Here is a 112,480-nt window from a genome sequence, read left to right on the forward strand (position 1 = left end):
ATGGTGTAATAGTTTGGGTTATCGATTGTCTAAGGTAAGTGATTTAACCAATGCGAAGTGTGTCGTTAATACTTACTTTCCATGTGTAAATGGCGTAGATGGCGCAGTACCTAGTTCATCTGTTAATAATTACAAGCGTCACATAGGAGCTGGGTTTTTCACGGAGTGGGGTACCATGTACCACTACCGTGATGCGAACTTCGACTACAACTTCTATTGGACGAGCGGCGCCTTTGGTAGCGACCAGTTCGTTGTCTACGTGGCAGACGGCCGCGTCACCAGCGACAGTGCTTCCGCCGGCAGATATGCTGCTGTTTGCACCGCACCTTAGTTTTTAGCGTTTAGTACTTAATCCTTAGGGTGCGGGGGGGGCGGTTATGGTGCCTGAGAGGACAATCTAACAAAGAATAAAGCCCCGCGCCAGTTGGGGCGTTTCCCTTAGGGTTGCGCAGTTGTGGCAAAGCCACAATAGCGCCGCCCTTCGAGCCGAAACTATCGACTCAATTCATTTTATTCACCAACAAAAACGGTCAGAAAAGGTATTGATTTTATTGAAGTTTTTATTTAACTTTTTTATCAAAAATTATCCTACATAAACAATAAGTTAACCTTGGATTCGCTCAGGCTGTTACTTACTTATTCAATTAATGCAATATTGTCAACGTGTTGTTTTAAACCTTCTACTTTACCTTCTGTTTTTGATGCTTTTTGTTTGAATGTAAGTTATTGAATTTGTCATAATATCACCTTGATTTATTTAATATCTGTTGATATATTTAAAGCCACAGTCGGGGGTGCCCGACCTTTGATTGGTTAATAGACTGGAAACAATACCAATTTTATAAACAAGAGAATTAAACGTCTGTTCGTTCTTTTTCTCTTTTAAGCCCTCACCAAAAGCCGAGGGTTTGTTTTATTAAGTTTCTTACTTGATAGTTGTTATTGCAGGATGCTTTACTATAAAAGTTGATGTTTTATATAACATATTAAATTTTTATAGTTTTTGGATTTATTTTAAATGGATTTTATGGAAAAAATAGCTATCTTACTTTTATTTACTCCGTTATTTGTTTATTCAGCACAGAACTTTAATTCAGCTAAAACACATTTAACTAAATTATATAAATTAAACCCTAATCAAACGACATTTTATTGCGGATGCGAATTTTCGTGGGTAGGTAAAAAAAGCGTTGTTGATTTTAGCAAGTGTGGGTATCAGCCAAGAAAAAATCAGACTAGAGCTGAACGCATTGAGTGGGAACATGTTATGCCTGCCGAGAATTTTGGTAGACACCTAACATGCTGGCAAGAAGGTGGGCGTAAAGCGTGCAAAAAAGATGCTACCTTCAATCAAATAGAAGGGGATATGCATAACTTACAACCGGCTATTGGTGAAGTGAATGGCGATAGGTCTAATTATCGTTATTCGCAATTCACTAAAGAATTTAATCAGTATGGGCAGTGTAAAAGTGCTGTGGATTTTAAAGCTCGTGTATTTCAGCCCCGTAACGAAATCCGTGGAATGATAGCACGCACCTATCTTTACATGTCTGATAAATATAAAATCAATTTATCAAATCAAGAAAAGAAGCTGATGATGGCGTGGAATAAAATGTATGCACCTGAAAATTGGGAATGCAAGCGTAATGCGCATATAGCAAAAGTGCAGGGTAATGATAATAAGTTTGTTACTGGGCGGTGTACACAATGAAAAAGTTAATCGTATTATTTTTAATTGTTTTTTGGTCGCAAATTGTAGATGCGGTAGTGGTATCTCACAACAATTCGTATCGAGGTTCAAATCCTTACATAATTAAGTTAATTGATATTACATATTTTCTGGGTGGGAGTTTTATCCTTTTAAGCATAGCTAATGATAAATTAAAAGAGAATAAAAAATCAAAACGTAAAAAGAAATTAAGTCAAAATAAAACTAATTTGGACAAAAACACTAAATCCGCAGATGAAGAAAATAAAAAATGAAGCCGACGAAAGTCGGTTTTTTATGTTCAAATTTTGAGTAATTCACTCAATATCAAATCGACAGCAATAACATAATAGCTAGTATTGGACTAAAGAGCGATTCAAATTTATGAAAGAAATCTATAAATTGTTTTTTGAAGTTGATAATGAAAAAGGGGAAAGTTAAGTGAGTAGAATGTTATCAAACTGGAAACGAGTTAAGCCACGGATTGAAAATAAGCAACATTCATTGATGAATAAATTGAAATTAAAGTTAACAATATGACTGCTTGATGAAGTTTGAATCTCAAAATAGTTATGACAAGCTAGAAATGATTCAATATTTAAACAAATATAAAACTAAACTATTGAGGAATAGAGATGAAAAGATTTTTACCATTAATATTGTTTTTGACTTCTTTTGTACTATCATCGTGTGCCACCTTTGAGTATGAGAATTATTCCGAACCACAACCTACTGATAAAGTCGCGAAAGTCACCTTTGTTCGTTCAACTAATTTTAATTCTGTTACTACAGACTATTCTGATATTTTCTCGATGAGAAAAACAGAAGGTAATTACCTTCGTTATACACAAACTACAATAACCTTTGATAGAAAAACAAGGGATCGTAATTTTGGCATACCAACGCCAAGCAACAGCAAAACTTTATATAATATCTATATTCCAGCAAATAAAACTTTTAAATTTGATGCAAGTATTTCACATGATTGGTATTCAGATCTTTCTAATACGTCAGGAAAGGAAAATAGAGCCAGCTTATGTAATTACAATAATATAGAATTTACTCCTGTAGAGGGGGGTGAATATTTAGTTTTTATTGATAATACTAGAGATAATATTAAAAATGCGCCGAGATGTTCTTTGAATATTAAACAATTTGTTAAAAGCTCATCGGGCAATCAATGGGTAGATGTCCAATTCAAATTTAATAATGATGGACGTGATGTTATGTTTACCTACGAAAGAAAAAATTAAATTTTATTTGCTAGGGATAGGTGGTTTAGAAAAGTTGGTGTAGAAATGCTGATGTAAATAAACCACTTTACCGCTGAGTTAATCGGTTTTTATTGTGATAAAGGTAAAACAGATAGGATATATTATATTATATGCCTAACTGTGAACAAGATTTGCTTGAAGAATGTTTTTTCCAAGATTGAATTTTTATTGCCTGAAAAATTTAGACAAAACCCATTCCCTCCACCAAAATAAAACTCGAATTTTAAGCAAAAAATCAGCCAGGAAAGGTATTGATTTTATTTAAGTTTTATTTTGTTGTTCCTGAATTAAAACATGAAGTGCAGTTTTAAACTCGGTGGAGTGAAGAAAGTAGAAAGGTGATTTTTTATTGCTATTAGTTAATAAATTTCATACTATTACCAAAAAGGAAGGCGATAGTATGAAAAAAATTTTACTAGTTGGTTTAATTGGGTTTGCTTTATTAGGTTGTGGTAAAAAGAAAGTAACTGAGGAAATGCTTATCGGGAATTGGGAATGTAGCTCAATCGAACAAAGAGCAAAATGGAAGAACGGGATGTTTCAAGACTATTCTACATCAATTGACCATGGAAAATCAGTAGTTACCTATTTAAAAGAAAACGATGATTTTTTTGTAAAATGGCCGGGTAGTAATGAAATGGTAAAGGAAGATTTTAAGAAATTGAATAGAAGTTACAACAAATCTTTAGCTGGTATGAAATTGTCTGGTTTTAACAGGTTTGAGTATATATCAGACAATGAGTTTAAGATGATTTCTGAGTTAGCAATAACGCAAGATAAGAAAGAAAACAATGAAAAAAGTAAAATATCAATGCACTGTACCAGAATACAATAACTATAAAACCGGAAAGAAATTATTTTTATTTAGTGCTATTTTATTAAATTCTCTAAGAGAGTTTTTTATTAAAAATTTATCAGTTCAGGCTTGATTTGTAGTGCTTCGGCAATTTTAATTCTTGTCGCTTTTCTTAACTTTTGGCTTTTTTCATATTGAGAATAAGCTGATTGGCTAATACCTATTTTATTCGCAACTTCAACTTCGAATAATTTTAAATACTCACGCCATGCTTGTGTAGGATAATAGTTATTATCAAAAACCATACTAACAACTTTGTTCGGTATACTTGTTTCAATATCGATTGTTCTATTCATTAATTATTTTTATGGCTAATCTTAATATAATTATTATGTTAGTGAAGTACTACCCCAGTTTTACCCTACGAATAAAATCTGACTTTAAAACAATCACTTTAAAGGCTTGCTAGATAAGGCTTTAGAATGGTACGCCCGGGTGGACTCGAACCACTGACCCCCACCATGTCAAGGTGATGCTCTAACCAACTGAGCTACGGGCGTATATTTGAAACACGTAAATATTAACGGGCAAATCGATTTGTATCAAGTAAAAAAATGAAAAATAGCTGTTTTTTTAGTCTGTTGAACAAAATTGGCTGCATAATGAACGTTATTTCTTTTCGGTTTTAAAAAAAAGTCATAACATGATGGTTCAATGCAAGCTGTTTCTAAAAATTTTCTTATTTTTGGGATGAATTGTAAGTTTCTGTAAGTTCATGGTGGTTTGTTTAAATTAATTTCGCTATACTCGGCGCATTTCGTTAGGCGCTACATATTTAGGTTTGTATGTCGATAAAAGATCAGATAGAAGATGTTCTGCAAAATGTTTTTGGTTACAAGTCATTTAGAAATCAACAAAGAGAAATTATTGAATCTATTATCGATGGACGTGATACTTTAACCATTATTCCTACTGGCGGTGGTAAATCTTTATGTTACCAAATCCCTGCGGTTTTATTGCCAGGGACTGCTATTGTTATTTCGCCTTTAATTTCTTTGATGAAGGATCAGGTCGATCAGTTATTAGCTAATGGTATTCCTGCTGCCTATCTTAATGCTTCTCAATCTGCGATAGAACAACAAGAAGTTATCGCAAAATATTTAAATCATTCAATAAAGTTGTTATATGTTTCACCTGAACGTTTGGGCGTGTACGCTTTTTCTACTTTAATTAATGAATATCCACCTTCATTAATTGCTATTGATGAAGCGCATTGTATTTCTCAATGGGGGCATGATTTTAGACCTGATTATCGTCAATTAGGTCAACTTTCTACTCGTTTTCCTGATGTGCCGATTGTTGCATTGACCGCCACTGCCGATAAGATGACGCAATCTGATATTATAAATCAACTTAATTTGGTTGATCCGTTAGTTGTGGTAAGGAGTTTTGATCGGCCGAATATTCGTTATACCGTCGTTGACAAATTTAATCAGATGGAGCAGGTTGTTTCGTTTGTTGAAACGCAAAAAGGCAACCCCGGTATTATTTATTGCTCAAGCCGTTCTAGAGTTGAAGATATGACCACTAAACTTGCTGCTCTTGGTTTTTCGGTTATGGCGTATCATGCCGGGTTGTCTAACAATGAACGCCAACAAGCACAAGATGCTTTTTTAAAAGATGATGTGCAAATTATTGTCGCTACCGTTGCGTTTGGTATGGGTATTAATAAACCCAATGTGCGTTTTGTTTTACATGCGGATTGTCCACGAACGATTGAGGCTTATTATCAAGAAACAGGCCGAGCAGGGCGTGATGGCGTACCAGCCGAGGCGATGCTGCTATTTAATAGTAAAGATCTGAAGTGGTATCATCAAAAAACTGTTGAGAAAATAGATGGTAAGCATAAAGATGTGGAACTGCAAAAGATCAATGCGATGGAGGCTTTTGCGCAAGGTTTGACTTGTCGGCGCATTGTGTTGCTGAATTATTTTGGCGAAGAGAGAGCTGAACCTTGCAATAACTGTGATATTTGTTTGTATCCCCCTGAGATGTATGATGGTTTAATTGATGCGCAGAAGGTTTTATCTTGTGTTTATCGTGTTAAACAGCGTTATGGGGCACAATATATTGTTGATATTTTAAGAGGCTCTGCGCGGGCTCACATTAAAGAAGTTGGTCATCACAAATTATCGGTTTATGGTATCGGTAAGCAAAATTCATCGAACTATTGGCTTAGTGTTATTAGACAGTTGATTTATTTAGGGTATTTAAATCAAGATATATCGAATTATACCACTCTTCAATTAACAGAAAAGGCGCGGTCAATTCTTCGGGGCGAAATCCCTTTATCATTAGCTAAACCGCGTTTAGAAATCGTGAAAAAGAACCGCATAAATCGATATGCAAGATCAATTAATTCAACTGCGATTTTATCGTACGAAGAACGAATTCTATTTAACAATCTTAGGCGATTGCGTAAAGATATTGCTGATGTTGAAGATATTCCACCTTATATTGTTTTTAGTGATGCGACATTACTTGAAATGGTTCAAACCAAACCAGAAAGTAAAAAGCAGTTAATTAACGTTACTGGTGTAGGTAAAATCAAGTTAGAAAAGTATGGTAGTTTGTTTTTAGATGCAATAAATGAATTTATGATCAAAAATTTTTAACATTTTGTACAAATTACATATGATAACCATTTCTAGAAAATTTTGATTATTTTGAAATTTATAATTAACCAATAAAAATAGAGATTTTTATGTCAATAATAAGCAATATGCTACAAATAATTTTATTTGTTACCATTATTAATTATAATTGAATATCAAGTCGATTAGGCTATAATGCGACAATTATTTAATAATTTACAGTTACAATGATTATCGGTTTTATTGGTGCGGGTAAAGTAGGTTGCACTTTAGCTAAGTATTTTTCTTTGTGTGGAATGCGGATTGCTGGGTTTTATAGCCGATCTTATGAACATGCAAAAGAGGCAAGTGATTTTACTCATAGTCAAGCTTATGCATCGTTAGCTGATTTAGTTAATGATTGTGATTGTTTATTGGTTACTGTATCAGATAGCCAAATAGCCACCGTTTGGCAAGAACTTTGCCAATTACCTATTGCCAATAAATGGATCGGTCATTGCAGTGGGCTGTTGACGTCACATATATTTAGCCAACATAAAATTGTTCATCCATTTGCGTTTTCATTGCATCCTTTATATGCCATTTATGATAGATTTGAATGCTATACCGCTATGTCAGGTGTTTCTTTTACGCTTGAGGCAAATGAAAGCATTATTCCTCAATTAAAAAACTTTTTTGTTTCACTAAAAAATCCTTTAGCCATTTTACCTGCGAATAAAAAACCACTTTATCATGCGGCTTGTGTTATGTTGAGTAATCAAGTTATTGCGTTGGTACAAATTGGTGTTGATTTACTTGACCAATGTGGATTAGATACTGAGTTTAGTGAACAAGCGTGGCATCCATTATTTTTAGGAAATGCTAAAAATATATGTAAAGTTGGGGTGATTAATGCTTTAACTGGACCTGTAGAACGTGGTGATATTGAAGTCATCAAACAACATATAATGGCTATGCCGGTCGAATTGAAACCTATTTACCAGCAGTTATCTGCTATTTTACTTAATATTAGTCGAACAAAACATCCAAGCAAGGACTATCGACAATTAGAATTGGAGTTGTTACCTTGAAAAACACGATTGCCACTTTAAAAGAACGTAAACAAAACCGACAAAAAATTACTATGCTAACCGCTTATGATTACACTACAGCTAAATTAATGGATGAAAGTGGTGTAGATTGTTTATTAGTGGGCGATTCTTTAGGTATGGTGATGCTGGGTTACGATAGCACCGTATCGGTTACTATGGAAGATATGATCCATCACTCCAAAGCGGTTGCAAGAGCAGCTAAGTCCGCATTTGTTGTCACTGATTTACCTTTTATGTCTTATCAAACATCTGTGTATGATGCAGTTTTAAATGCCGGTCGCCTAATTAAAGAAGGTCAGGCTCAAGCGGTTAAACTTGAAGGCGGGCAAGCATTTTGTGAACATATCAAAATGATTACGCAAGCTTCTATTCCGGTTGTTGCGCATATTGGACTCATGCCCCAATCTGTTCTTGCATTAGGGGGATACAAAGTTCAAGGTAAAGATTATCAAGATGCTAAAAATGTTGTTCTTGATGCATTAGCGGTTGAACAAGCTGGCGCGATTGCGATTGTACTTGAATGTGTACCTGCTGATTTAGCAAAATTGATCTCACAACTAGTAAGTATTCCAACTATTGGTATTGGCGCAGGTGTAAATTGTGATGGGCAAGTGCTAGTTTATCAAGATATGTTGTCTATGTATGATGGTGTTTCTTCAAAATTTGTCAAATCTTTTGCCCCAATTGGCCATCATATGAAACAAGCGTTTACTGATTATTGCCAACAGGTAAAACAGCAACAATTTCCTGCTTCGATCCATGAATTTGCGATTGATAGTGGGGTAATGAGCAAACTTAAATCTGAGTTTCAATTATAAGGGATAACTAAATGAATGTTGTAACGACAATTGGACAAGTACGAGAGCAAGTTAAAGCTTGGCGTCAAGCTGGCTATAGTATCGGACTTGTTCCAACCATGGGTTATTTGCATGAAGGTCATCAAAGCTTAATGGCAGCGGCTAAAAGGGATAACCAAAAAGTTATTGTGACGATTTTTGTTAATCCTATACAATTTGGACCTTCAGAAGATCTTGCTAGTTATCCACGTGATTTAGAACGGGATAAAATCGCTTGTGAGAAGATGGGGGTGGATTTGATTTTTTGTCCAACTGCCAGTGAAATGTATGATACTAATTTTAACAGCTATGTTGATGTTAATGGTTTAACAGATGCTTTATGTGGAAAAAAACGCCCAGGGCATTTCAAAGGTGTTTGCACGGTTGTCACAAAATTATTCAATATCACACAACCTGATCGTGCTTATTTTGGACAGAAAGATGCACAGCAGTTAGCGGTAATTAAACGAATGGTCAGTGATCTGAATTTCGACATTGAAATTATTGGTTGCCCTATTGTGCGTGAAGCAGATGGACTAGCTAAAAGTTCACGTAATAGCTATTTGTCTGAACGTGAACGATCCGCAGCCGTGTGCCTTTATCAAGCAATTGAATGTGCCAATGCAATGATAAAGCAAGGGGAAACGTCGGTAACAGTTATAACAAAAGCTATGTATGATCTTATTGTCCACCAACCTTTAGCCAAGATTGACTATATTGAATTTGTCGATCTAGCATCATTAACATCGGTTGATAGGCTTGAACAAGATAGTTTATGTGCGCTAGCGGTTTATATTGGTAAAACACGATTAATTGATAATTTTATTTATCAACATCACTAATTACCAATTATATTTACAATGATAGATATAAAAAAACCGCTTAATACAAGGCGGTTTTTTTATGCTATTTATCGTATTATAAAAATTTTTACAATTCGATTAAATCGATGAGTTTATTGTTCTGCTAATTTATTGTTTGGCTATTTTACTGTAGAATAGCAACCATTTTATGCCTTAAATCAGGATTGATGCATTAATTATGAAAAACACGACTTATAATCCACAAGAAATTGAACAACCTCTTTATAAGCATTGGGAACAAAGTGGTTATTTCAAACCCAATGGTGATAAATCGCAACCAAGTTATTGTATTGCCATTCCACCGCCGAATGTGACAGGTAGTTTACATATGGGGCATGCTTTTCAGCAAACCATTATGGATGCCTTGATTCGTTATCATCGTATGCAAGGTCATAATACCCTTTGGCAATCAGGAACTGATCACGCAGGTATTGCAACGCAAATGGTGGTAGAGCGCAAAATTGCGGCTGAAGAAAATAAAACACGCCATGATTACGGGCGTGATGCTTTTATTGACAAGATTTGGCAATGGAAAGCCGAATCTGGCGGTAGCATTACTAAGCAAATGCGTCGCTTAGGGGATTCAGTTGATTGGGATCGTGAACGTTTCACCATGGACGAAGGTCTATCAAATGCAGTGAAAGAAGTCTTCGTGAGATTATATCAAGAAAATCTCATCTATCGTGGTAAACGCTTAGTCAATTGGGATCCAAAATTACGTACAGCTATTTCCGATCTTGAAGTTGAAAACCGCGAAGTTAAAGGTTCAATGTGGCATTTACGTTATCCGTTAGCTGATGGTGCCAAAACAGCCGACGGAAAAGATTATTTAGTGGTGGCAACTACTCGTCCTGAAACCTTATTTGGGGATACAGGGGTTGCGGTGAATCCTGAAGATCCTCGCTATAAAGATCTGATTGGACAATTTGTCATATTACCATTTGTTAACCGCCGTATTCCAATTGTGGGTGATGAACATGCCGATATGACCAAAGGTACAGGGTGCGTAAAAATTACCCCTGCGCATGATTTTAATGACTATGAAGTTGGGCGACGTCATCAATTACCGATGATCAACATTTTAACGTTTGATGGTGATATTCGTCAGCAAGCTGAAGTATTTGATACTAATGGTGAACCAAGCGATGCTTATGATCCAGTTATTCCTGCTCAGTTCCAAACATTGGAACGCTTTGCTGCTCGTAAAGCAGTCGTTGCAGAATGTGAGTCATTGGGTATTTTAGAAAAAATCGAACCGCATGATTTGACCGTTCCATATGGTGATCGTGGTGGCGTTGTGATCGAACCTATGCTAACCGATCAATGGTATGTGCGAGCAAAAGTGCTTGCAAAGCCTGCTATTGATGCAGTAAAAAATGGTGATATCCAATTTGTACCAAAACAGTATGAAAATATGTATTTTTCTTGGATGAATGATATTCAAGATTGGTGTATTTCACGTCAATTATGGTGGGGACATCGTATTCCGGCTTGGTATGATAAACAAGGTAATGTTTATGTTGGCCGTGATGAAGCAGAAGTGCGACGCGAGAATAATCTGTCGAATGATATTGAATTATCGCAAGATGAAGATGTGCTGGATACTTGGTTTTCGTCTGCGCTTTGGACATTTTCAACGTTAGGTTGGCCGAATAATACTGATGATTTAGCCACCTTCCATCCAACCAATGTGCTCGTAACTGGTTTTGATATCATTTTCTTCTGGGTAGCTAGAATGATCATGATGACCATGCACTTTATTAAAGATGAACATGGTAAACCACAAGTTCCTTTTAAAACAGTGTATGTTACAGGTTTAATTCGTGATGAAGAAGGGCAGAAAATGTCTAAATCTAAAGGAAACGTTATCGATCCTTTAGATATGATTGACGGTATCTCACTGCCAGCTTTATTAGAAAAACGGACAGGCAATATGATGCAGCCTCAATTAGCTGAAAAAATTGCTAAACGCACCCAAAAACAGTTCCCTAATGGCATTGAGGCGCACGGTACTGATGCGCTACGATTTACTTTAGCTGCGTTAGCCTCAACTGGGCGTGATATTAATTGGGATTTAAAACGCTTAGAAGGTTATCGTAATTTCTGTAATAAACTTTGGAACGCTAGCCGCTATGTGCTGATGAATACAGAAGGGCATGATTGTGGCTTTAAAGGCGGGGATTTAGATTATTCTTTAGCAGATAAATGGATTTTAGCCGAATTTAATCAAACCATTAAAGCTTATCGAGACGCATTTGATACTTATCGTTTTGATTTAGCAGCTAATATTTTATATGAGTTCACATGGAATCAATTCTGTGATTGGTATTTAGAACTAACCAAATCCATTTTAGCCAATGGCGAACCGTCACAGCAACGCGCAGCTCGCCATACGTTAATTATGGTATTAGAAGCTCTATTACGTCTTGCGCACCCGATTATTCCATTTATTACCGAAGCAATTTGGCAAAATGTAAAAGGCTTAATGAATATAACCGCTGATACTATCATGTTACAGCCAATGCCTGCTTTTGATGAACAGCATTCAAATGATCAAGCAGTAGCTGATATTAATTGGATAAAAGATGTCGTGATTGCCGTACGAAACATACGTGCCGAAATGAATATTGCGCCAAGTAAACCACTACAATTATTGATTCGAAAAGGCTCTCCAACGGTACATCGAATCATCGCTGATAACATCAATTTTATTGAATCATTAGCAAGATTGTCTGAAATTGTTTTACTTGATGATGGTGAAACTGGACCATTATCGGTCACAAAACTGGTTGATGGCGCCGAGTTATTAATCCCAATGGCAGGATTAATCAATAAAGAAAACGAACTTGCGCGTTTAGAAAAAGAAATTGAACGCATCAATGGCGAAATTTCTCGTATTGAAAATAAACTGTCTAATGCCAGCTTTGTCGATAAAGCCCCTGCGGCAGTAGTTGCTAAAGAAAAAGAAAAACAACAAGGTTATATTGATGATAAAGCCAAACTGCAAGAGCAGTATGTTGCCATAAAAAATCTTTAATCTTTGTAATAAAAAACCTCTCGTTTGAGAGGTTTTTTTATGTTTGTTTCCTTTAAAATTTATAACCTACACCAATCATTGCAACCCATGGATCAAGCTTATAATTAGCGGTAACTTTAGTATTACCTAAATGGGTTGTTGCTTTAGTTTCAATATCAATATAACGGATTTGAGCATTCAAAAGCCAATTGTCATTTAAAGAATAATCAGCACCGACTTGAGCTGCCCAGCCCCAAGAACTGTCAAGATCTAAACCATGAAATCCCGCTTTTTTGGCTTCACCACTAAGTTTTTCATCAAAAAAGAAGGTATAGTTAATACCCATTCCAACATAAGGTTGTAACTCATATTGTGAATCAAGTGGATACCAAACGGCACTTAATGTAGGTGGTAGATGTTTAATTTTCCCTAAATGAGCACCAGAAAGCCCCGTTGAATTGCCCCCGCCTAGCTTAACTTGATGGCTAAAAGGTGTTGCAGCTAACAGTTCGACACCAATATTATCGGTCACCATATATTGGAAATTTAATCCAAGTTGTGTATCGTTATCGGCTTTTGCTTTTAGATCGCTTTTGGCTCCGCCTACTTTAACGTGATCACTTTTATCTTTAGGGTGAACATAAACAGGTCCACCACGGACGATAATTTCATTTGCAGTATGCGCATAAGCTACTGCGCTGGATAATCCCATTGTGATAACCATAGCAACTGACGAAATTTTCATTTCTTTTCTCCCAATTTATTTGTAATTCATTATATAATATTTAAACATGTTGAAAAAACGCACTACAGTAAAACATAGACTTATTTAATAATCTAGCAATATTGAAATTTATCTCAAAATTTTAGTAAATAAAATGAGATTGGTGATTTGCATTATTGCTTAAACCTATATACAATGTATTCAAATATCTCAGTGGGTTGTTAGCTCAGTCGGTAGAGCAGTTGACTCTTAATCAATTGGTCGCGGGTTCGATCCCCTCACAACCCACCATTTATTTTATTTAAAATCAATATATTATATAAAATACCTTACCTTAAAAAATTCTGTAAAAATAGTAAGTGGCGGTAAAATGGCGGTGCGTTTTTATAATCGTGTATGATCCGTTTTATATTGTTAATAAATATATAAAGTCCCTGACTTCCTCGATTGTTTCAAATACACCGATTAGATCAAGAGAATCTTTTTTCAAAAAGACCCACCACTCATTTACCATAAGTGCCACGATATAACCCGATTCACAATTTCCTATATCAAACGATTCATCTATTAATATTGATATTTTCATATTATCCAATGTAATAAAATTTCAGTTATAATAATTTATAACAAATTGATATTAAATGAATATTATATTTTATTAATTTTGGGATCTAGGTTCCAAACATCACCTAAAATAAAAATATTATTATTTATCATTATATTAATTATTTAATACGATCTTTTTTATAAATTAAAACTGAAAAATATTGAAAAGTATTTCATTTATTTCAGTTTTATACGATCCTTTAAGATCCTTTTTTCAATAAGCCTTTGAGCTTTGTTTTGTAATAAAATCCAACTGAAAAAAATTTCATGCAAAAACCCTGTAGGCGGGTGCGGTGTAGCACGCTTTGGGTCACCCGATCGATTTTGTCCCCCGATTATTTATTTTTAATAATTCAGGTATAAAAAAATAGCCAATAGCTCAGGTGGATTATTGATTTATTTTGATTTTGTTTAAAAAAATATCTAGAAAAGTGTTGACTTTATTGGTAGGTGCATCTATAATTATAAACATCAGCAGGGTGCTGATAAAGCAAACCCCCAGCTTTCGATGGGGGCTTAAGGGAGAAAAAAGATGGTTAGGATCTTAATTCTCTTGGTTCTATTAACGGTATCATTACCAGTTTACTAGTTCCAATCAAAGGCGAGGTCGCACCCTCGCCGGCGACCTTAATATAACAACTGATTGACAAAAAATCAAGGTGGAACACATGGCGTTATCAAGAGCTGAAATTCAAAAAAGAAGTGATGAAAAAAGAGGAGTAAAACCAAAAGGGTATAAATTGTCAATTAATACAATAGAAATGATTACAGAGTTAAGCAAAAGTACAGGCAAATCGCAAGGCATGATTATCGAAGAAGCGATAAAGTTATATAAATGTTCACTATAAAAAAAGCCCACAAGCGTGGGCGAGGTGAGGGCACAACGTATTATTTTGCAATTACTGGCGAGTATTTTTTATCTAGATTTATTGCGTCCGTTTTAACGCCAACAATTGCGCCCGCGTTGGTTGGTGTGGTTGTGTTTGGGTGTGTATGTTGCGCTGTCAAATCAGCTAGCCGCTCAATAAGCTCTAACGTGTCTAACATCAATTGAGATACATTTATCTCGCCGCTACCGATCCAAACCTGCGGGGCTACGATTTCTTGTTTTGCGCCGGCGATGCTTTGGCGAATTGTTTTAATCTGTTCTTTGATTTCGTTTGCTGTGATATCAATTTTATTTTTTACTGATATCGTTTGATTGCCATTTATTGTTAATGAGTAATCAATACCGACAAACTGCACAAAATTCGAATTAGTCCCAACCGTGTAATCTTTTAGCGCCAGTTGCGTTATAGTGTTCGCAGATAACTTATAATTACTGTACGTGTTGATAGTATAATTAGCGTTAACTGTTGTTATTTTCGTTGTTGTTTGTTCAGTTGATGAATCGCTATTTAAACAATAATCACGGGCGTTATCTGTCACAGTCTGATCGCTTTCACGTATCATATTGCCGACGTTATCAATCTTTGTAAAAACCTCAGCACGCTGTTGCAATAAATGCTCGTCTTTTTTGATATTCGGCATTGTTTTATTGTTTGGGTAGATATTGCGTATAACCGGCTGATCAGGCTTACCATTGATGAAACCGATTTCCACTTCCGTGCCCTCCTCAGGGTAGTGGTACGATCCACCCTCGGATCCGATGTTGGTTACTGGTAAAGGTACCGCTTTATAAACCGGTGTCGTCGATTCTTTGCCGTTTTCATCTAATAACTGCACATTAACGGCGTACTTTGGGCGGAATGGTGTAGATATATCACCTAGATTGGTTTCGTCCGAAATTGCTACAACCTTGGCCATTTTTGACAGATGATAGCCGTCTGCTAGCTCTGGGAATTCTTTTTCAATTTGTCGCCGTGTTGCTGATTTTTTCCCGGCTTTGTCTTCAAAAGTTATTGTCATGTTATCGTTAATCAAATTGACAATAGAGACCTTTTTACCGTTGATTTTAACGCCCGGGCGAAGTTTTGGCACTAACGGAATTTCAACAATGTTAGATCCGGCGGTTGATGATGCGATTTTATTTAAATTATCACCCAAATTGATATCTTTATCATTAAAATAGCTATCGTTATAGCTACCGCAATAGATTTTGCCTGTCGGTGTTTGAAAAAAAGTATATTCGGGAATGTTGAAAGCTCTACCGATTTCTTGCAATAAGTGATAGCCAGTTCCCGCATGCTTAAAGTGTGGAATTTTTGTATTAACATAATCAGCGTCCGGCAAATTAAACTGTAACCCGTTTTTTGATGTTAAATACTCAGTAACAGCTTTTAACGTCGGATGTTGAAACGAACAATCAATTGTTTGCTTATAACAACCGATCAACTCACGAACAAAAAGCTTTTTGACGTTGTTTGCTGCTGTTTGTTCGCTTTCAATAAACCCGGTGAAAAATCTTTGTAAGTCGTTACCGTACCCAAGATTAATTTTTATTACTTTGTTCTTAAGTGATGTTTTATCTTTTTCGGGAATAGTAATAAAACCGCGTCCGCAAGCGTTTAACTCTAACACGATGTTACAATCAATAATCTGAATACGTTCGTTATTGATCATTGCATATTTATTAATCTTCATATTTATTCCTACGGTAATGCATCATTAAACACCCCAAGAATTTGTTCAACTTTGCCAGTTTGGGCGTTTTCGTCCTGCTCGGCAGGCACTTCTTCAATTATTGCGCCGACGCTCTCGTCACCATTTTCAACTGCTCGCTGTTGTGCTCTTGCCTCTCGCTTCTCGGGCACTGATTTACGTTCTGATAGCGTAAAACTAATTTGCCACGCAAGCAGTGTAGAATGAGGAGAAACCGAAACTTTGCCACTGAAAACAGCTTCACGTAAATTTATAACGTTAGCCGTGGCATTAGCAACACGATACAGCTTTTTAGCTCCGCCTTTTTCGGTTTGATATGACAATTCAATCAATCGGCTTAAGCGATCCGGTGTTGAATATTCAATTAACCCATTAATATTTAATTTCTTTGGTTTGATACCTTTTTCACTGCTATTTGTTGATGATGATTGCCCTGACTGGTCTTCTTCCGGCAAATCATACTCGGCAGAAATTGACGGGTTTTTTAATATAATAGATTCACCGTCAAGCGCTAATACAATATTATCAACGCTTCCCGCAGATCCGTTATTGTTAATCGATGAGTTTTCTATCATGTACTAAATCCAATATCGGTTTTAAGTTGTTATCTGAAAATGCCAGTAAAAAAGTAAAAATATGCTCTTTGTTGGGTAACTCTTTATGGAGATCACACGGCAAACCATGAAAAAATGTTATATCAATACTACCGCCAGTTAATGAAGCTGTTTTACTGGCAACTTTGTTTAAAACGGCTTCTTTTTGCTGTGCAAACCGCTGTAATTCACTCATTACGCTATTTATTGATGCTTTAGCGTCTTTTTGTGCCTCTTTTAACGTTTGACTGTTAACAATTGCACGCGTGTTACTTGATGATAACTGTTTTACAACTTTTCGATCAGCCGGATTCGGTATAACCATTTTTGTTACATCTAAATCTTGCACTGTTTTAGCCGTTCTCAGTGCTCGATTGATTTCCGGCAAATCCCAGCACTGGCTTAATGCTGTTAGCTTATTAATAAAACCGGCTTCTGTTACAGATGATATCAATATAACAGCAACTGGCGTTATGCTGTCGATTTTTGCTAATAACGCCTTGATTGCTTCCTCGGGTGATAAAAATTTGCTGTTAGTAATCTTGTACGGCTCAATTGCTACAGCTTCAAAGCTCATTGACTTATATTTTGCTAATGAAAACGTTTTATCACACCACACGATCGATTACTCCGGCTTTTCTGGCCAATCAATTGCTGGTGCAGTATCAACATCAATACGATTTAGTAAAGCACGATATTTTTTCCATGCTGCGTATAACGTTTTTTCTTCGTCTGTAGCTATTTCTGTGTCAATCGCATCTTGTAGATAATCAATTTGTGAGCTAGCTTCGCTTAATAGCTGTTTTTTCTGTGCTGTTGCTACAGCTACATAGTGTTGATGCTGTTTATTTTCATCTAACACCCATTTTTCACCGTCCCAGCTATCAAATTCGCTAGACGGTTTTAATAGCGTGTAATCTGCGGGAATATCGCCGATTTCTGTTACTGTTGATTCTGCACCATTTTCTATTGAGTAGATTTTTTTACCCCGGTGGTCGGCGGGGTATACCCACTTATCGCCATCCCTGATGATCGCTTTACCATCTTTAACCGGCTTTGGTGCGTCTAAATATGAATTAGCAGGCACGCCAACACCAACGGGTAAATACTGATATGTAGCACCCGAATACTCCCCCTTGGAATCAACATTATAAATCACAGCCCAACCCGCTTTTGTTGTTAGTCCGTTCTCGTCCAAAATAGCTGTTTCTGGTTGTAATTGATATTTCATTATATAAATCTCCTGATCTTATTCTGCTTTAACTATGTACATAAATGCGACGTTGCGCGGTCTAGTCTCGTTATCGCCCGTTAGTTCCGTCCAGCCAGTTTGCGGCGTTCCGTGCGTTACTGACGCCGTAATATTTCCCGCCGAGTTAAATGATGTTCTGGCATTAATCGCGTGATTATGACGCTGAATTGCAAAATTTTGCCAACTCAATATAACCCGGTACGGATCTGCTCCTTTACCATTATCCCAGCCCCGAATAAATTCACCGCGAAGGTCTGGCAACAGCCCCCAAGGATAAACACCGCCCAACCTTGGGAATTGATTTACATTGAATTGAGCGCCGTTGCATTCAAACCACCCCGCTGGCGGCCGATCGTGCGGCCACGGAAGTGGAATCCCAGATGGCAGTGTAAAATTTCTAATATATTGCTCTAAATTTAACACCCGATGCGCTGGGACATAACCTTCACCAAGGACACCATCTTCAGCAAAACCCCAAGGCAAATTTTTTCTTACAGAGTTATACATTCCCACAACGCCATCATCTCGAACAAGCAAGTAAAAACGTTTATCGTTAGAGTACACTCGTGACTCAACGCCTCCAGATGTGAATTTATCTGTTATCGCATTGATTCTATTGTGTGCGTTGTTCGCGTTGTTATCCGCTAATAGTGCGTTATTATTTGCTGCAACAGCATTATCATTCACTTTTTTTACAGCCCACACCGTAGCCGCCTCGGTTTCTGATGTGCTGTTAATTTCTGAACTGAGTTTAACTATTCCCACTTTTTCAGTTGTCGCATGATCGTACGTTGTGATAAATGATTTCGGTTTAACAACAACTAGCTTGCCGTTTGCGTCAACTGAAGCTACACGCTCAACATAGTGCTTAAATCCATCTTGTTCGTAATCACGTAAATTAGTGCCCGCAATTAAATTATAGTTTACAGACCATTCACCAGTTACAGCGCCAGTTAACCACGCATCAATATATAACGATTGATTGTTTTCAATTTCTATCGATGTTTGAGTGGCGTGCTCAACTCGCAAACCGGCAACATATGCCAAACCTGATGACACTGTTAATTGATTGCCATTTTTTGTTATTGCAAAACCGTCATGAATTGCTAATCGATTATATAAATCATAATTAGTTAATCGAATACGTTCATCTTCGCCAGCCAATCGTTTTGAATAATCGATCTGCCAAGTTTGGGCATTGACAGTAATACCCGTAGATTCAGATGCATTATCAATTTCTAACCAAATTGATTCTGTTATCGTATTACCCTGACGTTGTCCGGCAGTTTTTATTTTTCGTGTTAAATCAGTATGCATCACCATGCATAGCGTGTTAGTTTCTGCGTTGACAAGCCCGATATAGTTAAATGAAAAATCACCGATGCTAGTGTCAAGAATAACAGAATAAACCACAGTCTTATCATTCAATAACCCCGATTGCGTAACTGGTGCTGTATGTACTATTTGACTTGCGGCGGGCATTGAACCGTTAACATTGATTTCAGTGTCGCCGTTAATGCCTGAAACGTTAGCAAATATAACTTTATCTAGTTTTATCGCTTGCGACTTGCTCAACTGTTTTATAAAAAACTGTTCGCCCGTTTTTACTATTGCCGTTTTACTCATTGCTGTACTCCATTAAATTCTTTTACTTCACCAAATCCGCCAACTTTTAAAATTACTGTTGCTTGGTGTATTCGTTTAAAATTAAATTTAGAACCGTTGTAATGTTGATTGTTATTAAACTCGCCGCATCTAAATTTCATCGGCTGCACGTGAACAATTTCAAAAAAATAACGCCGACAGGTTCGGCCGTATTGCCTGATAATTTCCGTTAATAATTCACGATTATTTGTTAACTGATTATCAGATAATCGCAAGATGATAACGTCCCAATCATAGCCGTACTGGCGTTCTAGTATTTGAACCGTGCCGATTTCTAGCCGCTCAAATATATTTTTAAACCCAATAACCGATCCAGAATCTGCAGCATTGGCGTATGCGTATTTAATGCGTTTTCTGTATAACGTTAATGGCTCGTTATTTAGTCGTTTAACATCGCGTTGATAGGCATACAAAAATAATAATCGCTCGTCACATGTTAACGGGTCGAACTGCATAACTGGGAATTTTAACCATTGATACATACGATCCCAGTATTTAAGTGATGCATTAGCAAGCTTTAGCGGCTCGCCTTTGTTCATCCAAACCGGCAGCTTGATTTTTAATTTCATTCTGCGACCTCGGTATTTATTGTTAGAGTTCGAAGTCTTGGTACTTCTAGCTCGCTGACAATGTCGCCGATGTTAAATACAATCGAATGTAACTCGTTAAATTGCTCATGCAGTTCTTCGTTTAATTTTGAGATACTAAACCGTGAATACGCATTTACTTGCGTTACGTTATAGTCGTTATTCTGACGAAATGCGCAACGTATAAAATGCTCAACGTTTAATAGATATTGATTAATGTCGATCGGTTGTTGTTCACGTTCAAAATATAATGTAACAGCAATATCAATTTTCTTTTCAGGCACGGCAAAGCACTTTAAATCATCACCATGGCCACGGTAGCCTTGCCCCATGATGTAATCGTTAACTTTATCGATAAAATATTTTGAATCTACGCCGTCATTTAGCAATAGATATAAATTTGCTGTACCCGGACCTCGTGGAGCATCATGCACAAAATAAACTTGTTTTGTTGAAATCCCCGTAATTGTTGTCACAATGCCACGATATACGGCATCAGTATGATAGTGACCAACAAAGTTATACTGGTTTTTAGTTCTATCTCTTAAATCATCATCTGATTCAATGTTAGCACCCGGTAAGATCAACCAATTATCGTCATTAGTAACAGTTACACCGTCTATCTGTTCAACTAAAAAACGATAATAACCAGCAGCTAAGTTATAGTTTTCACCGCTGCCGACGGCCACTACTGGAATGCGTGCGACTTCAACACCTGCCGGTATGCTATACTCTTGAGTAGTTTGTAATTGATATGTAACGCCGTTAATTTCGGGCGAGCTAATCACAGTGCCTACAGGTATAACAACCGCCTGATTTTTATTTGCTTTAGTGAACAAAATTTCACCCGTTGCCAATGTTGCCGGCTTACGCTCTAAATTAACGGCATTAGCAAACAAATCTAAAAACTGACCGCTGGCCGTCATTAAAAACATATTCATTAATACATTTTTGATAAATGCATCTTTTAGCCAAATATATGGCCGTATCACAATCGCAGACATCAAACGCCAAAATGGGGAGTATTTCGATGTGTTTGTGATTAACCCCTCTGCTTTTGTCAATTCTTCGAACTCTTTACGAGCGGCGTTTTCGTCAACTGGCATACCATGATCGTGCAGTATTTTTTCAAACATTTTTTGATAATCAGCCATTGATCGTTACTCCAATTTTTCCAAAGTCGTACGTGTCAGCAGTCAGATAAAGCCGTTCTGCGGTTTCTTCTTTGATGTGCGCAGTGCCTGGTACTATGCGGCGATCGCTTTCGACTAATAAAATAATTTTAGTGAAAACGTCGTAACGCATAGTAGGGGATCGCTCTGCAACCAATTCAGTAGCTAAACCGCTTTCAATAATTGCATGTTTAATATCTTGCCCGATGCTTTGCTGATTTTTTGCTAAGTTCGGCTCATAACCGCTATTTAACGAAAAATCACGATCGGCAATGAGTAAATCAAAATACTTATCCGGCATAAAGCTGCTCCCATTCTTGCAGTTGGGCCGGCGTCATCGGCTGCGAATTATTGATCGTGACTGACTGAATATTCTTACTATTATCGATATTTTGCGATTTACTGTTTTGAATCTCTTTTGACAATCCACCATGATCGATGTCACGCACGATCGTACTAGTAATCGGTGATTTTGCAGTGCCGATCGGCGATTCTTCGGGCGCGTCGATTTTTTCGTATTCAAGCAGCTCAATGTTAACGCCCGGGACATAATTTAAGCCTTTAATAATATCGTTAATTACATCTATTCCCTTGTTTTTAATTATTTTAAAAGCATCCCAAAATGCTTCTTTCAATGCATCGCCGACTTTTGAAAATGCGTCAGCATTAGTAAAAAACTCAACAAAACTATCCCAACCGGCTGTTAAATCATCTATTGTTGATAAAAATGTATCGCCGATAAACTCAAAAACACAGCAAACAGCGTCCGATAACACGTTGAATGCAGCAATAAGCACTTGAATATATATAGAGTCTTTTATACTGTCCCAAAATTTACACACCATAGCGATCGCATTAGAAAGTAGAGAAAACCAGATAATGATCCCACCTTTGACAATTTTAAAAAGAAAGAAAAACATTTTTGCGGTGAATTTTAAATAACCGGATATCATCTTAAACGCCCACGTTTCACTAAACGCAGCCCATAGCACTTTTACTTTTTCAATCACCCAATTAATTGCGTTACCGATCTGTTTACGAAAAACCCAACAAATAGCAATCACGGCAGCAATCCCGATAATAATTAGTGTTATCGGGGAAAGTAGTAACGATATAACACCAGAAATAATTGCAAACACAGCAGCAACACCCGCCAAACTTATAAGCGCGACGGTGACTATGCCGATCCATTTAGCAATATTTGGAAACATTTCCAGCCACTTAGCAAATTTGCCGATAATGCCACCAATAGCATTCATAACCGGCATTAAAATCGGTAATACTGCACGCCCAATAGACTCTTTAATATTCATAAATTGAGCATTAATGCGCTCCAACGGTTTAACATTACCTTGAGCCATCTTTTGCATTAATTTAAAATTCCGCCCCTTACCAATTTCTTTGACGTGTTGATTTAATTCATCTGAGTTATTCGCCAAGGTTTTTACAATATCAGCACCCGCACCAAGGGCTTTATCTAATAACTCCTGTGCTTTAATGTTTTTTGATAAATCCTTGCCAAATTTACCTTGGATTTTGTCAATAATTTCAGGCATTGACAGCATTTTGCCGTTAGCATCAGCAAACGATAGTCCGAGTTCTTTCCCCGCTTTGCCTAAATTTTTGTACAGCGCGGCATATGACCCCGCAGCACCTGCACCAAGGCTTTTACTTGCCATACTCAGAACAACAGCTTGCTCTCCCATGCTTACGCCGTTATTCGCCGCCGTGCCTTTGGTTTTTTGCATCATGCTTTGCAGTTGCTGGGTTGACACGTTAAAATTATTTTTAGCGTATGCAGCAATACCCGCCGCATGACGTGCAAAATTTAACTGGCCGATTTTATTAACTGTGCCTTTGTAGCTCGCTGCCATTTGCTCAATGTACGCGGTTGATGTGTCCACGCTTTCGCCGGTTGCTTTTGACAGCATATTCATCGCAGCTACAGCGTGCGGTACGTCTGCATCACTAATGCCCGATAACGCACCCTTGATTGATGATGCTGAGTTAACAAAATCAAGCGCACTTGTGCCATATTCTGAGCTGAATTTTTTTGCCGCTGTTCGCAATTCATTAATTGACGAAACACCGCCCAAGCTTGCGTTTTTTAATGCCCGATCCATTTCTTCGGCGGGTGAGAGTAAACCAGTAATGCTTTTAGCAACAGCGAAAAGGGCAATACTGCCGCCGCCAATTTTTTTAAATGAGCTGGCAGCAGTTGCGTTAAATGACTTAAATTGCGATTGTACGCGTTTAAGCGGCGCAGTTACGCGATCAGTTAATCTAATTGTAAAATCTAATGATGATGACATTATTTAACACCTTTAAAAGCTTTGCCGATACCGTTTGCTACTGCTGCCGCTTGTACCTCTGCTAAATGATTATCTAGCCACGCCGCACGGGCGAGATTTTCGCTACTATCATCCTCAGCCGGCAGATAGTAGCGTCGTAAAATCAATAATTGTTCTAACGAATTCTTCTCAATTCTACTTACTCGCCGATTTAGTTTTTTACTTCGATCTCTAAGTCGGGCGCATATTGTTTGATAAGTTTTTCATTAATCTGTAATGCTGCGCCAATATGATTTTCTAAAATTTCGTTTAAAACCTCTTTACACTCTGGCACAACAGTACGACGTAAAAAGTTTGTTGCCGGTGCAATTTTGTCGTTCATCGTGACATCGTTGATATACGTGTTATAAGCTAACTTTGTTGGTTTAAAAGTAATATCTTTGCCGCTAATTGTTAATGTGATTTCCATGTTGTACCTCGTTTATTGTTTCTACTAAAGTGTTATGCCTAAGTGCGCAGTCGATATAAATACTGCGCCATTCAATTAGTGCATTTTGTATTGCCGTTGTTGTGTTGTTCTCAATTTTCGGCAATATTTCAACGCACCTTGTTAATGTGTTTTGTTGATAAAATTTGCTCGTAATCTGCTGTTTGTTTGTTGAACAGCTCGACAAAATCACGACTAATGCAATTGCTATTAACAGCATTGCCAAAGGTCTGCGCTTTCTTGTTATTTTGTCGTTCATACGTTTTTACCTGTTGTAATTTAGTTTCTAGCTCTTGCGATTTATTGTTAATAACTGATTGTTGTTGCTTTGCTTCAAAATTCAGCTTGTTTATTTGTTTTAGTGATTTGCTATCGTGTTGTAATGATGAAAAATAAATACCAAAACAAAAAATCAATAATACAAGCAACACAATAATCGCCAGATTGTATTTATTCATTTGAACCCCAGCGAGCTTTAACTACCCGAACATCAATATGGGTAAATGTAATATATCGACCAATGCCGAACTTATCCGGGTATTTTGATTCTAAATAATCGGCCACGGTTTTCGGTTTAATGCCTTTTACTTTGATATCAGCAGCATTACCCAAAACGTGTTGGCTGTGCTGTTTTCCGCCTACTGTGTGATTGTGCTGCCTGCAACGGCAACCGCTAGTAATTATTGTTGGGGCATTAAAATGATTTCTGACATCCTCCAAAACTTCAACAAGGGACGGATTGACATCATCAAAACAGCAACCACACTTACATGCAAATTCTGAGCGTTTAAAGTGTTCTGACAAATTCATCAATTTCATCAATTTTTATCCTTTTGTTTTCTTATCAATATAAGTAATAACCACCCATTCGATGAGCGAATGCCCTAAAATGCCGAGCAGCGCCGCAGCACCAACAATAACAAGTTGAGACGCGGCAGGGTGGGGAATCATGATTAACCCGGCTATCAGTGATGACCCCGTTCCCAGCAACGACCGGCCAATCACTTTGCGCCATGTAATCGCTTCATCACCGGCCAGCAACTTAGCTATACCAAGCATAAAGCCCACTAGTCCGATTTTTACCAATAGTGAATCTTCATCAGTCATTGTCGGAATCCGCCTAGTTATTTAATAAATTGCGTGTATCGGTCGCTGACAAATACGGCACGCCGTTAATGCTAACAAAATCTGGCGATGTCACTATATAATCAATAGTATGCGTAGTTTCATCATCACCGCTTTTATCCGCATTTAACAAATCCGAAATTTTTAGCTTGCAGCCGAATGCCTCTATTTTTTGTGATTCGTCCCCAGTATCTGCATAAAACATAAAATCAGATGCGGGCATAGCACGAAACGACCCAAAACTTCTAGCTATCGCTACCAGCTTATTAAAATACTTACTAGTCAACGTGATAGAGCCTTCCGCTGTTACCGATCCAGCTATATGCCCATCTGGCACGCCGTTAGTTGATGCAACGGCACTATTATCAGTGATAGTTAATGTCACACTTTTAACTTGTATTAATTCACCGCCAAAATTGACGTCAAACGATTTCCCTGTAATTCTTGAACCCATTTTATACTCCTGATTACTGATCTAAGGATGCATCAAGCATCAGACTGATAGTGATTTGCATTGGAATATCACGCGTGCGCACAACTGCATAAATATCAACGGTTTTGGGTGTTTTCCACGTGATAACAATGTCGCCATCTTTTGGCTTTTTAACTTCACCCGGAAATTCAATGCCGTTAATCTGTGATGTTATTGACATCTCACGCATCGGCTTAGCAAAGTATTGCTGATGTACAGCTATCGAATTAGCTGAGCTATTGAATGAGGCATCGGCAATTTTGGCGATCGCTAATAATCGAATTTTACGTGCGACTTTATCGATAACGCGTACTGTCTCGGCTGATTGATAATCACCACCCTCAACGTCTAATGTGCGATCGTCTGCCCAATAAATGCCGTCGTAATCTGGATACCACATTGGCACACTGTAACGATTTGCGTTTAGTGTTTGCAATGTAGCTAGCGGTAATTCAACCCCCGCGGAATCGACCGGCAAAGTGTCACTACCTAAATTGCTGACTGCGCCAGTTTTAACGCGTGCCAGTGCATCGGCGATAGTTACCGAGCGGTTACATGAACGCCCGGCGTTGACAAACGGTTCATTGCCCCAAATCATGGGTATAAGTGTAATTGCATATTCAGCAATACCGTTTTGCAATGTAGCCAATCGTGATTCATATCGTGCCCACGTTTCGTTTGGTTGCAGTCCCTCAATACCCAAAATAAACCGAACCCAACGGCCATACTTAGCAATTAAATTCTTGCGCAAACTGATCGCTTTGTTGATTTCGGCTTTCGTGTTGATATTTTCAGCATAAACAACCGCTTCAAACGATCCGATTTTTTGGGCTTGCATTACAGCATCAGTCCAATCTTGCCCGTCGTTTAAAATAGCAATACTGGCAAACCAGTTTTGCCCTGCGTTTTCTAATGCAGCCAACACGCCTTTTTTTAGCGCACTGTCATCATTACCCAACACGCCATTAAAATCAGTTTGGGCATTGACTGAAATAATTTGCCCTTTATTTTTGCCCGCATTGCCGATAAACAAAAATCGGCGTTCTACTTCGTCGGTTTCGCCCTGCAGTAGATTTAATTGATTAATTGTAATTGTTGGCCAAGTCATTTAATTTTTACCTCGTTTTATGTTTTGGGCTTTTACATCCCAGCCAAAGCTAATATTTTTAAGCTGTCGTTCTAATATTTTGGAAAATTCATTATCAGTCATACCCATAAATGCACGGCTAGGAATTTTTACTGACCAAAACTGCTTAACTAGCTCATCGACCATTCTTTTTATCACTACGCCCGCCTGTGCCTTTGAATAATTTTCACGAAGCCACTTAACCGATGATTTAACTTCTTTTCCTTTTCTTGAGTGCGTATGTCCCAGCTCTCTTAATTTTTTAATTTGTTGTTTTGTAATCGAACCCTTTTTTTTGCTATTAGATTGCTTTTTAAATTGCTTAGCATTTTGTCGAATTGTCCGCCCATTTTGTTGCACATCAGCAACTACACCGATTGGGATATTTTTATCCGACGTGCTTTTATAATGTCCTTTAAAATAGAGTTTTACAGCTTCAATCGCCGGCATTTCTCTAACCGCTATATGTTTAGCTATTTTTTTCAAAAGCGGGCTTTTACGCTTGCCTTTCCTTTCTTTAAAATCAGAACCATTAAAGTCTTTCTGTTCTTTAATATTCCTTTTTATTGCCGGAATCATGCCCAGCTTTGCTATACGCCACAAAAGACGTTGTTTTTTCTTTGGTGGCATCTCAAGCTTTTTAATAGCTTCTTGTAACTCTTTTAGTTGAGCTTTGTTTAATTCGCCACTAATTTGCATTAACATTCACCTGATCCGGATGTGCCCAAACGCTTGTAAGTCCGAGCTTGTAACGCTTGCCTTTATACGGTATTGATCCGTTCTCATCCTCGATTAAAGTGATATCTTCTGACAACGGTACAGCAATCATTAAGTAAGCGGTTTGTTCGTCGTTTTCTGAAACGTCAATATCAGGATTAACATTATCAAATTGCGCATCGTCCCGGTTTTTGCTTTCAAGCCAACACATAACCAACGCGAAGACAAGGCACGGGTCATAAATTCGGTACGGGAATTCGTCAAATGTTATTACCGCATCGTATTTCAGTTTTGCGCATAAAAGTTGCTCCGTCGGCTGTTTTGTTACAAGCTTAAATACGCGATCAATTTCCAAATTGTCCATAAATGAGCTGAACGTCAAACCGCTATGACTGCGTGGTTTCAGGTTATCGACTAAGTGTTTGGTTAATTCCGTTAATAAACTCATATTAATTCCACCGAACTACGACGATAGCCCAAAATGGCTCTAATTGCTCTTGTACCCTCTGCTAACAATTTGCTTTCCATTTCGTTTTGATTTGCGTCAATTTGTTGTTTAACATTTGAAATCGCCACAAACTCACCGATTAAATCAGCTTTTGCACGTGAATAAACTGCCTTTTTATACAGCGCAGTAACGCTATTTATACCATCTGAATTAATTCCCTTAATGTCATTTATTGCGCCCACGCCGCCGGCAACGTGTTTGGTTTTAAATCGCTCTAATGAGATATTGACCTCGCTAATTGCCGTTAATAACGCATCTCTGATTAAATCCGCGCTAACTGCTGCTGTAATGCTGCGCGACTTTTGAAAGTCGGCAATATTGATATCTGGCCAAAAACCATCATTCTGGATAATGATTTCTTGGTAATCGATTTCTAAACCGTTAAACATGACTATCCTTAAAAAAGCGCCCGTTCAGGATTTGAAAAGATGATTTAGAAAATCTCTTTTTTCATCCTGTGGGCGCTGGCTCGCTGTGTAGTCTGGATCGGATAACGCCCGAATTCGGCTAGCAATGCCAGCTCGCATAGTTTTAACTTGTGCATGCACATGCATAGCTTCAGCTTGTGCCAATAATTGATCCGCTTTTTCCAATACTTCTATATCATCAACCGCAGTAGCGCGGGGTTGTCCTTTTTCGTCACGTAAAACAAACAGCCCAGCAAATTTAAACCACTTACTTTTTATTTTTTCATGTATGCGCCATTCATAAGCTACTTTGTTAAAAATCATTGAAAAATACGGCTCAATTGCATTCCCTTGCTCCGCTTGCTGTTCCGCCCAAGAATAAATCTGATCGGCAACAAATGCGGGGAAATGGCTTTTTATATTGTCAGGGGTTGGTTGATTTTGTTTTATAGCAATAAACGCCCATTTGATTGCCAAATCAAACTCACCAACATCAAATAACCACACAATGCAATAACTTAAAATTGGATTTCGATAAGCTTCCCCCTGCTCAATGTAGCTTTGAGCATAAGGTTGCCAGCGCGGTAATAGTACGTTGCGTTTTTCTTCAATCCGTTCTTTGATGGTTGGCAGCGACCGCAAATACTGGGCATCTTTTTTTAGTGCTTCATTTAAAACATGCAAACTAAGTGATGACGAACAAACCGCAGCTTGTGGTTGCATTTCGTTTAGTGTTTGTACTTTGGTTCGATGCCTTTGCATTGGTGATAACATGCCAACCCTCTTTTTTACAGCTGATTAACTTCCGCCGATTGCTCGCCCTCGATTGTGACAGCGTTTTCATCAATTGCGGCATACAGTTCAGGTATTTCTAGCGCATAGCCTTCCATTCGCCAGTATTTACTTTCGAACGCTTCGCGATCTTGAACGTCTTCGGCTGCACGTCGGCGAGTATTACGCTGCGTATAAATGTGTAAATTTTGTAATGTAGTGACAACCATACGCTTGCCCGGCATGAATGGCGGGATATATGCCGGCATACCCGCTACAGAATCAGATAGTAACTGAGCGGCGATTTTTTCAGTCGGCTTATCAGCTTGCTGATATAGTCGGAATGATTCAGCGGCAACCAGATCCGTACCAACTAACACAACTAAGCGAGGATCAAAACGAAACTCTGGGCGAATGCTGTTTTTTAGATCTGACGCCATTGCATCTAATGATTTATAATCACCATTTTTACCTAAAGTAACCGGATCTGTCAGAACTTGCTTGCCGCCTTGCCACTCTTTCGCAATTTGATGCCAGCCTTTATTAACATCCTCCCCGTTAGGATATGTATCTGGATCTGTTTCATCGGCAATGTGTGTACCGTTAAAGCCGATCCGCAGCATATCTAACCCAAAAGACTGCTCTATAAATGTTTGTACCAAACTAAAGAATTCATTTTCAGCCCCCGAGTTCCCCCACTGGCTAAGTAGCTCCCACGTCAGTACTGCGCAAGAATCCGTTTTTGATAATTTATATTCATTACCCTCAATGCCAACCTTACGGCTAAAGCGAGCATCTTTTTTGCGACCAGTATATAATTGTGATACACCTGTTCGAACAACTTGCCCTACAATTTGATCGACATCTGCGCAGTAGATTTTTGATAAAAATTCAACCTGATGCATGATCGCTTGTCGTAGTCGTGTTTCTTGGGGCGGAGTTAATGAAAACAACTTCTTAACATCAGCACGTTTACTAGCTAATGAAAAATTATGTATATATTTTGCCAGCATTTGCTCGGCATTTTGATTTAGCATATATAATCCTGTTTTACCTGTGATTGTGATACTTTATTGGATAAACCTGTTAAAACCGGCATTTAAACAAACATTTTTAAATCAGCACCAACGGTTGGTTTTAAGTCCGGGGTTGGTGTTGAGCTAAATGTCATTGCTCGACTGAATTTTTTTTCTAAAGCATCGAATTTTTTTGTTAACTCAACATTTGCTTTTTTTAAAGCAGTAAATTCCTCTTTAGATACTTCGCCGGTTACTTCTTCTGCGACGGTTTCGGCTTGTTCTGATGTTTCACTTGCAAGCTCTGTTAATTCTTCCGCAATTTTTTCGGCTTTTTCCGCGTCTTTTTCAGCTAATGCGGCTTCTAGCTCTTCAATTTTTTGGGCTTGAGCCGCTAACTGTTCTTTTAGCTCTTGAATTTCTTCTTCTGTCATTGTGTTGGATCCTGTGTTTTGTTGTTCAGTAGATAAACTAAATTCGTGTAGTCCTGTGTAGGTGTTCCCACGTTCCTTACTAAATTTCAGTTGTGATATTCCCGGTAATGCGGGCTGATCAGTAACAGCCAACCCAGTTAAATAAAACTGACCAACATCGGGAAAGTCGGAGGTAATCTCAACGGAGCAAAATAGCTTTTGATTGTCGTCGTTTAATGCTAATAAAAATTTATTTGCCGCTAATTTTGCATACAGTTTTAGCTTACCGTCTTCTTCTTCGGTTTTCAGTTCTAGCACTAAACCTAGATTTGACTGGTACACACGATCTAAGGGGTGGTTGTGCTCATTCCAAATTACAGCACTATAAAAATCTGAATTGTAATTTTGTGCGGCGCTGGCCAACCATTCCCGCATCATTTCCCGCCCATCTACTGAGCGCCCCTCTGTTGCGATACATAACCAATCACTTTCTTTTAATTCTTTTGCCATTGTTAGATAACATTAATTAATCTTGTGGTTAGATTAAAATGATTTTAGTGTGTTTGCACGCTGACTATTTCGGATATAACCCTATAACCGAAAAGGGTTTGATGCGAGTTTAGCGGATAACAACGACAATAACCGCATGAAACGATATAACCCCGAAATTAAACGAGCGGCGTATACGTTATATTTAAAACGTTATACACCTAAAGAAATCGCCAAAGCGTTAAATCTGCCGAATGCGCGGATCGTATACTACTGGGCTGAAAAGCACTGCTGGGCATCAATGTTAAAAGAGGAGGCGGTCGAAGATGCAATAGATCGACGACTTACTTTGTTAATAGAACGAGACAATAAAAATCAATTAGAATTAGATGAAATTGAGCGATTAATTGAACAGCAATGTAAATTAGTTCGAGCAAAACAAAAAAACGCACCGGTTTTTAATGTTGATGAAACAAACAACAACGAACAGCAAAATAATGGAGCGGACAAGCAAACTAAAAAGCGCAAGAAGCCTAAAAAGAATGATATTTCACATCTAACAAAAGATGATTTTGATAGGGTAGCTAGTGAAATTTTATATAAACATCAGCTATACGTTAGGGATAACCTTGGCGAGCATAGACGGCGATTTATTCTAAAAAGCCGGCAGATAGGTTTTACCTTTTATTTTGCATTTGAAGCATTTGAAGACGCAGTGTTAACGGGTAATAACCAAATATTTGTATCATCATCAAAACCGCAAGCCCGTGTTTTTGCTATGTATATTAAAAAAATAGCGGAGCAGTTTTTTGATGTGCAGCTAAAAGGTGGGGATTTAATTACATTAAGCAATCATGCAAACTTAATTTTATGCGCTAACAATGTATCAACAGCACAAAGCTATGCCGGTAATGTTTATTTTGACGAAGTTTTTTGGATGTCTAAATTTTCCGATCTGTATACTGCAGCATCAGGAATGGCGACACAAAAACAATACCGGGAAACGCTATTTTCAACACCGAGCACAAAAACACATCCGGCATATAAAAAATGGGTAGGGGAAGAATGGAAAGAGGGAGATCAAAAGCGTAAAGATATTGAATTTCCAAGTGATGAATCGTTACGCATGAATGGCACGGTTTGCCCTGATAAATTTTGGCGGTTACTGATTACATTAGAAGACGCAATAGCGCAAGGCTTTGATTTGGCTGATATTGATGATATACGTGAATCTAAAAGCGCAGAAGCGTTTAATATTCTATATTGCTGTAAATTTGCTGATGGCGGCAGAAGCGTATTTAATTTTGATAAATTACAAAAATGTGTTACTGATTCGGCATTGTGGCAAGATTTCGATGCTAATGCCGATCGACCATTCGGAAATAGGGAGGTTTGGGCAGGTTTTGACCCAAGCCGCACGAGGGATAATGCGACATTTGCCGTTGTTGCCCCGCCATTGCATGAACTGGAAAAATTCAGAGTATTAGAAATTTATCAGTGGAAAGGTCTTAATTTTAAACATATGGCCAACAAAATAAAAGAAATTAAAGCTAAGTACAGAATGACCTACATCGGGGTAGATATTACAGGGATCGGGTACGGTGTTTATGAGCATTTACAAACGTTTGCACTGCGTGAAACAGTACCCATTCATTACGATGTGAGAACAAAAAATCAATTGGTTTTAAAAATGATTGATGTTGTTGAAAGTGGGCGCATAGAGTGGGGCGAGGAACTAAACGCATTAAATGCGTCCTTTTTATCTATTGAGCAAGTTGCAACACCAAAGTCAAACATGATCACCTACGCCGCCAGCCGATCAGAATCAACAGGCCACGCCGACGATTTTTTTGCAATTGCCCACGCCGTTTATCGCGAACCGCTCAACACAAATAAAAAGCAATCAAAATGGATAATATAAAATGAAAAATTCTTTACAAAAATTCAAACGAACACCGAGCCAAACTAATACAAAAAAAATGAGTGTGATCACATTTGAGCAACCCGAGACGGTACTTACCGACTTAACTTATTATCAAAGTGTGCGCAATGAATACGAAAGCGAATGCTACACCACACCCGTAGATAGATTAGCATTATCACAATTACCCAGTATCAACTCACAACATGGCGGTATTGTTTATGCTCGCCGAAATATGTTATTAAGCACTTTTATTGGCGGCGGACTCAGCTATCAACATGCGTTAGAGTGCTTTTTAAATCTGATTGTTTTTGGTGATTTACCATTATTAAAACGCCGTAATATTTTTGGCCAAGTTACCGAATTATACCCGCTCATGTCGCTTTACTTTAGAGTAAAAAAAGATGCTACTGAAACACAAATCGGCGGATATGTATTACCACAAAAAAACGGCTCAATTACATATGATCCAGGTGATGTAATTTATATTCGTCAACCAGACACTACCCAGCGCATTTATGGACTACCGGATTATATGGGTGGCGTAAATAGTGCAATGCTCAATAGTGAATCTACAATGTTCAGACGAAGATATTATAATAACGGCGCGCACATGGGTTACATTTTTTACGCAACTGATCCAAATTTAAGCGACGAACTGGAAGAAGAAATAAAAGAAAAAATTGCAAAAAGTAAAGGCGTTGGTAACTTCCGCAGTATGTTTATCAATATACCAAATGGCAGCCCGGATGGCGTAAAACTGATCCCGGTCGGCGACATGAGCGCAAAAGATGAATTTGCTAACATTAAGACGATTTCGTCACAAGATTTATTAAATGCGCACAGATATCCGGCGGGGCTGGCGGGTGTTGTTGCGCAGAATGGCAGTAATAATGGTGATATTGATAAATTACGTAAAAATTACATGGCGACAGAGACGAAAGTACTGCAAGATCTAATTACTGAAACTATAAACCATGATGACGATATCCAACGTTCACCATTTAAAGATAAATTGTTGTTAAAATTCGAAAAAATAGCACCATTAACAAGTGAGTAAATAGAAAATTATGATATAATAGGCTTGTGTGTAGATATGAGGTAATAACATGAGCCGAACCCCTTTATTACTTTGCCCCGAATGTGGCCAAAAAGCCGTAATCACAAAAACCGCCCGCACTCACAAGCTGCTAAATTATCAATATTGTTCATGCTCAGATCCAGAGTGCGGTTTAACGTTTAGAATTAAATCAGAATTTGACAGAGTGTTAAGCCCAAGCGCTAAGGGCTTGGATAGGTTAAATGCGTATTTAGCCAGCCGAGGTAATCAACTGGCTTTTGATGTGATTAATCCTGCTTAGTTTTGGTTTTGTCAATATCTTTCATTTTTAATAATATTTCATGCAACAAACATAAGCCAATTTTTATATCATTTTTTGATAACTCAGCATCAATCATTAATTTGTTTAAAAATTCGGCTTGCTCTAACTTAATGCTATTTATTGTTATTTGATCCATTTTTTTCATCCTTTAATAACTGTACATAAATACAGTATATTTATACGGCCATCACTTGGCAAGAAAAAATTAAAAAAATGTGATCAATGTCTAACTATCTGATTTTTATTACATAAAACCATATAAAGCATTTGGCGGTAAACTGAACAAGGTTGAATTTACCGCCCAAAAAATTCACTCAGTTTTATTCATATTGTTCTATTACTGAATGCAATAAATCCGCAATACAGCAAATTATAACCATAAAATCGGCAGGGGTTGAATGTGCATTGATGCAATTACGGGCGATTGTTTCGGCTTGTTCGATTTTTGCAAAATTATTTAGATGGATGATAACGTTTTCTGATGTGTCAACTGTTGTAAGTTGGTTAAAGTTTTTCATAGTATTTACCTTTGTATAATAAATTAAGTAAACACCGCCAACAAGGTCAATTATTGGTGGTGAACTGAACAAGGTTGACCTTACCGCCTACAAAGAAAACGGCGCTTCTTTCGAAGCCCTTGCCCAGCCCACCATAGAATAGGTATGACTAAGCGCGCATAAAAATACCGCTTTGAGCGGTTATGCTCTTTGTAAGTTTCAAGAGGTCAATCTTGACGTTAGATTTTGCTAACGTATTTTTACTATATATCGGTTTTACTTTTATTGTCAACATGTGTATTTATCCCAAATTATCAAAAATCAAACTCAACAAAATCATTTTTAACGGGCTTTTTAGGCCGGCTTGGCGAATTGCTAACGATGAGATGCACACCGTCCAAAGTGTTATCTAATTTTAAATATTGGTTGTGGCTAATTTTTATACTTTCACGTAAATAAAGCTTGTTTATGGTGAAATTATCATCAGGAAGACCGATTGTTTTTAATTGTTTTCTAATTTCTTCACGCTGATCGTCTAGAGGTGATTTTTTAACCTCCGTACAGTTATTGACAGAACTCCGAGGAGCGCTGTCGCGCTTATTTTTAGAGACGATCGCCCACCTGATCAGACGTGTACAAATAAAAGAGGCCATGCCAATAATCGGCGAAAATACGCCTTTTATTTTTTTAACTTCTTCCTCGAATTGGTTTTGTTCTTCTTCATAAGAAATTCTAACGCGTAAATCTTTGCGCTGTACCATCGCGCCGCCTTGTAACTGAGTGTAAGCTGCCCAATCGCCAGCATCCGCCGCGGCAAGCACTGGGTCGATTGTAGGGTTTTCGACTTTTTGACTGCCGAGCCTGCGAAGTTCACGCCACACGGTCACCGGCGCGCCGCCGATTTGCTGGAATTGACGAATACCCCAGCGGCTAGCCCACGCCGTTACGTTCTTCGCCATCTCTTTTAAGTTTTGCCCGGTTTCGTCATCGACCTCGTCGTCAAGTTGATAACCGTCAATATTTTTAGAGATATATTTGGCAATGTAGCCCGTTGCCGAACCTTTCTCTTTTTCGATATTTTCAAACTTAAAGCGGGCGTACTGCGCACCTTGTTCGCCGCCGTCTTCTTTTAGCGCATAAGTTTGCATAATTTCATAAACCTGCTGTTTGTGTTCCGGTAGCATAAAAACCAATATATGCCAATGTGGTGTCCCGTCGTGATGCGGCTCAGCAACTCTAAAGCCAAAGATTTTGATATTTTCACGATTAAGCTTTGCCCTGATTTTTGCCCACACGCCACATAAATAACGCTGCGTGTCACGCGGTGTGCCGCCGTTCCAGTTTTTGACAAAGCCGCCTTTAGCATGTACGGCGTGATATTTTGACGGCGCAGTCAATGTTATAAATGCCCCCTCATAGCCGAATTCATCCGCAATATCTTCAAACCCACGCATACGAACCATTAATTCACAGCGGCGGATCGCAGGGTTAGCATTTGATTTATCGACTTGTAAAACGAGTTCGAATTGCTCGCCTGTTTCAGTGTTTTCTATACATTGATTTTTCAGCCATTCCCGATTTTTCCTTTTTTGCTCTTTCCATTCGCCCACGCAAGTACGGCTTGCATAAGGGCTTGCGTGCTTTTGTACTTGTCCGGCAGCAATGGCCAAATGCTCACGTTGAAAGCCCCATGTCCGCTTTAATCTGCTTCGCCACCATTTATCATCTGATAATTTAGCTAGTGCGATAACAATTTGCTGTTCACTGATTTCACCTTTTTTATAATCAGCAAAGTAGGGCGCTGTAATTTTTAACGGCTTGAGTTGCTCTAATGCAAATTTATAGATAGCTAATTCGTGGCTATTTTCACCCACACAACTTAACTTAAATTCGTCGGTTTCTAAAAACTTGATAATTAGATTGTGCATATAGCCGGCAATCTTTCCGGCAAGCTCTTCAACGTCGATTTTATCCAGTGTGGGTAATATCGACAGATGTTTATAGAATTCTTGTACAATCAGGCTTTTTCCGGCATCTTTGATTGCGTATTGTTGCTGTACTTCGGTACAACGAGTTAGTCCGCAGGTGCGTAAATATGTGTTGGCTACTTTTGAGCCTTTTTCTTGATACAGCGTTAGATATTTTCTAGCGAAATATCTACCAATAAATAAGGGAGAATCACTAAAGTACGGGTGAAAATAATCATATTCATGAGGTATCTGCTCCCAAAGCGGGCGCTCGATAATTGTTAAATCCTTGGGCGGTCTGCGGGTTGTGGCGTATTGTGATTTTGGCTGAATATATTTTGTTGGTAAAAACTTGCCGACCGTATCGTAAAAATCACGCATAGCCAAAAACAGGGCAGATTTAGCCCTGTGATTTAATGTTGGTAAGTTTTGCGTGATTGTTGCCATGTTATTTATTCTGCTTCTTTGCGTCAACAATTAGCTCATCTAGCTTTAGATCTAATAGCTCAATTCCTTTTTGCGCTATTTCTGATTTATAAAAATTTTCCCCCACGCCAAACGCTAGCATTGCGTACATTGTTGCTTTTTTGGGTATAACCAGGAGTAAAAATACAAAAACACACATTGTTATTAAATAATACTTAATATATTTACAACGTTTTGATTTTATGAAACTAATGTCCAGATCAAAGTAGCTAGCAAAAACAGACCCGAAAAACAAAAACAAAACTATAAAAAAAGTACTCAAAAAGAATAAAAGCCCAACCATACATCTGATCGATTCAAGCAATGAAATTAAATAAATAAAACCAATTAAACTCATGTTCTTTCCTTGTTAAATTATTGTTAAATCATTCCGGGCGATAACACGCCAATAATTTCTTTTGCGGGCTGACGATTGCCGTTTGCTGCCACTGACCGCGGGGCGTCTATTGAGTGAAGTTTAAAACGGTGGAATATGTCACGCGTGGCGCTATTGTCGCAGTTTGAAATAATTGCGGTTGCTCCCCGTAAAACTGCATCATACAAACAGTCAGCCAAAAGCTCGGTGTCTGAGTAACAAAAACCCGATGGCGTATAACCAACAAAGCTATCTTTGTGCTTGGTTAAGTATGGAGGATCGCAATAGATAACCGATCCAGCACCAGCTAGCCCAATTGTTAACGTAAAATCACAGCAAAGCAAAGAGACATCGGAATAACGCAATTTATTGCTAAAATTAATCATTTCCGCACCCGGAAAATAAATATTTTTATGTTTTCCCTCAGGGACATTAAATTCCCCTTTTTTGTTATAACGGCACATCCCATTAAATCCGTGTCGATTTAAATAGATAAACTGAGCTGCTGACTTTACCGTCCCCTTAAATCTTGGGTGATTGAATTGATTACGAATATCGTAAAAATCATTTTCTGTATCAAATAACTCTTTAGTCGTGTTATATAGCATTGCTAAATCATGTTTTAGCCACAAATATGTATTGATTAAATCGTGACTACTATCAGCCAAAATATAGCTTTTAGCTGATACATTGATAAAAACATTGCCTGCACCGACAAAAGGCTCGATGAATTGACAATCTTTTGGAAAATGAGGTAATAACTTATCTATAATTCGGCCTTTACCTCCCGGCCATTTCAAAAAAGACTTTTCTACACACATTTTTTTGAGCCTTAAAGATTTGGGGCTAATCGCCCCGATTGATTATTGATTTATTCCGCTCCGTTTTTTTTAACTTCAAACTCAATAATATGCACATTGTCGTCAATGTCTGAATCATATAAGTCGACAGCTTCGCAAATAATCACCGCATCACCACATGCAAGGGCAAACTTAGGATCTTCTCTTAACGGTTTTGAATGCTCTTTCGGTAGTATAATTGCCCGCACCTCATGATCTGCAATTAACTCAAACAGAGAATCTTCTACATTTATTATTTTGTGTGAATTAGATTTAAATTTTTCAAACATTTGTTTTTCTCCTTTATTTTTTGTTTTAAGTAGCGGTGTTTCACGCTGAAAACACCAAGATTTTTCAAAGTGATCCGCCAGTTCTTGCAGTTCCGCAAGTATGCCAATTTATTTACTAACCCCATGCTTTACCTCGTGCTCTTCTTTTTGCTGACAATAAACACACAAACTACAACCCGGCACGGCGTCACGTCTTGCTTCTGGTATTGGCTCGCCACATTCGCAGCAATAAAGCGAAGATACTCCGCTATAAACCTTTGCACTTGCATTTTTCACAGCCGCGGCGGCAACTGTTTCAATGTGTGCTTGTGCGATATCTGCTAAATCTGCCATTAAATATTTTCCCGGTGTTGTGATCGCATGGCTTCGGCTTCTTGTTCTAGTAGCTCCGCCGATTCGGTCGGTGTTAAGTAATTAGTGCGGATATGTGTAGCTAGTCGTTCCAGCTTTGCCGTAAATACGTCACAGAGTCCACTTTTTGTTTCTTCTTTTGCTTGAGTTAAGGCTTGCAATAATGCATCGCCTGATAATGTTGTCATGTCCATTTTTACCACCTGTATTTAGTTTCTTTTTTAAAATCTTCTTCTTCACATAGTGCGAATGCATCGATAATCGATTGCAACCGACGTAAACCTTTCTTTAAGTCGTCGATTTCGTTATCTGTCAGATCGTCATATTGCATTTGCCAAGCATGTGTAAACTGACTATCTGAGTTGTAAATGGTTGTTGTACGCTGTTCGATGCCCGCTGCACTTAATAACAAACGCTTTTGACCCGGTTTTAAATTATTAAAAGCCGAACGGACAAGGCTACGTTTGCCGCTTAAAATCCGATTGAACTCACGGATCAAACTGCGCGGCTCAATGGTTTGAGTGCTTTGTGCTACGTTCATCTTCATCACCTATCAATAATGGTTGATGCAACTTAATTGCCTGCCCGTTCGATTTTTCAACCCAGCCCTTTGGGTTGTGCGTGTTGATCTGAATATCGATCGGGGTTGGTTGCTGCGTGGTCTGTTTTAAATAGAGTGAGTTAGCCATTGCTTAACCCTCAAAAATTAAATTGATTCGTTTTTTACTTTCCAATGCCGCACCTGCTGAGATATCGAACATATTAATCAGCGTGCGGGTACGGCTTGCTTTTTCTGAAACGGGTTTCTTCTTGACCGGAAGTTCCCCTTTTTTGACATATTTTTTAACTGTTTCGACGGGTAAACCCGAAAGATCTGCATAGCGTTCGATAGTTACCCAAGGCCCAAATTTTAAAGTTATTGAAATTGGCTCGCTCATAGTGCATTATGTCCCTTTTGGAATTATTGACCTTTATTGACCTTTATAAGCGTCCGTTTTGGATTGTTTTTATATATTACTATCCGAATTGGAGGCATGTCAATACTCCGAATCGGATTTTTTAAGTTTTACGGGTGATTTATGGATACTGAAAATGAATGCAAAAAAATAATAAATAGAATGGTTTTCGCTTATGAAGCAAAAACAGTTAAGTCACTAAGCGAACTACTTGGGACTACTGTCAGTGTTATAGGTAACAGAGTTGCAAGAAATTCGATTCCATATGATTTAATAGTTAAATGTTCAATAGATACAGGCGCAAATTTGCAATGGATTCTAACTGGCGAGGGCGAACCAAATATTGACAGCATTAAAACGAAAAAAAAATCGATTGAACTATCAAGCGAAGCATTAGAAAAACTAGAACGAATTGCAGCACTAAAAAACAGCGGTGCTATTACTGATGATGAGTATCAGTTATTGAAGAGTAGTATTTTTAAGAACTAAGTTTAATTTATTAAAATAATAAGGGAATGGGATGACGATTACTGAATACTTATTAAAAGCAATCGAATCGGGAGAAGAACTTAATATTATTTATCATGGTGGATCAAAACCAGGCGGAATGAGAACAATCATACCGCGTAGTGCAGGCGGCGGAGCGCTGAGAGGGGTAGACGTTAAAACAAACCGAGTAAAATCATTCAGTGTAAAAAAAATAGAAATTCTTGACGAGAAAAACGAGATAATTAAATTTGATATTGATGAAAAGAAAATAGAAGAATTCCAGAGCTTAACAATAGAGCGAATCTATGAACAATATAAAGATACGCTAGAAGGATTTGGTTGGCAGACTTTTTTACAAAATGGCATGGATGACTACTGGAATAAGATAACATACATCACCTTGCACGATTCATTCAAAAACGGAAAGCCTAGGGCGAACCCGACTGTATACATATATCAATCCGAATCGAAACATAGACCATTCGGAGTGGGAAGCGTAAGAATGGAAACAAGGACATATTCAAATTTAAACAATGCATTAAAGCTGTTCCTAGAAGAAGCTAAAAATTGTGAAATAAAGAATCCAAGAAAATAATAACTTTAAATAAAATAAAAGCAATAGCAACGAAGAATATTTAAAGGTAAACGTAACATCTAATAATAAAGAGTTAATGATACCAGTTAACAAAATAACAACAATGATTCAATTAGAAGACGGTAAAAAAATTAAGCTTGATGAATGGTTAAAAAATATTTGTAAGGCCAAAGAATCTAATTAGTGATTAATAATGACAGTAAGAAAAAAAAATGACGGCAAGTGGCTGTTTGAAAAATATTTAGATGGAGGCAGACGCATTCGCAAAACATTTGCAACAAAAGGCGAAGCGTTAGCTTATGAAAGCTATATCGAAGAACAAGCAGCAACAAAACCTTGGATTGCTGAAAAGCAAGATCGGCGGCGGTTGTCAGATCTGATCGAGCTGTGGCACAACGCACACGGTAAAACACTGAGTGACGGCGAAAATGTTTATACTACGTTGTTATTTATTGCAGATAGTATAAATAACCCAATTGCTACAAACTTTACCGCCAAAGATTTTACAGAATACAGATCTAAACGGCTCAGCGGTGAAATTTATCGAACTGAGCGAGTTAAGACGGTTTCACAAAGAACGTTAAACTTAGAGCTAACTTATGTTAAAGCAATGTTTAACGAACTGATCCGGTTGGGCGAATGGACATTAAAAAACCCAGTTGATCGCATTCGACAATTTAGAATTGACGAGCAAGAAATGGCATATCTAACGACGGAGCAAATAAAAAAATTGTTAGCGTCAGCAAAAGAAAGCAAAGCCAAAGATTTGTTAACGATTATTAAAATATGCTTAGCAACAGGAGCAAGGTGGAGCGAAGCCGAATCGTTGCAAGATAAGCAAGTAAGAAATCAGTCAATTACATATTTAAAAACAAAAGGCAAGAAAAACCGGACAATACCGATTGACAAACCATTGTTTGACGAAATCAACAAAAAGAAAGGGACGTTATTTACTCCGTGTTACTCAGCTTTCCGTTCTGCAATTAAACGCGCACAAATAGAATTACCCGATCGTCAACTGTCCCATGTCTTACGCCACACTTTTGCCAGTTACTTTATGATGAATGGTGGTAATATTTTAGTATTACAAAAAATACTAGGGCACACAGATATCAAAATGACGATGCGCTATGCACATTTTGCCCCTGACCATTTTGAAGACGCTATAAAATTAAACCCTTTCAATAACATTTAAATGGCGGTTAAATGGCGGTTGAGTTGCCCCTTATTAACCTTTAACGACCTTTATCGACATTATAAAATATTGATTTATTTGTAAGTTATTGATTTTAAAGGTGTATGCAAGGAACTCTTAATCAATTGGTCGCGGGTTCGATCCCCTCACAACCCACCATTCCTTAATTTTAACGTTTATCTAATCGCTAATCAAAATAAAAACATCACAAAATATCGATTAAAAAACTTATAAAAAAAGAGGGCTAACCCTCTAATTCAGTATAAAAGACTTATAAACCTATTATTTTTAATCTTGAATGTGGGGAAAGGCAATCATCATATACTTGTTTATCATCAGAAATTTTACATGTTTGTTTTAATTCTTCTATCAAACTGCTTTTAGTATTACCTATAATTTAATCAGAACAACAGAGCTAACAGATATTTTTTATAGCTAGAAGGATAGGTACATCAATATGTAAGGAATCATATAAAATAAAAAAAACAGCACGTAAAAGTCATTTAATCTTGTTTTTAGAAGTAAAAGTGCAGGCTCGCATTTTAAAAATAAAAAGGCACTACAAAGTGCCTTATTTTTAGGTATAATAATGGTTATTATATAGAAATAGCGGATCTATTTTGGTATATAGTGTTATTTATATTTTTTTGATAATTAATAAGTTATTTTTAAAATAGAAGCCTAAGCTATCATAAAGATCTTTCTTTTCAAGCGTTAATAGCTATCTATCTTTACCTTTCTATCATAATTAATGATATCAAAATAAGGCAACAAAATATTGTTTTTATCTATTAACGTTCAACTGTTAATTAGATATTGATTTCTCTAAAATTTTAATTTTAGATAGTCAGCTTTTTATTTGACGATTATAGGTATTAATATGAACTCATATTTATTACTTTTTTTTGCAATTATTTGTGAAGTTATTGCAACTTCTTCATTGAAATTATCCGATGGTTTTACCAATATCACCTATTCCATTATTACTATTTTGGGCTATAGTGCTTCGTTTTATCTACTTTCGTTAGCATTAAAAACCATTCCTGTTGGTATTGCATATGCTATCTGGTCTGGAATCGGAATTGTGTTAATAAGCTTAATTGCATGGATCTTTTTAAAACAAACGTTGGATCTAGCTGCGTTAATTGGCATGGGGTTTATCATGTTTGGTGTTGTGATTATTAATTTATTTTCGAAAGTGGCACACTGATTCATCATTTATTAAAATCGCTTCTATCGCAGTAAATCTTAGTTGATCTGAGCTGTTTCCTTTTTATTGTCTTTGGGGTATCTACCCTAATTGATATTATAAGGTAACCTTTTCATTGCTGTAATACGATTAACAGCCTAGTGGTATTGTTTGTCATTGGATGTTTTTTTGTTTATTTCAATAAAACAGTATGTTATAAATATATATTGTTGTTAAATGTCAATGAAGATATTACTTAATGAAAAGAGAACAAAAAAATTCTTAACTAATTGTAATCAAATAGTCGATGATAAAAACAGCGAAATCTATTTACACTGTTGTTAGTTGCTTATATAAGGAATAATGATGAAATTTTTAAAATTATTTATTTTAAGTGTTAGTTGTTTTATTTTAATTGCTTGTTCTAGCAAAAGGGAACCATTACCTAAAACAAAAACGGTTAGTACAGATACTATAGTTTTAAATAATGGTTCAACAATCAATTTTATAACTGAAAATGCTATTAATGGGCAAGTAGTAGAAGATACTAATAACTATCTAAATATAGTGACACGAGGTGATACCGCTCAAGTAGTAGGTGTAAAAGTTGTTCAATTTGCAACTTCTTTATTTACCTTAAATTCAGGTTCAATTAGCAGTTTTACAAAAGAAGAGTTAAAAGGCAAATATATCGAGTCAGTTCCTAATAAAACGATGGACATTTTAACGCCTGAATTGTATGCAATATTAAAAAAGATAAATGCAAATAAAGACAAAAATAATACAGTCACAGTTCAACCTTACAAATTTAAACTAATTTATGATGGGTTAACTGATAATAAGTATAATTTTATTTATACAACATATATTCGTTCTAACAATTTTGAGTTTGTTTGTTCAGATAAAGATTTAGCTTTAGATGACAGAGTTAAACCTTTTGGTGATTGGGAAATGAACAATTATCAGTTAGTACAAGATGTAACATTAAAAGCAATAAATACTTGTATGGATCGATTAAAACTGCATAAAAATATTACCGAACTTGAAAAAGCTTTAAATTAGCTATACCATCATAACTGCTAAATATTTTTTAACTAAATCATAAAATTTAGGACTCACTCTAGACTTTATGTATTTGCCAGTGAAAGTGACAGTTAATTCTGTCACTGAATTCTATTATTAATTTTTTTAATTGCCAATTTTTGCTTAGTATACACTTTAGTGATTATTATTTTTATGCACCATGGTAGCAAATAAAGTCTACTTGCTGTATTGCTTATTGTGCAATATCTTCTTCTATTTAAAACATAAAAAACACACTATTTACCCACAAAAAATCAGTCAGGAAAGGTATTGATTTTATTGAAGTTTTTTGCTGCTTTTTTTGAATTTTTTTATGCTAGCAAACGTGGTTTTGATATCAAGGTCGGTACAATGACTTGAAAGGGGCTGTGATAGCATCAGAAGCCGAGGACAAGAGCAAAAGTGAACGGTTCGACGACGCATTCAACGGTATCGGAAGGGACGATAATTATCCGCAACAAAGACGACCAAAAACAGGATATTAACGAATTAAGTCGAGATACCGAGCATGCGAATAACTCACTCAAACCGATATTTAACAAACAAAAAAAGCTAGACAAATTAGAATTGGTAGAGCTAATCAAAGCTTCACTGAAGCTGATAAACAAAACTTCAGTGCGTTAACTCAATTAGCGATGGGGCTCTATCAACCTCAGTGGGTGGTTGGAGATGTGGGTGACATAAGCACCTCAATTGCTGCGAGTAAAAATGCGGTTGGGAATAATTCTGCAGGAATGCTAGTATGGGAGAATGCAACAATACTCAATGAACAGTCAAAGCTTGCGGAATTATGTGATGGAGATGGTAAAAAAGTCATTGCATATGTTCAAGGTGAAGGGAGAGGACTGTACATTGGAGTTGTGATGTAGGTGTTGTCACTAAAATGACGGTAAAGTTATTGCGACCATTTTAAGACGGAGTGAAAAGTGATGAAGTGGATATATCCTGATGTTGTTGATAAATTGAAAAAAAAATGTGATTCTTTTTTAAACAAAAAAATTGGGGTGGAAGAAATACAATCTAGCATTTATGAGGCTGAACACCAAATTCTAGCATTAGAAGAGAAATGGTTAAGGGAATTACTTTTTGATGCAGAAAATCAAATTGAATTAAATCGTTATACGATAGATAGCGATAATTTAGAGCTATCTGTCGAACCCATCATTAAGAATATAATAACAAAAATATCATAGTGGTAATAATACCTAGATAACAAGCAGGGATCTTTCTTGTTGTTTTTAGAACCGGTATGCAAGTTCAATAATTAACTTGTTTTGCTCAATTGCTGAAAAGGGAGCGAAAAGTAGTAATTCGTCCATAAAACCAGGTACTAATTTTGCACCAGATGCAAATCCGAATTTAACTGTTAATATGAATCAACAAAATAAACATATTGTTGGAACGAATGAACATAAAACTGCAAACGCTAGTTCTTCTACCCCTAGAAGTACTATTGATCCTAATATTGATGTTCAAAAACTGGTTAATGATTATGCAGGAACAGAAAGAGAAATTCCGACTAAAAAAACTCTAGGAACACCAAGTTCAAAAGAAGTGATATCAACTAATAAAATAATTGGACAGTGTTATGATGTAATTACTAAATCTTTTACTCCAACAACTTTCAGAAAGATTAGAACAAGTATTTATTAATAATTATTGTGGTGGAGTTGATGATGCAGCTTGTACTCAGAAAAGGCAAGAACGAGTTATTAATAATTTAAAAACAATAGGTGGTCTAATTGTTAGATTTTACGCCAGTGGTTGGTGATATAAAAGGATTTGCTGAAGCTGAGGATAGTATCGATTATGTCATTGCAACTGTTGGATTAATACCTGGTTTAGGTGATGTTGTTGGTAAGATCCTAAAAGAAGCTAAAGTGGCATTAAAATTAGGTGATAAAAAAAAGCAAGTGAGTTGGTTCAAGAGGCTCAGAATAAAGTAAAAGCTCTTGATGTTGGTTCTTATAGAGAACTAAAAGCTAATGAGGTAGTTGGTGATATGTTGGAGCATGACCATATTCCATCTTTTGCGGCATTGAAGAAAGTATAGGAAGCTCGACTCGGACGTCCTTTAACTCCTACAGAGTCAAAGAAACTTTATAATGAGGCTACAACAGTAGAAGTTCCTAGAGATGTTCATCAAAAAAGGCCTATTTATAGTAGTAAAAATACACCGGAACAAATTCAAAAAGATGCGACAGATCTTTGTGGTGCTGTTTGTCGAGATACTGATGCATTACGTAAAAATATGATTGAAAAGGGTTATGATCCAAAGCAAGTTGAAGATGCGATAAATAAGATAATAGCTCGTAATAAAAAAATGGGGATTTATTGATAATGATAGAATGGCAAAAGTTTGTTAATGCATTAGGATATGCTGAAATATCAGAAGAGTTTTTGAAGTTAGAAAACTCTATTGGTGAAAAACCTGAAATTTCTGAGGATCCTATTGAATACAATGATCCAGATCAAACTAAATATTATGAATTTTTTCGTACAGGTATTCTTATTGGTTTTAGAAAACAACACTTAAATCATATTCAATTTTTTTTTAAGGCAGAAAATAATTATTCGATATATAAAGGAAAATTATTTAGAGAAATAGATGGCAATTATACTGAAAAAATGATTATTGAATTATTAGGAAATCCATCAAAAAAAGGAGGAAATGAGCAAAGTCCTTTTTTGGGTTATATAAATTCTTGGGTATTATATGATATGGGGTCTTATACTATACATTTTGAATTTACAAAAAATGAAGTTCTTAGTTTAGCTACAATAGCTGTGTTATCAGTTTGATTGTTTTGATTCAGTTCTGCGATCTTTATCGCAGAACTAAACTAATTATTTACTGATTATGGATGGTTGTGAGCTTGAAGATTATGAAAGCCTATTACCTGAACAGCTAGAAAGCAGAATTGATGAATTAATTATTAGTTTAGTTAATATGATAAAAAATTAGCCTAAATTTGGTCGAATGATCGATAAAGATATCAATGTTAAATAAAGAGTATTAGCTCAAACTTAATCTGACAATCCTGACACTATATCAGTTTATTCGTTATTAAAAGTGACATTTAATACTGTCACTAAATTCTATAATTAATTTTTTAATTGTTAATTTTGGCTTAGCATCAATTTTTAGCCATTATTGTTTTCATGCGTCATTGTAGTAAATAATGGACACCTGTTGTATTGCCCATTGAGCCATATTTCTTTCTATTTAAAACATAAAAACATACTATTTACCTACAAAAAATCGCTCAAAAAAAGATATTGATTTTATTTAAGTTTTTGTGCTGGCCGTAACGGTGATATCGTCAGAAGCGAAAGATACCAGCAAAAACAAACTTGACACGGGCACAATCAGCTTTAGTGATATCGAAAACAAAGCGAGTTTTGATGTTAGCCACGTATCGGTCCGTGGTGGCACTGGCGGTGCAAGTGCTCCGTGGATAGCCGAGCAGATAAAACTGCACACAGGGTATATGGATAAAGACGGCACTTGGGTGAGTGATAATGAAACGGCAAGATTAGTATCTCATGCTATACTGGGTGCGGTGGTAGCTGAATTACAAGGTAACTCAGGGATAGTCGGTGGAGCAAGTGCCGTAGGAGGTGAGCTGGCGGCAAAAGTCATCTTAGATAACCTCTATGGTGGAAAAGACATCAAAGACCTCACTGAAGCTGAAAAACAAAACATCAGTGCGTTAACTCAATTAGTGATGGGACTATCAACCGCAGTAAGTGGCGGAGATGCAGGAGACATCAGCACCTCGATAGCTGCGAGTAAGAATGCGGTTGAGAATAATTATTTAAATGTATCAGAAGATAAAAAGAGAAAAGATGCACAGGCCCAATTAGACCTAATTGAAAAAGGAATAATGATTGTTTCGGATGACCGAAAACAAGAACTACAAGGTCAAGTCGCTATATTAAGTGCTTTGGATGAACAACGAAATGAAATTTTAAATACGGTTTGCCAGAATTTAAGTTCATCAGAATGCAGTGCAGCCAGAGCAGATCTACAAGCAGCATACGATAGTTATTTTAAAACGATCAAACCAGAAGATTATATAGCCTATAATGATGCTTATTCTAACTATACTAAGTACTATGATGGTTATAAACAAATCAAACAGCACGGGCAGCAGATAAAGCAAATGTAGATCAACTTACATTGATAAATGATAGAGTAACTAATAAAGAGATAAGTTCAGGTAAGCCTTATCCTAATGGAAATATGGCTACAGCCTATGCCGAAATAGGAGCGATTCAACAAGCTCACGATGCAGGTTTGGCCAAGGGCGCTGATTTGAATATCAATGTAAGTGGGAAAGATGTTTGTAGTTATTGCAAAGGTGATATAGCTGCAGCAGCTAAATCAGTAACAATTAAAGCTATAGATGACAAAACAGGATTACCTAAGACATATATATGGAAGTCAGGAATGAAATCCATAAGAGAGGTGAAAAATAATGATTAAATTTGAGTTAGGTGGATATTTCTTTGAGAGAAATAGACGTATTCAATTACCGATAGTCAAAAAACCATCAATTGATGAGTTAGATAATTATTTGAATATTTTTAAATATAATTCTGGTGTATCCATTTTAGATAATGATCAAGAAGATAATAATACTCCTTATAAAATGATTCTTTATTCAGATAACCAACATTATTTAGTAATGTTGGAGACAATATTACAGAATGGTAATCTAGAGGTTAGAACATTCTTTAATCAATGTGAATCTTCTAAGATTATGCTCATATTAAACGAACCATATAATAGTTCATTAGTAATCCAAGACTTTTTTTTGGTTAAAAGAGTTTTTAGTGAGTTTTTTATTCATGGTGATGTTAGTCGAGAACTATTGAAATAGACCCTATAAATAAATTTGTGTATTTGCTGATTTTTAAACTACGCTATTGAGTAAAAAAGAGGTAAATACAAATGGACTGTAGAAAAACACTGAGCTGTTTACACTTCATGATTAAACTCATTCACTAAAAACATATAAACTTATTTTGTCAAATTTTGCTTGATATGCTAGTTATTACTCAGTTTATCTAAACAAAAATTTTATTTAAAAAATAAAACAGTGTTATTTTGTCAAAACTTTCATGAGTGTGCTGTATTTATGTAAAAAAACCTAAAAAAATCATGTTTAATACCGACAAATAAATATTCTCTCGTTTGCTGTTTGGTTTGCTTTTTAAGTAAAGGAAAATCTTTGGTATCAACCTGTCGCATTTCACATAGGTAGGTTTTGTTATCGCCTTTAGCCAAATTAGTAACGGTGATTTTTCTTGATGATATCAGCACCCTATCGCTTGTTTGTAATAGGGTGTTAATTTTGTTTTTTATGGATATACATTACCGTAATACTAATTTAAATGGTATAAATAAATTTTAGGAAAACAACGAGTTATTTACACGGTTACCATTCAGATTTAGAACAATATCAAGCATTGATGGATGCCGGAATTCGTTTTGCCAATGATTATGGAATTGTTCCCGGCGTTGAATTATCGGCTGAGCAGATGAAAGCCTTAACGACTGACATCGTGTTATTAGTGAAAAAAACTATCAATGTTGATGGTCAATCCATGGATGTGTTAGTGCCACAAGTTTATGTGGTTAATCGGCCACAGCTGGGTAGCGATGGGGCATTAATTGCAGGCGAAAATGTATTTATTAAAGGTGATGAGCTTAACAGCAATGGTTTAATAAACGCCAAGAACGATATTTTATTAGAAGGGCATAACGTCACTAATAAAGGGACGATTTATGGGGATAGAGTTGCTATTAATGCAAAAAACGACATTACCAATTATGGCAAATTGGTGGGCGATAAGTTGGTTTATTTATCGGCAGATAATGACATCAACCTATTATCAAGCACGCGCACGCAAACTCGCGGTCGCAACTTAACCACCAATATTGACCAAAGTAGTATTATCCAAGTGAATAATGGCAATATTGTGATAGATGCCGGTCGTGATATTAATACAAAAGCGGGATGGATAATAAATAATGGCGAGACGGGTAATGCCTGGTTACAAGCCGGTCACGATATCAAGTTCAACACGGCTGATATTGAAGAAAAATTAGATTTTAGGGTCAAAAAGGACTACCGCAAAACCGATGAAAAAAGCGTTGTAGGTACAGAGATAAGTGCCATTAATAATGTGATGCTTATTGCGGGTAACGATATAAACGCCAAAACAGTTGATATTGTTGCAGGCAATCATTTAGGATTTCACGCTGATAACGACATATCCATCGGAGCATCGGAAGAACGATTTGAGTTAGATGAGTTTCACAAGAGAAAAAAGAAAGGCTTTTTAAATAAGAGTACTACAACAACGCGTACTCAGATAGACAACACCACCCAAAAAGGCAGTGAGCTTTATGGTGATAGTGTTACTATTGATGCTGGAAAGGGGACGAATATAATTGATAGTAATAAATTTAATTATCTTTTTGGCAACTCAACCAGTAATGCACATAATGCAGCTAGATCAAATCAGCTTGCTTTAGAAATGAAAAGACTTGGAATTTTTAATGATGTACAAGGACAACAACTATTAGAAAATCACTTCCAATTAACTACTCAAGGAACAAAAATATAGTAAATAGTTTTTCAAACTCACATGGTACTTTTGAAGTAAGGCAATCATTACTTATAGGGCCGTCAGGAAAAGCAACAATGCTAGAAACTACATTCCAAGTTATGCCTGATGGTTCTAGGCGATTTGTAACAACTATTCCAAAAAGTGGAGCAATAAAATAATGTTTATAGAACAATATCCAAATGAAATAGATTTATTCGTTTTTTTTGAAAGTAAACCTTTTTATAAAAATAATGATGATATGGATTTCGCATATAAATTCAGTCAACATAATGGATTATCTTTAATTTTTTCTTTTAGTATTACTAGTGGTTGGATTCAATCAATTATTGAATATAACGGAAAAGAAATATCTCAGTATTTGATTGAAAATGTGAATAGCTTTTATCTAGATAATGATAAAGAAGGGGAGTATTTGTCCGCAAAAATAATAAATAACGAAACTATTACAAGTATACAGATAAGGATTAAGCCAGATATATCAGTAAAGTGGAATACTCTTATCAGATAATTAAGTAGATCAAACTAAGTTTTTCAGCTTATATTTTTTGTTATTAACAATTCAAATTAGCTAAATACATTAAGGAAATGGACGAAGGAAAACCCTCAAATGATGAGGCTTGCAAATGGTCTTAGGAATATAGAATTAAAATTTAGGTAAAATAAAAATATGTTAACATCACAACAAAATACAGGCGGGCGATAATGAAGCCGCCCGCTTAATTGCCCACGCCATACTGGGTGCCGCCGTTGCCGAGCTGCAAGGCAATTCAGGGTTAGCAGGGGGAGCCGGTGCCGTAGGCGGCGAGCTAGCGTCAAAAGTCATCTTAGATAACCTCTATGGTGGAAAAGACATCAAAGACCTCACTGAAGCTGAAAAACAAAACATCAGCGCCTTAACCCAATTAGTGATGGGACTATCAACTGCAGTAAGTGGCGGAGATGCGGGAGACATCAGCACCTCGATAGCTGAGAGTAAGAATGCGGTTGAGAATAATTTTGTGTTTTTAGCACTAGCTATTCTTGCCGCAGTGGCAGCAGCTGCTACAGTTACAGAAGCTGTTATTGCTTGTTATGCAACGGGACCTTGTGTTGCAATCACAGCAGGAGTTGTGACAGCCCTTGGTTATGAGTTACTTGAAGAATCTAAGCAGAATAGTTATCCGTCAAATATATTAGATCCTAATGATCTCCCAAAATTAGAAGGTTACCCAATACCAGAAGAACCACGAGATCCTTTACCGGGTTACAAACCACTAGAACCAGATGAATTAGGGCCAAATCATACGGGACATGATGGAGGTTTAGATGATTTTGATATTCGTCATGATACTGGTGGTAATCAGATCCCGGATAAAGATTGGCGGGATAACATTCTTACATCGCAACAACCGTATGAGCCAAATAAGGGAGCGGTGGGAAATATGGGGGAATTTTTAGGACAACCAGGTTTTGGCACAGATGTAAAAAATAATTCCACTAAAACCAATCGACAATATGATGGACGCAGTATTTATACTGCGAATGATGATATAAAAGGGACAGGGATTAAGCGAGGAGATCAATTTTATTTAGATGGATTACATAAAGATCATATTGAAGTTTTTGATAGTAGAGGAAAATTTAAATTTGTATTAAATTTAGATGGCTCACTTAATAAAAATAAAACAATTCAAGCAGAAGGCAGGAGATTACCAAAATGAATGTAGAAATAGATTTTGAAGAATTAAAACAGACAATTTTATTAGCCGCCAAAAAACAAGGGCTTTCAGAAGAGTATGTTATTAAAAATTGGCATGTTAATTATAAAGTTGATCAAAATGAAGATTTTATCGATACATTAAGCAAGCTTCAAGAAGAGATCAAATTATTAAGTCAAACTATAGAAGCGAATGATTTATTAACATCTATGAATGCAATTCTTATGGCAAAAATCTATTCACAACTTTTGGCGGACTTTTTTGACAAAATTAACGATGATATTTTTCAACTAGGCTGGGGTGATGAACTAAAAGACAAATGGCCTGATATCCCAGAAAGTTATCAAGTGCCAGCGCATTATGATTATGAAGAAACATATAAACCTTATAGTCAACAAATAGCTGAGAGGTCTTCTTCATAAGCAGCAAGGCGAACTCTAAAATCAACTAGTCTTGCTCTGCCCTAATATCACATAGGGCTGATGATAGTTTAGATGATTTTGATATTTTTAATGATACAAAAACTAAACAAGTACATGGTAAGAGATGACACAAAATGAATGTAGAAATAGATTTTGAAAAATTGAAACAGACAATTTTATTAGCAGCCCAAAATCAAGGACTTTCGGAAGAGTATGTTATTAAAAATTGGCATATTAATTATAAAATTAACCAAAATGAAGAGTTTATCGATATATTAAGTAATTTTCAAAAAGAGATTAAATTATTAAATCAATCTATAACAAAGAATGATTTTTTAACTTCTAGAAGAGCAATTGTTAGAGCAAAAGTGTATTCACAACTTATGCTTGATTTCTTTGACAAAATTGATGATGATTTTTTTCAGCTAGGTTGGCGTGATGAACTAAAAGACAAATGGCCTAAGATTCCTGAGGACTATAAAGTGCCAGCGCATTATGATTATGAAGAAACATATAAACCTTATAGTCAACAAATAGCTGATAAGTCTTCTTCATAATCAGCAAGGCAAACACTAAAATCAACTAGTCTTGCTCTGCCCTAATATCACATAGGGCTGATGATGATTTTGATATTTTTAATGATACAAAAACTAAACAAGTACATGGTAAGAGATGAGACAAAATGAATGTAGAAATAGATTTTGAAGAATTAAAACAGACAATTTTATTAGCAGCCAAAAAACAAGGGCTTTCAGAAGAGTATGTTATTAAAAATTGGCATGTTAATTATAAAGTTGATCAAAATGAAGATTTTATCGATACATTAAGCAAGCTTCAAGAAGAGATCAAATTATTAAATCAAGCTATAGTAGCGAATGATTTATTAACATCTATAAGAACCATTGTTAGGGCAAAAATATATTCACATATCCTTATGAATTTTTTTGAAAATATTAATGATGATATTGTTCAGTTAGGTTGGGGAGATGAACTAAAAGACAAATGGCCTGACATTCCAGAAGGTTATAAAGTGCCAGCGCATTATGATTATGAAGAAACATATAAACCTTATAGTCAACAAATAGCTGAGAGGTCTTCTTCATAATCAGCAGGGGAAACTCTAAAACCAGATTGTTCTGCTCAATTTTAATGATGACCAAGTGGCCGATGTAAAAGTCTATCGGTTCAAGCTAGCGTCCTTTAATGGTGAGCTGAGGTCTGAGGTTTTGTTTGTGGGGGTATAACCGATGGTATAAAACCAGTCAGTGGGGTGTGGTGCAGGTTTTTGCCTGTGGTTGATTTTAGCTTAGAATGTATCTTAACCCGACAATCCTAACCGATATTAGTATATTCATTATTAAAAAATGTTAGTTAATACTGTCACCAAATCTTATGATTCATTTTTTAAATTGCTAATTTGGGCTTAGCATCATTTTAGCAATTATTATTTTTATGCGCTTTTGTAATAAATAAAGCCTACTTACTGTATTGCTCATGGTGTCTTATATCCCTATATTCAAAACATAGAAAATGCATTAATTCACTATTTTTACTTACAAAAAACAATTTAGAAAGAACGTTGATTTTAATTAAATTTTTTGGCTTTTTTTTAATGTTAGCAAAGGGGGCTTTGACATCAAGGTTGGGAACAACACCAAATTAAAAGCAACAGACAAAGGTACCGTCTTAAACGACAAGCAGCAACAAAAAATCTACGAAAAAGCCATGAATCAAGGGATGTCGGCGATGGGCAGTGAAACCCGTCAAGGCATCGATATGGCCGTTAGCCTTATCAACGGCTTAATCAGTGGCGATATGACAGGGGCAGCCGCAGGGGCACTTGCACCAAAAATTGCTACAATTATCAAACAACAGACCGAAGGAAACACCCTCGCCAACACCGTCAGCCATGCCATACTCGGTGCGGTGGTTGCTGAGCTGCAAGGCAACTCAGGGCTTGTGGGTGGCTTGGGTGCTGCCGCAAGTGAGCGTAGTGCTGAAGTGATTGCGGGGATCCTTTACCCCGATAAAGACATCAAAGACTTAAGCCAAGAAGAAAGACAAAAAGTCAGCGCCCTATCACAACTAGCGACCGGCCTTGCGATAGCTGCTGCAGGTGGTGATATTCAAGATGTGAATACTGGGGTAGCTGCGAGTAAAAATGCGGTTGAGAATAATTCTGCAGCAATGCTAGCATGGGAGAATGAAACAAGACTCAATGAACAACTACGGCTTCTAGAATTATTTGATGGAGATGGTGAAAAAGTCAGTGCATATGTTCAAGGTGAAGGGACAGGACAGCTTGACGGAGTTTTAGACGGAGCTGCTAATACAGTATCAGGTATTATAGATACTATTATACATCCTATAGATACAGCTGTAGGTATGTATGAAGTGGTCACGAATTTAGATAAAGTTTATGATAATATAAAGGTTTCGGCAACTGAATGGCAAGAACTTTATGAATATGCTTTAGAACATGATCCTGAATCAGCTGGGTATATGATCGGATATGCCAAAGGAAGAATTGGGAGTGAAATTACTAGTGGATTTGTGTTGGGAAATGCTGCTTCAAAAGTTGTTCAAAAGGTAGCCCAATTAAAAACCTTATCTGGAGTAGCTGATAAAATTATTGCTTATAATAGATCTGGTAGTGGCTTAAAAGCTGATCCATCGCATAGAGCAGCAAGCTTCATTACCAAAGAACAACTTAAAAAAGGTAAGGTATTTACAATAACAGGCGGTGATGGTGTTAAGCGAACCTTATTACAAACAGAAGGTTCTTTTAATGGTAAAAGTGGTATATTTGAATATATTATAGATCCTAAAACTCAAAATATTACACATCAACGGTTTATTTCAGGTGGTAAAATAAATGGGAAACCTAATCATAAGGTTAAATAATCATGAATTTTAATTTAAATAAAAATAGAATTTATCTAAATTGGAAAGATATTTCATGGGGATATCGAAATCATATTATTGGCTGGAAAGATGTCATCAATTATGCAAATGATATGATTATTAATGGTAGTAGTAATCAAGATGTATTTGAACTATCAATGGTTAATTCCTCTAATATTTTTAAGTTAGATGATTTATTGAATAAAATTGCTGGGTCTTTAGAGAATTATAGTAACGCAAAATGGTTATATATTTTGTTACTACAATTATATAATATTCGTAATGACATTAAAGATCCATTAGGTGAAGTAGAAGCAATTTATGAAAATTTTGATTATCCTGAAGAAATAGAGTCTTTCGTGAGATACATGCCTGTATCTAATGATTATGATCCTTCTAAGCATACTCAAGAGGAAAATGAAAAGCGGTTATATTTTAATTGGAAACAATATTTAGATAACCAAGAAAATATTTGGAAATAAAAAATGATTCTATCCCTATCCTAAATTTTGTATATTTACCAGTAAAAAGTGACAGTTAATTCTGTCACTAAATTCGATAATTAATTTTTTAATTACTAATTTTGGCTTAGCACTACTTTTTAGCCATTATTATTTTCATGCGCCATGGTTAATAAATCCCGTTTACTGTATTGCTCATGGTGTCATATATCCCTTTATTCAAAACATAAAAAATACATTAAGTTACTATTTTTACTTACAAAAAATCGGTCAGAAAAGGTATTGATTTTATTTATTTTTTTTCTTATTTTTTTATGCTATCAAAGGGGCTTTGACATCAAGATTGGCAATAGCACCAAATTAAAAGCAACAGATAAAGGTACCGTCTTAACCGATGAGCAGTAACAAAAAATCTACGAAAAAGCCATGAACCAAGGGATGTCGGCGATGGGCAGTGAAACCCGTTAAGGTATCGATATGGCCGTTAGCCTTACCAACGGCTTAATCAGTGGCGACATAAAAGGGGCAGCCGCAGGGGCATTAGTGCCGAAGATAGCAACTATCATAAAACAACAGACCGAAGGGAACACCGTCGCCAACACGGTTAGCCATGCCATACTCGGTGCGGTGGTTGCTGAGCTGCAAGGTAACTCTGCACTTATGGGTGGCATGGGTGCAGCAATGGGTGAGCGTGGTGCTGAAGTTATTGCGGGTATCCTTTACCCCGATAAAGACATCAAAAACCTAAACCAAGATGAAAGGCAACAAATCAGCGCCCTATCACAACTAGCGACAGGTCTGGCCATTGCGGCGATGGGCGGAGATATCCAAGATATCAATACTGGGGTAGCTGCGGGGAAAAATGCAGTTGAAAATAATGGTTTGGTTGCTATTACAGCCAAACCACTTCTTAGAGATTGTTTTAAAGAACAAATATGTAAAAAGCAAGTTACCGATGCAATAATTAGCATGGCACTACTCACAGGCATAGTATTAACTGAAGCAGATATAAATAGTAATACTATTGAAAAATATATCGATTATCTAGATATCCCAACTGGTTTTATCGATGCATTTATTCCAAATGATATTGGTAGCCAAGTAACGATTACTGCTGTAGATGTTCTTGTAAAAAATGGTTTAAGCAATAAAGAAGCTGAAGAATTTTTAAGTAGTTTAACACCAGATCAAATAAGCTTGATTAGACTTGCATCGATTGATCCGATGGGAGATGGATTCTTTAAAGATGCAGTACTAAAAACTTATGAGCGTTATTATAATGATTATCTAAAAGAGAAAGATGGTAAGAAAGATAATGATAATACGTTAACAGGAACTGGAAGTAGTACAGTTGGAGGTGCTCCGGGATTACCGCCTGATGATGACGATGATAATAGACACAATCAAGATAACCAAAAATACCAAAATCAGAAACAGCAAGAAAGATTTGATGAATTAAGGGATATCTATGATAAAAATAACCCTACCACAGATTTAAAAATTGATGGGCAATTAATTAGGCAAAATGGCGGTAATCGTTATACAACTAGAATTTATGATAGCCAAAACTTGACCGATAAACAAATACATAATTATGTAGAAGAATTAGCTGGTCAACCATTAACAAAAAGAGCTGATGGTATTTATACTGTTCGGTTGCAAGATGGCACTAATATTACATTAAGAAATGTATCTCACTCTAACACAGGAGCACGTTGGACTGTTGATATAAAAGGAAATCCTCAAATGATGAGGCTTGCAAATGGTCTTAGGAATATAGAATTAAAATTTAGGTAAAATGAAAATATGTTAACATCACAAGAGTATAATCATATAAAGGCTTATTCAGAATTTGGTTCTTTCTATTTATTATGGGGACAATGTTCTTCTATTTCTGATGAAATCAGTAACTATTCATATGAAGAAAATAAGAAAATTTTTTTTGAAGTCTTAAGCAAATTGTTAAAAGATGGTTATTTAAAATTGCATAAGAAAGGGAAGCTTTTAGAAGGATCGATTGATGAGCAATTGCAAAAGCTTTATATAAAATTCCCTAATAGTGAGGCAGATATGGAGGATGGACTTTGGTTTTACTATGATAACTGTCCTGCTGAGCCAGCTTGGATAAAAGAAGATGGGACAATAGAGTTTTCTTAATTTGTAGTAGCTTAAACTTAACTTGACAACCCTAGCCTATATTAAAGTATTCATTATTGAAAAGTGATAGTTAATACTGTCACTAAATTTTATAATTAATTTTTTAATTGCTTATTTTGGCTTAGCACCACTTTTTAGCCATTATTATTTTTATGTGCTTATGTAATAGATAAAACCTACTTGTTGCATTGTGCATTGTGTTATATAACACTCTATTCAAAATATAAAAATTCCGCCAGTAAAGTAACTAACTTTATTCAAGTTTTTTGTGTTTTTATGCTGGCAAAGGCAGCTTTAACATCAAGGTAGGCAGCAACCAAAAATCTATGAAAATTCCTACAAAAAGGCGATAAACAAAGCTAGCAATAGCCGCTAGCGGTGGTGATATCCAAGATATCAATACTGGTGTTGCGGCAGGGAAAAATGCGGTTGAGAATAATAATTTAGCTAGAGCTGCGTGGTATCTAGTACGCCCAAGTGAAATTGGTGCACCAGTTAGTATTAATGCGGTAGATGTATTAATGGCAGAAGGTCTTACCGCGGTGGAATCAAAAGCATTTTTAGAAAGTCTAAATTTGGAACAACGAAGACTAATTGAACTTGCATTAGTCGATCCAATGGGAGATCAATTCCTTGAAGATGCAGTACTAAAAACTTATGAGCGTTATTATAATGATCACCTAAAAGAGGAAGGTGTTAAGAAAGACAATGATAATACGTTAACAGGTACTGGAAGTAGTACAGCTGGAGGGGCTTCTGGATTACCGCCTGATGATGACGATAGTAGAAATGATTCTAATAAAAAGTCAGATATAAAAATGGCAAATGATAACTACCTTAAGAAAAAAGGATTTGATGCTCATAAGATTAAAGAAGAATTTTTTGGAAAAGGCAGTAATTCTAAATATGATATTTATATTGACAAGAAGAGTGGTGAGTTAATGTTATTTAGAAAAGGTGGTTTGGGTGATGGTATTAGAACTGGTTATTTTATAAAATAGGATATAAAAATGGATAGAACGACAGTATCTGTATCATTTTCTATTTATGGAGATGATTTTGACTTAAATGATGTAATAAAAAGAATGGGTATAGAGCCAAACGAAACTAAAATAAAAGGATTAATTCCTGAAGGGGGAAGAAACAAAAGTGTTGAAACAAGTTGGACGGTAGCTACTAAAGAGGAGTTTTCGTTTGATGTCAATGATCAATTAGATAAGATAATTACTTTATTAAAACCTAAAGAAAACATTTTGTTAAAAATTAAAAATGATTTCAAAGTAAATTTTGTTTTTATGATTTTAATAAAAATAGAAAATAATGAGAAGCCAGCAATATATTTTAACACTAAAAGCTTAAATTTTATTAATGGGATAAGAGCAGAAATAGAAATTGATTATTATATTTATAGTTAAAATGGATTACATTCTCAATTTTGTGCCTTTACCATTTAAAAGTGACAGTTAATTCTGTCACTAGATCCTATAATTAATTTTTTAAATTACTAAATTTCGCTTAGTATTACTTTAGTGATTATTATTTTTATGCACTATTGTAGAAAATAAAGCTTACTTGTTGCATTGCTCATTGCGCCATATATTTCTCTATTCAAAATATAAAAAATACATTAAGTTACTATTTTTACTTACAAAAAATCGGCTAAAAAAAGGCGTTGATTTTATTTAACTTTTTCTTTTTTTATGCTATCAAAGGGGCTTTGACATCAAGATTGGCAATAACACCGAATTAAAAGTAACAAACAAAGGCCTGGTTTTAACTGACGAGCAGCAACAAAAAATCTACGAAGACGCTTACAAAGAAGCCATGAACCAAGGGATGTCGGCGATGGGCAGTGAAACCCGTCAAGGCATTGACATGGCGGTTAGCCTTATCAATGGCTTAATCAGTGGTGATATGACAGGGGCAGCCGCAGGGGCATTAGCGCCGAAGATAGCAACTATTATCAAACAACAGACCGAAGGAAACACCGTCGCCAACACGGTCAGCCATGTCATACTCGGTGCGGTGGTTGCTGAGCTGCAAGGTAACTCTGCACTTGTAGGTGGCATGGGTGCAGCGATAGGTGAACGGGGTGCAGAAGTTATTGCGGGTATCCTTTACCCCGATAAAGACATCAAAAACCTAAACCAAGAAGAAAGACAAAAAGTCAGCGCCCTAACCCAACTAGCGACAGGTCTTGCGATAGCCGCTGCCGGTGGAGATATTCAAGATGTGAATACTGGGGTAGCTGCGAGTAAAAATGCGGTTGAGAATAACCGACTACTTACCCCAACAGAAAAGAAACGTATTGACGAGCTTGCTAAAGGAAACGAACGAGAAGGTTTATTATATCGTGCAGCAGCTTGTGCATTAATTCATTGTTCAGCTGGATTAGCGGATGATGACCCAGATAAAGCAGCGTATTTAGCACTAGAAGAGCTGGGTAATAGCCCTGAGTTAGAGTCTTATAGAGAACAATTGAAAGGTCAAACAGCTGAAATTGAAGTTGAATTGCCAACTTTTCTTACAAGAGGAATTAAATTATCGTATAAACAAATTGAAGAATTATTTGACTATACGACAGGTAATAAGATTTCAGATACAATAGCCTATTATGATAGTGAATGGAGCATAAGTACCCGAGCAGGAGGAGCTTTTCAGGTTGGGATGGCTGTCTTAGATGGAATGGCAGCAGTAGAATTATCACCGGCTTGCGCCACAGGATTGGGGTGTTTACCAAGTGCATATTTAACATGGTCAATGGTTGATAATGGTGCGACTGGATTGATGGTCATTTATAATGGCAAAACTTATCATACGCAAACAGCACAAGGGCTTTCTAAGATATTAGGCATATCAGTATCAGATGCTGATATGTTATTTTCACTCTCAACAGGTGGAGTTACTGCAAAAGGTTTGAGCGATTTAGCCTGGAAAGTTAGAGCTACAGGGCAGAAGTTATCGGCAAAAGAAGTAGAGCAAATAAGCGAGGGTATTAATAGAGTAAAAGCTGGAAAACAGCCAATACTTCCTAACGGTTATACTCAACAAGGCAATAATATTATAGGACCTAAAGGCGGCGTTTATACCCATACAGGTAAATTTGATGCCGCAGGTAACCCGATATATACTAATAATGGTGCTTATTATACTTTTGAAAATAGTGCAAAAACGAAGGTGCCATCGCCGAATACAAATACTAGTTCCCAAGTTCAACAAAATTACCAACAAGGTAAACAGTATGAGCAAACTAAATATGATGAATTTAGCTCAACTCAAGAAAAATCGGCAAGAGAAGTCACACTTGAAACTGAAAATGGTACCAAAATCAGATTAGATATGATTGGTAAAGATAAAAATGGTAATATTACATGTATAGAATGTAAAAGCTCTGATAAAGCGCCATTAACACATAATCAAAAAGTTGGCTTTCCTGATTTAGAAAAAAATGGGGGTACAATTATTGGTGATGGTAAACCTGGATTTAAAGGGGGGACCAAAATACCGCCAACAAAAGTAGAAGTAGTTAGACCTGATAACTAAAAGGTAATTAATAGTATGTCTATAGAAGAAATAAATAAATTAGATATGATTGGAATTCCTAAAAATAATAAAAATTTAGTTGAATTAGGATTAACTGATCATTTAACATGGGATTTCCCTTACGAACCTCATTTATTTAAATTGCAAGAAAAATTAAATAGTTATATTAATGTAATTGAAAGTAAAAATATATATAAGTATTTTCCAGATGCTAAAGGAAGAGATAATTTTTTGATAAAAATATATTTTAAGTACCAAATACCAGATCAATGTATATGTTTTTTGGAAAAAGTTAATGAAGTTATACAATCAATTAATACATCAATAGAATATGAAATAGGTTGATTCTGTCACTAAATTTTACTGTTAATTAATACGTTCTTTTCTTATAGTTTAAGCCTGCATCGCAGGCTCTACCGCCAGCCTACCTTCTGATTATAGAGGTCAAGTAAGTTATAAAGATGGTGTAGAAGTCCCTCATGGTACAAAAGGGAGTGTAAGACCTGATTTTTGTAATGGCACAACTTGTTCAATAGAAGTGAAAAATTATAATATAGTCAAATACGCTGATAATCTGATTAATAATATTTCTAAACAAGCACTTGAACGACAAAAACATTTACCAAATGGTATGCAGCAACAAGTTCGGATAGATGTTAGAGGGCAGCATTTAACACCTGCGTTAGAATTCAAAATTAGACGCGGAATTGTTCGGAAATCTAACGGAATAATTAGCTCAAAACAAATTGAATTTTTGAAAGATAAAAGGTAATTAAATAATGTTATTAACTATTGGTATTAGAGGTGGGGGCTCTGTATTTATTCTAGGAACAGACAGTGATATGAAATTATTTTTTGATTGTATTTCATATTATCTTTTGCCTAAATATCTCAAAGAAGATTGGTCTATTTTAACAGACCGTTTATATCGTCGATATTTGAAGTTAGAAGAGCTAGATACGGCTGAATCTTTAATGAAATTGGTCGAGGAAGAATTTAAACAGTTAGATAGAGAAGCCATTGATTGGGGGCCTATTTTATCAGGTAAAGCCAAAAGTGATTTAGACAGAACAAAATCAACTTTATATGATATTTTTGATGGTTACTTTTATGCATTTCATTATTGTGTTGAATCTGCCAAGATAAGTTATGAGGGCTTTAAATCAGATCCTGATTATGAATATGAGCCAGTAATGGTGGCTATAACTACATTACCTTACTCAATAAGTTATAAACAAATACCTCTATCTGTTTTTGATAACTTAGGCGCGGATGAAAAGCCGATTTGGTGGACAGGAAAAATTCCTAAATAACCTTGTTTTGCTTTTTCCAATTCTGTGATAAAGCTCGCAGAATTGGAATATATGATTCAATTTATAACTAAGTTATGAACTCTAATACCAATTTGATTTGCTCGGTTTTAATTGCAATAGGATGACCTGTATATAAAACTGAGCCATTCAATTTAGGATCTCACAAGACTATAAGGCTATACTGTACTTTATTTACCCTATCCCGCTTAATGCAACTCGTCAAGTGATAAGCCGTTATTGAATTCTAATGAAATGAAACGGTATAGAATCCTGAATTATTTTTACAAAATAATCGCCCACAATTAACGTCGGACGGGGCATTATTATCGTGAAAAAGTGATGCTTGGGAATTTGGTAAAAAAATTGCTCAAATTCCAAGTGAATGGTTTAATAAGAAAATACCAGCGAATTCATTTGAAACAGCATTAACCGAATTAAGTAGCATGACAGGCCATGATGTTGGAGAGGCGACCTTCTATAATGTGGCAGGAGTTGCTACTGCATCATTAGGTGGCAAAACGATACAATGGATTGGTGGTAAATGGGTTAAAGTTGAAGGTATTGCTAAAGCTGGAAGGGGGGCGAGTGCGACAGGACAAGTTGGTAATAATTTAAATATCAATAAATTAGTTAACTCTGCCAATAAGCCAGTAAATGCTCAAGGATTATCTGAGGCGGCTAGAGCTTGGGAGAAACATGCGGGTAGACAAGGCGGAACATTTGAACCATTGAAAGGTAATGTCACTCAAAAGAATGCGGCAGCTAGTAAATTTGTTAAGGAGGTATTAGAGAATCCTAATACGATTAGAACAGAATTATCTCGTGGTGGTGTTGAATATAGGTTACCTAACGGGCAAGGAATCCGCTATAATGCTGATGGTTATTTTTCTGGTTTTTTAGATCCAAAAAAGAAATAACTAATAAGGGAATGACTAATTATGAATACTGATTTTGAAATTGATTTTTTTAGTGATAATAAGTATGAAGAAATAACTATTGAAATATCTTACAAAGGACAAATGCTTTGCCAATTAAATAAAGACAAAGGCATTTCTAATATAGAAATAGAGTTTTTCTTTGATTCCAGAATACTAGCAGAGCAGGTAAAACCAAAATTCCCACTTGATGAATTTGTTAATATTTTAAATGAAGCAAAACGCGATCTTGTTACTGCATAAATTGTAGTAGCTCAAACATAACCCGACAATCCTAGCCTATATTAATGTATTCGTTATTAAAAGTGGCAGTTAATACTGTCACTAAATTTTATAATTAATTTTTTAATTGGTAATTTTTGCTTAGTATGCACTTTAGCCATTATTATTTTTATGCACCATTGTAGTAAATAAATCTTACTTGTTGCATTGTTCATGGTGTCATATATCCCTCTATTCAAAACATAAAAAAACACACTAATCCACTATTTTTACTTACAAAAAATTGTTCAGAAAAGGCATTGATTTTATTTGATTTTTAAAAACATTTTTTAGCGTTCCTTGCAACAAGGCGAAAACGTCAATATCGACGCGTTAGATGCGAAAACGACATACCAAGAAAAGTACAGTTACGAAAAGTCAGGTTTAATGTTAGCTTTAATGGGCAGAGCAGCAGATATGTATGAAGTGGCGAAAGCAATAGGATGTAGAAGAATTACCATTACCAGTTCCTCCTAGTGTTGGTGCAAGTAGTAGAGTTCCTAAAGTTTTACAAAGTGGGGGTAATACATTAAATCAAAGTACAGCAAATGCTCTGAATAAATATTTTGGTGAAAATATTAATAAACGCGAATGGGGCAGAGCCCTTGAATCGCTCAAAAAAGATAATAATATACGCAATGATCATCATGGGAGAATTTTAGATAATGGTGATTATATTAATTAGAATGGAAAAGTTATAGGTAATATTGGAGACTATATAAAATGATTTCAATAAATTCTAGGAGAACCCCAGTATCTCCAGAATACCCAAGTTGTGATGAATGTTATGTGACATTGTTAATATACCCGAATGATATTCATCCTGATAAGATAACTGAACTTTTGAAAATTGAACCAACGCAAAAAAATATTATTGGAACGAAGAGTATTAATCGTATCGGAAGAATTAGAGAGATTAAAACTTCTGGATGGTTTTTATCATCAAAAGGTTATATTACATCTAAAGACTTAAGAGAACATTTAGATTGGTTATTAAATACAATATCACCATGTAAAGATGCGTTAGAAAAATTACAGACAAATGAAAATGTGACTATGGGTGTTGATTGTGTATGGCGTTCATTGGCTGGTCATGATGGACCTGTATTATGGCCAGAACAAATGAAAATAATGAGTAGACTTAATTTGGAATGTAGTTTTGACATATATTTTGTCAATGATGAGTAAACTGATATTTTATTGGCAAAGGTTTATTATTAATGTGTAGTAGCTCAAACTTAATCTGACAATCCTAGCCTATATTAGAGTATTAGTTATTAAAAAGTGATAGTTAATACTGTCACTAAATTTTATAATTAATTTTTTTAATTGCCAATTTTTGCTTAGCATGTGCTTTAGCCATTATTATTTGTATGCGCCATTGTAGTAAATAAATCCTACTTGTTGCATTTCTTACTGTGGCATATATCCCTCTATTCAAAATATAAAAAATACATTAACTCACTATTTTTACTTACAAAAAATTGGTCAGGAAAGATATTGATTTTATTTGAGTTTTTTGCAACAGCAAAGATATTATAAAATTAAAGTAGGTAACAACGCAGAATCTAATTGTAACCGAGGTCAAAACTGAGCAACACCTAAACAATTAAACTAGATAAAGATACGATAACGGTTTATAGAGTAGAAGGTAATGCTAATACAAGAATTTTAATAGATGATTTCGGTAATGTTGCTGTCACTGGTGATAAAATGTTATTCTTAAATTTTGGTGATAGAACTAGAGCGCTAGAGTTTTTTGTCTAAACGTTTTAGCCAAGGAATGAAAGGTGCAACAATTAAACAATTTGAGGTTCCGAAATCAGTTTTAGATGATTTAAGAAAAAACGCTGTTAAAGAAACAGAAGTAAAGAATTATCCTAATAAACCTATAGTTGTTGATAGAACAAAAGGATTCGATCAATTTGGTATTAGAAAAGAAAAATTGAAAGAGCTACAAGAGCAAATTAAACAAGGTTCAGGACTGAATGCATATAAGTGATGAAAATTGGTTAAAAATTTTATTAGAAAGAGATAGGCTAAGTCGACCACCTGATTCAAATATTAGAGCAACTGGAATAGGTATAGCTAGATTTATTATATCTTGTGAGTCTAATGCTGTTGATGTACTTAATTTAGCAAAAAAAACATTAGAAATTGTTACTAGTTACTATGAACTCAAATGGCCATCCCTTGAACAATGGGGAAAAATATTGCCTTATACTTTTGTTCAAAATTGCATTCCTGGAATAACAAAAGAAGAAACTAAACAAAAAATAGCGTATAGATCTACCCTGTCATGGGAAGAACAGGTTATATTGTTAAAGGAAGATGAAAAATGGTCTTTGGATGCTTGGCTTTATTGGCTAGAGCCCAATAATAGGCAATGGTTTTGGTGGAAAGCTTATCTGTTTGATGATTTGGAAATTAGAGATACGCATTTTTTGATTGAAGTTACTTTTTATCATATGCCATTTTTGTGGGGATCTTTAAAATGGTTATTTAAAGCTTGTGGTGCAATTGATGTCATCTCTACGGATGATATTTAAATTTTGTGTATTTATCAATTAAAGTTGACAGTTAACTCTGTCATTAAATTCTATAATTAATTTTTTAATTGTTAATTTTTGCTTAGTATGCACTTTAGCCATTATTATTTTTATGCACCATTGTAGTAAATAAAGCCTACTTGTTGCATTGCGCATTATGTCATATCTCCCTATATTCAAAAAACACATTAAGTTACTATTTTTACTCACAAAAAATTGGTCAGGAAAGGTATTGATTTTATTTAAGTTTTTTTTGTGGTGTTTTTGTGTCTTTTCTTTGTTAGCAAAGATGGCTTGAACTGTGAACAGAACCCCAGTCAGGAGTGGCTTAGGTACAGTGATAGCTGTCGAGGGTGGTGATATCTAAGGTGTGAATATAGGGGGCTGCAGATAAAAATTCAGTTGAGAATAATTTATTAAGTAATTAGGTTTTCTCCCAAATTTAATATTCACCCCCAAAATAGTTTGGGAAAATATTGTTTTTTAATTATGCCAAGGCTCTTTAAAATAGATTTATTGATCGAGTGTCTAATCTATATAGTATTTTGTTTTTTCAAACCTACTAATGAATTGTTTTCTAAGCCATAATGCTATCATTCTTTTTTTCTTATCTTTTTTAAATAGCTTTTTTCTATACTCAGAACGTTGCTCGATGAGTGGTGCTCTATCAGTATGTATTGATGAATTTAATAAATTCTTATCATTAGTTGTTATCAGACTGGGTAATGTTGCATATATTTTGATACCGGTACATAACTTCATTATTCTAAACATATCAGCTTCATAGCGAATAGGAAATAAAAATTTAATTAACTTTTTTGCGGTATCATGAGTGATGATATATCCATTGGCTCTAACTGCTCTTGTTACTTCAAAAACCTCAAAACTATCTAAGTTAAATTTTTTGTTAACAAGATAGTGAAAATCGGCAGTTAATAAAAAAATACCTTTTTTAGTATTTTTAGCTTTAAAGCTATTTAAGAAATCAGGTAATTTTTTATGTAATACGGCATCATCTTCGAGAATTAAGGCATAAGGTAAATTGTTTTGAATAATTTTTTTATATATATTTAAGTGACTGAGTGCACAGCCTATTTCACCCTTTGTTAAAAGGTTATTTGGATAATCGTAGACCGTATTTTGAATAAATGAATCAGATAAAGTATTGCCATCAATGGCATTGTAAATTTCAAAATCTAGTTTTAATTTCTCGCATTCTTTTTTGATGTGTTCTCTTTTTTTTGATTCTTTTTCTAAATTTATTATAAAAATCTTCATTTGTTTACCTTTTTTATAATGATTTCCAAATTGTAACATACCAATAAAAACTTATTAACAAATGATCTACAAAAACAGATGACTTAAGTATATACTCTTTATCAACTAAATTAGATTATCATGGGGTATGTTAGTTGTGAGTAATTTAATTGTCGGTATTTATTTTCATCAATATTTTAAGGATCTTTTAGTATGATTTTAGGTAATATTAATCATTTAAGGTTAGTTCCTTATTTACCTTCCAGAATAAAACAATCTATTGAATATATTAAAGACAACGTCAATATTAATACACCTATAGGGCGCTATGATATTGATGGCGATAAGATGTTCTTTATGGTGTCTGAGAGTCAAACGCGTCATATTTATGATGCTAAGCCGGAATATCATGAAAAATATATCGATGTTCAGATTGTTCTGGAAGGGCAAGAGGGAATGGCTGTGAGCATGTTACCGCCCTATACCAAAATGTTAGACAATAAATTGGCAGAAAACGATATTGCTTTTGTCGAAACACCAAAAGAAGAAACCATGTTAATATTACAAAAAAATGATTTTATTGTATTTTTACCCAATGAGGTACATAAACCGCTTTGTGCTGTTGGTAATAAAATTGAAACAGTTCGCAAAGTTGTGGTGAAAATAGCACTGGATTATTTATAATTAGATTAAGGATATAGGTATAATATGACGACAAATATCGCTGTGATCGGCGAATGTATGATTGAATTGTCGATGAAACAAGATTCGACTACGCGTAGCTTTGGCGGTGATACGCTCAATACATCTGTTTATTTATCTCGTTTATTAAAAGGCAATAATTTTTCGATTCACTATGTGACAGGGCTTGGCACTGATCCTTTTAGTCAAGAGATGTTAGATAATTGGCAAAAAGAAAATATTCAAACTGATTTAGTGCAAAGAATGTCAGATAAGATGCCTGGTCTTTATTCTATTGTGACCGACGAGCAGGGCGAGCGCTCTTTTTATTATTGGCGTAATGACGCTGCAGCTAAATTTTGGTTGCAAACAGCCGAAACAGATAAAATAACGCAGCAAATTGCACAGTGTGATTATGTGTATTTAAGTGGTATTAGTATTGCTATTTTGGATGCTGAAAGTATTCTTAAATTATTAGATCTTTTAAAACGTGTTAAGGCCAATGGTGGTAAAGTTATTTTTGATAATAACTTCCGTCCACGTTTATGGCGTAGCCTTGATTTGGCTCGTAGTGTTTATGCCGATATTCTTAGCGTTACCGATATTGCATTTTTGACGCTAGATGATGAAGATTTATTATGGGGCAAATTGCCTTATGAGCAAGTAATTGAACGTACAAGGAAGTTTGGTGTGACTGAAATTGTTATTAAACGTGGTAGTGATAGTTGCATCATTGATTCTGCTGAAGGTCGTTTTGACGTTCCAGCGAATAAGATCCCAAAAGATAAAGTGATTGATACTACCGCTGCGGGAGATTCGTTTAGTGCAGGCTACCTTGGTGCGCGTTTAAGTGGAAGAAATCCTTCGCAGTCAGCGTCACAAGGCCATTTAGTTGCAGGTACGGTTATACAATATCGTGGTGCAATTATCCCTGTTGATGCTACTCCTACATTAATCGATTAATTTATATCTGTAAAAAACGGTCATTTATGACCGTTTTTTATTTTAATTTAGAAATAAGTGTTTCAGTTGATATTTTTGTCAAAAAAACTTATGAAAGTTTATATTTTGGTGTAAAAATTATCAAATAATGTATTTGCCTATATAGTAGTATATTTAATCGATTATTACTGTTATAATATACAGTTAAATTTCCATTCATTTTGTTTGAAAAACATACATAAGAAGAGATCTATGTCAATCAAAGATATCGATATTCGTGGCGCTCGCACGCACAATCTAAAAAACATTAATGTAACCATTCCAAGAGATAAGTTAGTTGTTATCACCGGTCTTTCGGGGTCGGGTAAATCTTCGTTAGCATTTGATACTCTTTATGCGGAAGGGCAGCGACGTTATGTTGAGTCGTTGTCAGCATATGCTCGTCAGTTTTTATCATTGATGGAAAAACCTGATGTCGATCATATTGAAGGTTTATCGCCAGCTATTTCGATTGAGCAAAAATCGACTTCGCATAATCCGCGCTCAACAGTTGGAACCATCACTGAAATTTATGATTACTTACGTTTACTTTTTGCCCGAATTGGTGAGCCTCGCTGTCCAAATCATCATTTACCATTAGCAGCACAAACGGTATCACAAATGGTCGATAGTATTATGGCATTGCCAACTGAAAATCGATATATGCTGCTAGCCCCAGTGGTCACCGAGCGTAAAGGTGAATTTGTTAAGTTGTTTGAGCAATTAGCCGCTAGCGGTTATATTCGAGTAAGAGTTGATAGTGATGTCTATGATCTTTCTGATCCCCCCATTCTTGAACTACAAAAAAAGCATACCATTGAGGTTGTTGTTGACCGTTTCCGTATTCGTGATGATTTAAAGCTTCGTTTGGCCGAGTCGATTGAAACCGTGCTTTCGATCACTAATGGCATTGTTAAAGTGGCAAATTTGGATGATCCTCAAGCTGAAGAATATCTGTTTTCGGCTAATTTTGCCTGCCCAATTTGTGGTTATAGTATTTCAGAGTTAGAGCCTCGATTATTCTCGTTCAATAATCCAGCCGGCGCATGTCCCGAATGTGATGGTTTGGGGGTGCAACAATATTTTGATCAAAAACGTATTGTGCAAATGCCAGAAGTTTCGTTAGCTGCAGGTGCGATTAAAGGTTGGGATCGTCGCAACTTTTACTATTTTCAGATGTTAAAATCATTAGCGGATCACTATAAATTCGATATTGATAAACCCTATGAAAAATTACCTGAAAAGGTAAAAGATATTTTATTAAATGGTTCAGGTGATACCGAAATCCAATTTATTTATTCAAATGATCGCGGTGATGTAGTTAAGCGTAAACATCCATTTGAAGGCATTATTAATAATTTAGCTCGTCGGTATAAAGAAACTGAATCACAAACTATCCGTGAAGAGTTAGCCAAATATATTAGCCATCGACCTTGCCCTTGTTGTGGCGGATCAAGGTTATGTACAGCAGCAAGAAATGTATTTATTAATGATACTAATCTACCAGCCATTAGTGATTTAAGCACTCAAAAAGCGAAAGATTTTTTCGATCAGTTGTCATTAACAGGGCAACGAGCTCAAATTGCCGAAAAAATCTTAAAAGAGATCAACGACCGTTTACAATTTTTGATTAATGTTGGGCTTAACTATTTAACACTTTCACGCTCTGCTGACACCTTATCAGGAGGAGAAGCGCAACGTATTCGATTAGCTAGCCAAATTGGTGCGGGGCTGGTTGGCGTGATGTATGTATTAGATGAGCCTTCTATCGGATTGCATCAGCGTGATAACACTCGTCTAATTGACACTTTAACGCATTTACGTGATTTAGGTAATACTGTCATTGTGGTTGAACATGATGAAGAAGCAATTATGGCTGCTGATTATGTGATTGATATTGGACCTGGAGCAGGGGTTCATGGTGGTGAAGTTGTTGCGCAAGGTACGCCTAAGCAGATTATGGCATGTAAAAAATCTTTAACAGGCCAATACTTATCTGGTAAAGAAAAGATTGAAATTCCAACTACGCGCACCAAAGTTGATAAGAAAAAAATGTTATCACTTATTGGCGCTACCGGAAATAACCTTAAAGATGTAACATTAAATATTCCGGTTGGATTATTTACTTGTATTACTGGTGTATCAGGTTCAGGTAAATCAACACTAATTAATGATACGTTATATCCTCTTGCACAAAATGAACTCAATGGTGCCGAAAAAACAGAAATAGCGCCATATCAAGCCATTAAAGGGCTTAACCATTTTGATAAGGTCATTGCGATCGACCAAAGTCCAATCGGGCGTACACCACGTTCTAATCCTGCAACTTATACTGGATTTTTTACTTCTATCCGTGAACTTTATGCTGGTGTACCAGAATCCCGCGCACGAGGCTATAATCCGGGGCGATTTAGTTTTAATGTTAAGGGCGGACGATGTGAAGCTTGCCAAGGTGATGGTTTAATTAAAGTGGAAATGCACTTTTTGCCGGATATTTATGTTCCTTGTGATCAGTGTCATGGCGCTCGTTATAATCGTGAAACCTTAGAGATCAAATATAAAGGTAAGTCTATTAACGAGATTTTGAATATGACAGTTGAAGAAGGGCGTGAATTTTTTGATGCAGTACCGATGATTGCTCGTAAATTACAAACCTTAATTGATGTAGGTCTTTCTTATATTACCATTGGGCAATCAGCAACAACATTATCAGGTGGTGAGGCACAACGTGTAAAACTTGCAAAAGAATTATCGAAGCGAGATACTGGACGCACTTTATATATATTAGATGAACCAACAACAGGTCTACATTTTGCTGATGTTAAACAATTACTAGCGCAATTGCATTCATTGCGAGATAAAGGCAATACAATTGTTGTGATTGAGCATAATTTGGATGTGGTTAAAACAGCTGATTGGATAGTTGATTTAGGTCCAGAAGGGGGTAATGGTGGGGGAGAGATTATTGCCGAAGGGACACCTGAAGAGGTTGCTAAATCTAAACATTCCTACACTGGAAAATATTTAAAACCGTTGTTGGAAAAATAATAAACTAAGTAGGATTGTATTATTACTGCTTAGCTTAGATAGAACAGGCAAGGTATGACGCCTGTTCTATTATACTTTACCAGCAAGTAGGGTTAGATACAGGTTTTAAGGTGCTGATTAGCATTTAGCGTTCGATTATTAAAGGCGGCAAATGAAAGGAGTGATATTGTGGCATTTCAAATGATATTAATGATCATAATGGCCTATTTTTTGGGGTCGCTTTCTGGTGCAATGATTATTAGCCATATCATGCATTTGCCTAATCCTTCAGAACATGGTTCGCATAATCCAGGGGCAACCAATATTTTACGGCTTAATGGTAAATTACCCGCCATTTTTGTTTTAATTTTTGATATGCTAAAAGGTACGATTCCGGTTTATATTTCTTATCGACTTGATATTCCTCCTTTCTTTTTAGGTATTATTGGTATTTTTGCTTGTTTAGGGCATATGTTTCCCTGTTTTTTTCATTTTCGTGGTGGTAAAGGTGTTGCCACTGCGTTAGGTATGATGGTCCCCATAGGATTTGATTTTACAGGCTGCTTTATTTTAACTTGGTTAGTTACGTTATTCATAACTGGGTACTCTTCGGTAGCTGCGATAGTCGGGTTTCTTATGGCGCCATTTTATGTTTGGTTATTCAAACCTGAGCTTACTTTACCTGTTGCTATGCTTTCTTGTTTGATTATCATTCGTCATAATAGTAATATTATGCGCCTTTTAAAGGGTGAAGAACCGAAAAGTTACTATCATAGCAAGAGTAAACAATAGTCTAAAATTTATATGCAATAAGTATTAATTTAACGATTGTTTCTGAAAACAGTTGTCGCTATGCATTATTTTAACTATTAATTTTCTGTAAGTTTTTTTCAACTTTCATTATTATTAAATTAAACAAATAAAATAATTCTTGTTTGATAGATTATTGAAAAAAGGTATTATTAACTTAAAATTTAAATATATGAGAATCAAATAATACATGCAAATAAGCCCATTATTAGAATCGCTTATAGAAGCACTGCGTTGTTTACCGGGCGTTGGTCCCAAATCGGCACAACGAATGGCCTTTCATTTATTGCAACGCAATCGACAAGGTGGCATAAAATTAGCTCATGAGCTACATGAAGCGATGATAAATATAGGTCATTGCAAAGAGTGTCGAACTTTTACCGAACAAGAAATCTGTGCTATTTGTGCAAATGTTCGTCGTCAAAATAGTGGGCAGCTTTGCGTTGTCGAAACTCCCGCAGATATAGTTGCCATAGAACAAACCGGACAATATAGTGGTCGTTATTTTGTATTGTTAGGCCATTTATCGCCATTAGACGGTATCGGTCCTAGCGATATTGGCCTTGATTTATTGAAAAACAAGTTAGCGTCAGAATCAATCAACGAAGTTATTTTAGCCACTAATCCCACCGTTGAAGGTGATGCAACCGCCAATTATATTGCGCAAATGTGTGCACAGTTCAATGTGACAGCAACAAGAATCGCTCATGGTGTTCCAGTTGGTGGTGAACTTGAAATGGTGGATGGCACTACCTTATCGCATTCATTTGTTGGGCGTCAAAAAATTGAATTTTAAATTTATTGAAGTTCTAATACTCAGCTAATCTTTATAACAAAGATTAGAAATAAAAAAGAGGGGATTATATGAAGTATAAAGCGGTTGCTTTTGATATGGATGGCACGTTACTAGCCAGTAATCGTTTAGTTTTACCAGAAACTATTGAGATGATAAAAAAAATCAGTGCTAAAGGCGTGAAAGTCATTTTAGTATCTGGGCGTCACCATTCTGTAATTTATCCTTATTATTATCAACTCAAATTATCAACCCCCGCAATTTGTTGTAATGGATCTTATCTTTATGATTTTGAAAAGCAAAACGCTTTTGCTGCTAAACCAATGACTAAAGATCAAGCAAGAATGCTATTAAAACTAGTTAACCAATATGGTATCCATACTTTAGTTTATACTGATCAAATGATGACTTATGAAGTGTTAGATGATCATCTAGAAGGCTTTTTTAAATGGGTCAAAACATTGCCCCCTTTTTTACAGCCAGAAATCAAAAAAGTAGCGAGTTTTGAAAACGTGATTGATCAATCTGGCGCTATTTTTAAATTTGCAACCAGCAGTCATAACCTTCCTGCTCTACGACAATTCTCAAATGCGGTAGATGCATTAGATGTGTTCTCGTGTGAATGGTCTTGGTCAAATCGAGCAGATGTTGCGGTTAAAGGTAATACTAAAGGAAATGGTTTAACGCATTGGGCTGAGCATGAAAATATTGATTTAAGCGAAATAGTCGCTTTTGGTGATAGTTATAATGACATAAGTATGTTATCTATTGCTGGATTAGGGATTGCTATGGGGAATGCTGATAATGAAGTGAAAGCAAAAGCTAGTTATGCTATTGGCGATAATAATAGCCCAAGTATAGCTGCTGAACTTGAAAGGCTATTTTTCTAATTGGTTTTCAATAAAATAGACTATGTTTGAAATTCTTTATCATGATAATGCTTTAATTGCGATTAACAAACCATCGGGTTGGCTTGTGCATCGCAGTTGGTTAGATAAAAAAGAAACAGTTGTTGTTATGCAAACGTTACGAGATCAGATTGGCCAACATGTTTTTCCTGTGCATAGACTAGATAGGCCAACATCTGGTGTGTTGCTGTTTGCCCTTTCTAGTGATGTAGCAAGGCTCATGTCAGAACAATTTGCCACAAAACAAATTGAGAAAACGTATCATGCTATTGTGCGTGGTTATCTTGAGGGTGAATCTGTGATCGATTACCCTTTAGTTGAAGAACTAGATAAAATCGCTGACAAATTTTCTGATAAAAATAAACCAGCACAAGATGCAGTCACTTTTTATAAATCTATTAGCAAAATTGAAGTGCCGGTTAAGGTTGGTAAATTTGAAACAGCAAGATATAGTTTTGTTGAATTAAAACCACAAACAGGGCGTAAGCACCAATTACGTCGTCATATGAAACATATCTTTCATCCTATTTTGGGAGACAGTAAACATGGCGATCTTCATCAAAACCGTGCTTTTGCCAATTATTTTGGCGTTAAACGCTTGATGTTACATGCGAGTAAGTTAGAGATTTCCCATCCTCTTAACCATAAACCAATAACTATTGAAGCTAAATTAGATCAAGATTGGCAAGATATTCTTGTAAATTTTAAAAAGTAATGTTTCAAAATAAAGTTGCTTTGCGATTATCTTATTACATAGTATTATTTTACCTCTTTCCTTTGATGCTATCTGTATAGTTTAATCAAAAAGAAAGAATGTAAAATATTTTATAAATTAAATTTGATAATGGAAATAAAAATGAAATTACTAATGAAATTTTTAAGCGTTTTTTTATTGGCATTGATCGTTACAGCGTGTTCGACTGAAGATACTCCAGAAAAAGTATCAGAAAAATTTATCACAGCAATTTATAAAGGTGATACAGATACCGTTATGAATCTGATCAATTTCCCTAAAGATGATAATAACAAAGGTATGGATATGACAATGTTAGTGAAAAGCAAAATGCAAGAAGCGCTTCAACAAGGGAAAAAATTTGCTGATCAACATGGCGGCCTTGATAAAGTTGAGTCTGCTCCTGCAGAATATACTAATGATGAAAAAACCATGGCTAAAGTAAAAACGACTGTTTTTTTCAAAGATGAAATAGAACATGATAAATAATAATAGAATGATGAGATAAATGGGATATAACAAAATAAACAGGGAAATAATGAAATTGTTTTTTGAAAAAGTGTTACAAAATATGAAATAAAAAATTGCCTAAAAAATTTTGCTCAAAAATTAATTAGGCGTCATTAAAATCAAACAGTGTTGGTTGTTTTTCTTTTATCATTCGTTTATGAACTCGGTCAATTACTTTCCTGATACCACGTTCAGTCATATTATATTTTTGGCTTAGCTCTGCATAGTTGTTACCTTTAAATGCATCATAGATTTGTAGATCACGTTGGTTAAGTTTGAAGATATAATCACGTGGAAATGTGAAGTTTTGACCTCCAAATAGTTCTGAAATTGTATTTGCAATGCTATCACCTAACTGTGCTGCAATATCTTCAGGTAAACCGTAATCCATCGCATCGTTAGCTACAGATAATGATACATGTGTTAGTAATTCATGACGTTTAATAGACATTGCAGACTTAGTCATAATTTACGCTCCTGTTTTGTTCTTATACCAATCTAGTGCACCAGGTATATTTTTTTCTAATTTACTAAAGTCAACACCAGCCCTATACATCTGTTCAAAATATTCTTCATTACTACTACGACTTGGTTTGTCTTCTTCTTTATGTTCAACGTATGCAAATAAATGTTTAGTTGATTCATAAACAGATTTCAAATAGTTATGATTTTTAAACGGTTTGTATTCACCCAATGCACGCTTTGCGTGAATATTATTAACTGTTTCCCGTAGTGCGTGAGCTAGATGCCTGCTTGGTTGATATAATTTTAGAACGTCATTAATTAAGTTTACTGCTCTAGAATTACTTAAATTTGATTTTTGAGTACGAAATAAACCAATATAGGCAATCATCGGTTTAGCACAGCCATAGCTTAAATTACTTACTAATATAAGTAGTTCTCTGCCAGAATCATCTTCGACTAATGCTTCTAAATTAATTTCGTTATGACAAATTGGGCAACGTGTTAATTTCATACTTCTTCCTTTATATGCGTGCTTGCCAACTTTTTAGGCTTTCAATTACAACCATTGCTTGTTTTTTGGTAAGCCAATCCATCACTTCAACACCAGTAATACGTTTTACATATGAATTGATAGCTTTTTCTGAGCGGTTTTTTACTTCACCTGCATCAGCTAGTTCTAGCCATAATGAACGTATTTTTTTATGAACAGGTTCTGTAGCAGTTATCTTCCCCGTTTTTTTTGATGATTTAACTTTAAAACCTTTTGATTTAAGGTTATTTAGAATTTTTTCCAGTTCCCAAACAGTCATATCCTTGGTGCTAGTTTTTTTAGTTATATTCAGTAATAGATGACGATAGGTATCGTCATCAAGATTAAGTTGAGATTTTGCAATATGGATCAGTTTGATATATTTAGATTTCATCTATTTAACCCCTATTAGTGATGGAGAATAACCTGAACTTGATACACCATGATTCAATTGAGCGGTTTTACCTTGTAAGTAACCAATAAATTGTGAAGAGTCTGAACCATTACACTTTTTAGCATCTCTAACCTTAGCTGGTGATAAATCTTTTGTCTTTCTATATTCAGCTAATAGATTTAGTTCCTCATCAGTCATTGCAAAATCTTCAATTAATTGATAAACACCATTAACCCAGCCAACACAGAACGCATCAGCTCGGTTGATTTTAGTGATTTTTTTACAATTACCATTTTGTTGCGATAAGAATTCTTTCCGAGCTTTAACTAATTGAACACTTAAAACGTCAAAGGTATAAGCGGCTAATTGTGGTCGTTCCCTTAGTCCATAAAATGAAACCTTCCGTTTATTGTTTTCCCAAGTAAAATAAGCTCGCACTCCAAATGCGCTTGAAATGATACTTACTAATATTGAAAAATATCTTGGTGGTTTCTCTGCATTTGAAGGGGCATGTTTTGACACATGTTCCTCAATTTCAGATAATTCCACATCTTTATTACTGATATTATGTTTTACCATCAATTTGATGGCTTGATTCATAGCAATAGCGGCTTCATGTGGATTTGTTGATTTTGCTAACGCTAAAAGTTTTTTGATTTTTTCAATATACTTTTCATTATTATTTGTCATAAAAACACCTTAAAAAACTAACAAAACGCTGTTTTAATGTTTTAGCTGATTTTAATTTTACATATTCAGCATAAAGTTCATCGTACAGCTTTCCATCAATATAGCCCTGACCTGTTACTTCACGCATAAATGAATGTTCATGACTGATTGAAATATAATGGTCGGGCATATAACGCTTAGGGCTAGAGAATTTAGCCATTTGCTAATTCCTCTAGTTCGTCGATGATGCGATCCACTTCAAACTCAGATAAACCATACTCTTTACAGTGAACTATAAAATTAGCTGTCTGGCTTAATATAAATTGATGCAGAATATAAAAATCTTGTGTTTGCATGATTAGATAACCTCCTGTTCAAAAGGTACTATCGCAAAATCTTCTACATCTTTTTTAATGGTAATACCCGGCACATGAGCGACAACGTTTGGTTCATTCAAAATAGCTTCTTTATTAACTTCTTCTTTTGTACGAATAAATCGTTCCAGTTTTAGTTTTTTTAGTGTTTCTATAACCGTTTCTAAACCACGAATAACACACGACGGTGGGCGGTTACGCCATTGCACTTCACCAGTAACTAAATTGGCTGATTTAACTTTACCATTGTTTGTTAAAACATCACGGTTTGCTTCGCACCAAATTTGGATACCTTTTTGTATTTCTGTTGCCTTCTTTTTTAACACTTCAATACTTGATGAATAACTTTCTGTAATATCTGCGATTTTGTCGTTCATTTCAGTTTCTAATCGGATTAATTCACGCTGTATATCGCCCAAATATTTAATAGCTTCTGATGCTTGTTCTTTAGATTGCACAACATAGATTGATGCGGTAGCTTTAATACGTTTTTTAGTCTTTATCATTTCTATAGCTCCTATTCGATTAATGCAAGCGACTAATATCACGTTCTTTCCATATAACTCGACAGCCATTTAATTCAAACTGCCCAAATCGATAGTGCCCTTCGTGTCGATAATACGTTGCTTGACCAGCATCTATATATTTATTGCACTTAGGGTGATGCTCAATTTCAATAGTTGGCTTTGAAAGTGAATCATGATAAAAACCAATCACCGTCAACGCTTCATCTGATAAAGTTTTAACTGCTTTATTGACAGCATTTAAGCTATCATTAATAAGTTGATTATTTGTCATTATTCTTGTCCTCATCGATGATAAACATGTTACTTTCATGAAATTCTAGAGAATCACAACTAAGAATTTTTATGCCCATAGAACCATCCATTTTGGGCCAACCTTCATGACCTTTACCTTCTTTTTCATAGTCAAACTGTTCGATGAGATAATCTGTACCGTAATCTTCACAAGTGTTTAACCAGAAACAAAATTTGGCTAATCGTTTTAATACTGCATGTAATACATTTCCATCACACTCATTTAGAAAATCATCTGCATCTATCCAGAAGTTATTTATTTCGACTAGTTCTTCTTTGGTCATTATTGAATGATCTATTTCAACAACCATTTCCAATTCAAAATTCCATCTAACTTTAAATGTATTTGTTGTTTTCTTATCCATCACATATCACCCCGATCTTTAATACATTCAACAATCGCTTCACCTGTAACTTGCTGTGCGCCTATTCGTGCAGCTAGATTTAATGCGTTAGAAACAAGGTTATTTACTGCTAATGGATAACATAATGAACGCACTTGCTTTTCACCTCGACGTGTTGTTGCAACACGTAACCGACTGATGATTTCATTAAATGCAGATGAATCAAATAACGTTGTATAGTCCATATCAATACGTGAAAATTTATGCTTGATATATTCTTCAACTTTAAAATCCAGTGGTTTTAAGTTCACAACTTCACAACGCTGAACCACTTCACGAACTTCAGGATTGTATTCTGATAGTTTTGTTTGTAATTCTGTTTGGCCAATTAAAATAATTGATAGCAGTTTTTTAAAGCCTTCTTGTAGCTCATAAAAGCGTTTTAAATGCTTAAGCGTATGAATTGATAAACCATGCGCTTCTTCAATAATCATTAAATGTTTACGACCTGATAATGCGCTATTTTTAAGTAAAGTATGCATTTGCCTTGCTCGTGCTTCAGCACTACGTTTTGGTTTTGCTTGTGGATCAATCGCATTGATGATTGCACCACTAATATCCATACTTTTAAGTGATTTACCTTTGATTTCGTTATCTTCCAACCCTAATACATACGGTTCGATAACTGTTATTGGTTCATGATTAATATTGATCCAATCAATTAAATCATGGCGCAGTGTTGATTTACCGCTACCTGATTCGCCAATTACTGCTAGCATTCCGCCATGCTTTGCCGTTTGACGCATTGCTGCACGAACGTAACGAATATCATCGGATAGATAAACGTCGGCATCTTCGGTCATTTCATCCGTAAATGGATCCCGAGGAATGCGGAAATGTGCCCGCGCATCTCGATTTATAGTTTGTTTTCGTAGTAACATATAGGCTGACTCCTTTGTTAAGTGTTTTTCATTTGAGTCAACTGGCACAGCGTCGTCCGCCAAGATTTCGGCTGTGTCAGTTTCTTCTTCAAAAATATTTAGTAAATAATCATTGCTTAAACCTAATTTTATTAATGCCTTTTCAATCTTCTGCTCTAGTTCTTCACGCTTAATAGAGCGTGGCCAAATATTGTGATTAACAAGCTGGCTAATTACTGCTTGGCTGATTGAATTGCCTTTGTAATCAATATGCTTGGCGAGTTGCGCCTGTTTGATATTGAATTGCGTCATTACGCTTTTTAATTTCAGCATTATTTAACACTCCTAAACCCTGTCGTACCGTTACCAACTGCAACAGGTGTTGTAAATGTACGAATTAGTGAATCTAACGAATCTTCCGGTACACCATCTTGATAACGAGCCGATAGCCACTTATTTTCATCAGTTGTTAATCTGCGACCGATTGAACTTGTAATACGCATTAAAGCTGCGGTTAACGTTAATGTTGTGGTTGCCGGCTTTAAATGTTCCGGTGTCTCAATTTCATTGCCTTTTTGTTCAAAGTAAGCAGGATGATTAATATCATCTAGATAACTGAGTGTATTGAGCTGACCGCCGAACGGCGCAACTTGTTTTTGCTTCGCTTTTTTGATTTCATCTTCGGTCATATTTGGGTATGCCACTTGATCCATCGCTTTTGCTGCTTGTTCAATTTCTGTATTACCTTTAGATTTATATTCCTCGCCAATTACAGGTGCATCTAAACGTTGTCCAAACTTATCAAAATTGCGATCTGGCTCAATACGATAAATCAGTGCTTCACCGTCATAACGAGGTGCTTCAATTTGAATAGCACAATCACCGTAAACTAATGAACGCACACTGACTTTATCTTTAACCGCAATACCATCTAAGCCGTTTAAACTATAGACTAATGATGATTCTGATTGTGGATGTTTGAAACTAATGGTTAAATCAGCTTTCACTTGTCGCTCTTGCTCACGACTTGCCATAAGGGCTTGGCAAACTTCTATTGATGGCAATGTGCGTAATTGTTCTGCCGTAATATGTTGCCAAAGTGATTGACGTGATACAGGTTCTGATAACCCTATACGACGTAGGCGTGTATCTTGCCCAGGTAAGCGATTAGCGTTATATGCCTCCGCCCAGTTCATTGCTGCATGATTTAACTCATCAATACTGCTGACAGGTTGAAACTTTAAACGACTTTCAAATTGTGTTTCGATGATATTATTGGCATTTTCAACGCCACCTTTAGCTCTTGCATTACCTGCTTCGTGTTCTAGATATTTAACTTCTAAATGGTCTAGCAAGTTCTTGATTGCTGATGATGTATTAGCCGAACCTTTATCCCAATACAATAGCTTTGGTACACCATGAAATAAACGCCCATCTTGCTTACCCCAAGCAAACATTAAAAACTGGAATAATGAGTGTTGGTTTTCGCCTGCAGCTTCAACGTACCAAGGTATAATCATGCCTGATGCTCTGTCATACAAAGTATAACGCCAGACTTTGTATTTAACTTTTGCGTAGTTTTTTAACTTGTTTTTATAAAAATCACGTTCGCGCATAATATGCTGTTTATTTTTCATGTAATAAATCAAGCATAATGACGGATCAATTTCGTGAACATGATTCGGATGTAATGCGCGTAACGACTGTACAGGATTTGCTACTTGTTGCGCTTTTACATTTAGCTTCCTTTGTCTCATTAAACGATTAAGCGTCGCATTGCTGACATTAATTTCATGCCCATTTTGTTCCAATATGCCACGTGCAGTGGTGGTAAACATTGTTTGCTTGCCATTATCTCGCACTGATTCGCGACTCATTGTTGCTAATGCTAAAAGTGATTCACTTGAAACTGTCATTTTTCCTTTATCTGTTCTAGCTTTGCGCTCACTAGACCAGCCACAAACTTGCTTTAATAGCCTATAAATGGTTTGTCTTGAATAGCCTAAAAATGCTTGTGCTTCATCCAATATTGGTCCACGTTGACCGTGACCGACATTATCCAATTTGATAGCAACATTATTTAGATACTCACGAATATTCGGCGCAATCATATTTTTACCCAACCAAATCAATTATCTATTAATGTTTCACTAAATTCTGGCAAGATATCATCACTAAAATTCACCCAGAAATCGTTGTAAATTAATTTACTTTGTGATGACGTTAGCTTTAATGATTGTTGCAATATTGTTAGTGTTGCTCTTAATGACTCTGGTAATGAATATGGTTGTTCAGGATCATAATCTGGATCATTTTCCATGATTTCTTTTTGTAGCTTATCGGCTAATGCAACGTATTGCCGTTGTTGTTCTAGTAGCTCATCAATACGTGATTGCGTTTCTGCTATTTGTTTTTTAAATGGTTCTAAACGCTCATCAAGTGGCACTGTTTTCATTTCGAATTGAGCCAATTTTATTGCTAATTCTTCCTTTTCTTTCGCTACATCGGCATTACGTTTGCTTAATGCTTTGTAGTCAGCTTGCAAATTACTATTTTCTTTTTTGAGCAGCTCTTTTTCTTTAGCATTTTTAGCGATAAATTCTTCTGCCAATTCAACTAATGCCTCTTTATCTCCAGCTTTAGCAACTTCAATCAGTGCCGTTTTTTGGTCTTCGGGTAACTTACGGTATTGGCGTAATTCTCGATAGCCAATGCCCATTTGAGACATACTTTCAAGAGCCTCTTCTCCGAATTCTTTTAAATTTTGAATATCTAAATCAGCCTTCTGTACAGATATACCTAATAAATTACAAAATTCTTCCCAAGTTCCTGTTAAAAAGTCATAACCGTTAGGACTTTTTTTACCTTTCAAATTACGATATAGTTTGTTTTCTTTAACAAAATTTAATTTAGAAGTCCTAACTGTTAGGGAAAATTTAGCAAAAGCATCAGCCATTTGAGCCTGACCTAAAAGTTGGTTAACTAGGTCACGATCCTCGCTATATTCACTTTGAATCGTAGTCATAGTATTCATTACGTCATTAATCCCTTGCTCATCAATTGCAGGTAGTTCAATTTCGTTTTTTGCTTTGTTTGCTTGTCTTGCCATTTTATTTATCCTCTTGAACCAGCCGTAATACGCTGATTGATTTCTGTTATTTGGTCTTGCATTTTAGTGATGTGAATTGCATGTGCTTGGGCTATTTGCAACATTTGCACACTATGAGCAAACAAACCATTATCTAACTTAATTACTAGCCCTTCCTCGATTAGTGTTTGAAGTGAACGCGTTACATTAACAGGTGATTCATTAATCATCTTTGCGATATCGCCGTTAGATAAACCCGTTAACGTATAACCTTTAAGCGCTTTTAGTACTTTAAGTATTCGAGTGCCAGACGTTGAAATTTGTGATTTATGCATGTCTTTCGCCCTTTTTCTATATGTGAAAAACTGTTACAATCGGCATTAATAGGCTTGTTTTAGGCCAAGTTTTACAGCTATTTCGTGCATTTTGCCTCGGCTTGCTTTGGTAAAACCATTTGTGACACGATAAACATCGACTGGGTGATAACCGTTATCATGTGCCCATTGGGTAAATGTTAGCCCTTTTTGACGAAACTGCTGTTTTACTTGCTCGGGAGTAAGAACTTTAGTATTCATGTTGTGCTCCTTTGTGTTACGAATAAATGTGTAATTTATGTGTTATATTATGAGAACTTTAGTTCTCTTTGTCAAGGTTATTTTATGAACTTTAATTCTCAATGTGTGTTAAGATTAAAAGAAGAAAGGAAAAGACTAAGATTATCTCAAGGTGATATTGCCGATACGTGTGGTATTTCAAGAGAAATGTGGGGTAAATATGAGCGTGGCATTGCTGTCCCAGGCGGTGAAGTGCTCGCTTCTCTTGCCATTTCTGGAGCTAATATTCAATATATATTGACAGGTCATAAGTCACAAGAAAATGAAATTAATGCTGATGAATATGAATTACTAAACATGTATAGAAATGCTCCATTATCTATTAAAGCGGCAGCCTTAGGTGCACTAACGGCAGGAACGGCTCAGCAGGCAGGGGTTAATATTTCGAATAATACAATTCGAGGTGAAGGTCAAATTGCTGGTGGAAATATTTATACAACTAGGAGGCGGAAAACAAAGTGACGGTTAGACTTCAGGATAATACGGCAGAACAAATAGCTGGTAGAGATATTTATAATATTACGTCAAGTAATGATGATGAGTTAGATACTCGCCCGTTGGTTCCCGCTCAACGAAAATCCCTTAATAATTTAATTTCTGATATTGAAAACTACGGGGAGTTAACGGCACCAGAACTATGGCTTAAACTACACGCTAATCTTGGTGTTTGTAGTATTAATGAAATAACTGTTTCACAATTTCCTATTGCTGATAAATTTTTAACTGATGAATTTGAAGCAGCTAAAGAAAAAGCATCTTGCAAAATGCTTATCCATTTGATTCTTTGTGAAATTAATGACAAAGATGAATTAAAAGATAAGATGAATCATTACAGTAAGCGGCAATTTTGTACTTCAGATTTAAAACGGCTTAATAAAATGCAGTTACAAAATGTATTAAATTATGTTGAAGAACTTTCTAATTTAGAGAAATTAAATAATCAAAATTTATATAACCAAACAATAACTTTATTCAGAACTCAAATAAAACCCACGTTAGCAATATTTGCCGTGGGTTTTATTTTGGGTGCGATTATTTTTTAAGGATTAAAGATGAAAAATTTATGGTTATTTTGGATTTCAATTGTATTTAGTGTTTTTTTATTAGTTGGTTGCAATTCTCATCCTGAATATGAGAAAAAAATAAAAAACTATATGATGGGTAAACTGAAAGATCCAGATAGTGCGCAATATATATTTAAAAGCTATATGCAAGGAGAAATAGATGGTCATGATGTAACTGTTTATATTGTATTTATTAATGCTAAAAATGGGTATGGTGCTTTTACTGGTTATAAAGAATATGAATTTGCAATCTACAAAAATCCATCTGAAATAAGTGGATTACTTTTATCCCAAGGTGGTGTTGAAGAAGTTAGCCATTTAACAAACACAGATAGATTTGAAGTTATTGAGAAAATGAAGATTATTGATGATTAATTTATAATATAAAAAAAACTGTAAAGCATTTGATGCTGGTCAACGCTCTTGTTTTTAGGGTGATTTTTTAGGATGTAATCAGTTTAAAGTTACTTATCAGTATCAGTGTTTGGGAGAAAATTAGACAGAGGTAATATGGAAAGAAACATCTTTATAAAAGAATATAAAATAAAATTTAGTTAAACTAGAGGAAATGGGAATGGCATACACAATTCAAGCTGGTATTATCCACCAAATAAAAAAAGAACAAAATACAAAGGGTTCAGCTGCAACGTTACAACTACAAGAAGCATTGCATTCAAATAATGAGCATTTAAAAAATTTTGTTGAATATGCAGAACAACAGCTACAAAAATCAGGACGCAATAGTTCTATTAGTGGTGGTTTTGGTATTCAAAATACTCTTTCTAAGGCATTAGCAGATGATTATTTTTCTACTAACGACCAAATTGATTACCTTCTATTATCCAAAGAAATAGCAAAAGGATTATTCCATTTTGTCACTAAGAAAAGTGCGACGACTGGCGAATACGTGCCAATGATATTCTATCGAGATCGCAGTAACACAGATTACTTATTACTCTCATTAATTAGCTTAAATAAATATATCAATATCAATACAAACGGTGAATTTTCTAATACTAGCGTTATAGATAATGATGCGTTAAAAGTAGGACTTAAAATCAATCTAGTTCAGATGGCACTGCATCATGCAAATCCAAATGACCCACCACAAGATAACTATATTCAATGGATCCAACGTGGCAGTAGCAAACTACCAGAGTATATCCAAGAGTTTGTACCTGTCAGTGAACAAATTGATAACGGTAAAACAACAAATTTGCTATTGCAAAGTGTAATGAATTACACTGAATCAACTTTTGATGACTTAAAAACTCGCCATAAGGTTGAAACAGATATTACAACATTAATGCGAACCAAACTAGATCAAGGTGAACCAGTTCACATAGAAGAAGATATTGATAAGCTACTAGACACAGCACTTACAACACATGGTTTAAATGATAAACCTAAATTTAATGAATACCGTCAAACAAATAATATAGTATTAGACTCTTCTTTTCGAGTGGATGGACAAAAATTACAGCGTTATGAAAAATTTGATTTATCATTGGCCGAAAAAGGTATTACAATTAAAGGAACGAAATCAGAAATAGGCGAGTCTATTAAAGCGGTTACCATTGAAGAAGATAAATACCTTCAAATTAAAATTAGTGATGATGAATATACCGAATTAACCACACGCTATAAGGCTTTAGTACAGTAATGTTGAATGAATTTTTTAGTTTAGTAACGGAGATGAAGGTAAGCAAAAAAGAGCTTACAGGATTTGTTACGCCTAAAAATCAAAATGATATTACTAATTTACTGACGTGGAATGATAACCATAGTGATCAATTTCAGCTTAATAAAACAGATATCACCATTGGTGAAAACGTTGGGTTTACATTAAAACCAATTCTTCAAGATGGGTTTGGATATGCCAGTTATGAACACTATTTCGAAAATAAAACTAAATGGTGGGATAATTTAAACCTTGAGACAATAGTAGAGCATCAATGGTTAGTATTTAGTAAAAAAAATACCAGCATAAATTCACAAAATTTAGAAAAAATAATTGAATTATTGCAGTTATTAAAAGGAAAAGATAAAGTTAATGGGTTGTTTTATTCTAAATCAGATACTGTTATAGTATTTTTTAATCAAAAACCTTTTGAACTTTCATTAAAGCCACAAAATGCAGTCGATTTCATTAATTTATTAAAAAAATTAGATGAAAAGAAAATTAAAGCAATCACAGAGCTATGCTCATGGTTTGATGGTAATATTGAAAAAGAGCATTTCCATGCTAAGAAAAATGCTTTCTCCGTTGCTGTTACTGACTATTTGACCGAAAAAGAAGGCTCAAATAAGCACGATATTTGTCATTTACTGGAAAATGTTGTTAATATTAATCATCAAACAGTTATTCAGTATGAACTTTATTTAGAAGATTTTTCTTACAGCAAATTTGTGAAAAAAATTGAAGAGCGTGGTGCAAAGTTCATCACTCGAATTAATGAAGCATTAAGTAAATCGGTTACTCAGATATTGGGTCTTCCAGTCGCAACAGCAGTATTTAATTTTGCTAAATTAGACATACATTGGGTCAGTATTTTGTCCCTTATTGTCTATGCATCATTATGTGGCATCGTGCTTTTCAATCAATCTAAACTATTAGGTGATATTGAGAAGGAAGTTAAGTTATTTGAGAATAAGTTACCTAAAAATTTGAAAAATGATTTATGGAAACTTAATCATGATACTATTGAGAACCAGATAAAATACCAAAGTCGTTTAATAATATTTTTATGGTGTATTATCGGTGCATCTTTAATTTATGCCTTTTTAATTGGTTTCACATTGTTAGAACCGTTTATAACCGAGCTAATTGAAGCTATAGGTAAACAATCAGTAAATTAATCTGCCCCCGTTCAAATTACATTTCAAGTAAGTAAGATCATAATAACCTCATACATTAATTCAATTAATTATGAGGTTTTTTATGGAACACCCTATCAAAAAATTATCCCAAATTCGTCTGTTTAAATGGTATTTAGTCGCCATTACTTTATTTGCAATTATTACGCTACTATCACCTCAACAGTTGCCTGTTGTAGCTTATAAACTATCTCTTGTTTTACTTTCTGCTGTTGTTGGTTATCACCTTGACCGTGCGCTTTTCCCTTATGCATCTCCTGGAGGTTATTTATATAACGATTGGAAAGAGTTTGGTCCTGATTTTTACACCAAGCAATATATTGAGTCTTTAGAAAACAATGAACACCCCGAGGCAATGGATTCCAAAATGTGTGCGGAATACCCTGTTCTTGATGAGTATCGAACCCTGTTTGCGGTTGTTCTGATTCGTCGGGCGTTGATTGTTTCAGCTGTGATTTTTGGTGTAACACTTGGATTATAGCCATGCGTTACTTAACCTTACTTATTGTATTTATGCTGTTTAGTTGTCATTTAGCGCCTGCGATAGCAGTTGTACCAAATGATGCTAAGCAACATCAACGGGAACTGACACGTAATGCACGAGCAATTTTTGGTCTTGATGCGCCAATTGCGTTGTTTGCAGCTCAAATTCATCAGGAATCTCGATGGAAAGTAAACACAAAATCACATGTGGGTGCTCAAGGATTAGCTCAATTTATGCCAACTACGGCTGATTGGATTGCAGGGGCTTACCCTAAATCATTGGGTAGTAATGAACCGTACAACCCATCTTGGGCACTGCGTGCCTTAGTTCAATATGATTATTGGTTATATCAACGTGTAAATGAAGTGGCTAGTGATTGTGACCACTGGGGATTTGTTTTATCAGCTTATAACGGTGGTTTGGGTTGGGTGAATCGTGATCGTCAGCGAGCAAAACGAGAATACCAAGATGCAACACATTACTGGGGCGTTGTTGAAAATATTAATGGCGGTCGTAAAAGCATTAATTTTAAAGAAAACCGTGATTATCCGATTCGCATTATCTACCGTTGGCAACCTGTTTACATAGCTGAAAATTGGGGTTTAGGAGTTTGTGATGATTAAAAATATATGCAAATTAATCAAAAGCTTTTTTGTGAACAATAAAAGTTATTTTTTGTTGGGAATATTTTTGATTGTTGGTTTTGGTTCACTTTACCAATTAGGTATCAGTCATGGCAAATCAATGGCTAAACAAGAATATATTGCTTTAGAAGCAAAACAAGCAATGAATACTTTAAGCCAATTTATTGAGAGTACAAAGCAACTAACTAAAACTGCTAATGATGCAAGTTATTCATTGTCACAGCAGATAGCAGAAAGGAAATTATATGATGAACAATCAACTCAAGCATTACAAGATGCACTTAACAAAACGGCTAATGATCGCACTCATTGCGTGTTTGATGATAGTGTCTTGCGGTTCATCGACTCAGCCCGTGCAAATGCCGCACAAGCAACAACCCATGGTTTTACCAGCACAACTGACGGTACCATGCGAATTACCCGTAAAACGACGAAATAATACCGCTGATGGTTTAGCTGAAGTCTTAAAACAGCTTTATGACCAATATGGGCAGTGCTCAGGTCGATTTATTGAACTATTAAAATATATCAACGAGGTAAATAATGGATAACGCTGATTTAGCATCAAATGTTGAAATGGAAGCACGGGAACGAATACTAGCAAAACATCAAGCAAAGACAGGAGTATCAAGTCTGTATTGTCGAATCTGTGAAGAGCCTATAGCTGAAGAACGTCGAAAGTTAGTCGTTACTGATTTATGTCTTGAATGTGCAGCATTGGAAGAAAAAAGGAATAAACGATGAATTTTAATGAACTTACCTTTAATTGGCAGTTCCTGCAATGGGCTGTGATGGCGGTGGTTGGCGTTTACTCATGGTTAATTGGACGTCAATCGGCTAGCCAAAAAGAGCTACTAGACTTACGTATTCGAGTAACACAAGTTGAAGAGACTGTTAAGTCATTACCAACTCAGCATCAGGTAACCAAATTGATTGAAAAACTAAGTAGCAATGAAGCTACTTTAAATCAGCTATCTGATCGGCTTTCAGGATTATCTCGTCAATTAGATAACATTAACCAATTTTTATTAAAGAACAAGTGAGGAATTATGAGCTACGCTGAATTTTTAAAAGAAGATCAACGTTTGGTTATTTTGCGTATCTTATATGAAATGCCAAGTTATAGCAGTAATTCTAGTATTATCTATAGTGCGTTAGATCACTATGGCCACGCTATTAGTCGTGATCAAGTTAAAACCCATTTAAGTTGGCTTGGACAACAAGACTTAATTAAAACCGAAACAATCGGTAGTGTTATTGTTGCTCGTTTAACCGATTTTGGTGCTGATGTGGCTACCGGTAAAGTTGTTGTGCCTGGTGTAAAACGTCCAAGCGCAGGAGCGTAATTATGGGACGTAAATCAACGATCCACAAATTAGAACCCGAAGTTCGTTCATACATTGAAAAACTATTACGAGCAGATCAACTTACTCTTGATGAAATGATTGCAGAGCTGCAACAAAAATTCCCAAGTACTGATACGCCAAGCCGTTCTAGTCTTCACCGCTATCAAAAAGGTTTTAATGAAATGACCAATAGCTTACGTGAAATTGAAACAGCATCACGTATTTTGGTTGATGAACTTGGTGATAGTGTTGATGATAAATCAGGGGCACTACTTGCTCAGGCTGTTACAACGCTGGCAACGCGTGCTGCATTTAAGGCGCATGAATCAGAAGATATCACTATCAAGGAAATTAGTTTTTTAGCGAAAGCCGCTAAAGAAGCCATGCAAGCCCGTCAATTAAGTTTTAAAGAGCGGCAGGAAATCGAAAAAGCAGCACGTGAAAAGTTATTGCGTGAGCAAAAAGAAAAACTGGATGAGCTAGAAAAAACAGGCGAAGTACCAGCTGAGATGTTAGCGAAAGTAATTAAAGCGGCGTATGACTTATGACAGTAAAAAATGAACCAGCCTTAAAACTCTATGACTATCAAAAACAGTGGGTAAACGACACTAGCCGTTTTGCTATTGCTATGTTCTCTCGCCAATGTGGTAAAACGTTTACTAGCACATTACAAATTGTGCTCGACTGTTTGCGAGCTGAAGCTCAGGGGAAACGTGCGCGTTGGGTTATTTTATCACGTGGTGAACGTCAAGCACGCGAAGCCATGAATGAGGGGATTAAAGTTCATCTGCGTGCAATGTCCGCAGGTTTTAAAGAACTCGATTATGATTGGGATGCCAATATTCGAGCGTTAGAAGTTGAATTACCCGGTGGTAGTAAAATTACTGCTTTACCTGCCAATCCAGACACCGCTCGTGGTTTTAGTGCTAGTGTTTTACTTGATGAATTTGCCTTTCACCAAGATAGCCGGGCAATTTGGAAAGCATTGTTCCCTGTTATCTCAAAGCCCGATTTAAAACTGCGTGTGATCAGCACACCAAATGGCAAAGGCAATAAGTTTTATGAGCTGATGACAGGTAAAGATGATGGTTGGTCACGTCATACTGCTGATATTTATCAATGTGTGGCAGATGGTTTACCGCGTAATATTGAAGAGTTGCGACGAGGTGCCGGTGACGACGATTTATGGGCGCAAGAGTTCGAACTTAAGTGGTTAGATGAAGCGAGTAGCTGGCTAGATTTTGATTTAATTACTAGCGCTGAAGATGAAAAAGCAGGAGTCCCTGAACACTATACAGGCAATCCTTGTTTTGTTGGCGTTGATATTGCTACACGTAATGACCTATTTGTTATTTGGGTCATTGAACAAGTGGGCGATGTTTTTTGGACTCGTGAAATTATTGAGAGAAAGCGACTCTCTTTTGCCGAACAAGATTTACTGCTTGATGATGTTTTTAGACGTTATCGTGTTATTCGTATCTGTATGGACCAAACAGGTATGGGTGAAAAGCCGGTGGAGGATGCTAAACGGCGCTATGGTGAAATGGTCGTTGAAGGTGTGCTATTTACCGCTCCCAATAAATTAACATTAGCAACACAAGGTAAACAATCATTTCAAGATAAAAAACTTCGTATTCCCGCTGGCAATAATGCCCTTCGTGCCGATTTGCATAAGTTGAAAAAAGTGACTGGAGCAACGGGGCAACCGCGTTTTGTTGCTGATTCTGATAGTAATGGTCATGCTGATCGAACTTGGGCTGCCTTTCTTGCAATTAATGCTGCTAGTCAAGATAGGTATGAAATTGAATATCAGTCACTTGGATATCGTGATTCTTACCGTTCATTGAATCAATATTCGGGCAGCTCAGAACTGGAAACAACTGATACAGGCTTTGGCACGGTACGTGGCGGTAACGACTTTGGAGGATTTATTTAATGTTGAACTGGTTTAAAGGTAAAAAGCCAAGCGTTGAAACTGGCCGTGAAGTAGCCGGTACTGGTGAAAATAATGATATTACTAAATTGTATGTAGGAGCACTAGCTCAACCTGACGATAGTGTTCTTCGCAATCGTGGGGGCGGTCGTTTAGATATTTACAAAGAGGTTTTAAACGACGATGAAGTTAAATCAGCATTTACTCAGCGCCAAGATGCAGTAATCTCTCGCGAATGGAAAGTCGAACCAGGTGGAGATAAACCAATTGATACCGAAGCGGCTGAAGCTATGAGTGAGTTACTGAAGTCGGTGGGATTTGACCGTGTAACTAAGTTAATGCACTACGGTGTTTTTTACGGTTATGCTGTGGCGGAGTTAATTTATGGCATCAAAGATAATCTATATTGGATTAATGATATCAAAGTTCGTGATCGGCGTCGTTTTCGGTTTACTCCAATGGGTGAACTGCGCTTATTAACGCCCAATAATATGCATGAAGGTGTTGCTTGTGATGCACCGTACTTTTGGCATTATGCCACAGGTGCCGATCATGATGATGAACCGTATGGACTTGGACTTGCTCACTGGCTTTACTGGCCAAGCTTTTTTAAACGCAATGATATTAAGTTCTGGCTAATTTTTCTGGAAAAATTCGGCATGCCAACTGCGGTAGGTAAATATGGCACAGGTGCAACACCTGAACAGAAACGTGATCTATTGTCATTAACTCGTGCTATTCAAACCGATTCAGGCATTATTATTCCTGAGAGTATGACATTAGATTTATTGCAAATAGCACGATCAGGTGCAGGTGATTACAAAGCATTCTATGACTCAATGAACGAAGCTATCCGGCGTGTAACAGTCGGACAAATTACCTCATCTGGTGGCGCATCAAGCTCAATCGGTGGTGATGAATCACTCCAAGCTGCGGTACTAACATCAATTGCAAAATCAGATTCTGATGTAATGTGTGAAAGCTGGAATCGAGGACCTGGTACATGGTTTACACAGATGAATTTTCCCGGTGCTGCTGTTCCTCAAGTTTCACGTATTTTTGATGAACCAGAAGATTTAAAATCAATGTCAGAACGTGATAAAAATATTATTGAATCCACTGGTTTCCGTCCAACTCTTTCGCATGTACAGGATACTTATGGTGGTGAATGGGAAGAAAAACCGCAACTAGCAGAGCCGATTGATGCGCAATCTTTAAAAAACGTTGATTTTGCCGAACAGCAACCGAATAACTTTGCACCAGTGTTGCAATCAAATCGTTTAAATACCGAGATGCAACCTATTACCGACCAATGGATTAATCAAATTAAAGAACTGGTTGATAATGTTCAATCATTAGAAGAATTACGTGATAAGTTATTTGAGCTAATTCCAGATATGCAATTAGATAAATATGCAAAGGTCATGGCTGAAGCATTAACAGCAGCTAATTTAGCAGGTCGCACAGAACTACTTGAGGATAGCAAAAATGGTTAATGTCGCATATGGCTCGTTGCCATTTAAAGAGCAAATCGAATTCTTCAGACGTAAAGCAAATGTGCCCACAAACAGCTATGTAGATATCTACAATAATGAGCATGATTATGCCTTTGTTGTGGCGGGTGCTAATCGTAATGCATTACTAAATGATTTTCGTGCAGCTATTGATAAAGCAATTAGCCAAGGTACTACACTGGATGAGTTCCGTAAAGACTTTGCTGAGATAGTAGAACGTCATGGTTGGAGTTATAACGGCGGTTTTAACTGGCGTACTCGTATCATCTATGAAACAAATTTAAATTCATCTTATCAAGCTGGACGCTACCAGCAATTACGTGATGCTAAGTTTCCATACATGGAATATTTGCATAGTGATTATGTTGAACACCCTAGAGAACTTCATCAAAGTTGGGATCATCTGGTATTAGATTTTAATGATCCTTGGTGGAATACTCACTTTCCACCCAATGGCTATGGTTGTCAATGTCGTGTTCGTGGGCGAACTAAAGGTGATTTAAAAAGAATGGGAAAACACCAACCTGACAAAGCACCAACAATAAATTGGGTTGATAGAGTAATTGGGGAAAATAGCGGTAATCCTAGAATAGTTCGAGTACCTGAAGGAATTGACCCTAGTTTTGAACATATTCCCGGGCAATCAAGACTTGATAATTTTGTACCAAATCCATTAGATACAGATCCAACTTTAAAACGAGGTTTACCATCAAGCAAAGCAACTGATGAATGGCCAGCTATCCGTGAAGTAAGCAAAAATAGACTGTTAGAAAAAGGCTTAACTGAAGAAGATTATGCCAATATTTTCTTAAATGAATTTGGCGCAACGTTAACTAAGCCAGCTATTTTTAAAGATGTAGCCGGTGATGCATTAGTAATCGGTAAGCAGCTTTTCACTGTTAGCAAAACGGGTGAATTGAAAGTTACAAAACGTGGTCGTGAGCAATTTTTATTGTTACTTGCGGATTCGTTAAAACTGCCTGATGAAATTTGGACGAGAATGGAATACTTTGATCATCTACAAAAATCTGTAGTGCGCCGGCGCTACATTTCTCGTTTTATGATTGATGGTGAAATTAAGCCTATGCTAGCGGTATTTGAAGTGGGTGATGATGGTTGGCTAGGTGTAACAACATTTGCGCCTGATAACCCTGAATATTTAGAACAGCTTCGGGTCGGTGTTCGAGTGTTTAAACGATAAACCTCAATCACTGCCATAATTGAGGTGTATAAGTAAGGATTTGAGGCTTTGGCAGAAGCTGCTTACTTACATTCGAAATAGTATAGGTGAAAAAATGACTGGCGTAAATATTGAGTTTAATATACAAGATGCGCTTGATGCTATGCTTCATATTGAAGCAGCCATAGATGATATGTCTGGTTTATTTGAACACATGGGTGAAGTGTTATTAGATATTCATGAAGCACGCTTTAATGCCCAAGAATCACCAGACGGTATACCTTGGCAAGCATTATCACCGTGGTATCAAGAATCTAAACCCAAACAAAAAGATAAAATTTTAACGCTAGATGGTAATCTAAGAAGTACGTTGCATTGGCAGATTGAAGGTAATACTTTGTTATTCGGTACAAATTTAATTTATGGCGCTATCCATCAGTTCGGCGGTACAATTAAACCAGTTAAGGGCAATGCATTAAATGTGGGAGGACGTCCTGTAAAGCAAGTGGTAATTCCAGCAAGACCATGGCTTGGCATTAGCGCCCAAGATAAATTACTATTGGTCGATGTTGTGCGTGAGCACTTGGGTTTTGCTTAAAACGCAATATAACGCGTTTTAAGCCACTTTACTAAAAAAGGCTAATTAGTTTATTTACGAATCGCTTTAATCGTGTTGTAAATGCTTTATAATAAGTTTTTAGTGTATATTTCTTCTATTATTTTGCCGTTCCCCTTTCCAAATCATTAAAAAATTATCTGCCCGCGTTCAGATTACCCTTTTCTCAAAATAAGTCATGATGCTCTATATCAATTTATTGGAGCATTTTTATGGCACTTATCCCCGTTTTTAAACCTGGTACGCATACTGCGGTAGATGGTCGAAAAATCACTTTTACTTTAGAAAACTGTATTGATTTAGCTGAAAGCTATGATCCAACGCTATCTGAAGCACCTGCTGTAATCGGCCATCCCAAACTAACAGCTCCGGCTTACGCATGGGCAAAATCATTCGAAGTAAAAGATGGTTTAGTTTATGCAAAGTTAGATCAGATTAATCCCGAGTTTGCTGAAGCCTATAATGCGGGCAGTTATAAAAAACGCTCTTTATCAATCTATTTACCAGACTCACCAGGCAATCCTAAACCCGGTCATTACTATGCGCGGCACATTGGTTTTTTAGGTGCTGCAGCGCCTGCTATTAAAGGTTTGCCTGATGTTAGTTTTGCCGAATCTGGCGGCGAGCAAGGTGCTGTTGAATTCTCTATGGCTGATGAAGAATTTGATGAGAATTTGATTTCAATTTTGTCTAACCTGCGTGACCTCTTGATTGAGAAAGAAGGCATTGCCAGTGCTGACTTATTTTTACCGCAATGGCGCCTTGAATCATTGCGTGCAATATCCGACAGAAAACAAAAGGAGAAAGAAAAAATGCCACAACCTTTAGACGCTAGCTTTGCCGAACAACAAGCAACAATTGACGCTAAGAATGCTGAACTAGCCAAACGTGAACAAGCATTGCTAGAAAAAGAACAAACTAACAAGCGTGCGGAATTTGCTGCCTTTGCTGATGAATTAGTTAAAGATGGAAAATTATTACCTGCTCATAAAACTACAGTTGTTGAAGTATTTATGGCGTTGGGTAGTGAACCAATTTCATTTGCTGAAGGTGATGCAACTGTTAACAGTTCCCCAGTTGATTTAATCAAAAAAGTACTTTCAGAACGTCCTGCTTTTATGAACTTTGCTGAAAAATCAGCTGCTAGTGATAATGAAGATAACGTTGATAAACAAGATCCAAAAGTCATTGCTGATGCAGCCAAAGCCTATCAAAAAGAACAGGCAGACAAAGGCAATACAATTTCAATTAGCCAAGCAGTTACGCATGTAACCAAAGCTAAAAAATAAGAGCATTAATTACAGGCTGATTATTAATATCAGCATCATTTTAATTTTAACCAAAAGGTTTTTATATGAATATTCCAGGATTAACAGTAGCAAAAACCGCTGAAGGCGAAGTCAAACCACGCGTGATTGTCTGTCATGGTAGTGAAGATGGGCTAGCAAAAACAGCGATTGACGGTAACGCATTATTAATCGGTGTATCAACAATTGTCGGTGGTGGTGATGGTGAAGTGTTTGATGTGATTCGTAGCGGTTTAGCGCCTGTTTTTTATAGCGAAACAATTGCGATTGGTGATCCAATCACAGCAAATGCCGATGGTCGAGCGAAAAAAGCAAATAGTGGTGATTTTATTATTGGTTTTGCTGAAGAAAATGGTAATGAAGGTGAGTTATGCTCAATTTGGATTGCACCAAGCAAACAAGCTTAATTTTTATTTAATGAATGGTCTATGACCTTTAATAAACACGTTTTAATAAATAGGAGTTTTATATGCAACGCCCTTTTCCCGTTGAACCGCAGTTGACTGCAATTGCTATCGCTTACCGTAATAATAAGTTAATTGCCGATGAGGTTTTGCCCCGTGTGCCTGTTTCTAGCACATCATTTAAATGGCTTGAATTTGATTTTTCAGAGCGATTTACTTTGCCTAATACCAAAGTTGGTAGGACGTCACAACCGAATCAAGTTGAGTTTAGTGCCAAAGAAAAAGAAAGCTCAGTTGAAGATTGGGGACTCGATAGCCCTGTCCCTCAAGATGATATTGATACAGCCATTACAGGCTATAACCCACTTGGTCATGCCGTTGAGGCCACGACTGATTTAATTTTGTTAGATCGTGAGGTTCGAGCTGCAAATTTGCTATTTAATGGTGCAAATTACAGCAATAAACAAACATTAACTTCTGCACAGCAATGGAATAATCCTGATAGTGACCCAGTAGCATTAATAACGGATGCATTCGATGCAATGATTCAGCGTCCAAATATCGGCACACTAGGACGTCGAGTTGCCACAATATTACGTCGTCATCCAAAAATTGTTTCAGCATATCATGGAAATGCCGGTGAAAGTGGTTTAGTTCCTCTCGGATTCTTAGCTGACTTATTAGAGTTAGAAGCCATTTATGTCGGTGATGCATTTTTAAATAGTGCAAAACCAGGTAAATCGCCGGCATTACTTCGTGCTTGGGGCAATAAAGCATCATTCACGGTACGCAATAAATTAGCAAATACTAAAGGTGGTGTGACGTTCGGTTATACAGCTCAATTTAAAGATCGTGTTTCGGGTTCGATTGTTGATCCTGATATTGGTTTACGTGGTGGGCAACGTGTTCGAGTCGGTGAATCGGTCAAAGAGCTAGTTGTGGCTAAAGATGCGGGCTATTTGTTTGAAAATGTTATTCCAGCAAACAGTTAATAATGTGAACAACAACCAACGGTAATTTATCGTTGGTTTGGGTAAAGATGATGAATATTCCATACATTACATTGCTAAATTTATCCGAACGTCCAGGACTCGTTGAGCTATCGCAATTGGTTGCTCAAGATGGTGAAATGCCCGTAGATGCTAATTTGTTGGAAGTCATTATTAATGGTGGTGATGTTTCAAATTGGTTACCTGATGATGTTATTAATGCAAATCGAGCAATCTCACGCATTAATGAATCAATCGCTGATGCGCAAGCCGAGATAAACGGCTTTTTACGGCAACGTGGGCACAGGCTACCCTTAGTTAAGGTACCTCGTTTGTTAACTGATTGGGCACGCATTATTGTTCGTTACAAATTACATCGCAATCGTGTTTCTGATGAAAAAAGCGATCCTATCGTGCGTGATTACAAACAAGTTCTGGGCTTTCTAAAAATGGTAGCTGAAGGGAAATATTCGCTTGGTATTGATGATGCTTTGCCTGTCGCAGGCGGTGTTCCGAAACAAACTGGCCCTGTTCGTGTATTTGATATGAACACATTACGGGATTTTGGACGATGAGTAGCGCACCATTTGATGTATCAGTCATTGCTGACAAACTCAAGGTATTACTGCAAGAAAAAAACTTAGTGTTTGTTGGTACCAGTGCTGAGTACAGCAAGTTAACAGATTTAACCAGTGCGCCAACGCCAAGTGCTTATGTTCTGCTTGGTAAAGAAACACCGAACGATAAGCCTGCAGGAACACGGCAGTCAGTAAGTGTTAATTTTGGTGTTGTGATTGTAGCTCGTGATTTATCAAGTCAAGCAACCAATATTCAAAATGTAAAACAATTGGCAAATCCGGTTATAGGTGCGGTGCGTGATTTGTTGATTGGTAAAACAGTTCAGTTTATTGACGGAGTTCGTCCAGTTAGTTGGATTGGTGGGCAAACGTTAGGTTTTCAAAACGGTGTACTAGTGTGGATTGATTCATTTCAAACCCAGCATTTTATTGGTAGCCGATAAATAGTTTTAGGAGAAAGATATGTCAGATTTATTAATGAGCCTTCAGGGTACGATTAACCTTGCCACACGTAATACCGCAAGTTCACCCGTTCGACCAAATGCCTTTCGGCATGTGGGTACCGCTGACTCTTGCGAGATGGAGTTAAGTGTTGAAACGGTAACACAAAATGAATCATATACAGGACAACGCTTACAAGTTGGTGAATTGACGTTAGGTAAAAGTGGTACGTTAAATCTTACGTTAAAAGATTGGTCAATCGAAAATATTGCGTTAGCTCTTTATGGTGAAAAAATTACTGTTGATGCAGGTATTGTCACTGATGAAAAATTACCTGAAAGTCTGGTAATTGGTGACCGTATAAAGTTAGCTAACCCATTTGTTGCAGATGTTGAGTTAAAAATTGCTGATGGAACCACATTAGTATTAGGCACAGATTATGAAATTGAATCAGCGCATGCAGGATTAATCAAATTATTAACGTCAGCAGCATTAACTGCTACCGTTGACTATTCATATGCTAAACAAGAGAGCTTAGGCATTTTTACACGTCAACCGCCTGAGCGCTGGTTTATGTTAGACGGCATTAACACCGACCGCGAAGATGAACACGTTATCGTTCAATTATTTAGAGTTAAATTCAATCCAATATCGAACTTTTCATTACTGCATAATGAAGGCTATGGTGAGTTGCCTCTGACTGCCACCGTTTTAGCAGATATGAGTCAAACTAAAGACAGTTCTCTCGGTTACTTTGGATCATATGTTCAAAAAGCAAAATAATGAGTTATTAATACTGCGGTGACGTTTCACCGCTAACTTAATTTTATCAATTTGTAGGTAAATAACATGGCAGAAAAAGTGACAGCAACAAAAGAAGAATCAAATGATTTAGCAACATTAATGCCAAATCGTGAAATTACACTAGCTGGTGAAACAATTACAGTACGTGAATATTCATTTAAAGATGCACTAACTATTGGTAACGAAATTGACCAGTTTGTTGCATTAATTGTAAATGAAATGAACGGTACAAACAAAATCACTATTGAGCAAGCCGACACAATTATTATGGGTAATTTAGAGCTAGTTTATTCATTAATCAGTACCTCTATTCAAAAACCGATTTCGTTTATTGAAGCGTTGTCATATGAAGATGGTTTACAACTACTTGATTGGTGGTGGGTTGTTAACTCTCATTTTTTTATGAACGCGGTAACCCGCAAAATCATTCGGCAAAACGCTGCAAAACAGGCAAATCAGTAAGCTGGAGTGAGGTTTTTACATTATTAATTAAAAATGGGCATGATGCGCAGCAGTTACAGCATTACACGCAACGCCAATTACTGCTGTATTACGATGAATTAATTAAGTTACAAAATAGAGAACGAGCCAACAGAGTTGAAGATATTTGTGTTGGAGTTAGTACTGGTAAACAAGTTACAAAGTTTGTAAAACAGTTACGCGGAGAGCAATAATAATGGCTAATAACGATATGAATATTGCAATGAAGTTCACGGCTGACGTGAATCGTGCTAAAAAAAATATTCATGAAGTGGGTGATGAGTTAAAAAGCGTCTATGAAAAACAAGTAGATGCGATGAACCGTGGCCAACAAGCTATTATCAAATTATTGCAACAAGAACAAGCTGAAGAAAAGGCACAGCAAGCAGCAGCTAAAGCCACTAAAGTCCATCAAAAAGAAGTTGAAAAACTGCGCCAAGGTTTAGACAAATTACTTGCTAGTATTGATCCAGCAACAAAAGGTCTAAGTCGTTTAGATGAATTAGAAAGCAAATTAAGGAAATCCAAAAAAGCAGGCGTGATTGATGGTGATACGTTTGATGATTATCTGGCAAAAATCAATAACCAACGCGCTGCATTATCAGCGGTTGAAACACTCAATGAAAGTACTAAAAAATTAGATCTGAATACCAAAGGCGCCCGTCGTAGTATCGCCAGTATGTTTAAACAATTAGCGAGCGGTAATTTTGCATCAGCGGGAAATTCATTGCTGACAATTGGTAATATGACTGGGCGATTACCGCCATTATTTAGTGCTGCTACTTTATCAGCGGGGATTTTTATTGCGACCGCTTACAAAATGTCCCAAGTGATAAGTACGATAATGTCAGACCAAGAGCGATTTAATCGTGCATTAATTTCAACGGGTAATTATGCTGGGGCTACCGCAGGCGGGCTTGAGGCTATGTCTCAACGTATCGGTAAAATTAATCATAACTACAGTGAAACACGTACAGTCATTACTGAACTGACGGCAACGGGGCGATTATCAGCAAAATCGATTGAAAATATTGCTACTGCATCAGCATATATGGCACAAGTGACAGGAAAAAGTGCCCAAGACGCCGTTCAATCATTTAAAGGTATTGAAAATTCGGTCACAAGCTGGGCGGTTGAAAGTAATAAACAATATCACTTTTTAGATCTGGCTACTTATCAGCGTATTGCAGCGTTAGAAGCACAAGGTGACACAGAACAAGCTATTGCCGTTGCTACCGAGAGATATGCCAAAGAGATGGAAGTCAGCGCTAACAAGATGCAAGAACAGCTTAATTGGTTAGAAGATGCCTGGCGACGCTTCAAAAATGGGGTTAGTGTTCTAGGTAATGAGTTAAAGAAAGAGCTTAAGTTTGATTTAGGATTATCAAGCCTAGAAGAAGATATTGAAAGAATGGAGAAAGCCAAAAAAAGAGGTTTTTATATTGTTCCTGGGTCAGTATCTATTCCATATACTAAAAATGATGATAAAGAATTACAAGAAAAATATGCTCAACGAGATAAACAGCAAAAAGAAGCACAAGAAAAGCATGACACTGATGTCATTAATGAAAAAGCAATCAATGCCCAAAAAGAACTTGACGAGCTTCATAAACAAAATGCCAGTGATGCCGAAAAACAAGCCAAGGCTGTTGATGATTTACGTAAAAAATATGAAGCACTATGGGCCAACGAAAAAGGTCGTAAAGATTTGCAGGCTCAAGGGGTTACATCAAAAGACGGAAAATCATTTTCTGGCGGTCAATATGATAAAGATGTTAAAAATATTACTGATAAAGGTATTCTTGAATATAATAAAGGGGTTGAAAAATCACTAAAACTGACAACAGAACTGCAACGAGTGATGCATGAAATCAATGAAGGGCAGTATAAAAATGCATCACAAGCAGAGAAAGACCGTGCTATTGCACTAGCGAAACAAGTTGACGCTAAAAATGCGGCAAAACATAACAAAAAAACTGATTTTTCATTAACAAATGACAAAAATAATCTAGCATTGCAGCAACAATTAAATGAACTATTACTTGGTACAAAGGCGAGTGATGACACAGTTGAACAATGGTATAACAATCTATTAGCCCAGTTTAAGAAAACGGGAAATAAAGAAGGTATCGATTTAATCGACCAAATTTTGCCCCTCAAAAAAGCTGAAGCGAATTTAAATGAAATCACAACAAAAATTCAGCAAGCACAATCACGTCAATCAACGAAAGAACAAAGGATTCAAGCACAAGTAACTAGTGGTTTAATTACACAAGTTGAAGCACAAAGCAAATTAGTCGATTTACACAAACAGACCGCACAAGAACTTGCAGAGTATTTACCTACTTTGCAAGCTATGACTGAATTACCCGGACAAGCTGGCGAAAATGCTCAAAAAGCGTTGGCAACATTACAACTACAAATTGCAGAACTAAATAAGACTACTGATGCACTAACAAATGCATTTAAAAGCGGATTGCAAAACGGTATCCAAGGTAGTTTAGATAGTTTGGCTAAAGGTACCTTTGAATTAAAAGATGCTCTGCAAAATCTAGCGCAAAGTATTTTATCGTCGATGGCGCAAGTTGCGACAAAAGGTTTAGCAGATATGGCAATGAATGGACTATCAAATTTAGGTAGTTCGTTATTTTGTGCTGCCACTGATGCTGCTGTTGATAATGCAAGTGCTGCTGCTTCAGCAGGACTGATGGAAACAGCAATTGCAACCAGCTCGGCAACTGGTGCTGGATTAATGGGTGATTCTATTTCTATGTCAGCAGGTATTGGGGCAGAAACGATTTCGGCATCAATGATTACAGCCGGAACAACAGCAGGTGAAATTATTAGTGCAGCAATGATTTCAGCATCAAGTGCTAGTGCTGGTGCAAATGCGGGCAGTTCTGCTATAGGCGCGGCAGCAGTAGCTGCTGCAACAGGTGGTTATATTACTGGTGCCGGAACATCAACATCAGATTCTATTCCAGCTAAATTGTCTAATGGCGAATATGTTGTTAATGCAGCATCAGTCAAAAAATATGGTGTTGATTATTTACATGCCATCAATACTGGGAGATTGCATCGTTACGCAACTGGCGGGCTAGTTTCTAATGTTAGCAGACCGACTGCGCCCAATTTATATGATGAAAATTCAACATCAAGCGCAACAAATCAAGCTCAGTCGGCTCCTGTCATTCAACAAACTCTGGTTCTTGATAGCGGTGAGATGATGAAGTCTGGCATTAGTTCTGTTGATGGTTCAAGGGCGTTAATGACGTGGATTCGTGCAAACTCCCAAACTCTAAAACAGGAGTTGTCATAATGAAAAAATTTTTATGGCAAACTGAACCGGATTGGACTAATGGCGTAACTGAAATACTGGAATGGAAAACCGATATTTTACAATCTTACAGTGGCGCAGAGCAACGCATTGCTCGGCGATTATCACCACGTCGGACGTTTGAATTTTCAATTCTAATTAATGGTAATGAACGTTCACGATTTGAAAACCGATTAGCATTTGTGGGTGGCAATTCTTGGTATTTTCCTATTTATACTGATGTTACCTATCTGAATGATGCGGTTAATACAGGTGCTATAGTTCTGCCGTGCAGCACGGTAGGTCGTGATTTTGTAGTCGGCAATAAAGTACTAATTAAAAGTGAGATTAACAATGTTAATCAAACAGCATTACTTGAAGTCGCAGCGATAAGCACAGATTCAATCACATTAGTTAATCCAGTTAAAGCTGAGTTTTTGGCTGGGGCATGTATTTATCCTGTTCGATTGGCCGTACTAACAGATATGCCAGAACTTACACGTCATAATGATGACCTACTTTCCGCTCAGATTCGTTTCAGAATCAGCGAACATAACGCATTTAGTCACGATATTTCATATCTACCTGTTTATCGAGATTTTCCAGTATTAACTATGTACCCAGATTGGTCTGAATCGTTAAAAGGTCGATATGAGCGTGTTTTACTTGAATTAGACAATGGTTCTGGAATTACAAAAAGATTAGACACCGCCCGTTTACCATTCTTTGTGCAAGAATTTCGTTGGTTTCTAACTGAGCGAAATGAGCACATGCAATTGCGTCAATTATTTTATTATCTTAATGGTTGTCAAAAAAATATTTGGGTATCAAGCCAAGCGAGCGATTTTAATGTTCTAGAGGCTGATGGTCGAGTTCTTGAAGTTGAAAACACCGGGTTTAATGAAATTGGATTAATGCCTGGTCGAAAAGATTTGGTTATCAATTTATGTAATGGCAATTCATTATATCGACGCATTGATTATGTTGCGATTGTTTCTGATGAAATCGAACGTTTATTACTAAATGAGACAATCAATGTAAATGTTGAAGATATTCTGTCAGTTTCATTTTTAACATTATGCCGTTTAAATAGCGATGCAGTTAGCTGGAAACATGTAACCGATGCCGATGGACTAGCCAATATAACTTGTAGTTTTAGAGGAGTGCGAGATGAGTTGGAATCAATTTGAATATTCAACCAATAATGGCAAACCATTAACGTTATATGAATTTATTCGTAATGAACAAAAATATTACCGCTATACCAATGCTGACCGAAATATTGATTTCGGTGGTGTGATGTGGATAAGTGAAGTAATCAGTAATACAGGACTAAGTATAGGCACGGGTAATAGTCTAGAAATTACATTGCCATCAACGTCGGACGTAGTTCGTTTATTTCGTGGAGTACCACCCACCAAACCCGTTGTAATCAAAATGTATCAGTTACACGAAAATGACAATGAATTTAAAGTTATCTGGGTCGGAAAAATCCAAGAAGTTAAACGTGAATCAATTGAAAAAGCAAAATTAATTACGGCAAGCGTTGCAAGTTCGTTTGAGCGCAGTGGCCTACGATTGACCTACGGGCGTTCATGTCCCTATGCACTGTATGACCACAATTGCCGGATTCGACAAGAAAACTATAAAGCCGCGAATATCGAAATTATTGCGCTCGATGGAGCAAATATCGCCGTAAATTTATCAGGATTTAATTCGGGTTATTTTTCTGGTGGATATATGGAATTTTACATTGATGGGATTAAAGAACTACGAGGACTAAAAGCGCATGTTAATAATGTGATAGGTATCTTAGGGGGAACTCAAGGATTACAAAAAGGTATGTACATTAATTTATATCCGGGATGCGACAAAACAATCAAAACCTGTAATGAAAAATTTAATAATCATCTCAATTATGGTGGACAACCCCACATTCCGGGCATTTCACCGTTCACAATCGTCAAACTATTTTAGGAGAAACTTATTATGTGGTGGGCTGTTGCTAAATTTGTTGCTGTTATTGTTGCCAGTTATGTGATTGCACGTGTTACTGCGAAACAACCCAAAAGTAATCGTCCAACGGCTGCAACTGAAGATGATTGGAATATGCCAATTCCTGATGAGGGTACTCCCCAATGCGTTTTTTTTGGCGACTGCTGGACTGCGGATTGGTTTGTACTGGGTTACGGTAACTATCGTTATAGTGCAATTCGTAAGTAAATTGGAGCATTTATTATGAAAATAACAATGGAACATATTCGTGCGGGCGGTGGTTGTGCCGGAGGATTACGTGAGTTTTTTAAACGCTATAACTTGGATTTAAATACGTTTATTCGTGATGGATATATTGATTCAGAAATAGTTTTAAAAACAGGTGATGCGTTAGCACTACATATTGTCAATATTGCAAAAACAGGGATGAAGTCAAATGGGATCTAAAAAGAAAAAGGTTACCGTAGGATATCGTTATTCATGGGATTTATTTTGCGGGTTAGGTCGTGGTCCAATTAACTCTATTGTCGCAATTACTGCTGATAAGAAAATTGTGTGGTTGGGAAAAGAAAGTGACGCAAATACGAATTGCACTATTTACATTAATAAGCCCAATTTATTTGGTGGAGAAGACACTGGTGGTGAAGGTGGTATTCAGGGGAACCTTGAAATAATGATGGGTGAACTAAACCAAATTCCATCAAATAGTTTAAAAAGTATTTTAAAAGGATTGATTCCGGGATTTCGTGGTGTGGTCACAACATTTTTCTCCGGATTAATAAGTTGCTATAGCGCATCACCAAAACCGTGGTCTTACAGAGTTCGTCGAACAACAAAAGGCTGGGATAAAGGCAATGTTTGGTATCCTGAAAAATGCACAATCATGTTGCGTGACGATGCGTCAGAAATTATTGGTGTTGAAGATGAGATAAAAAGCAAATTACCTGTTGAAGATTTAATTCTCCTTTTAATGAACGAAAACAAAAATAAAAATGAAAATGAAATTGAATTAAAACCTAATATCAATGGTATAGGTAATAATAAAGACCCCAAACAAAATGAAGAAGAGAAGAAAAAAGAGAAAGAAAAAAAGAAAAAAATTGAGGAAATAAAACAAAAACTTGCTGAGTTGCGCGCAACAGTCACTAATAATATTCGTAATATTCATGCAATGAATCCTGCTCATATCTTATTCGAATGTGCAACAAATCGAGATTGGGGGCGTGGTCTAAGTTGGGATGAAATTGATATTGAAAGTTTTAAAAAAGCGGCAGACACACTATTTGATGAAAAGTTTGGTTTATGTTTTCGATACAACCGACAAGACCAACTGCAAACATTTATACAGCAAATTTTAGACCATATTGGTGCTGCTCAATATGCTGATTTATCAACCGGGAAATTAACATTAAAGCTAATTCGCAACGACTATGATCCAGAAAAATTACCATTATTTAATTATGATAACGGTATTTTATCAGTACAAGATGATGATTCAGCGAGTAATGATGCTACATATAATGAAATAGTTGTTACATATAGTAATCCTGTAACACATGAAGATGGAACTGTTCGTGCTCAAAATCTAGCATCAATTCAACAAGTCGGTTTAATTAGCAATTCAGTTGAATATAAAGCAGTACCAACACAAGAACTGGCCGCTCGCGTGGCTGAGCGAGATCTGGAAATGAATGCAGCAGGCATTACACGTTTAATTATTAAATTTGATAGACGTGGTGGCATATTAGAGCCTGCATCGTGTTTCCGTGTATCTTTACCTGACCGTGATATTGAAAATATGATTTTACGCGTCGGAAAAATAGAAGAGCAAAATGATGGTGCTTTATTAATAACTGGCGTGCAGGATGTTTTTAGTTTGTCATCAACATCTTACAGTACATCACAACAAACAAGCGAATGGGTAGCACCAGATAATTCAATTCGGGCAGTTAATGATGTACAACTTATTGAATTACCTTATGCGGTTCTTGTATCAACACTGAGCGCAGCGGATCTAGATTATGTAAAACCATCGTCAGGATACATAGGTGTTATGGCATCAGCACCAACCTCAGCATCAATTAATTATATTTTACAATCTCGTGCAACGGGAGCTGACTTTGTTACACAAAGTCAAGGAGATTGGACTCCAAAAGCAACACTAATCAACGATATCGAAAAACTAACAACAAAGCTTGAAATCGATTCTGATTATCAACCAAGCATTGGTGAAGGAATATTAATTAATGATGAGTTCATGCGTGTTGATGCAATTGAAAATAACATAATTACAGTTGGACGCGGTTGCCTTGACTCACTACCAAGTTCCCATAAATGTGGTTCTAAAATCCGTTACTACATGAACGCGATAGACCAAGATAGTCTTGAATATTTATCAGGTGAAAAAGTTCAAGTAAAACTATTAACACAAACAAATATAGGTGTGTTAAATCAAGAAATAGCGCCAATAGAAAGTGTTGTAATGTCGAATAGACAAATACGCCCTTATTTGCCAGGTAATATAAAAATAAACGAAGTCTTGTACCCCGATTCTATCGATGAAGCCGATAATTATGTATTAACATTTTCACATCGTGACAGAGTATTGCAAGCAGATCAGTTAATTGATTGTTTATCAGATAATATAGGCCCTGAAGATGGCACTGCCTATAAAATAGAAATTGCTGACTATTATACAAAAGAAATTCTGTGGAAGTTTAATACCACTGATACATTCATATTATTACCGTATTCATCCCGTGAAGACTATATTTATGATGATTTACACATTTTAATTTTATATAGCATTCGAGATGGTTATGAATCATTACAAAAATTTGTAACAACACTGCCTGAAGGTCATATCACTGTGGAGAGCAAATAATGTCTAATCAAAGTGAATATTATTACGGTCAAGGAAAAGTGTTTTTAGCACCTAAAATAGATGATCATCAATGGCGATGGGTTGGTGATGTATCTTCGTTAAAAATCAATTTTGAATTTGAAGAACAATATAGTAAACGCAGTATTGGTGGACGATTAGTTAATGGTAAAAGATTTATTACTTTTACTGGGGGAAACGTTACTGCAACTTGGTATGATCGTTCATTAGATAATCTTGAATTATTTTTACGTGGAAAGTCTGTATCACATCAACAAAGTTGGACTGAAGAAGAGTTCAGAAATATAAAATCAGGCATGACAATCTATTTACAACATCAAAATATAAGAGACGTTTTTATTGAAAATCTAAATGAACATATTGATTATATTGTAGATTGTAAAGCTGGTTCAATTCTATTTATAACAAAACCAAAATCACAACGGCTTCTAGTTGAATATGATTATTCAGGATTAAGCGGTATTAGCATTTTAAATAATGAACCTAACGATTTTTCACTTCGATATGAAGGAAAAAACATAATAGACGATAAACCAATAAACATCGAGCTTTATCGCGTGTCATTAGACCCCATTGAATTTATCAGCTTGATTGATGATAAATCAGAATTTTCAAATATTGAAACTACATTACAGTTATTACCTGATTTATCAAAAAATCCCAAATCAGATTTTGGACTATTCGGCAGAATAATACAGTTTAATGATTTCAACGACATCTTATACGATGATGAAATTGCTTATGATGAACGATACCAATTTGCATATTAGAGGAAACATAATGGAACATTTAATTGAAGAAGCAACATGGGAAAATAATGTATATCTCATTCAGCGAAAAGACCGCGTCGGAGGCGGTGTGCGTGGTATAGCAAACAAACCACATCACGAGCTAGCTAACAGAACACAATATTTAAAAAAAGAAGTCGACACAATTAATACTGCATTAGAGTCTACATTATCTGCATCTAAAGATAATTCCAATTTTGATGCTAAATGTAATCGTATCGAAAATTTAAAAAAACCAGAAAATAAAAATGATGCCGTTAATAAAGAATATGTTGACTGCAATGATGAAAAACTACAAAAACAAGTAAACCAGCTAATCGAGGCTAAGGTTGGCTATGAGTCAATTGGTAACTTCAATGATGGATGTTCTATAAATACAAGAAATGAAATTGTCTACAACGAACAAACTAAAAAATATTATGCTTGGGCAGGAAGTTTACCACATATTGTTTTACCACAAACAAATGTAATAGATGAAATACACAACGGAAAACCATGGTTGGTCATTGAAAATTCAAACGAATTTATAGCAAAAATTGAGAGCATAAAACAAATAGCACAAAGTGTAGCTACACAATTCTATGGTTTTAAAAGAGATGGTGCAAAATTGATTTTAGAAACCGCAGGAAATATAGATAACAAAACATTACATATTTCTGAATTCATTGAGTGGATAATTGCACCCGGTGGATGTGAATTTATTATTAATGACAAAGACTTATTGATGGTTATATAGGAAAAGAGAGGTTAAAAATGGCGACAATTAACTTAGGAAACATCCGATTTAACTGGTGTGGTGAATATGCCAGTTCAACACAATACACAAAAGATGATGTTGTGGGATTTGGAGGCTCAAGCTGGATAGCTCGTAAAAATGTAAAATGTGTTAATCCCGCAAAAAATGAATTTTGGGATTTGATGATTACCGGAGCTGAAAAACCATACGTTATAGGTGAACAAAAACTAATGGCGTTTAGAGCTTCTGAGCTCCCCTTCGGGTGGTATTTTAGAAATGGCGACAACTACTTACTCGATTCTCCACAAGGACGAGCTTTAAATAGTTTGTCAGCAAATTACAAAGAAGATTACAAAATAACTATTAAAGTAATTAATGGTAAACAATATATTAACGTGCCAACTGCGTTTGCAGCTGATGGGCGTGGT

The 112,480-nt window shown here is 36.1% G+C and carries 140 protein-coding genes, 2 tRNA genes and 1 pseudogene (1 of these 143 cut by a window edge); 92 read left to right on the top strand and 51 right to left on the bottom strand.

Annotated features, from left to right (window positions below):
- From ACYH9I_RS00005 to ACYH9I_RS00025, 5 genes are all read left to right on the top strand, one after another.
- The coding region (locus ACYH9I_RS00005) for a hypothetical protein (protein ID WP_483557914.1) at window positions 1-331 on the top strand (331 nt) is incomplete at its 5' end.
- Between the two features lie 687 nt (window positions 332-1,018).
- Window positions 1,019-1,711: an endonuclease gene (locus ACYH9I_RS00010; RefSeq protein WP_174786635.1), complete on the top strand. Its 693-nt coding sequence runs from the start codon at window positions 1,019-1,021 to the stop codon at window positions 1,709-1,711.
- A complete protein-coding gene (locus ACYH9I_RS00015) occupies window positions 1,708-1,983 on the top strand; it encodes a hypothetical protein (protein ID WP_297224349.1) in 276 nt (91 codons plus the stop codon). Before ACYH9I_RS00010 ends, ACYH9I_RS00015 begins: the two co-directional genes overlap by 4 nt.
- Window positions 1,984-2,343: 360 nt before the next feature.
- Window positions 2,344-2,961 carry a hypothetical protein gene (locus ACYH9I_RS00020; RefSeq protein ID WP_483557916.1) on the top strand — a complete coding sequence of 206 codons (618 nt, stop codon included), beginning with the start codon at window positions 2,344-2,346 and terminating at the stop codon, window positions 2,959-2,961.
- Window positions 2,962-3,382: 421 nt separating this feature from the next.
- Window positions 3,383-3,817: a hypothetical protein gene (locus ACYH9I_RS00025; RefSeq protein ID WP_483557918.1), complete on the top strand. Its 435-nt coding sequence runs from the start codon at window positions 3,383-3,385 to the stop codon at window positions 3,815-3,817.
- A 68-nt stretch (window positions 3,818-3,885) separates the two neighbouring features.
- Here ACYH9I_RS00025 and ACYH9I_RS00030 read toward each other — a convergent pair whose 3' ends face one another.
- Together ACYH9I_RS00030 and ACYH9I_RS00035 are read right to left on the bottom strand one after the other, a co-directional pair.
- On the bottom strand, window positions 3,886-4,134 hold the full coding sequence (locus ACYH9I_RS00030; RefSeq protein ID WP_483557920.1) for a helix-turn-helix domain-containing protein: 249 nt from the start codon (window positions 4,132-4,134) through the stop codon (window positions 3,886-3,888).
- A gap of 127 nt (window positions 4,135-4,261) precedes the next feature.
- A tRNA-Val gene (locus tag ACYH9I_RS00035) sits at window positions 4,262-4,338 on the bottom strand.
- A gap of 285 nt (window positions 4,339-4,623) precedes the next feature.
- Here ACYH9I_RS00035 and recQ point away from each other — a divergent pair.
- The 5 genes from recQ to ACYH9I_RS00060 all read left to right on the top strand — a co-directional run bounded on the left by recQ (window position 4,624) and on the right by ACYH9I_RS00060 (window position 12,259).
- Window positions 4,624-6,453 (top strand): DNA helicase RecQ, encoded by a 1,830-nt coding sequence (gene recQ / locus ACYH9I_RS00040; RefSeq protein WP_483557922.1) that lies wholly within the window; start codon window positions 4,624-4,626, stop codon window positions 6,451-6,453.
- Window positions 6,454-6,659: 206 nt separating this feature from the next.
- Window positions 6,660-7,502, top strand: a complete 843-nt coding sequence (locus ACYH9I_RS00045) for a Rossmann-like and DUF2520 domain-containing protein (protein WP_483557924.1) — start codon at window positions 6,660-6,662, stop codon at window positions 7,500-7,502.
- Window positions 7,499-8,341: a 3-methyl-2-oxobutanoate hydroxymethyltransferase gene (gene panB, locus ACYH9I_RS00050; protein ID WP_483557926.1), complete on the top strand. Its 843-nt coding sequence runs from the start codon at window positions 7,499-7,501 to the stop codon at window positions 8,339-8,341. Before ACYH9I_RS00045 ends, panB begins: the two co-directional genes overlap by 4 nt.
- 11 nt (window positions 8,342-8,352) lie before the next feature.
- Complete coding sequence (gene panC / locus ACYH9I_RS00055) at window positions 8,353-9,201, top strand: pantoate--beta-alanine ligase (RefSeq protein WP_483557928.1); 849 nt, start codon at window positions 8,353-8,355, stop codon at window positions 9,199-9,201.
- A gap of 199 nt (window positions 9,202-9,400) precedes the next feature.
- Window positions 9,401-12,259 carry a valine--tRNA ligase gene (locus ACYH9I_RS00060; RefSeq protein ID WP_483557930.1) on the top strand — a complete coding sequence of 953 codons (2,859 nt, stop codon included), beginning with the start codon at window positions 9,401-9,403 and terminating at the stop codon, window positions 12,257-12,259.
- Window positions 12,260-12,311: 52 nt separating this feature from the next.
- On the opposite strand, the gene ACYH9I_RS00065 is transcribed toward ACYH9I_RS00060, so the two are convergent.
- Complete coding sequence (locus tag ACYH9I_RS00065) at window positions 12,312-12,983, bottom strand: OmpW family outer membrane protein (protein WP_483557932.1); 672 nt, start codon at window positions 12,981-12,983, stop codon at window positions 12,312-12,314.
- Window positions 12,984-13,177: 194 nt separating this feature from the next.
- Here ACYH9I_RS00065 and ACYH9I_RS00070 point away from each other — a divergent pair.
- Window positions 13,178-13,253 (top strand) — tRNA-Lys (locus tag ACYH9I_RS00070).
- A gap of 983 nt (window positions 13,254-14,236) precedes the next feature.
- Window positions 14,237-14,416 (top strand): ribbon-helix-helix domain-containing protein, encoded by a 180-nt coding sequence (locus ACYH9I_RS00075; protein ID WP_483557933.1) that lies wholly within the window; start codon window positions 14,237-14,239, stop codon window positions 14,414-14,416.
- A 40-nt stretch (window positions 14,417-14,456) separates the two neighbouring features.
- Here ACYH9I_RS00075 and ACYH9I_RS00080 read toward each other — a convergent pair whose 3' ends face one another.
- The 22 genes from ACYH9I_RS00080 to ACYH9I_RS00185 all read right to left on the bottom strand — a co-directional run bounded on the left by ACYH9I_RS00080 (window position 14,457) and on the right by ACYH9I_RS00185 (window position 31,281).
- Complete coding sequence (locus ACYH9I_RS00080) at window positions 14,457-16,151, bottom strand: hypothetical protein (RefSeq protein WP_483557935.1); 1,695 nt, start codon at window positions 16,149-16,151, stop codon at window positions 14,457-14,459.
- A gap of 8 nt (window positions 16,152-16,159) precedes the next feature.
- Window positions 16,160-16,744, bottom strand: a complete 585-nt coding sequence (locus tag ACYH9I_RS00085; RefSeq protein ID WP_483557936.1) for a baseplate complex protein — start codon at window positions 16,742-16,744, stop codon at window positions 16,160-16,162.
- A complete protein-coding gene (locus tag ACYH9I_RS00090) occupies window positions 16,722-17,381 on the bottom strand; it encodes a hypothetical protein (protein ID WP_483557937.1) in 660 nt (219 codons plus the stop codon). The genes ACYH9I_RS00085 and ACYH9I_RS00090 overlap by 23 nt, the downstream gene beginning before the upstream one ends.
- A gap of 6 nt (window positions 17,382-17,387) precedes the next feature.
- Window positions 17,388-17,993, bottom strand: coding sequence for a tail fiber assembly protein (locus ACYH9I_RS00095; RefSeq protein ID WP_483557939.1), 606 nt, complete (start codon window positions 17,991-17,993; stop codon window positions 17,388-17,390).
- A gap of 18 nt (window positions 17,994-18,011) precedes the next feature.
- A complete protein-coding gene (locus ACYH9I_RS00100; RefSeq protein ID WP_483557941.1) occupies window positions 18,012-19,640 on the bottom strand; it encodes a phage tail-collar fiber domain-containing protein in 1,629 nt (542 codons plus the stop codon).
- Complete coding sequence (locus ACYH9I_RS00105; RefSeq protein WP_483557942.1) at window positions 19,637-20,248, bottom strand: phage tail protein; 612 nt, start codon at window positions 20,246-20,248, stop codon at window positions 19,637-19,639. Before ACYH9I_RS00105 ends, ACYH9I_RS00100 begins: the two co-directional genes overlap by 4 nt.
- Window positions 20,245-21,420 carry a baseplate J/gp47 family protein gene (locus ACYH9I_RS00110; RefSeq protein WP_483557944.1) on the bottom strand — a complete coding sequence of 392 codons (1,176 nt, stop codon included), beginning with the start codon at window positions 21,418-21,420 and terminating at the stop codon, window positions 20,245-20,247. Before ACYH9I_RS00110 ends, ACYH9I_RS00105 begins: the two co-directional genes overlap by 4 nt.
- Window positions 21,413-21,739: a DUF2590 family protein gene (locus ACYH9I_RS00115; RefSeq protein WP_483557946.1), complete on the bottom strand. Its 327-nt coding sequence runs from the start codon at window positions 21,737-21,739 to the stop codon at window positions 21,413-21,415. The genes ACYH9I_RS00110 and ACYH9I_RS00115 overlap by 8 nt, the downstream gene beginning before the upstream one ends.
- On the bottom strand, window positions 21,729-23,750 hold the full coding sequence (locus ACYH9I_RS00120; protein ID WP_483557947.1) for a phage tail tape measure protein: 2,022 nt from the start codon (window positions 23,748-23,750) through the stop codon (window positions 21,729-21,731). The genes ACYH9I_RS00115 and ACYH9I_RS00120 overlap by 11 nt, the downstream gene beginning before the upstream one ends.
- Window positions 23,750-23,896, bottom strand: coding sequence for a DUF6890 family protein (locus ACYH9I_RS00125; RefSeq protein WP_483557949.1), 147 nt, complete (start codon window positions 23,894-23,896; stop codon window positions 23,750-23,752). Before ACYH9I_RS00125 ends, ACYH9I_RS00120 begins: the two co-directional genes overlap by 1 nt.
- A gap of 44 nt (window positions 23,897-23,940) precedes the next feature.
- Complete coding sequence (locus tag ACYH9I_RS00130; protein ID WP_483557951.1) at window positions 23,941-24,198, bottom strand: putative phage tail assembly chaperone; 258 nt, start codon at window positions 24,196-24,198, stop codon at window positions 23,941-23,943.
- 128 nt (window positions 24,199-24,326) lie between these two features.
- The gene (locus tag ACYH9I_RS00135; protein WP_483557953.1) at window positions 24,327-24,674 is read right to left on the bottom strand and encodes a hypothetical protein; all 348 of its coding nucleotides are present in this window, start codon (window positions 24,672-24,674) and stop codon (window positions 24,327-24,329) included.
- Window positions 24,667-25,026 (bottom strand): D-Ala-D-Ala carboxypeptidase family metallohydrolase, encoded by a 360-nt coding sequence (locus tag ACYH9I_RS00140; RefSeq protein ID WP_483558403.1) that lies wholly within the window; start codon window positions 25,024-25,026, stop codon window positions 24,667-24,669. The genes ACYH9I_RS00135 and ACYH9I_RS00140 overlap by 8 nt, the downstream gene beginning before the upstream one ends.
- Window positions 25,027-25,041: 15 nt before the next feature.
- On the bottom strand, window positions 25,042-25,323 hold the full coding sequence (locus ACYH9I_RS00145; RefSeq protein ID WP_483557955.1) for a phage holin family protein: 282 nt from the start codon (window positions 25,321-25,323) through the stop codon (window positions 25,042-25,044).
- 13 nt (window positions 25,324-25,336) lie between these two features.
- Window positions 25,337-25,795: a phage protein gene (locus ACYH9I_RS00150; protein ID WP_483557957.1), complete on the bottom strand. Its 459-nt coding sequence runs from the start codon at window positions 25,793-25,795 to the stop codon at window positions 25,337-25,339.
- A gap of 13 nt (window positions 25,796-25,808) precedes the next feature.
- The gene (locus ACYH9I_RS00155; protein ID WP_483557959.1) at window positions 25,809-26,921 is read right to left on the bottom strand and encodes a DUF2586 domain-containing protein; all 1,113 of its coding nucleotides are present in this window, start codon (window positions 26,919-26,921) and stop codon (window positions 25,809-25,811) included.
- A complete protein-coding gene (locus ACYH9I_RS00160) occupies window positions 26,922-27,638 on the bottom strand; it encodes a hypothetical protein (RefSeq protein ID WP_483557961.1) in 717 nt (238 codons plus the stop codon). It abuts the gene before it with no gap.
- Window positions 27,628-28,104: a phage tail protein gene (locus tag ACYH9I_RS00165; protein WP_483557963.1), complete on the bottom strand. Its 477-nt coding sequence runs from the start codon at window positions 28,102-28,104 to the stop codon at window positions 27,628-27,630. Before ACYH9I_RS00165 ends, ACYH9I_RS00160 begins: the two co-directional genes overlap by 11 nt.
- Window positions 28,101-28,553 (bottom strand): head completion/stabilization protein, encoded by a 453-nt coding sequence (locus ACYH9I_RS00170; RefSeq protein ID WP_483557965.1) that lies wholly within the window; start codon window positions 28,551-28,553, stop codon window positions 28,101-28,103. The genes ACYH9I_RS00165 and ACYH9I_RS00170 overlap by 4 nt, the downstream gene beginning before the upstream one ends.
- 24 nt (window positions 28,554-28,577) lie before the next feature.
- Window positions 28,578-29,345 (bottom strand): phage terminase small subunit, encoded by a 768-nt coding sequence (gpM, locus tag ACYH9I_RS00175; protein WP_483557967.1) that lies wholly within the window; start codon window positions 29,343-29,345, stop codon window positions 28,578-28,580.
- 14 nt (window positions 29,346-29,359) lie between these two features.
- On the bottom strand, window positions 29,360-30,379 hold the full coding sequence (locus ACYH9I_RS00180; RefSeq protein WP_483557969.1) for a phage major capsid protein, P2 family: 1,020 nt from the start codon (window positions 30,377-30,379) through the stop codon (window positions 29,360-29,362).
- A gap of 62 nt (window positions 30,380-30,441) precedes the next feature.
- A complete protein-coding gene (locus tag ACYH9I_RS00185) occupies window positions 30,442-31,281 on the bottom strand; it encodes a GPO family capsid scaffolding protein (RefSeq protein WP_483557971.1) in 840 nt (279 codons plus the stop codon).
- A gap of 136 nt (window positions 31,282-31,417) precedes the next feature.
- On the opposite strand from ACYH9I_RS00185, the gene ACYH9I_RS00190 reads away from it, so the two are divergent.
- Genes ACYH9I_RS00190 through ACYH9I_RS00200 form a run of 3 tightly spaced genes read left to right on the top strand, consistent with a single transcriptional unit; the run spans window position 31,418 to window position 34,542 of the window.
- Window positions 31,418-33,181: a terminase large subunit domain-containing protein gene (locus ACYH9I_RS00190; RefSeq protein WP_483557973.1), complete on the top strand. Its 1,764-nt coding sequence runs from the start codon at window positions 31,418-31,420 to the stop codon at window positions 33,179-33,181.
- A gap of 1 nt (window position 33,182) precedes the next feature.
- The gene (locus ACYH9I_RS00195) at window positions 33,183-34,241 is read left to right on the top strand and encodes a phage portal protein (protein WP_483557974.1); all 1,059 of its coding nucleotides are present in this window, start codon (window positions 33,183-33,185) and stop codon (window positions 34,239-34,241) included.
- Between the two features lie 49 nt (window positions 34,242-34,290).
- Window positions 34,291-34,542, top strand: coding sequence for an ogr/Delta-like zinc finger family protein (locus tag ACYH9I_RS00200; RefSeq protein ID WP_483557976.1), 252 nt, complete (start codon window positions 34,291-34,293; stop codon window positions 34,540-34,542).
- Here the strand turns inward: ACYH9I_RS00200 and ACYH9I_RS00205 are convergent.
- The 11 genes from ACYH9I_RS00205 to ACYH9I_RS00255 form a co-directional block, all read right to left on the bottom strand.
- On the bottom strand, window positions 34,529-34,699 hold the full coding sequence (locus tag ACYH9I_RS00205; RefSeq protein WP_483557978.1) for a hypothetical protein: 171 nt from the start codon (window positions 34,697-34,699) through the stop codon (window positions 34,529-34,531). The two genes, ACYH9I_RS00200 and ACYH9I_RS00205, sit on opposite strands and share 14 nt — an antisense overlap.
- A gap of 184 nt (window positions 34,700-34,883) precedes the next feature.
- Window positions 34,884-35,081 (bottom strand): hypothetical protein, encoded by a 198-nt coding sequence (locus ACYH9I_RS00210; protein ID WP_483557980.1) that lies wholly within the window; start codon window positions 35,079-35,081, stop codon window positions 34,884-34,886.
- A gap of 293 nt (window positions 35,082-35,374) precedes the next feature.
- Window positions 35,375-37,474, bottom strand: coding sequence for a replication endonuclease (locus ACYH9I_RS00215; RefSeq protein WP_483557982.1), 2,100 nt, complete (start codon window positions 37,472-37,474; stop codon window positions 35,375-35,377).
- A gap of 1 nt (window position 37,475) precedes the next feature.
- A complete protein-coding gene (locus tag ACYH9I_RS00220) occupies window positions 37,476-37,850 on the bottom strand; it encodes a hypothetical protein (RefSeq protein ID WP_483557984.1) in 375 nt (124 codons plus the stop codon).
- 23 nt (window positions 37,851-37,873) lie between these two features.
- Window positions 37,874-38,689 carry a DNA adenine methylase gene (locus tag ACYH9I_RS00225; RefSeq protein ID WP_483557986.1) on the bottom strand — a complete coding sequence of 272 codons (816 nt, stop codon included), beginning with the start codon at window positions 38,687-38,689 and terminating at the stop codon, window positions 37,874-37,876.
- A 50-nt stretch (window positions 38,690-38,739) separates the two neighbouring features.
- Entirely contained in the window at window positions 38,740-38,997 is a 258-nt protein-coding gene (locus tag ACYH9I_RS00230; protein ID WP_483557988.1) for a hypothetical protein, read from the bottom strand.
- A 108-nt stretch (window positions 38,998-39,105) separates the two neighbouring features.
- Window positions 39,106-39,330 (bottom strand): TraR/DksA C4-type zinc finger protein, encoded by a 225-nt coding sequence (locus tag ACYH9I_RS00235; RefSeq protein ID WP_483557990.1) that lies wholly within the window; start codon window positions 39,328-39,330, stop codon window positions 39,106-39,108.
- The gene (locus ACYH9I_RS00240) at window positions 39,330-39,542 is read right to left on the bottom strand and encodes a DUF2732 family protein (RefSeq protein WP_483557992.1); all 213 of its coding nucleotides are present in this window, start codon (window positions 39,540-39,542) and stop codon (window positions 39,330-39,332) included. Before ACYH9I_RS00240 ends, ACYH9I_RS00235 begins: the two co-directional genes overlap by 1 nt.
- A 2-nt stretch (window positions 39,543-39,544) precedes the next feature.
- Window positions 39,545-39,889: a hypothetical protein gene (locus tag ACYH9I_RS00245; protein ID WP_483557994.1), complete on the bottom strand. Its 345-nt coding sequence runs from the start codon at window positions 39,887-39,889 to the stop codon at window positions 39,545-39,547.
- Window positions 39,858-40,037, bottom strand: a complete 180-nt coding sequence (locus ACYH9I_RS00250; RefSeq protein WP_483557996.1) for a hypothetical protein — start codon at window positions 40,035-40,037, stop codon at window positions 39,858-39,860. Before ACYH9I_RS00250 ends, ACYH9I_RS00245 begins: the two co-directional genes overlap by 32 nt.
- 3 nt (window positions 40,038-40,040) lie before the next feature.
- Complete coding sequence (locus ACYH9I_RS00255; protein WP_483557998.1) at window positions 40,041-40,286, bottom strand: regulator; 246 nt, start codon at window positions 40,284-40,286, stop codon at window positions 40,041-40,043.
- Between the two features lie 141 nt (window positions 40,287-40,427).
- Here ACYH9I_RS00255 and ACYH9I_RS00260 point away from each other — a divergent pair, with 141 nt between their 5' ends.
- The 36 genes and pseudogenes from ACYH9I_RS00260 to ACYH9I_RS00435 all read left to right on the top strand — a co-directional run bounded on the left by ACYH9I_RS00260 (window position 40,428) and on the right by ACYH9I_RS00435 (window position 67,739).
- Window positions 40,428-40,793 carry a helix-turn-helix domain-containing protein gene (locus ACYH9I_RS00260; RefSeq protein ID WP_483558000.1) on the top strand — a complete coding sequence of 122 codons (366 nt, stop codon included), beginning with the start codon at window positions 40,428-40,430 and terminating at the stop codon, window positions 40,791-40,793.
- Between the two features lie 31 nt (window positions 40,794-40,824).
- Window positions 40,825-41,388, top strand: coding sequence for a WYL domain-containing protein (locus ACYH9I_RS00265; RefSeq protein ID WP_483558002.1), 564 nt, complete (start codon window positions 40,825-40,827; stop codon window positions 41,386-41,388).
- Window positions 41,389-41,581: 193 nt separating this feature from the next.
- Entirely contained in the window at window positions 41,582-42,583 is a 1,002-nt protein-coding gene (locus ACYH9I_RS00270; protein ID WP_483558004.1) for a phage integrase, read from the top strand.
- Between the two features lie 880 nt (window positions 42,584-43,463).
- Window positions 43,464-43,793 carry a DMT family transporter gene (locus ACYH9I_RS00275; RefSeq protein ID WP_483558006.1) on the top strand — a complete coding sequence of 110 codons (330 nt, stop codon included), beginning with the start codon at window positions 43,464-43,466 and terminating at the stop codon, window positions 43,791-43,793.
- Between the two features lie 345 nt (window positions 43,794-44,138).
- Complete coding sequence (locus tag ACYH9I_RS00280) at window positions 44,139-44,834, top strand: hypothetical protein (RefSeq protein WP_483558008.1); 696 nt, start codon at window positions 44,139-44,141, stop codon at window positions 44,832-44,834.
- Between the two features lie 423 nt (window positions 44,835-45,257).
- The gene (locus ACYH9I_RS00285; RefSeq protein ID WP_483558010.1) at window positions 45,258-45,479 is read left to right on the top strand and encodes a hypothetical protein; all 222 of its coding nucleotides are present in this window, start codon (window positions 45,258-45,260) and stop codon (window positions 45,477-45,479) included.
- Window positions 45,480-45,526: 47 nt separating this feature from the next.
- Complete coding sequence (locus ACYH9I_RS00290) at window positions 45,527-45,724, top strand: hypothetical protein (RefSeq protein ID WP_483558424.1); 198 nt, start codon at window positions 45,527-45,529, stop codon at window positions 45,722-45,724.
- Between the two features lie 60 nt (window positions 45,725-45,784).
- Window positions 45,785-46,048, top strand: coding sequence for a hypothetical protein (locus ACYH9I_RS00295; RefSeq protein ID WP_483558405.1), 264 nt, complete (start codon window positions 45,785-45,787; stop codon window positions 46,046-46,048).
- 178 nt (window positions 46,049-46,226) lie between these two features.
- Window positions 46,227-46,508: a polymorphic toxin type 50 domain-containing protein gene (locus tag ACYH9I_RS00300; RefSeq protein ID WP_483558012.1), complete on the top strand. Its 282-nt coding sequence runs from the start codon at window positions 46,227-46,229 to the stop codon at window positions 46,506-46,508.
- Between the two features lie 89 nt (window positions 46,509-46,597).
- Complete coding sequence (locus ACYH9I_RS00305) at window positions 46,598-46,801, top strand: hypothetical protein (protein ID WP_483558014.1); 204 nt, start codon at window positions 46,598-46,600, stop codon at window positions 46,799-46,801.
- Window positions 46,802-47,195: 394 nt separating this feature from the next.
- Window positions 47,196-47,657, top strand: coding sequence for a hypothetical protein (locus ACYH9I_RS00310; protein WP_483558016.1), 462 nt, complete (start codon window positions 47,196-47,198; stop codon window positions 47,655-47,657).
- 58 nt (window positions 47,658-47,715) lie between these two features.
- Window positions 47,716-47,820, top strand: coding sequence for a hypothetical protein (locus ACYH9I_RS00315; RefSeq protein ID WP_483558017.1), 105 nt, complete (start codon window positions 47,716-47,718; stop codon window positions 47,818-47,820).
- Between the two features lie 349 nt (window positions 47,821-48,169).
- Window positions 48,170-49,027 carry a VENN motif pre-toxin domain-containing protein gene (locus tag ACYH9I_RS00320; RefSeq protein WP_483558018.1) on the top strand — a complete coding sequence of 286 codons (858 nt, stop codon included), beginning with the start codon at window positions 48,170-48,172 and terminating at the stop codon, window positions 49,025-49,027.
- An 11-nt stretch (window positions 49,028-49,038) separates the two neighbouring features.
- A complete protein-coding gene (locus ACYH9I_RS00325; protein ID WP_483558020.1) occupies window positions 49,039-49,344 on the top strand; it encodes a cytidine deaminase-like fold-containing protein in 306 nt (101 codons plus the stop codon).
- On the top strand, window positions 49,337-49,741 hold the full coding sequence (locus ACYH9I_RS00330; RefSeq protein ID WP_483558022.1) for a DUF6911 family protein: 405 nt from the start codon (window positions 49,337-49,339) through the stop codon (window positions 49,739-49,741). Before ACYH9I_RS00325 ends, ACYH9I_RS00330 begins: the two co-directional genes overlap by 8 nt.
- A 592-nt stretch (window positions 49,742-50,333) precedes the next feature.
- Window positions 50,334-51,494: a hemagglutinin repeat-containing protein gene (locus ACYH9I_RS00335; protein WP_483558024.1), complete on the top strand. Its 1,161-nt coding sequence runs from the start codon at window positions 50,334-50,336 to the stop codon at window positions 51,492-51,494.
- A gap of 160 nt (window positions 51,495-51,654) precedes the next feature.
- The gene (locus ACYH9I_RS00340; RefSeq protein WP_174787276.1) at window positions 51,655-52,005 is read left to right on the top strand and encodes a hypothetical protein; all 351 of its coding nucleotides are present in this window, start codon (window positions 51,655-51,657) and stop codon (window positions 52,003-52,005) included.
- Between the two features lie 343 nt (window positions 52,006-52,348).
- Window positions 52,349-53,197, top strand: coding sequence for a VENN motif pre-toxin domain-containing protein (locus ACYH9I_RS00345; protein ID WP_483558407.1), 849 nt, complete (start codon window positions 52,349-52,351; stop codon window positions 53,195-53,197).
- Window positions 53,194-53,616, top strand: coding sequence for a hypothetical protein (locus tag ACYH9I_RS00350; RefSeq protein WP_483558027.1), 423 nt, complete (start codon window positions 53,194-53,196; stop codon window positions 53,614-53,616). Before ACYH9I_RS00345 ends, ACYH9I_RS00350 begins: the two co-directional genes overlap by 4 nt.
- Window positions 53,617-53,750: 134 nt before the next feature.
- Window positions 53,751-54,173, top strand: coding sequence for a hypothetical protein (locus ACYH9I_RS00355; protein ID WP_483558029.1), 423 nt, complete (start codon window positions 53,751-53,753; stop codon window positions 54,171-54,173).
- Window positions 54,174-54,298: 125 nt separating this feature from the next.
- Complete coding sequence (locus ACYH9I_RS00360) at window positions 54,299-54,721, top strand: hypothetical protein (protein ID WP_483558030.1); 423 nt, start codon at window positions 54,299-54,301, stop codon at window positions 54,719-54,721.
- Between the two features lie 620 nt (window positions 54,722-55,341).
- Entirely contained in the window at window positions 55,342-56,520 is a 1,179-nt protein-coding gene (locus ACYH9I_RS00365) for a VENN motif pre-toxin domain-containing protein (protein ID WP_483558031.1), read from the top strand.
- A 2-nt stretch (window positions 56,521-56,522) separates the two neighbouring features.
- Window positions 56,523-57,002, top strand: a complete 480-nt coding sequence (locus ACYH9I_RS00370; RefSeq protein WP_483558032.1) for a DUF2247 family protein — start codon at window positions 56,523-56,525, stop codon at window positions 57,000-57,002.
- A 456-nt stretch (window positions 57,003-57,458) separates the two neighbouring features.
- Window positions 57,459-58,778 (top strand): VENN motif pre-toxin domain-containing protein, encoded by a 1,320-nt coding sequence (locus tag ACYH9I_RS00375; RefSeq protein ID WP_483558034.1) that lies wholly within the window; start codon window positions 57,459-57,461, stop codon window positions 58,776-58,778.
- Window positions 58,779-58,787: 9 nt separating this feature from the next.
- Window positions 58,788-59,138: a DUF596 domain-containing protein gene (locus ACYH9I_RS00380; protein ID WP_297223769.1), complete on the top strand. Its 351-nt coding sequence runs from the start codon at window positions 58,788-58,790 to the stop codon at window positions 59,136-59,138.
- A gap of 365 nt (window positions 59,139-59,503) precedes the next feature.
- Window positions 59,504-59,572: pseudogene (locus ACYH9I_RS00385) on the top strand (hypothetical protein); the annotation flags it as partial.
- Between the two features lie 87 nt (window positions 59,573-59,659).
- Window positions 59,660-60,139 (top strand): polymorphic toxin type 33 domain-containing protein, encoded by a 480-nt coding sequence (locus ACYH9I_RS00390; protein ID WP_483558035.1) that lies wholly within the window; start codon window positions 59,660-59,662, stop codon window positions 60,137-60,139.
- 9 nt (window positions 60,140-60,148) lie between these two features.
- Complete coding sequence (locus tag ACYH9I_RS00395; RefSeq protein WP_483558037.1) at window positions 60,149-60,553, top strand: DUF4279 domain-containing protein; 405 nt, start codon at window positions 60,149-60,151, stop codon at window positions 60,551-60,553.
- 430 nt (window positions 60,554-60,983) lie between these two features.
- The gene (locus ACYH9I_RS00400; protein WP_483558039.1) at window positions 60,984-62,681 is read left to right on the top strand and encodes a VENN motif pre-toxin domain-containing protein; all 1,698 of its coding nucleotides are present in this window, start codon (window positions 60,984-60,986) and stop codon (window positions 62,679-62,681) included.
- A gap of 15 nt (window positions 62,682-62,696) precedes the next feature.
- Complete coding sequence (locus ACYH9I_RS00405) at window positions 62,697-63,026, top strand: DUF6572 domain-containing protein (protein ID WP_483558041.1); 330 nt, start codon at window positions 62,697-62,699, stop codon at window positions 63,024-63,026.
- 434 nt (window positions 63,027-63,460) lie between these two features.
- Window positions 63,461-63,994: a hypothetical protein gene (locus ACYH9I_RS00410; protein ID WP_483558042.1), complete on the top strand. Its 534-nt coding sequence runs from the start codon at window positions 63,461-63,463 to the stop codon at window positions 63,992-63,994.
- A gap of 443 nt (window positions 63,995-64,437) precedes the next feature.
- On the top strand, window positions 64,438-64,911 hold the full coding sequence (locus ACYH9I_RS00415) for a hypothetical protein (protein WP_483558426.1): 474 nt from the start codon (window positions 64,438-64,440) through the stop codon (window positions 64,909-64,911).
- Between the two features lie 21 nt (window positions 64,912-64,932).
- Window positions 64,933-65,172 carry a hypothetical protein gene (locus ACYH9I_RS00420; RefSeq protein WP_483558044.1) on the top strand — a complete coding sequence of 80 codons (240 nt, stop codon included), beginning with the start codon at window positions 64,933-64,935 and terminating at the stop codon, window positions 65,170-65,172.
- A 741-nt stretch (window positions 65,173-65,913) separates the two neighbouring features.
- Entirely contained in the window at window positions 65,914-66,378 is a 465-nt protein-coding gene (locus ACYH9I_RS00425) for a DUF4279 domain-containing protein (RefSeq protein WP_483558046.1), read from the top strand.
- Window positions 66,379-66,949: 571 nt separating this feature from the next.
- Entirely contained in the window at window positions 66,950-67,192 is a 243-nt protein-coding gene (locus tag ACYH9I_RS00430) for a hypothetical protein (protein ID WP_483558048.1), read from the top strand.
- Window positions 67,179-67,739 carry a hypothetical protein gene (locus ACYH9I_RS00435; protein ID WP_483558049.1) on the top strand — a complete coding sequence of 187 codons (561 nt, stop codon included), beginning with the start codon at window positions 67,179-67,181 and terminating at the stop codon, window positions 67,737-67,739. The genes ACYH9I_RS00430 and ACYH9I_RS00435 overlap by 14 nt, the downstream gene beginning before the upstream one ends.
- A gap of 528 nt (window positions 67,740-68,267) precedes the next feature.
- Here the strand turns inward: ACYH9I_RS00435 and ACYH9I_RS00440 are convergent.
- On the bottom strand, window positions 68,268-69,056 hold the full coding sequence (locus tag ACYH9I_RS00440; protein ID WP_483558051.1) for a glycosyltransferase family 25 protein: 789 nt from the start codon (window positions 69,054-69,056) through the stop codon (window positions 68,268-68,270).
- A 153-nt stretch (window positions 69,057-69,209) separates the two neighbouring features.
- Between ACYH9I_RS00440 and ACYH9I_RS00445 the strand changes: the two genes are divergently transcribed.
- The 8 genes from ACYH9I_RS00445 to ACYH9I_RS00480 all read left to right on the top strand — a co-directional run bounded on the left by ACYH9I_RS00445 (window position 69,210) and on the right by ACYH9I_RS00480 (window position 77,418).
- Window positions 69,210-69,680 (top strand): NanQ anomerase/TabA/YiaL family protein, encoded by a 471-nt coding sequence (locus ACYH9I_RS00445; protein WP_483558053.1) that lies wholly within the window; start codon window positions 69,210-69,212, stop codon window positions 69,678-69,680.
- A 24-nt stretch (window positions 69,681-69,704) separates the two neighbouring features.
- Window positions 69,705-70,640, top strand: a complete 936-nt coding sequence (kdgK, locus tag ACYH9I_RS00450) for a 2-dehydro-3-deoxygluconokinase (RefSeq protein ID WP_174786656.1) — start codon at window positions 69,705-69,707, stop codon at window positions 70,638-70,640.
- 237 nt (window positions 70,641-70,877) lie between these two features.
- On the top strand, window positions 70,878-73,706 hold the full coding sequence (gene uvrA / locus ACYH9I_RS00455) for an excinuclease ABC subunit UvrA (RefSeq protein WP_483558408.1): 2,829 nt from the start codon (window positions 70,878-70,880) through the stop codon (window positions 73,704-73,706).
- A gap of 180 nt (window positions 73,707-73,886) precedes the next feature.
- Entirely contained in the window at window positions 73,887-74,477 is a 591-nt protein-coding gene (plsY, locus tag ACYH9I_RS00460; RefSeq protein WP_483558410.1) for a glycerol-3-phosphate 1-O-acyltransferase PlsY, read from the top strand.
- 208 nt (window positions 74,478-74,685) lie between these two features.
- Window positions 74,686-75,291 (top strand): recombination mediator RecR, encoded by a 606-nt coding sequence (gene recR, locus ACYH9I_RS00465; protein WP_483558055.1) that lies wholly within the window; start codon window positions 74,686-74,688, stop codon window positions 75,289-75,291.
- A 68-nt stretch (window positions 75,292-75,359) separates the two neighbouring features.
- Window positions 75,360-76,178, top strand: a complete 819-nt coding sequence (locus ACYH9I_RS00470) for a pyridoxal phosphatase (RefSeq protein ID WP_483558057.1) — start codon at window positions 75,360-75,362, stop codon at window positions 76,176-76,178.
- Window positions 76,179-76,200: 22 nt separating this feature from the next.
- Window positions 76,201-76,911, top strand: coding sequence for a tRNA pseudouridine(65) synthase TruC (gene truC / locus ACYH9I_RS00475; protein ID WP_483558059.1), 711 nt, complete (start codon window positions 76,201-76,203; stop codon window positions 76,909-76,911).
- A gap of 141 nt (window positions 76,912-77,052) precedes the next feature.
- Window positions 77,053-77,418, top strand: coding sequence for a DUF4878 domain-containing protein (locus ACYH9I_RS00480; protein ID WP_483558060.1), 366 nt, complete (start codon window positions 77,053-77,055; stop codon window positions 77,416-77,418).
- Window positions 77,419-77,542: 124 nt separating this feature from the next.
- Here ACYH9I_RS00480 and ACYH9I_RS00485 read toward each other — a convergent pair whose 3' ends face one another.
- Genes ACYH9I_RS00485 through ACYH9I_RS00550 form a run of 14 tightly spaced genes read right to left on the bottom strand, consistent with a single transcriptional unit; the run spans window position 77,543 to window position 85,615 of the window.
- Complete coding sequence (locus ACYH9I_RS00485; protein ID WP_202112856.1) at window positions 77,543-77,905, bottom strand: Mor transcription activator family protein; 363 nt, start codon at window positions 77,903-77,905, stop codon at window positions 77,543-77,545.
- Window positions 77,906-77,908: 3 nt separating this feature from the next.
- Window positions 77,909-78,415: a hypothetical protein gene (locus ACYH9I_RS00490; RefSeq protein ID WP_483558061.1), complete on the bottom strand. Its 507-nt coding sequence runs from the start codon at window positions 78,413-78,415 to the stop codon at window positions 77,909-77,911.
- A 10-nt stretch (window positions 78,416-78,425) separates the two neighbouring features.
- Complete coding sequence (locus ACYH9I_RS00495) at window positions 78,426-78,827, bottom strand: gp16 family protein (RefSeq protein WP_483558062.1); 402 nt, start codon at window positions 78,825-78,827, stop codon at window positions 78,426-78,428.
- Window positions 78,828-79,517 (bottom strand): DUF2786 domain-containing protein, encoded by a 690-nt coding sequence (locus ACYH9I_RS00500; protein WP_483558064.1) that lies wholly within the window; start codon window positions 79,515-79,517, stop codon window positions 78,828-78,830.
- Window positions 79,507-79,716 carry a hypothetical protein gene (locus tag ACYH9I_RS00505; protein WP_483558066.1) on the bottom strand — a complete coding sequence of 70 codons (210 nt, stop codon included), beginning with the start codon at window positions 79,714-79,716 and terminating at the stop codon, window positions 79,507-79,509. Before ACYH9I_RS00505 ends, ACYH9I_RS00500 begins: the two co-directional genes overlap by 11 nt.
- On the bottom strand, window positions 79,709-79,852 hold the full coding sequence (locus ACYH9I_RS00510) for a hypothetical protein (RefSeq protein ID WP_483558067.1): 144 nt from the start codon (window positions 79,850-79,852) through the stop codon (window positions 79,709-79,711). The genes ACYH9I_RS00505 and ACYH9I_RS00510 overlap by 8 nt, the downstream gene beginning before the upstream one ends.
- 2 nt (window positions 79,853-79,854) lie before the next feature.
- A complete protein-coding gene (locus ACYH9I_RS00515; protein WP_267341767.1) occupies window positions 79,855-80,376 on the bottom strand; it encodes a host-nuclease inhibitor Gam family protein in 522 nt (173 codons plus the stop codon).
- Between the two features lie 19 nt (window positions 80,377-80,395).
- A complete protein-coding gene (locus ACYH9I_RS00520) occupies window positions 80,396-80,668 on the bottom strand; it encodes a hypothetical protein (protein ID WP_483558069.1) in 273 nt (90 codons plus the stop codon).
- Window positions 80,658-81,053 carry a DUF2528 family protein gene (locus tag ACYH9I_RS00525; protein WP_483558071.1) on the bottom strand — a complete coding sequence of 132 codons (396 nt, stop codon included), beginning with the start codon at window positions 81,051-81,053 and terminating at the stop codon, window positions 80,658-80,660. The genes ACYH9I_RS00520 and ACYH9I_RS00525 overlap by 11 nt, the downstream gene beginning before the upstream one ends.
- On the bottom strand, window positions 81,053-82,285 hold the full coding sequence (locus ACYH9I_RS00530; protein WP_483558073.1) for an ExeA family protein: 1,233 nt from the start codon (window positions 82,283-82,285) through the stop codon (window positions 81,053-81,055). Before ACYH9I_RS00530 ends, ACYH9I_RS00525 begins: the two co-directional genes overlap by 1 nt.
- On the bottom strand, window positions 82,285-84,063 hold the full coding sequence (locus ACYH9I_RS00535) for a transposase family protein (RefSeq protein WP_483558074.1): 1,779 nt from the start codon (window positions 84,061-84,063) through the stop codon (window positions 82,285-82,287). Before ACYH9I_RS00535 ends, ACYH9I_RS00530 begins: the two co-directional genes overlap by 1 nt.
- Before the next feature lie 17 nt (window positions 84,064-84,080).
- Entirely contained in the window at window positions 84,081-85,061 is a 981-nt protein-coding gene (locus ACYH9I_RS00540; RefSeq protein WP_483558076.1) for a hypothetical protein, read from the bottom strand.
- A gap of 5 nt (window positions 85,062-85,066) precedes the next feature.
- Window positions 85,067-85,375 carry a helix-turn-helix domain-containing protein gene (locus tag ACYH9I_RS00545; RefSeq protein ID WP_483558077.1) on the bottom strand — a complete coding sequence of 103 codons (309 nt, stop codon included), beginning with the start codon at window positions 85,373-85,375 and terminating at the stop codon, window positions 85,067-85,069.
- Window positions 85,376-85,420: 45 nt separating this feature from the next.
- Window positions 85,421-85,615, bottom strand: coding sequence for a DNA-binding protein (locus ACYH9I_RS00550; RefSeq protein ID WP_267355307.1), 195 nt, complete (start codon window positions 85,613-85,615; stop codon window positions 85,421-85,423).
- A gap of 84 nt (window positions 85,616-85,699) precedes the next feature.
- On the opposite strand from ACYH9I_RS00550, the gene ACYH9I_RS00555 reads away from it, so the two are divergent.
- From ACYH9I_RS00555 to ACYH9I_RS00715, 33 genes are all read left to right on the top strand, one after another.
- Entirely contained in the window at window positions 85,700-86,116 is a 417-nt protein-coding gene (locus tag ACYH9I_RS00555; RefSeq protein ID WP_267355308.1) for a helix-turn-helix domain-containing protein, read from the top strand.
- Entirely contained in the window at window positions 86,113-86,697 is a 585-nt protein-coding gene (locus ACYH9I_RS00560) for a hypothetical protein (protein WP_483558079.1), read from the top strand. Before ACYH9I_RS00555 ends, ACYH9I_RS00560 begins: the two co-directional genes overlap by 4 nt.
- A gap of 9 nt (window positions 86,698-86,706) precedes the next feature.
- Window positions 86,707-87,093: a hypothetical protein gene (locus tag ACYH9I_RS00565; protein ID WP_483558081.1), complete on the top strand. Its 387-nt coding sequence runs from the start codon at window positions 86,707-86,709 to the stop codon at window positions 87,091-87,093.
- A gap of 199 nt (window positions 87,094-87,292) precedes the next feature.
- The gene (locus ACYH9I_RS00570; RefSeq protein ID WP_483558082.1) at window positions 87,293-88,381 is read left to right on the top strand and encodes a nucleoid-associated protein; all 1,089 of its coding nucleotides are present in this window, start codon (window positions 87,293-87,295) and stop codon (window positions 88,379-88,381) included.
- Window positions 88,381-89,577: a hypothetical protein gene (locus tag ACYH9I_RS00575; RefSeq protein ID WP_483558083.1), complete on the top strand. Its 1,197-nt coding sequence runs from the start codon at window positions 88,381-88,383 to the stop codon at window positions 89,575-89,577. Before ACYH9I_RS00570 ends, ACYH9I_RS00575 begins: the two co-directional genes overlap by 1 nt.
- Window positions 89,578-89,659: 82 nt before the next feature.
- Window positions 89,660-90,076, top strand: a complete 417-nt coding sequence (locus ACYH9I_RS00580) for a putative holin (RefSeq protein WP_483558085.1) — start codon at window positions 89,660-89,662, stop codon at window positions 90,074-90,076.
- A gap of 2 nt (window positions 90,077-90,078) precedes the next feature.
- Window positions 90,079-90,702, top strand: a complete 624-nt coding sequence (locus ACYH9I_RS00585) for a transglycosylase SLT domain-containing protein (RefSeq protein WP_483558087.1) — start codon at window positions 90,079-90,081, stop codon at window positions 90,700-90,702.
- Window positions 90,695-91,162: a hypothetical protein gene (locus ACYH9I_RS00590; protein ID WP_483558089.1), complete on the top strand. Its 468-nt coding sequence runs from the start codon at window positions 90,695-90,697 to the stop codon at window positions 91,160-91,162. The genes ACYH9I_RS00585 and ACYH9I_RS00590 overlap by 8 nt, the downstream gene beginning before the upstream one ends.
- Window positions 91,104-91,274: a hypothetical protein gene (locus ACYH9I_RS00595; RefSeq protein WP_483558091.1), complete on the top strand. Its 171-nt coding sequence runs from the start codon at window positions 91,104-91,106 to the stop codon at window positions 91,272-91,274. Before ACYH9I_RS00590 ends, ACYH9I_RS00595 begins: the two co-directional genes overlap by 59 nt.
- A complete protein-coding gene (locus tag ACYH9I_RS00600; RefSeq protein ID WP_483558093.1) occupies window positions 91,267-91,467 on the top strand; it encodes a TraR/DksA C4-type zinc finger protein in 201 nt (66 codons plus the stop codon). The genes ACYH9I_RS00595 and ACYH9I_RS00600 overlap by 8 nt, the downstream gene beginning before the upstream one ends.
- Window positions 91,464-91,766 (top strand): DUF2730 family protein, encoded by a 303-nt coding sequence (locus ACYH9I_RS00605; protein ID WP_065574282.1) that lies wholly within the window; start codon window positions 91,464-91,466, stop codon window positions 91,764-91,766. Before ACYH9I_RS00600 ends, ACYH9I_RS00605 begins: the two co-directional genes overlap by 4 nt.
- A gap of 6 nt (window positions 91,767-91,772) precedes the next feature.
- Entirely contained in the window at window positions 91,773-92,069 is a 297-nt protein-coding gene (locus tag ACYH9I_RS00610) for a VpaChn25_0724 family phage protein (protein WP_065588008.1), read from the top strand.
- 2 nt (window positions 92,070-92,071) lie between these two features.
- On the top strand, window positions 92,072-92,617 hold the full coding sequence (locus tag ACYH9I_RS00615; RefSeq protein WP_160424330.1) for a phage protein Gp27 family protein: 546 nt from the start codon (window positions 92,072-92,074) through the stop codon (window positions 92,615-92,617).
- The gene (locus ACYH9I_RS00620) at window positions 92,614-94,005 is read left to right on the top strand and encodes a terminase large subunit domain-containing protein (protein WP_483558096.1); all 1,392 of its coding nucleotides are present in this window, start codon (window positions 92,614-92,616) and stop codon (window positions 94,003-94,005) included. The genes ACYH9I_RS00615 and ACYH9I_RS00620 overlap by 4 nt, the downstream gene beginning before the upstream one ends.
- Complete coding sequence (locus ACYH9I_RS00625) at window positions 94,005-95,498, top strand: DUF935 domain-containing protein (RefSeq protein ID WP_483558098.1); 1,494 nt, start codon at window positions 94,005-94,007, stop codon at window positions 95,496-95,498. The genes ACYH9I_RS00620 and ACYH9I_RS00625 overlap by 1 nt, the downstream gene beginning before the upstream one ends.
- A complete protein-coding gene (locus ACYH9I_RS00630; RefSeq protein ID WP_483558099.1) occupies window positions 95,491-96,717 on the top strand; it encodes a PBECR2 nuclease fold domain-containing protein in 1,227 nt (408 codons plus the stop codon). Before ACYH9I_RS00625 ends, ACYH9I_RS00630 begins: the two co-directional genes overlap by 8 nt.
- 94 nt (window positions 96,718-96,811) lie before the next feature.
- Window positions 96,812-97,294 (top strand): phage virion morphogenesis protein, encoded by a 483-nt coding sequence (locus ACYH9I_RS00635; RefSeq protein WP_483558101.1) that lies wholly within the window; start codon window positions 96,812-96,814, stop codon window positions 97,292-97,294.
- Window positions 97,295-97,524: 230 nt separating this feature from the next.
- Window positions 97,525-98,601: a peptidase gene (locus ACYH9I_RS00640; RefSeq protein ID WP_483558102.1), complete on the top strand. Its 1,077-nt coding sequence runs from the start codon at window positions 97,525-97,527 to the stop codon at window positions 98,599-98,601.
- Between the two features lie 65 nt (window positions 98,602-98,666).
- A complete protein-coding gene (locus ACYH9I_RS00645) occupies window positions 98,667-99,026 on the top strand; it encodes a DUF2190 domain-containing protein (RefSeq protein WP_483558104.1) in 360 nt (119 codons plus the stop codon).
- 62 nt (window positions 99,027-99,088) lie between these two features.
- Entirely contained in the window at window positions 99,089-100,015 is a 927-nt protein-coding gene (locus tag ACYH9I_RS00650; RefSeq protein ID WP_483558106.1) for a phage capsid protein, read from the top strand.
- Window positions 100,016-100,065: 50 nt separating this feature from the next.
- Entirely contained in the window at window positions 100,066-100,587 is a 522-nt protein-coding gene (locus ACYH9I_RS00655; RefSeq protein ID WP_483558108.1) for a gp436 family protein, read from the top strand.
- Window positions 100,584-101,033: a phage tail terminator protein gene (locus ACYH9I_RS00660; RefSeq protein ID WP_483558110.1), complete on the top strand. Its 450-nt coding sequence runs from the start codon at window positions 100,584-100,586 to the stop codon at window positions 101,031-101,033. The genes ACYH9I_RS00655 and ACYH9I_RS00660 overlap by 4 nt, the downstream gene beginning before the upstream one ends.
- A 19-nt stretch (window positions 101,034-101,052) precedes the next feature.
- The gene (locus tag ACYH9I_RS00665) at window positions 101,053-101,814 is read left to right on the top strand and encodes a phage tail tube protein (RefSeq protein ID WP_483558112.1); all 762 of its coding nucleotides are present in this window, start codon (window positions 101,053-101,055) and stop codon (window positions 101,812-101,814) included.
- Window positions 101,815-101,880: 66 nt separating this feature from the next.
- Entirely contained in the window at window positions 101,881-102,297 is a 417-nt protein-coding gene (locus ACYH9I_RS00670; RefSeq protein ID WP_483558113.1) for a DUF6631 family protein, read from the top strand.
- Window positions 102,298-102,511: 214 nt separating this feature from the next.
- Window positions 102,512-105,634 carry a phage tail length tape measure family protein gene (locus tag ACYH9I_RS00675; protein WP_483558115.1) on the top strand — a complete coding sequence of 1,041 codons (3,123 nt, stop codon included), beginning with the start codon at window positions 102,512-102,514 and terminating at the stop codon, window positions 105,632-105,634.
- Complete coding sequence (locus ACYH9I_RS00680) at window positions 105,634-106,821, top strand: phage tail protein (protein WP_483558116.1); 1,188 nt, start codon at window positions 105,634-105,636, stop codon at window positions 106,819-106,821. Before ACYH9I_RS00675 ends, ACYH9I_RS00680 begins: the two co-directional genes overlap by 1 nt.
- Window positions 106,802-107,608, top strand: a complete 807-nt coding sequence (locus ACYH9I_RS00685) for a phage BR0599 family protein (protein WP_483558118.1) — start codon at window positions 106,802-106,804, stop codon at window positions 107,606-107,608. The genes ACYH9I_RS00680 and ACYH9I_RS00685 overlap by 20 nt, the downstream gene beginning before the upstream one ends.
- 12 nt (window positions 107,609-107,620) lie before the next feature.
- The gene (locus ACYH9I_RS00690; protein WP_065574298.1) at window positions 107,621-107,854 is read left to right on the top strand and encodes a hypothetical protein; all 234 of its coding nucleotides are present in this window, start codon (window positions 107,621-107,623) and stop codon (window positions 107,852-107,854) included.
- 15 nt (window positions 107,855-107,869) lie between these two features.
- Window positions 107,870-108,073 carry a hypothetical protein gene (locus tag ACYH9I_RS00695; protein ID WP_483558120.1) on the top strand — a complete coding sequence of 68 codons (204 nt, stop codon included), beginning with the start codon at window positions 107,870-107,872 and terminating at the stop codon, window positions 108,071-108,073.
- Entirely contained in the window at window positions 108,063-110,510 is a 2,448-nt protein-coding gene (locus ACYH9I_RS00700; protein WP_483558122.1) for a phage tail protein, read from the top strand. Before ACYH9I_RS00695 ends, ACYH9I_RS00700 begins: the two co-directional genes overlap by 11 nt.
- The gene (locus ACYH9I_RS00705; protein ID WP_483558124.1) at window positions 110,510-111,298 is read left to right on the top strand and encodes a phage tail tube protein; all 789 of its coding nucleotides are present in this window, start codon (window positions 110,510-110,512) and stop codon (window positions 111,296-111,298) included. The genes ACYH9I_RS00700 and ACYH9I_RS00705 overlap by 1 nt, the downstream gene beginning before the upstream one ends.
- 10 nt (window positions 111,299-111,308) lie before the next feature.
- Window positions 111,309-112,052 (top strand): tail fiber/spike domain-containing protein, encoded by a 744-nt coding sequence (locus ACYH9I_RS00710; protein ID WP_483558126.1) that lies wholly within the window; start codon window positions 111,309-111,311, stop codon window positions 112,050-112,052.
- Window positions 112,053-112,069: 17 nt separating this feature from the next.
- On the top strand, window positions 112,070-112,480 hold the 5' portion of the coding sequence (locus ACYH9I_RS00715) for a hypothetical protein (RefSeq protein ID WP_483558128.1). It continues 309 nt past the right edge of the window; 411 of the gene's 720 nt are visible here — the first part of the coding sequence; it begins with the start codon at window positions 112,070-112,072; the stop codon falls past the right edge of the window.

It is taken from the genome of Gilliamella sp. X-23 (genome assembly GCF_057063545.1).

Excerpts from the sequence above, each read along its gene's own strand:
- ACYH9I_RS00620 (WP_483558096.1), top strand. The coding sequence starts at position 92,614 with ATGACAGTAAAAAATGAACCAGCCTTAAAACTCTATGACTATCAAAAA.
- ACYH9I_RS00200 (WP_483557976.1), top strand. The coding sequence starts at position 34,291 with ATGAGCCGAACCCCTTTATTACTTTGCCCCGAATGTGGCCAAAAAGCC.
- ACYH9I_RS00525 (WP_483558071.1), bottom strand. The coding sequence starts at position 81,053 with ATGGATAAGAAAACAACAAATACATTTAAAGTTAGATGGAATTTTGAA.
- ACYH9I_RS00115 (WP_483557946.1), bottom strand. The coding sequence starts at position 21,739 with ATGCCGGATAAGTATTTTGATTTACTCATTGCCGATCGTGATTTTTCG.
- ACYH9I_RS00395 (WP_483558037.1), top strand. The coding sequence starts at position 60,149 with ATGGATAGAACGACAGTATCTGTATCATTTTCTATTTATGGAGATGAT.
- ACYH9I_RS00335 (WP_483558024.1), top strand. The coding sequence starts at position 50,334 with ATGGATGCCGGAATTCGTTTTGCCAATGATTATGGAATTGTTCCCGGC.
- ACYH9I_RS00340 (WP_174787276.1), top strand. The coding sequence starts at position 51,655 with ATGTTTATAGAACAATATCCAAATGAAATAGATTTATTCGTTTTTTTT.
- ACYH9I_RS00580 (WP_483558085.1), top strand. The coding sequence starts at position 89,660 with ATGGAACACCCTATCAAAAAATTATCCCAAATTCGTCTGTTTAAATGG.
- recQ (WP_483557922.1), top strand. The coding sequence starts at position 4,624 with ATGTCGATAAAAGATCAGATAGAAGATGTTCTGCAAAATGTTTTTGGT.
- ACYH9I_RS00045 (WP_483557924.1), top strand. The coding sequence starts at position 6,660 with ATGATTATCGGTTTTATTGGTGCGGGTAAAGTAGGTTGCACTTTAGCT.
- ACYH9I_RS00190 (WP_483557973.1), top strand. The coding sequence starts at position 31,418 with ATGAAACGATATAACCCCGAAATTAAACGAGCGGCGTATACGTTATAT.
- ACYH9I_RS00440 (WP_483558051.1), bottom strand. The coding sequence starts at position 69,056 with ATGTTACAATTTGGAAATCATTATAAAAAAGGTAAACAAATGAAGATT.
- ACYH9I_RS00640 (WP_483558102.1), top strand. The coding sequence starts at position 97,525 with ATGGCACTTATCCCCGTTTTTAAACCTGGTACGCATACTGCGGTAGAT.
- ACYH9I_RS00555 (WP_267355308.1), top strand. The coding sequence starts at position 85,700 with ATGAACTTTAATTCTCAATGTGTGTTAAGATTAAAAGAAGAAAGGAAA.
- ACYH9I_RS00160 (WP_483557961.1), bottom strand. The coding sequence starts at position 27,638 with ATGCAAATTAGTGGCGAATTAAACAAAGCTCAACTAAAAGAGTTACAA.
- ACYH9I_RS00370 (WP_483558032.1), top strand. The coding sequence starts at position 56,523 with ATGAATTTTAATTTAAATAAAAATAGAATTTATCTAAATTGGAAAGAT.
- ACYH9I_RS00405 (WP_483558041.1), top strand. The coding sequence starts at position 62,697 with ATGTCTATAGAAGAAATAAATAAATTAGATATGATTGGAATTCCTAAA.
- ACYH9I_RS00445 (WP_483558053.1), top strand. The coding sequence starts at position 69,210 with ATGATTTTAGGTAATATTAATCATTTAAGGTTAGTTCCTTATTTACCT.
- ACYH9I_RS00570 (WP_483558082.1), top strand. The coding sequence starts at position 87,293 with ATGGCATACACAATTCAAGCTGGTATTATCCACCAAATAAAAAAAGAA.
- plsY (WP_483558410.1), top strand. The coding sequence starts at position 73,887 with ATGATATTAATGATCATAATGGCCTATTTTTTGGGGTCGCTTTCTGGT.
- ACYH9I_RS00645 (WP_483558104.1), top strand. The coding sequence starts at position 98,667 with ATGAATATTCCAGGATTAACAGTAGCAAAAACCGCTGAAGGCGAAGTC.
- ACYH9I_RS00545 (WP_483558077.1), bottom strand. The coding sequence starts at position 85,375 with ATGCATAAATCACAAATTTCAACGTCTGGCACTCGAATACTTAAAGTA.
- ACYH9I_RS00185 (WP_483557971.1), bottom strand. The coding sequence starts at position 31,281 with ATGGCAAAAGAATTAAAAGAAAGTGATTGGTTATGTATCGCAACAGAG.
- ACYH9I_RS00230 (WP_483557988.1), bottom strand. The coding sequence starts at position 38,997 with ATGTTTGAAAAATTTAAATCTAATTCACACAAAATAATAAATGTAGAA.
- ACYH9I_RS00075 (WP_483557933.1), top strand. The coding sequence starts at position 14,237 with ATGGCGTTATCAAGAGCTGAAATTCAAAAAAGAAGTGATGAAAAAAGA.
- ACYH9I_RS00390 (WP_483558035.1), top strand. The coding sequence starts at position 59,660 with ATGGCAGAAGGTCTTACCGCGGTGGAATCAAAAGCATTTTTAGAAAGT.
- ACYH9I_RS00505 (WP_483558066.1), bottom strand. The coding sequence starts at position 79,716 with ATGGCTAAATTCTCTAGCCCTAAGCGTTATATGCCCGACCATTATATT.
- ACYH9I_RS00710 (WP_483558126.1), top strand. The coding sequence starts at position 111,309 with ATGGAACATTTAATTGAAGAAGCAACATGGGAAAATAATGTATATCTC.
- ACYH9I_RS00680 (WP_483558116.1), top strand. The coding sequence starts at position 105,634 with ATGAAAAAATTTTTATGGCAAACTGAACCGGATTGGACTAATGGCGTA.
- ACYH9I_RS00420 (WP_483558044.1), top strand. The coding sequence starts at position 64,933 with ATGAATACTGATTTTGAAATTGATTTTTTTAGTGATAATAAGTATGAA.
- ACYH9I_RS00660 (WP_483558110.1), top strand. The coding sequence starts at position 100,584 with ATGAGTAGCGCACCATTTGATGTATCAGTCATTGCTGACAAACTCAAG.
- ACYH9I_RS00060 (WP_483557930.1), top strand. The coding sequence starts at position 9,401 with ATGAAAAACACGACTTATAATCCACAAGAAATTGAACAACCTCTTTAT.
- ACYH9I_RS00030 (WP_483557920.1), bottom strand. The coding sequence starts at position 4,134 with ATGAATAGAACAATCGATATTGAAACAAGTATACCGAACAAAGTTGTT.
- ACYH9I_RS00360 (WP_483558030.1), top strand. The coding sequence starts at position 54,299 with ATGAATGTAGAAATAGATTTTGAAGAATTAAAACAGACAATTTTATTA.
- ACYH9I_RS00280 (WP_483558008.1), top strand. The coding sequence starts at position 44,139 with ATGAAATTTTTAAAATTATTTATTTTAAGTGTTAGTTGTTTTATTTTA.
- ACYH9I_RS00260 (WP_483558000.1), top strand. The coding sequence starts at position 40,428 with ATGGATACTGAAAATGAATGCAAAAAAATAATAAATAGAATGGTTTTC.
- ACYH9I_RS00250 (WP_483557996.1), bottom strand. The coding sequence starts at position 40,037 with ATGGCTAACTCACTCTATTTAAAACAGACCACGCAGCAACCAACCCCG.
- ACYH9I_RS00675 (WP_483558115.1), top strand. The coding sequence starts at position 102,512 with ATGGCTAATAACGATATGAATATTGCAATGAAGTTCACGGCTGACGTG.
- ACYH9I_RS00695 (WP_483558120.1), top strand. The coding sequence starts at position 107,870 with ATGAAAATAACAATGGAACATATTCGTGCGGGCGGTGGTTGTGCCGGA.
- ACYH9I_RS00135 (WP_483557953.1), bottom strand. The coding sequence starts at position 24,674 with ATGAATAAATACAATCTGGCGATTATTGTGTTGCTTGTATTATTGATT.
- ACYH9I_RS00685 (WP_483558118.1), top strand. The coding sequence starts at position 106,802 with ATGAGTTGGAATCAATTTGAATATTCAACCAATAATGGCAAACCATTA.
- ACYH9I_RS00065 (WP_483557932.1), bottom strand. The coding sequence starts at position 12,983 with ATGAAAATTTCGTCAGTTGCTATGGTTATCACAATGGGATTATCCAGC.
- ACYH9I_RS00565 (WP_483558081.1), top strand. The coding sequence starts at position 86,707 with ATGAAAAATTTATGGTTATTTTGGATTTCAATTGTATTTAGTGTTTTT.
- ACYH9I_RS00470 (WP_483558057.1), top strand. The coding sequence starts at position 75,360 with ATGAAGTATAAAGCGGTTGCTTTTGATATGGATGGCACGTTACTAGCC.
- ACYH9I_RS00575 (WP_483558083.1), top strand. The coding sequence starts at position 88,381 with ATGTTGAATGAATTTTTTAGTTTAGTAACGGAGATGAAGGTAAGCAAA.
- kdgK (WP_174786656.1), top strand. The coding sequence starts at position 69,705 with ATGACGACAAATATCGCTGTGATCGGCGAATGTATGATTGAATTGTCG.
- ACYH9I_RS00100 (WP_483557941.1), bottom strand. The coding sequence starts at position 19,640 with ATGAGTAAAACGGCAATAGTAAAAACGGGCGAACAGTTTTTTATAAAA.
- ACYH9I_RS00625 (WP_483558098.1), top strand. The coding sequence starts at position 94,005 with ATGTTGAACTGGTTTAAAGGTAAAAAGCCAAGCGTTGAAACTGGCCGT.
- ACYH9I_RS00600 (WP_483558093.1), top strand. The coding sequence starts at position 91,267 with ATGGATAACGCTGATTTAGCATCAAATGTTGAAATGGAAGCACGGGAA.
- ACYH9I_RS00215 (WP_483557982.1), bottom strand. The coding sequence starts at position 37,474 with ATGGCAACAATCACGCAAAACTTACCAACATTAAATCACAGGGCTAAA.
- ACYH9I_RS00180 (WP_483557969.1), bottom strand. The coding sequence starts at position 30,379 with ATGCTAAATCAAAATGCCGAGCAAATGCTGGCAAAATATATACATAAT.
- ACYH9I_RS00170 (WP_483557965.1), bottom strand. The coding sequence starts at position 28,553 with ATGTTTAACGGTTTAGAAATCGATTACCAAGAAATCATTATCCAGAAT.
- ACYH9I_RS00080 (WP_483557935.1), bottom strand. The coding sequence starts at position 16,151 with ATGAAGATTAATAAATATGCAATGATCAATAACGAACGTATTCAGATT.
- ACYH9I_RS00020 (WP_483557916.1), top strand. The coding sequence starts at position 2,344 with ATGAAAAGATTTTTACCATTAATATTGTTTTTGACTTCTTTTGTACTA.
- ACYH9I_RS00225 (WP_483557986.1), bottom strand. The coding sequence starts at position 38,689 with ATGTGTGTAGAAAAGTCTTTTTTGAAATGGCCGGGAGGTAAAGGCCGA.
- ACYH9I_RS00010 (WP_174786635.1), top strand. The coding sequence starts at position 1,019 with ATGGATTTTATGGAAAAAATAGCTATCTTACTTTTATTTACTCCGTTA.
- ACYH9I_RS00270 (WP_483558004.1), top strand. The coding sequence starts at position 41,582 with ATGACAGTAAGAAAAAAAAATGACGGCAAGTGGCTGTTTGAAAAATAT.
- ACYH9I_RS00255 (WP_483557998.1), bottom strand. The coding sequence starts at position 40,286 with ATGAGCGAGCCAATTTCAATAACTTTAAAATTTGGGCCTTGGGTAACT.
- ACYH9I_RS00140 (WP_483558403.1), bottom strand. The coding sequence starts at position 25,026 with ATGAATTTGTCAGAACACTTTAAACGCTCAGAATTTGCATGTAAGTGT.
- ACYH9I_RS00120 (WP_483557947.1), bottom strand. The coding sequence starts at position 23,750 with ATGTCATCATCATTAGATTTTACAATTAGATTAACTGATCGCGTAACT.
- ACYH9I_RS00585 (WP_483558087.1), top strand. The coding sequence starts at position 90,079 with ATGCGTTACTTAACCTTACTTATTGTATTTATGCTGTTTAGTTGTCAT.
- ACYH9I_RS00540 (WP_483558076.1), bottom strand. The coding sequence starts at position 85,061 with ATGGCAAGACAAGCAAACAAAGCAAAAAACGAAATTGAACTACCTGCA.
- ACYH9I_RS00655 (WP_483558108.1), top strand. The coding sequence starts at position 100,066 with ATGAATATTCCATACATTACATTGCTAAATTTATCCGAACGTCCAGGA.
- ACYH9I_RS00500 (WP_483558064.1), bottom strand. The coding sequence starts at position 79,517 with ATGACAAATAATAATGAAAAGTATATTGAAAAAATCAAAAAACTTTTA.
- ACYH9I_RS00205 (WP_483557978.1), bottom strand. The coding sequence starts at position 34,699 with ATGGATCAAATAACAATAAATAGCATTAAGTTAGAGCAAGCCGAATTT.
- ACYH9I_RS00245 (WP_483557994.1), bottom strand. The coding sequence starts at position 39,889 with ATGAACGTAGCACAAAGCACTCAAACCATTGAGCCGCGCAGTTTGATC.
- gpM (WP_483557967.1), bottom strand. The coding sequence starts at position 29,345 with ATGTTATCACCAATGCAAAGGCATCGAACCAAAGTACAAACACTAAAC.
- ACYH9I_RS00480 (WP_483558060.1), top strand. The coding sequence starts at position 77,053 with ATGAAATTACTAATGAAATTTTTAAGCGTTTTTTTATTGGCATTGATC.
- ACYH9I_RS00310 (WP_483558016.1), top strand. The coding sequence starts at position 47,196 with ATGATAGAATGGCAAAAGTTTGTTAATGCATTAGGATATGCTGAAATA.
- ACYH9I_RS00300 (WP_483558012.1), top strand. The coding sequence starts at position 46,227 with ATGAATCAACAAAATAAACATATTGTTGGAACGAATGAACATAAAACT.
- ACYH9I_RS00085 (WP_483557936.1), bottom strand. The coding sequence starts at position 16,744 with ATGATAGAAAACTCATCGATTAACAATAACGGATCTGCGGGAAGCGTT.
- ACYH9I_RS00130 (WP_483557951.1), bottom strand. The coding sequence starts at position 24,198 with ATGGAAATCACATTAACAATTAGCGGCAAAGATATTACTTTTAAACCA.
- ACYH9I_RS00605 (WP_065574282.1), top strand. The coding sequence starts at position 91,464 with ATGAATTTTAATGAACTTACCTTTAATTGGCAGTTCCTGCAATGGGCT.
- ACYH9I_RS00520 (WP_483558069.1), bottom strand. The coding sequence starts at position 80,668 with ATGACAAATAATCAACTTATTAATGATAGCTTAAATGCTGTCAATAAA.
- ACYH9I_RS00350 (WP_483558027.1), top strand. The coding sequence starts at position 53,194 with ATGAATGTAGAAATAGATTTTGAAGAATTAAAACAGACAATTTTATTA.
- ACYH9I_RS00145 (WP_483557955.1), bottom strand. The coding sequence starts at position 25,323 with ATGACTGATGAAGATTCACTATTGGTAAAAATCGGACTAGTGGGCTTT.
- ACYH9I_RS00315 (WP_483558017.1), top strand. The coding sequence starts at position 47,716 with ATGGATGGTTGTGAGCTTGAAGATTATGAAAGCCTATTACCTGAACAG.
- ACYH9I_RS00700 (WP_483558122.1), top strand. The coding sequence starts at position 108,063 with ATGGGATCTAAAAAGAAAAAGGTTACCGTAGGATATCGTTATTCATGG.
- ACYH9I_RS00365 (WP_483558031.1), top strand. The coding sequence starts at position 55,342 with ATGAATCAAGGGATGTCGGCGATGGGCAGTGAAACCCGTCAAGGCATC.
- ACYH9I_RS00150 (WP_483557957.1), bottom strand. The coding sequence starts at position 25,795 with ATGGGTTCAAGAATTACAGGGAAATCGTTTGACGTCAATTTTGGCGGT.
- ACYH9I_RS00025 (WP_483557918.1), top strand. The coding sequence starts at position 3,383 with ATGAAAAAAATTTTACTAGTTGGTTTAATTGGGTTTGCTTTATTAGGT.
- ACYH9I_RS00400 (WP_483558039.1), top strand. The coding sequence starts at position 60,984 with ATGGGCAGTGAAACCCGTCAAGGCATTGACATGGCGGTTAGCCTTATC.
- ACYH9I_RS00275 (WP_483558006.1), top strand. The coding sequence starts at position 43,464 with ATGAACTCATATTTATTACTTTTTTTTGCAATTATTTGTGAAGTTATT.
- ACYH9I_RS00375 (WP_483558034.1), top strand. The coding sequence starts at position 57,459 with ATGGCCGTTAGCCTTACCAACGGCTTAATCAGTGGCGACATAAAAGGG.
- ACYH9I_RS00155 (WP_483557959.1), bottom strand. The coding sequence starts at position 26,921 with ATGACTTGGCCAACAATTACAATTAATCAATTAAATCTACTGCAGGGC.
- ACYH9I_RS00295 (WP_483558405.1), top strand. The coding sequence starts at position 45,785 with ATGAAGTGGATATATCCTGATGTTGTTGATAAATTGAAAAAAAAATGT.
- ACYH9I_RS00705 (WP_483558124.1), top strand. The coding sequence starts at position 110,510 with ATGTCTAATCAAAGTGAATATTATTACGGTCAAGGAAAAGTGTTTTTA.
- ACYH9I_RS00665 (WP_483558112.1), top strand. The coding sequence starts at position 101,053 with ATGTCAGATTTATTAATGAGCCTTCAGGGTACGATTAACCTTGCCACA.
- ACYH9I_RS00355 (WP_483558029.1), top strand. The coding sequence starts at position 53,751 with ATGAATGTAGAAATAGATTTTGAAAAATTGAAACAGACAATTTTATTA.
- ACYH9I_RS00330 (WP_483558022.1), top strand. The coding sequence starts at position 49,337 with ATGATTAAATTTGAGTTAGGTGGATATTTCTTTGAGAGAAATAGACGT.
- ACYH9I_RS00670 (WP_483558113.1), top strand. The coding sequence starts at position 101,881 with ATGGCAGAAAAAGTGACAGCAACAAAAGAAGAATCAAATGATTTAGCA.
- ACYH9I_RS00210 (WP_483557980.1), bottom strand. The coding sequence starts at position 35,081 with ATGAAAAACTTTAACCAACTTACAACAGTTGACACATCAGAAAACGTT.
- ACYH9I_RS00105 (WP_483557942.1), bottom strand. The coding sequence starts at position 20,248 with ATGAAATTAAAAATCAAGCTGCCGGTTTGGATGAACAAAGGCGAGCCG.
- ACYH9I_RS00410 (WP_483558042.1), top strand. The coding sequence starts at position 63,461 with ATGTTATTAACTATTGGTATTAGAGGTGGGGGCTCTGTATTTATTCTA.
- panC (WP_483557928.1), top strand. The coding sequence starts at position 8,353 with ATGAATGTTGTAACGACAATTGGACAAGTACGAGAGCAAGTTAAAGCT.
- recR (WP_483558055.1), top strand. The coding sequence starts at position 74,686 with ATGCAAATAAGCCCATTATTAGAATCGCTTATAGAAGCACTGCGTTGT.
- ACYH9I_RS00110 (WP_483557944.1), bottom strand. The coding sequence starts at position 21,420 with ATGGCTGATTATCAAAAAATGTTTGAAAAAATACTGCACGATCATGGT.
- ACYH9I_RS00265 (WP_483558002.1), top strand. The coding sequence starts at position 40,825 with ATGACGATTACTGAATACTTATTAAAAGCAATCGAATCGGGAGAAGAA.
- ACYH9I_RS00530 (WP_483558073.1), bottom strand. The coding sequence starts at position 82,285 with ATGCTGAAATTAAAAAGCGTAATGACGCAATTCAATATCAAACAGGCG.
- ACYH9I_RS00615 (WP_160424330.1), top strand. The coding sequence starts at position 92,072 with ATGGGACGTAAATCAACGATCCACAAATTAGAACCCGAAGTTCGTTCA.
- ACYH9I_RS00415 (WP_483558426.1), top strand. The coding sequence starts at position 64,438 with ATGACAGGCCATGATGTTGGAGAGGCGACCTTCTATAATGTGGCAGGA.
- ACYH9I_RS00380 (WP_297223769.1), top strand. The coding sequence starts at position 58,788 with ATGTTAACATCACAAGAGTATAATCATATAAAGGCTTATTCAGAATTT.
- ACYH9I_RS00165 (WP_483557963.1), bottom strand. The coding sequence starts at position 28,104 with ATGAGTTTATTAACGGAATTAACCAAACACTTAGTCGATAACCTGAAA.
- ACYH9I_RS00630 (WP_483558099.1), top strand. The coding sequence starts at position 95,491 with ATGGTTAATGTCGCATATGGCTCGTTGCCATTTAAAGAGCAAATCGAA.
- ACYH9I_RS00590 (WP_483558089.1), top strand. The coding sequence starts at position 90,695 with ATGATTAAAAATATATGCAAATTAATCAAAAGCTTTTTTGTGAACAAT.
- ACYH9I_RS00435 (WP_483558049.1), top strand. The coding sequence starts at position 67,179 with ATGCATATAAGTGATGAAAATTGGTTAAAAATTTTATTAGAAAGAGAT.
- ACYH9I_RS00235 (WP_483557990.1), bottom strand. The coding sequence starts at position 39,330 with ATGGCAGATTTAGCAGATATCGCACAAGCACACATTGAAACAGTTGCC.
- ACYH9I_RS00495 (WP_483558062.1), bottom strand. The coding sequence starts at position 78,827 with ATGAAATCTAAATATATCAAACTGATCCATATTGCAAAATCTCAACTT.
- ACYH9I_RS00485 (WP_202112856.1), bottom strand. The coding sequence starts at position 77,905 with ATGACTAAGTCTGCAATGTCTATTAAACGTCATGAATTACTAACACAT.
- ACYH9I_RS00220 (WP_483557984.1), bottom strand. The coding sequence starts at position 37,850 with ATGAGTTTAATTGGTTTTATTTATTTAATTTCATTGCTTGAATCGATC.
- ACYH9I_RS00425 (WP_483558046.1), top strand. The coding sequence starts at position 65,914 with ATGATTTCAATAAATTCTAGGAGAACCCCAGTATCTCCAGAATACCCA.
- ACYH9I_RS00690 (WP_065574298.1), top strand. The coding sequence starts at position 107,621 with ATGTGGTGGGCTGTTGCTAAATTTGTTGCTGTTATTGTTGCCAGTTAT.
- ACYH9I_RS00610 (WP_065588008.1), top strand. The coding sequence starts at position 91,773 with ATGAGCTACGCTGAATTTTTAAAAGAAGATCAACGTTTGGTTATTTTG.
- truC (WP_483558059.1), top strand. The coding sequence starts at position 76,201 with ATGTTTGAAATTCTTTATCATGATAATGCTTTAATTGCGATTAACAAA.
- ACYH9I_RS00015 (WP_297224349.1), top strand. The coding sequence starts at position 1,708 with ATGAAAAAGTTAATCGTATTATTTTTAATTGTTTTTTGGTCGCAAATT.
- ACYH9I_RS00635 (WP_483558101.1), top strand. The coding sequence starts at position 96,812 with ATGACTGGCGTAAATATTGAGTTTAATATACAAGATGCGCTTGATGCT.
- ACYH9I_RS00490 (WP_483558061.1), bottom strand. The coding sequence starts at position 78,415 with ATGAAATTAACACGTTGCCCAATTTGTCATAACGAAATTAATTTAGAA.
- ACYH9I_RS00550 (WP_267355307.1), bottom strand. The coding sequence starts at position 85,615 with ATGAATACTAAAGTTCTTACTCCCGAGCAAGTAAAACAGCAGTTTCGT.
- ACYH9I_RS00095 (WP_483557939.1), bottom strand. The coding sequence starts at position 17,993 with ATGAAATATCAATTACAACCAGAAACAGCTATTTTGGACGAGAACGGA.
- ACYH9I_RS00515 (WP_267341767.1), bottom strand. The coding sequence starts at position 80,376 with ATGATAAAGACTAAAAAACGTATTAAAGCTACCGCATCAATCTATGTT.
- ACYH9I_RS00510 (WP_483558067.1), bottom strand. The coding sequence starts at position 79,852 with ATGCAAACACAAGATTTTTATATTCTGCATCAATTTATATTAAGCCAG.
- ACYH9I_RS00650 (WP_483558106.1), top strand. The coding sequence starts at position 99,089 with ATGCAACGCCCTTTTCCCGTTGAACCGCAGTTGACTGCAATTGCTATC.
- ACYH9I_RS00595 (WP_483558091.1), top strand. The coding sequence starts at position 91,104 with ATGGTTTTACCAGCACAACTGACGGTACCATGCGAATTACCCGTAAAA.
- ACYH9I_RS00535 (WP_483558074.1), bottom strand. The coding sequence starts at position 84,063 with ATGATTGCGCCGAATATTCGTGAGTATCTAAATAATGTTGCTATCAAA.
- ACYH9I_RS00195 (WP_483557974.1), top strand. The coding sequence starts at position 33,183 with ATGAAAAATTCTTTACAAAAATTCAAACGAACACCGAGCCAAACTAAT.
- ACYH9I_RS00240 (WP_483557992.1), bottom strand. The coding sequence starts at position 39,542 with ATGGACATGACAACATTATCAGGCGATGCATTATTGCAAGCCTTAACT.